Source organism: Kitasatospora sp. NPDC059408, assembly GCF_042751525.1.
Taxonomy (GTDB): Bacteria; Actinomycetota; Actinomycetes; order Streptomycetales; family Streptomycetaceae; genus Kitasatospora.
Genome location: NZ_JBHYWI010000001.1, coordinates 1 through 82,712, shown reverse-complemented (window position 1 = coordinate 82,712; position 82,712 = coordinate 1). Strand labels below are relative to the sequence as shown.

71 protein-coding genes, 1 tRNA gene and 1 riboswitch are annotated in these 82,712 nt (G+C 72.8%); of the genes, 45 read left to right on the top strand and 27 right to left on the bottom strand.

The genetic code is table 11. The features are described from left to right. Positions 1-138: 138 nt before the first annotated feature. Entirely contained in the window at positions 139-1,626 is a 1,488-nt protein-coding gene (locus ACFXDE_RS00360) for an aldehyde dehydrogenase family protein (RefSeq protein ID WP_380489250.1), read from the bottom strand. A gap of 142 nt (positions 1,627-1,768) precedes the next feature. After that, on the bottom strand, positions 1,769-2,284 hold the full coding sequence (locus ACFXDE_RS00355) for a DUF6624 domain-containing protein (RefSeq protein ID WP_380489248.1): 516 nt from the start codon (positions 2,282-2,284) through the stop codon (positions 1,769-1,771). 388 nt (positions 2,285-2,672) lie between these two features. On the opposite strand from ACFXDE_RS00355, the gene ACFXDE_RS00350 reads away from it, so the two are divergent. Continuing rightward, a complete protein-coding gene (locus tag ACFXDE_RS00350; RefSeq protein WP_380489245.1) occupies positions 2,673-3,674 on the top strand; it encodes a class I SAM-dependent methyltransferase in 1,002 nt (333 codons plus the stop codon). A gap of 191 nt (positions 3,675-3,865) precedes the next feature. On the opposite strand, the gene ACFXDE_RS00345 is transcribed toward ACFXDE_RS00350, so the two are convergent. Together ACFXDE_RS00345 and ACFXDE_RS00340 are read right to left on the bottom strand one after the other, a co-directional pair. Next, the gene (locus ACFXDE_RS00345) at positions 3,866-5,560 is read right to left on the bottom strand and encodes an APC family permease (protein WP_380489244.1); all 1,695 of its coding nucleotides are present in this window, start codon (positions 5,558-5,560) and stop codon (positions 3,866-3,868) included. A 294-nt stretch (positions 5,561-5,854) separates the two neighbouring features. Beyond that, a tRNA-Leu gene (locus tag ACFXDE_RS00340) sits at positions 5,855-5,942 on the bottom strand. Between the two features lie 389 nt (positions 5,943-6,331). Here ACFXDE_RS00340 and ACFXDE_RS00335 point away from each other — a divergent pair. Next, on the top strand, positions 6,332-6,850 hold the full coding sequence (locus ACFXDE_RS00335) for an ATP-binding protein (RefSeq protein ID WP_380442243.1): 519 nt from the start codon (positions 6,332-6,334) through the stop codon (positions 6,848-6,850). A gap of 121 nt (positions 6,851-6,971) precedes the next feature. Here ACFXDE_RS00335 and idi read toward each other — a convergent pair whose 3' ends face one another. Next, on the bottom strand, positions 6,972-7,622 hold the full coding sequence (gene idi / locus ACFXDE_RS00330; protein ID WP_380442227.1) for an isopentenyl-diphosphate Delta-isomerase: 651 nt from the start codon (positions 7,620-7,622) through the stop codon (positions 6,972-6,974). Positions 7,623-8,137: 515 nt separating this feature from the next. On the opposite strand from idi, the gene ACFXDE_RS00325 reads away from it, so the two are divergent. The 15 genes from ACFXDE_RS00325 (at position 8,138) to ACFXDE_RS00255 (ending at position 25,754) form a co-directional block, all read left to right on the top strand. Then, positions 8,138-8,893, top strand: coding sequence for a sugar phosphate nucleotidyltransferase (locus ACFXDE_RS00325; protein WP_380489242.1), 756 nt, complete (start codon positions 8,138-8,140; stop codon positions 8,891-8,893). After that, positions 8,881-9,942, top strand: coding sequence for an iron-containing alcohol dehydrogenase family protein (locus tag ACFXDE_RS00320; RefSeq protein ID WP_359958020.1), 1,062 nt, complete (start codon positions 8,881-8,883; stop codon positions 9,940-9,942). Before ACFXDE_RS00325 ends, ACFXDE_RS00320 begins: the two co-directional genes overlap by 13 nt. 91 nt (positions 9,943-10,033) lie before the next feature. Next, on the top strand, positions 10,034-10,771 hold the full coding sequence (locus tag ACFXDE_RS00315) for a CDP-alcohol phosphatidyltransferase family protein (protein ID WP_359958111.1): 738 nt from the start codon (positions 10,034-10,036) through the stop codon (positions 10,769-10,771). Positions 10,772-10,803: 32 nt separating this feature from the next. Then, entirely contained in the window at positions 10,804-11,721 is a 918-nt protein-coding gene (locus ACFXDE_RS00310) for a glycosyltransferase family 2 protein (RefSeq protein ID WP_380489240.1), read from the top strand. Between the two features lie 145 nt (positions 11,722-11,866). Continuing rightward, a complete protein-coding gene (locus ACFXDE_RS00305; RefSeq protein WP_380442222.1) occupies positions 11,867-12,808 on the top strand; it encodes an ABC transporter permease in 942 nt (313 codons plus the stop codon). Then, entirely contained in the window at positions 12,801-13,607 is an 807-nt protein-coding gene (locus tag ACFXDE_RS00300) for an ABC transporter ATP-binding protein (RefSeq protein ID WP_380442220.1), read from the top strand. The genes ACFXDE_RS00305 and ACFXDE_RS00300 overlap by 8 nt, the downstream gene beginning before the upstream one ends. A gap of 292 nt (positions 13,608-13,899) precedes the next feature. Next, on the top strand, positions 13,900-14,856 hold the full coding sequence (gene hpnC, locus ACFXDE_RS00295; RefSeq protein ID WP_380489236.1) for a squalene synthase HpnC: 957 nt from the start codon (positions 13,900-13,902) through the stop codon (positions 14,854-14,856). 41 nt (positions 14,857-14,897) lie between these two features. Next, positions 14,898-15,755: a presqualene diphosphate synthase HpnD gene (gene hpnD, locus ACFXDE_RS00290; protein WP_380442235.1), complete on the top strand. Its 858-nt coding sequence runs from the start codon at positions 14,898-14,900 to the stop codon at positions 15,753-15,755. Positions 15,756-15,882: 127 nt separating this feature from the next. Next, entirely contained in the window at positions 15,883-17,316 is a 1,434-nt protein-coding gene (hpnE, locus tag ACFXDE_RS00285) for a hydroxysqualene dehydroxylase HpnE (protein ID WP_380489233.1), read from the top strand. Positions 17,317-17,453: 137 nt separating this feature from the next. Beyond that, positions 17,454-18,542, top strand: coding sequence for a polyprenyl synthetase family protein (locus ACFXDE_RS00280; protein ID WP_380442215.1), 1,089 nt, complete (start codon positions 17,454-17,456; stop codon positions 18,540-18,542). Between the two features lie 7 nt (positions 18,543-18,549). Then, positions 18,550-20,631 carry a squalene--hopene cyclase gene (shc, locus tag ACFXDE_RS00275; RefSeq protein ID WP_380489230.1) on the top strand — a complete coding sequence of 694 codons (2,082 nt, stop codon included), beginning with the start codon at positions 18,550-18,552 and terminating at the stop codon, positions 20,629-20,631. Further along, entirely contained in the window at positions 20,628-21,305 is a 678-nt protein-coding gene (locus ACFXDE_RS00270; protein WP_380442211.1) for a 1-hydroxy-2-methyl-2-butenyl 4-diphosphate reductase, read from the top strand. Before shc ends, ACFXDE_RS00270 begins: the two co-directional genes overlap by 4 nt. A 2-nt stretch (positions 21,306-21,307) precedes the next feature. After that, entirely contained in the window at positions 21,308-22,336 is a 1,029-nt protein-coding gene (hpnH, locus tag ACFXDE_RS00265) for an adenosyl-hopene transferase HpnH (RefSeq protein WP_359958036.1), read from the top strand. Positions 22,337-22,453: 117 nt separating this feature from the next. Beyond that, entirely contained in the window at positions 22,454-24,364 is a 1,911-nt protein-coding gene (gene dxs / locus ACFXDE_RS00260; protein ID WP_380489226.1) for a 1-deoxy-D-xylulose-5-phosphate synthase, read from the top strand. Beyond that, the gene (locus tag ACFXDE_RS00255; protein WP_380489223.1) at positions 24,354-25,754 is read left to right on the top strand and encodes an aspartate aminotransferase family protein; all 1,401 of its coding nucleotides are present in this window, start codon (positions 24,354-24,356) and stop codon (positions 25,752-25,754) included. Before dxs ends, ACFXDE_RS00255 begins: the two co-directional genes overlap by 11 nt. A gap of 65 nt (positions 25,755-25,819) precedes the next feature. Here the strand turns inward: ACFXDE_RS00255 and ACFXDE_RS00250 are convergent, their stop codons facing one another. Continuing rightward, positions 25,820-26,092, bottom strand: a complete 273-nt coding sequence (locus ACFXDE_RS00250) for a DUF6343 family protein (protein ID WP_380442204.1) — start codon at positions 26,090-26,092, stop codon at positions 25,820-25,822. A 76-nt stretch (positions 26,093-26,168) separates the two neighbouring features. Between ACFXDE_RS00250 and ACFXDE_RS00245 the strand changes: the two genes are divergently transcribed. Then, entirely contained in the window at positions 26,169-26,429 is a 261-nt protein-coding gene (locus ACFXDE_RS00245; RefSeq protein ID WP_380489220.1) for an I78 family peptidase inhibitor, read from the top strand. 33 nt (positions 26,430-26,462) lie between these two features. On the opposite strand, the gene ACFXDE_RS00240 is transcribed toward ACFXDE_RS00245, so the two are convergent. Together ACFXDE_RS00240 and fabG are read right to left on the bottom strand one after the other, a co-directional pair. Continuing rightward, positions 26,463-27,308, bottom strand: a complete 846-nt coding sequence (locus ACFXDE_RS00240; protein ID WP_380489217.1) for a phosphatase PAP2 family protein — start codon at positions 27,306-27,308, stop codon at positions 26,463-26,465. A gap of 244 nt (positions 27,309-27,552) precedes the next feature. Then, positions 27,553-28,317 carry a 3-oxoacyl-ACP reductase FabG gene (gene fabG / locus ACFXDE_RS00235; protein ID WP_380489214.1) on the bottom strand — a complete coding sequence of 255 codons (765 nt, stop codon included), beginning with the start codon at positions 28,315-28,317 and terminating at the stop codon, positions 27,553-27,555. A gap of 405 nt (positions 28,318-28,722) precedes the next feature. On the opposite strand from fabG, the gene ACFXDE_RS00230 reads away from it, so the two are divergent. Beyond that, positions 28,723-29,586 (top strand): MarR family winged helix-turn-helix transcriptional regulator, encoded by an 864-nt coding sequence (locus ACFXDE_RS00230; RefSeq protein WP_380442196.1) that lies wholly within the window; start codon positions 28,723-28,725, stop codon positions 29,584-29,586. A 306-nt stretch (positions 29,587-29,892) separates the two neighbouring features. On the opposite strand, the gene ACFXDE_RS00225 is transcribed toward ACFXDE_RS00230, so the two are convergent. Then, complete coding sequence (locus ACFXDE_RS00225) at positions 29,893-30,756, bottom strand: aldo/keto reductase (RefSeq protein WP_380442194.1); 864 nt, start codon at positions 30,754-30,756, stop codon at positions 29,893-29,895. A 442-nt stretch (positions 30,757-31,198) separates the two neighbouring features. Between ACFXDE_RS00225 and ACFXDE_RS00220 the strand changes: the two genes are divergently transcribed. From ACFXDE_RS00220 to ACFXDE_RS00165, 12 genes are all read left to right on the top strand, one after another. After that, a complete protein-coding gene (locus ACFXDE_RS00220) occupies positions 31,199-33,073 on the top strand; it encodes an ABC transporter transmembrane domain-containing protein (protein WP_380489210.1) in 1,875 nt (624 codons plus the stop codon). A 73-nt stretch (positions 33,074-33,146) separates the two neighbouring features. Continuing rightward, on the top strand, positions 33,147-34,919 hold the full coding sequence (locus ACFXDE_RS00215) for an ABC transporter ATP-binding protein (RefSeq protein ID WP_380489207.1): 1,773 nt from the start codon (positions 33,147-33,149) through the stop codon (positions 34,917-34,919). A gap of 234 nt (positions 34,920-35,153) precedes the next feature. After that, on the top strand, positions 35,154-35,399 hold the full coding sequence (locus tag ACFXDE_RS00210) for a LapA family protein (protein WP_380442188.1): 246 nt from the start codon (positions 35,154-35,156) through the stop codon (positions 35,397-35,399). A 56-nt stretch (positions 35,400-35,455) separates the two neighbouring features. Next, positions 35,456-36,175 carry an amino acid ABC transporter ATP-binding protein gene (locus tag ACFXDE_RS00205; RefSeq protein ID WP_380490073.1) on the top strand — a complete coding sequence of 240 codons (720 nt, stop codon included), beginning with the start codon at positions 35,456-35,458 and terminating at the stop codon, positions 36,173-36,175. A gap of 40 nt (positions 36,176-36,215) precedes the next feature. Further along, on the top strand, positions 36,216-37,184 hold the full coding sequence (locus ACFXDE_RS00200) for a glutamate ABC transporter substrate-binding protein (RefSeq protein ID WP_380489204.1): 969 nt from the start codon (positions 36,216-36,218) through the stop codon (positions 37,182-37,184). 13 nt (positions 37,185-37,197) lie between these two features. Beyond that, complete coding sequence (locus tag ACFXDE_RS00195; RefSeq protein ID WP_380442186.1) at positions 37,198-37,842, top strand: amino acid ABC transporter permease; 645 nt, start codon at positions 37,198-37,200, stop codon at positions 37,840-37,842. Continuing rightward, positions 37,839-38,708: an amino acid ABC transporter permease gene (locus ACFXDE_RS00190; protein WP_380489200.1), complete on the top strand. Its 870-nt coding sequence runs from the start codon at positions 37,839-37,841 to the stop codon at positions 38,706-38,708. The genes ACFXDE_RS00195 and ACFXDE_RS00190 overlap by 4 nt, the downstream gene beginning before the upstream one ends. A 198-nt stretch (positions 38,709-38,906) precedes the next feature. Then, positions 38,907-39,812 (top strand): LysR family transcriptional regulator, encoded by a 906-nt coding sequence (locus tag ACFXDE_RS00185; RefSeq protein WP_380490069.1) that lies wholly within the window; start codon positions 38,907-38,909, stop codon positions 39,810-39,812. Positions 39,813-39,970: 158 nt separating this feature from the next. Continuing rightward, a complete protein-coding gene (locus ACFXDE_RS00180) occupies positions 39,971-40,552 on the top strand; it encodes a cysteine dioxygenase (RefSeq protein ID WP_380489197.1) in 582 nt (193 codons plus the stop codon). 7 nt (positions 40,553-40,559) lie between these two features. Further along, on the top strand, positions 40,560-41,657 hold the full coding sequence (locus ACFXDE_RS00175) for a YeiH family protein (protein ID WP_380489195.1): 1,098 nt from the start codon (positions 40,560-40,562) through the stop codon (positions 41,655-41,657). 97 nt (positions 41,658-41,754) lie between these two features. Next, positions 41,755-42,465 (top strand): spermidine synthase, encoded by a 711-nt coding sequence (locus ACFXDE_RS00170; protein ID WP_380442179.1) that lies wholly within the window; start codon positions 41,755-41,757, stop codon positions 42,463-42,465. Positions 42,466-42,528: 63 nt separating this feature from the next. Then, on the top strand, positions 42,529-43,560 hold the full coding sequence (locus tag ACFXDE_RS00165) for a TetR/AcrR family transcriptional regulator C-terminal domain-containing protein (protein WP_380489192.1): 1,032 nt from the start codon (positions 42,529-42,531) through the stop codon (positions 43,558-43,560). 126 nt (positions 43,561-43,686) lie between these two features. On the opposite strand, the gene ACFXDE_RS00160 is transcribed toward ACFXDE_RS00165, so the two are convergent. From ACFXDE_RS00160 to ACFXDE_RS00150, 3 genes are all read right to left on the bottom strand, one after another. Continuing rightward, entirely contained in the window at positions 43,687-45,675 is a 1,989-nt protein-coding gene (locus ACFXDE_RS00160) for a hypothetical protein (protein ID WP_380489190.1), read from the bottom strand. A gap of 177 nt (positions 45,676-45,852) precedes the next feature. Further along, complete coding sequence (locus ACFXDE_RS00155) at positions 45,853-46,719, bottom strand: TetR/AcrR family transcriptional regulator (protein WP_380489187.1); 867 nt, start codon at positions 46,717-46,719, stop codon at positions 45,853-45,855. Positions 46,720-46,752: 33 nt separating this feature from the next. Further along, positions 46,753-47,277 carry an NUDIX hydrolase gene (locus ACFXDE_RS00150; RefSeq protein WP_380489184.1) on the bottom strand — a complete coding sequence of 175 codons (525 nt, stop codon included), beginning with the start codon at positions 47,275-47,277 and terminating at the stop codon, positions 46,753-46,755. Positions 47,278-47,405: 128 nt separating this feature from the next. On the opposite strand from ACFXDE_RS00150, the gene ACFXDE_RS00145 reads away from it, so the two are divergent. After that, complete coding sequence (locus ACFXDE_RS00145; RefSeq protein WP_380442167.1) at positions 47,406-48,629, top strand: serine hydrolase domain-containing protein; 1,224 nt, start codon at positions 47,406-47,408, stop codon at positions 48,627-48,629. A 51-nt stretch (positions 48,630-48,680) separates the two neighbouring features. Here the strand turns inward: ACFXDE_RS00145 and ACFXDE_RS00140 are convergent, their stop codons facing one another. The 3 genes from ACFXDE_RS00140 to ACFXDE_RS00130 all read right to left on the bottom strand — a co-directional run bounded on the left by ACFXDE_RS00140 (position 48,681) and on the right by ACFXDE_RS00130 (position 52,290). Further along, complete coding sequence (locus ACFXDE_RS00140; RefSeq protein ID WP_380442165.1) at positions 48,681-49,004, bottom strand: nuclear transport factor 2 family protein; 324 nt, start codon at positions 49,002-49,004, stop codon at positions 48,681-48,683. Between the two features lie 309 nt (positions 49,005-49,313). Next, positions 49,314-50,837 (bottom strand): aldehyde dehydrogenase family protein, encoded by a 1,524-nt coding sequence (locus tag ACFXDE_RS00135; protein WP_380489180.1) that lies wholly within the window; start codon positions 50,835-50,837, stop codon positions 49,314-49,316. Positions 50,838-51,342: 505 nt separating this feature from the next. Then, positions 51,343-52,290: a hypothetical protein gene (locus tag ACFXDE_RS00130; RefSeq protein ID WP_380489177.1), complete on the bottom strand. Its 948-nt coding sequence runs from the start codon at positions 52,288-52,290 to the stop codon at positions 51,343-51,345. Between the two features lie 297 nt (positions 52,291-52,587). On the opposite strand from ACFXDE_RS00130, the gene ACFXDE_RS00125 reads away from it, so the two are divergent. Together ACFXDE_RS00125 and ACFXDE_RS00120 are read left to right on the top strand one after the other, a co-directional pair. Continuing rightward, the gene (locus tag ACFXDE_RS00125; protein ID WP_380442158.1) at positions 52,588-55,650 is read left to right on the top strand and encodes an ATP-binding protein; all 3,063 of its coding nucleotides are present in this window, start codon (positions 52,588-52,590) and stop codon (positions 55,648-55,650) included. 283 nt (positions 55,651-55,933) lie between these two features. Next, positions 55,934-56,998 (top strand): aldose epimerase family protein, encoded by a 1,065-nt coding sequence (locus tag ACFXDE_RS00120; RefSeq protein ID WP_380489174.1) that lies wholly within the window; start codon positions 55,934-55,936, stop codon positions 56,996-56,998. Here ACFXDE_RS00120 and ACFXDE_RS00115 read toward each other — a convergent pair. Then, on the bottom strand, positions 56,995-57,516 hold the full coding sequence (locus ACFXDE_RS00115) for a GNAT family N-acetyltransferase (protein WP_380489172.1): 522 nt from the start codon (positions 57,514-57,516) through the stop codon (positions 56,995-56,997). The two genes, ACFXDE_RS00120 and ACFXDE_RS00115, sit on opposite strands and share 4 nt — an antisense overlap. A gap of 309 nt (positions 57,517-57,825) precedes the next feature. Here ACFXDE_RS00115 and ACFXDE_RS00110 point away from each other — a divergent pair, with 309 nt between their 5' ends. The 5 genes from ACFXDE_RS00110 to ACFXDE_RS00090 all read left to right on the top strand — a co-directional run bounded on the left by ACFXDE_RS00110 (position 57,826) and on the right by ACFXDE_RS00090 (position 64,115). Then, entirely contained in the window at positions 57,826-59,103 is a 1,278-nt protein-coding gene (locus ACFXDE_RS00110; RefSeq protein WP_380442152.1) for an extracellular solute-binding protein, read from the top strand. Positions 59,104-59,239: 136 nt separating this feature from the next. Beyond that, positions 59,240-60,244, top strand: coding sequence for a sugar ABC transporter permease (locus tag ACFXDE_RS00105; RefSeq protein ID WP_359972458.1), 1,005 nt, complete (start codon positions 59,240-59,242; stop codon positions 60,242-60,244). 99 nt (positions 60,245-60,343) lie between these two features. Further along, positions 60,344-61,249 carry a sugar ABC transporter permease gene (locus ACFXDE_RS00100; RefSeq protein WP_380489167.1) on the top strand — a complete coding sequence of 302 codons (906 nt, stop codon included), beginning with the start codon at positions 60,344-60,346 and terminating at the stop codon, positions 61,247-61,249. A gap of 105 nt (positions 61,250-61,354) precedes the next feature. Then, entirely contained in the window at positions 61,355-63,070 is a 1,716-nt protein-coding gene (locus tag ACFXDE_RS00095) for a glycoside hydrolase family 13 protein (protein WP_380489164.1), read from the top strand. A gap of 25 nt (positions 63,071-63,095) precedes the next feature. After that, the gene (locus tag ACFXDE_RS00090) at positions 63,096-64,115 is read left to right on the top strand and encodes a LacI family DNA-binding transcriptional regulator (RefSeq protein ID WP_380442144.1); all 1,020 of its coding nucleotides are present in this window, start codon (positions 63,096-63,098) and stop codon (positions 64,113-64,115) included. Positions 64,116-64,311: 196 nt separating this feature from the next. On the opposite strand, the gene ACFXDE_RS00085 is transcribed toward ACFXDE_RS00090, so the two are convergent. The 3 genes from ACFXDE_RS00085 to ACFXDE_RS00075 all read right to left on the bottom strand — a co-directional run bounded on the left by ACFXDE_RS00085 (position 64,312) and on the right by ACFXDE_RS00075 (position 67,595). Further along, positions 64,312-64,512 (bottom strand): hypothetical protein, encoded by a 201-nt coding sequence (locus ACFXDE_RS00085; RefSeq protein ID WP_329930460.1) that lies wholly within the window; start codon positions 64,510-64,512, stop codon positions 64,312-64,314. Positions 64,513-64,789: 277 nt separating this feature from the next. Then, a complete protein-coding gene (locus ACFXDE_RS00080; RefSeq protein ID WP_380489160.1) occupies positions 64,790-66,109 on the bottom strand; it encodes a transglycosylase family protein in 1,320 nt (439 codons plus the stop codon). Beyond that, a riboswitch (cyclic di-AMP (ydaO/yuaA leader) is annotated at positions 66,096-66,255 on the bottom strand. It overlaps the preceding gene by 14 nt. A gap of 362 nt (positions 66,256-66,617) precedes the next feature. Further along, a complete protein-coding gene (locus tag ACFXDE_RS00075; protein WP_380489157.1) occupies positions 66,618-67,595 on the bottom strand; it encodes a hypothetical protein in 978 nt (325 codons plus the stop codon). 571 nt (positions 67,596-68,166) lie between these two features. Here ACFXDE_RS00075 and ACFXDE_RS00070 point away from each other — a divergent pair. Next, positions 68,167-68,439, top strand: coding sequence for a DUF397 domain-containing protein (locus ACFXDE_RS00070; RefSeq protein ID WP_380442137.1), 273 nt, complete (start codon positions 68,167-68,169; stop codon positions 68,437-68,439). A gap of 475 nt (positions 68,440-68,914) precedes the next feature. On the opposite strand, the gene ACFXDE_RS00065 is transcribed toward ACFXDE_RS00070, so the two are convergent. Continuing rightward, a complete protein-coding gene (locus tag ACFXDE_RS00065) occupies positions 68,915-69,445 on the bottom strand; it encodes an ATP-binding protein (RefSeq protein ID WP_380489154.1) in 531 nt (176 codons plus the stop codon). Positions 69,446-69,863: 418 nt separating this feature from the next. Here ACFXDE_RS00065 and ACFXDE_RS00060 point away from each other — a divergent pair, with 418 nt between their 5' ends. Then, positions 69,864-70,730, top strand: coding sequence for a helix-turn-helix transcriptional regulator (locus tag ACFXDE_RS00060; protein ID WP_329930454.1), 867 nt, complete (start codon positions 69,864-69,866; stop codon positions 70,728-70,730). A 127-nt stretch (positions 70,731-70,857) separates the two neighbouring features. Here the strand turns inward: ACFXDE_RS00060 and ACFXDE_RS00055 are convergent, their stop codons facing one another. Both ACFXDE_RS00055 and ACFXDE_RS00050 read right to left on the bottom strand, forming a co-directional pair. Beyond that, positions 70,858-71,475 (bottom strand): TetR/AcrR family transcriptional regulator, encoded by a 618-nt coding sequence (locus ACFXDE_RS00055; RefSeq protein ID WP_380489151.1) that lies wholly within the window; start codon positions 71,473-71,475, stop codon positions 70,858-70,860. A 321-nt stretch (positions 71,476-71,796) separates the two neighbouring features. Beyond that, positions 71,797-73,314 (bottom strand): MFS transporter, encoded by a 1,518-nt coding sequence (locus ACFXDE_RS00050; protein ID WP_380489148.1) that lies wholly within the window; start codon positions 73,312-73,314, stop codon positions 71,797-71,799. Between the two features lie 86 nt (positions 73,315-73,400). On the opposite strand from ACFXDE_RS00050, the gene ACFXDE_RS00045 reads away from it, so the two are divergent. Then, positions 73,401-73,826, top strand: coding sequence for a MarR family winged helix-turn-helix transcriptional regulator (locus ACFXDE_RS00045; protein WP_380489146.1), 426 nt, complete (start codon positions 73,401-73,403; stop codon positions 73,824-73,826). Between the two features lie 102 nt (positions 73,827-73,928). Here ACFXDE_RS00045 and ACFXDE_RS00040 read toward each other — a convergent pair whose 3' ends face one another. The 5 genes from ACFXDE_RS00040 to ACFXDE_RS00020 form a co-directional block, all read right to left on the bottom strand. Beyond that, positions 73,929-74,876: a M56 family metallopeptidase gene (locus tag ACFXDE_RS00040; protein WP_380442127.1), complete on the bottom strand. Its 948-nt coding sequence runs from the start codon at positions 74,874-74,876 to the stop codon at positions 73,929-73,931. Between the two features lie 290 nt (positions 74,877-75,166). Then, a complete protein-coding gene (locus ACFXDE_RS00035; protein ID WP_380489144.1) occupies positions 75,167-75,775 on the bottom strand; it encodes a DUF5134 domain-containing protein in 609 nt (202 codons plus the stop codon). Between the two features lie 346 nt (positions 75,776-76,121). Further along, positions 76,122-76,883 (bottom strand): amino acid ABC transporter ATP-binding protein, encoded by a 762-nt coding sequence (locus ACFXDE_RS00030; RefSeq protein ID WP_380489142.1) that lies wholly within the window; start codon positions 76,881-76,883, stop codon positions 76,122-76,124. 65 nt (positions 76,884-76,948) lie between these two features. Further along, complete coding sequence (locus ACFXDE_RS00025; protein WP_380490067.1) at positions 76,949-77,869, bottom strand: amino acid ABC transporter permease; 921 nt, start codon at positions 77,867-77,869, stop codon at positions 76,949-76,951. A 38-nt stretch (positions 77,870-77,907) separates the two neighbouring features. Next, positions 77,908-78,810, bottom strand: a complete 903-nt coding sequence (locus tag ACFXDE_RS00020; RefSeq protein WP_380489139.1) for an ABC transporter substrate-binding protein — start codon at positions 78,808-78,810, stop codon at positions 77,908-77,910. Positions 78,811-79,317: 507 nt separating this feature from the next. On the opposite strand from ACFXDE_RS00020, the gene ACFXDE_RS00015 reads away from it, so the two are divergent. From ACFXDE_RS00015 to ACFXDE_RS00005, 3 genes are read left to right on the top strand one after another with little or no spacing between them, the layout of a single operon-like run. Further along, on the top strand, positions 79,318-80,718 hold the full coding sequence (locus ACFXDE_RS00015; RefSeq protein WP_380448885.1) for a DUF6421 family protein: 1,401 nt from the start codon (positions 79,318-79,320) through the stop codon (positions 80,716-80,718). Next, on the top strand, positions 80,715-81,473 hold the full coding sequence (locus ACFXDE_RS00010; protein WP_380448888.1) for an SDR family NAD(P)-dependent oxidoreductase: 759 nt from the start codon (positions 80,715-80,717) through the stop codon (positions 81,471-81,473). Before ACFXDE_RS00015 ends, ACFXDE_RS00010 begins: the two co-directional genes overlap by 4 nt. Next, the gene (locus ACFXDE_RS00005; RefSeq protein WP_380490065.1) at positions 81,470-82,546 is read left to right on the top strand and encodes a threonine aldolase family protein; all 1,077 of its coding nucleotides are present in this window, start codon (positions 81,470-81,472) and stop codon (positions 82,544-82,546) included. The genes ACFXDE_RS00010 and ACFXDE_RS00005 overlap by 4 nt, the downstream gene beginning before the upstream one ends. Positions 82,547-82,712 lie beyond the last annotated feature (166 nt).

Sequence of the window (82,712 nt, the reverse complement as noted above, 5' to 3'; positions counted from 1 at the left end):
GCCTCCCCCCGGCCCGCGGCCACCTGGCCCGCCCCCTCCCCCACCCCCCGGGCCGCCCCCTGGCCCTCCCCGCCTCCGGGTGGGGGGGGGGCGGGGGGGCCCCCCCCCCACCCCCAAGTCCGACGGCTCGCGCCGAGGTCAGTACTGCAGGGACTTGTACTGCAGGAACTCCTCCAGGCCGTGGCGGCCGAGCTCGCGGCCGAGGCCCGAGCTCTTGTAGCCGCCGAACGGGGCCAGGGGGTTGAAGCGGCCGCCGTTGAGGTCGACCTGGCCGGTGTCGAGGCGACGGGCGAAGGCGGCGGCGGTGTCGGTGTCGGCCGCCCAGACGCCGCCGGCCAGGCCGTACTCGGTGCCGTTGGCGAGCTCGGCGGCGTGGTCCTCGTCGCGGTAGGGGAGGACCACCAGCACCGGGCCGAAGACCTCTTCCTGAGCCACCGTCATGTCCGGTGTGACGTCGGCGAGTACGGTCGGACGGACGTAGAAGCCGACGGGAAGGTCGGCGATCGGCTCGGGACCCCCGGCGACCACCCGGGCGCCCTCGGTGATCGCTCCCTCCAGGTAACTGCGCACCCGCGCCTGCTGCTTGGCGTTGACCACCGGACCGATCCGGGTCCGCGCATCGGCCGGATCGCCGGGAACGTACTTCTCGGCGGCCTTCGCCGCTATGGAGACGGCCTCCTCGTAGTGGTCCCGGTGCACCAGCAGTCTCGTCCACGCGCTGCACGTCTGGCCCGAGTTGGCGAACACGTTGGCCACGTTGACGTTGACCGCGCGGGTCAGGTCGGCGCCGGGCAGCACCACGTTGGCGGATTTGCCGCCCAGTTCCAGGGCGACCCGCTTCAGGCCGCGCCCGGCCGTCTCGGCGACCGCACGGCCGACGGCGGTCGACCCGGTGAACGACACGACGTCCACGTCCCGGTGGGCGGCGAGCGCCGCACCGGCCACCGCACCGGTGCCGGTCACCAGGTTGAACACGCCCGCGGGGAAGCCCGCTTCGTGCACCAGCCGGGCGAACAGCCGCGCCACCAATGGCGTGTCCTCGGCCGGCTTGAGGACCACCGGGCAGCCGGCTGCCAGCGCCGGGACGACCTTGGCCACGATCTGGTGCAGCGGGTAGTTCCACGGTGTGATCGCCGCGACCACGCCGGCCGGCTCGGCCAGCACCAGCGAGTTGCCGATCCGCTCCTCGAAGGGGTGCTCGGCGAGCAGCGCCAGGTAGGAGGACGCGACGGTCAGCGGCAGTCCGGCGTGGACGGCGGCCGCGAAGCCCACCGGGGTGCCCAGTTCGGCGACCACCGTCGCGGTGATCTCGTCCTGCGCCCCGGCGATGCCGTCCCGGAGCCGGGTGAGCAGTGCGAGCCGCTCCTCACGGGTGGTCGTGCCCCAGGCCCGCGCCGCCCGGCGGGCCGCGCCCACCGCGGCGTCCACGTCGGCCGCGGCGCCGGCCGGCACGGTGGCGATCACCCGTTCGGTCGCGGGGTTCAGCACCTCGATCGACCCGGTGTCCCCGGAGGGGCGCCAGGCGCCGTCGACGTACTGGTCCGCGTGGTCCCCGAACCACCGGTCGCCCCGCTCGTCCCCGCCCGGCCCGTCGTTCCGCGAGTCCTGCTCCGCGTCGTGCTGCACCGATGGTCCTCTCGTCCGCCTGGCCTTCCGACCGCGCTCCACCGCGTTTGACCGCGCTCAACCCAGCGCTGGTCCAAAGGCCCAGTCAAGGCGGCCGGGGCGGCCGCGCGCAAGAGCCAATCCGCTCCGGCGGACCCGACGGTCAGCGCGGCGCGAACCGCGAGGTGTACTCGGCGAACGGCTCGATCCCCACGTCGGCCCGCCGCTCGTCCAGCCGCTCCGGGTCCTCGCAGGGCCACGGCACCGGGCGGCCGTCCGTGACCGCGCCGATCTGCGTGCCGTACCGCTGCTGGCGCCCCTCGTTGACGGCGAGCCGGTCCTGAAGGAACGCCAGGTCGCGCGCGCTCGCGGCGCCGTCCGCGACGGCCACGGCCATCAGCTCCACGGCCCGGCGCTGGACGTCCAGTTGGCGGTCGGCGTGCTGGGCGACCAGCCAGGCGGCCTTCGCCGCGTCGGCTCCGACCAGTGCCTCGGTGGGCCAGCCGTGCTCGGCCATGATCGCGGCCAGCCGGTCCCCGTGCCCGGTGGTGAGCCGCCGCCAGGCGGCCTGCTCGGCGAGGTCGGTGCTGTTGGCGAGCCGCACGGCGGCGGCGTCCTCGGTCATCATCGCCGTCAATTCCCCGGCCAGCGCGGTGAGATCTCGCTCGGTCTTCGTCATGTCGCTCCGTTCCCCATTCCCGGCCCACCGCAGTGGGGGCCGACGGTGTTCCACCGTATGCGGCCGAAAAGCTACGAAGATCATTCCGAGGAATGGTGACTCTGTGGAGCGGAGAGGGCACAATGGATGTACGTGATCGGTGCGGCCGTGCCCACTCCCGGCCCGATGCGACGGTCCACAAATTCTGCGTCCGAAAGGCTCCTCAATCGCGCGGACGGCGCTGTAGATTGCAGCGAACTCAGCGGTGGGGGGCTACGGTTGGCGGCGGGTGCAAGACGTGTGCACACCGTCGGCACGTCGTGCGCCCCCGCGGTGGGCGGGAGGGCGCCACCGCTCTGAGGTCTGGCTCGAATCCGCAGGTCATCCGTACCGCAAAAGGAGCTTCCCCGTGACCGACGCCGCGTTCACCGACGAGCAGCCCCGGCCCGCCGAGCCGGCCTCGCTGGACGACGTGCCGGGGTGGTTCTGGGACCACGACCGGCATTCCTTCGAGTGGTTCCTGGGGCGCCAGGAGAAGGCCGGCGTCACGGGCGACCTGCTGGAAATGGGCGCATACCTGGGGCGCAGCGCCATCGTCATCGGGGAGCACCTCCAGCCCGGCGAGTCATTCACCGTCTGTGACCTCTTCGACTCGGACGCGCCGGACGACGAGAATGCCGCTGAAATGAACATGTCCTACCGCAAGACGCTGAGCCGAACGGCCTTCGAGTCGAACTACCTGTCGTTCCACGGCGAGCTGCCGGAGATCATCCAGGCGCCGACCTCGACGCTGGCGGGCGGACGGATAGCGGCGGGCGCGTTCCGGTTCATCCACATCGACGCCTCGCACCTGTACGAGCACGTGGTCGGCGACCTCCAGGTGGCCCGCGTCGCGCTGCAGGACCAGGGCGTCGTGGTGCTCGACGACTACCGCTCCCAGCACACCCCGGGTGTCGCCGCCGCCACCTGGGAGGCCGTGTTCAACCACGGGCTCAAGCCGGTCCTGCTCACCGAGTGCAAGTTCTACGGCACCTGGGGGGACCCGGAGCCCTTCCAGCGGGACCTGCTCGACCGGGTGGACCTCGCCGAGGGCTGTGAGCTGAGCGCCGAGACCCTCAACGGCCGGCAGATGCTGCGCATGACCGGTACCTCGGAGGGCATCGAGCCGTTCCGGCCGTCCCGCCACCACAAGCGGCTCGTCGCACTGAACGCCCGCCACCAGGCCGACCAGGCCGCCGCCGACTCCCGTCGGGCGCTCCTGGAGTCGCAGGAGGAGGCCGCCCGCGACCTCGCCGCCCGCCGTGCCCGGGCCGCCGAGCAGCGCCGCCCGGTCAACGTCGCCAAGCGCGCCGCCCGCGACCTGCTCCCCCCGGTGGTCACCTCGGCGATCCGCCGCGCCCGCCGGGGCTGAGGACGGGCGGCGGCCGACAGCTGTCAGCTGACAAGTAACAGATAACAGATAACAGATTTCAGCGAACAGATTTTGAAATCTGTTCGCTGAAATCCGTCCGCCCTCCCCCGCTCGCCGCCCCCGGAACGCGCGAGTGCCGGCCGAGCCAAGCTCGACCGGCACTCCCATGTTCGGCTCCCAGCCTCAGGCCGTCACGCCCGCGACGGCTCCGGCGACGCCGACTCCGACGCCGACTGCGGCCCCGGCCCCGACGCGGCGTCCTGCGCGCCGGACGCGCCCTCGGCCTCGCTCAGCTCGCGGCGGACCTCCGCCAGGGACGGGTTCGCCCAGGCGCTCGCGACGCCCCAGCGGTAGAACGCGAGACCGATCGCGGCGACGATCAGCAGGTCCCAGCCCTCGGGCAGGTAGCCGTGCCCGCCGAAGTCGGAGCTGCCCGCCCACGAGACGCCGGCCATCACGAACAGGTACGCGACCATCCAGGCGCCCGCGATCAGGTGCGGACGCAGCACGGCCCACGGCTTGCGCAGCTCGTACCAGGCCCAGATCGGCAGGCCGGCGGCCATCAGCAGGATGACCTTGCCGGTCAGCGGCCAGCGGGCCCAGTACAGGACCAGCGAGCCGAAGACCATCGCGACCGGCGCGATGACCGGCATCGCGCGCAGCCGCACCGGGCGCGGCAGGTCCGGGGCGAGGCGGCGCAGCGCCATGACGGCGACCGGGCCGGTGATGTACGAGATGACGGTCGCGACCGAGACGATCTCGGCGAGCGAGCCCCAGCCGCGGAAGACGGCCAGGAACAGGAACGCGACGCCGAGGTTGAGCAGCAGCGCGGGGCGCGGGATGCCGGTCTTGGGGTCGACCTTGCCGAAGAGCTTCGGCAGGTGGCCGTTCTCCTGGACGCCGTGGATCATGCGCGAGGTGGTGGCGGCGTAGATCATGCCGGTGCCGGAGGGCGAGATGAACGCGTCCGCGTACAGCAGGATCGCGAGCCAGTTGATGCCCCAGGCGATGGCGAGGTCGGCGAGCGGCGAGGTGTAGCCGAGGCCGCTCCAGCCCTGCGACAGGTCGGCGGCCGGGATGGCGCCGAGGAAGGCGATCTGCAGCGCGACGTAGATCACCAGGGCGATCAGGATGGACCCGATGACGGCCTTGGGCAGCGACTTGCCGGGGTCGCGGGCCTCGCCGGCCAGGTTGAGCGGCGACTGGAAGCCGTTGAAGGCCCAGACGATGCCGGAGACGGCGACGGCGGTGAACACCGCGCTCCAGCCGTTCGGCGCGAAGCCGCCGTGGTCGGTGAAGTGCGCGGTGTCGAAGTGCGCGAGGAGCAGCGCGCCGGCGGTCAGGGTCGGGACGATGACCTTGAAGACGGTGATCGCGGTGTTGGTCTTGGCGAACAGCGTGATCGCGAACCAGTTGAGGGCGAAGTAGACGAGCAGCAGCACGCTCGCGAGGGCGACGCCGCTGATGGTCAGTTCCTGCCCGTTGTACAGCCCCTTGGCCCAGCCGAAGTGCCAGGAGCTCATGTACTGGACGGACGCCGTGGCCTCGCCGGGGATGACGGAGACGATGGCGATCCAGTTGGCCCAGGCGGCGAGGTAGCCGGCCAGCGAGCCGTGCGAGTACTGGCCGTAGCGGACCATGCCGCCGGCCTTGGGGAACATCGACCCGAGCTCGCTGTAGGTGAGGGCGATGGTCAGGGCCACGGCGGCGCCGATCACCCAGGCGAGGATCGAGGCGGGGCCGGCGAGCTTGGCGGCCCGCTCGGCGCCGAACAGCCACCCGGAGCCGATGATCGAGCCCAGCCCGACGGCGGTGAGGCTGATGGTGCCGAGCGAGCGTCGGTAGTGGTTCTGGTGCGATGCCGCTGACGGCTCGGGCTCACTCAACGTATCGGTCCTCTCGCTCGGGGTCGACGGGTGGTGTCGTGGTTTTTACGGTCATGAGTCGGTATTCCGGACACAAACGCCCAGCAGCCTATGGGGCGAAAAAGGGCGTTTACCTCAGGGGAAGCTCAAACCGTCCGATCGTTGCCATCTCGTGTCCGGTCTCCGGGGCTCCGACGCCCTCGGAACGCCGCTGTGGCCGGGCCCAGCGGGCCTGCTGGGCCGGGTCCGGCCACAGCGGCGGATGAAAAACAAAAAATTCCCCGTGGAATCCTTGCGGATCCACGGGGAATTCGATGGTGTCCGAGGGGGGACTTGAACCCCCACGCCCGATAAAGGGCACTAGCACCTCAAGCTAGCGCGTCTGCCATTCCGCCACCCGGACGGGGTGTGTGCTTCGGGGTTTTTCTCGCCCCCTCGGCGACAGAGAGAACATTACCAGGGTTCTGGAGTGCTTCTCACCTGCGTTTCCCCGGCGGGGGCCCCGGTCCGACGGCGACCGACGGGGGACACCCCGACGACGGCCCGACCACCGCCGGACGGCGAAGCCTCGCCGGGCCACCCGATCACCGGCCGAAGCGGTGGCGAGGGCGAAGGAAACGGTCCGATTGCGCCGCCCCGCCGATCGGGACCGGTCGACACCGATCCGACACGGGCAACTTCTCGACGGTGCCGCAGTCCCCGTGGCGGCTCTCCTAGCCTCTGTGGACCGAGGGCGCCAGCGGAACGCCTGATTCCCGGGTCGCGGACGAAGGGCGGCTGGACGTGGAGCAGATCAGCGGGGCGGCGAAGGCCGAGCCGAGACGCGACCGGGCCCTGCGGGGGCCCGCCCGCCCGGCGCCGGAGCCGGCCGAGGGCGTCTGGCGCTTCCCGGTGCCCGCCACGGAGTCCTCGGTGCCGCGCACCCGGCACGCGGTGCGCGACCGCCTGCTGGCCCAGGGCATGACCGGGGTGCGCCACCAGGAGCTGGTGGACGACGTGCTGCTGATCGTCTCCGAGCTGGTCAGCAACGCCGTGACGCACGCCGCCGAGCTCTCGCCCGAGGTGACCACCGAGCTGGCGGTGCGCGACGGCTGGGTGCGGGTCTCGGTCGAGGACGGCGACCCGTACCGCCCGAAGGCCCTGGAGAGCGACACCGGCCGCACCGGGGGGCGCGGCCTGCTGCTGGTCAAGAGCGTGACCCTGCAGGCCGGGGGCGTGTGCGACGTGGAGCGGACGGGGGAGGGCGGCAAGGTCATCTGGGCCTCGCTGCCCATCCCTCCGCTCCCTCCGCGGCACGACGACTGTCCGTGACCATCCGGACGATCCGGACCATCCCGGCGGTCACCGCCCCCGCCACCAGTCCCGCCCCCGCCACCAGTCCCGTCCTCGTCACCAGTCCCGTGCGGACCAGCCGGACTACCGGACCATCGGACTACCAGTCCCGTCCGGCGATCTCCCGGATCCCCGGCAGCGCCGCCTCGAAGACGGTCTCGAACCACACCGAGAACGGCCGCTCGGTCCGCAGCTCGCGCAGCTCCTGCGCGGTGACGAAGGCGTAGTCGTCCACCTCGTCCGGATCGGGGACGACCGGCGCCGTGACCAGGCCCACGAACAGGTGGTTCCACTCTCGCTCGATCAGCCCGGAGGCCTCGTCCGGCAGGTCGTAGCGCACCGTCCCGGCCTCGCACAGCAGTGCCGGCGCGACGCCCAGCTCCTCCGAGGTGCGACGGGCGGCGGCGACGAACGGCGGCTCGTCCGGGTAGGGGTGGCCGCAGCAGGTGTTCGACCAGACGCCGGGGGAGTGGTACTTGCCGAGCGCGCGGCGCTGGAGCAGCAGCCGGCCCTGGCGGTCGAAGAGGAACACCGAGAAGGCCCGGTGCAGGCGCCCTGGCTGCTGGTGGGCCCAGTGCTTCTCGGCCGTGCCGATGGTGGTGCCCTCGTCGTCGACGAGTTCCAGCAGGATCTCCGGGCCGGTGCTCCCGGCGGTGCCCCCGGGGTCGGCCGTCACGTCGGTCTCCACGTCGAGACCGGTGTCGATCTCGGAGGTGAAGTGCGTCGGGCTGGTCGGCGGACTCTGGGGCATGGGGTGGCCTCTTTCGGGGAGCGGGAGCAACGGAAGCATCGGGTTGCGTCCGGTGCAGCGGGTGCATCGGACGCAGCGGGGGCACCGGCGCCGGCGTCGGGCTCCAGTCTGCCGTATGGGTGGCGGTCGGCACGGGTCCCACGCACAACCTGGCGGATCATGACCCTCAGGGGGACTTTTCCGGACGGAGAAGGACGTCAGAGGGCCCCGGAAGGGTCATGGAGTTAGCAAAAGGGTTCGGAGTCGTTCGAGGCCCGTTCGGGCGCGCCAGGAGGCGCGCCGGCCCCGTTCGCGCCCGCTCCGGTGCGCCGCTCCGGCCGTCGTTCCCAGCCACCGTTCAGGCACCTCCCAGGTCCCCGGCCGCGTTCGGGCCGGTCGCCCCGGTCGCCTACCATCACTAAGGACAAGGTGCCCGCATCTGCGCCGGCACCGGCGCGCCGATTGCGCGGCCCGGGCGACTCGTTCCGGTGCCCCGGCGCACCCGCGCACAGCACGACGGATCAGGAGACCCCCGCATGATCGGCCTCGTTCTGGCAGCCGGCGCCGGCCGCCGGCTGCGCCCGTACACCGACACCCTGCCCAAGGCGCTGGTGCCGGTCGACGGGGAGCGGACCGTCCTGGACCTCACCCTCGGCAACTTCGCGGAGGTCGGGCTGCGCGAGGCCGCGATCGTCGTCGGCTACCGCAAGGAGGCGGTGTACGACCGCAAGGACGCCCTGGAGGGCAAGTACGGCGTCAAGCTCCACCTGGTCGAGAACGACAAGGCCGAGGAGTGGAACAACGCCTACTCCCTGTGGTGCGCCCGCGACCTCTTCGCCGAGGGCCTGCTGCTCGCCAACGGCGACACCGTCCACCCGGCCTCCGTCCAGCGCACCATGCTGGAGGGCAACCGCCGCCTGACCGAGGCCGGCGAGGCCCCCGGCATCCTGCTGGCCCTCGACACGGTGAAGAAGCTCGCCGACGAGGAGATGAAGGTCGTCGTCGACCCGGCCGCCGGCATGCGCCGCATCACCAAGCTGATGGACCCGGTCGAGGCGAGCGGCGAGTACATCGGTGTGACCGTGATCAACCCCTCGGCCGCCGCGGACCTCACCGACGCGCTGCGCGCCACCTACGAGCGCGACCCGCAGCTGTACTACGAGGACGGCTACCAGGAGATGGTCGACCGCGGCCTGCGGATCGACGTGCAGCCGATCGGCGAGGTCTCCTGGGTCGAGGTCGACAACCACGACGACCTGGCGAAGGCGCGGGAGATCGCGTGCCGGTACTGACCCGACTGGTCCCCTCGCCGCTGTTCGTCGAGGTCCGCCCGGGCGCGCTGGACGCGCTCGGCGGGATCCTCGCGGACCAGCGGCTGTCGGCCTCGGGCCGGATCGCGGTGGCGATCAGCAACGGCTCGGGCGCCGCGATGCGCGAGCGCCTGGAGCCGGCCCTGCCCGGTGCCGACTGGTTCAGCGTGGACGACGGCAGCCTGGACAGCGCGGTGCGCTTCGCCGAGGCGATGCGCGGCGGCCACTACGACGCGGTCGTGGGCCTGGGCGGCGGCAAGATCATCGACGCCGCCAAGTACGCCGCGGCCCGGGTCGGCCTGCCGCTGGTCGCGGTGGCCACCAACCTCGCGCACGACGGCATCTGCTCGCCGGTCTCCACGCTCGACAACGACGCCGGCCGGGGCTCCTACGGGGTGCCCAGCCCGATCGGCATCGTCGTCGACCTGGACGTGATCCGCCAGGCCCCGCCGCGCTTCGTGGCGGCCGGCATCGGCGACGTCGTCTCCAACATCTCCGCCTGCGCGGACTGGGAGCTGTCGCACGCGGTCACCGGCGAGCCGGTGGACGGGCTGGCCGTGGCGATGGCCCGTTCGGCGGGCGAGAACCTGCTGCGCCACCCCGGGAACCTGGCGGACCAGGACCTCCTGACGGCGCTCGCGGAAGCCCTGGTACTGTCCGGCATCGCGATGAACATCGCGGGCAGCACCCGGCCCTCGTCGGGCGCCTGCCACGAGATCTCGCATGCCCTGGACGTGCTGTATCCCAAGCGGTCCGCCCAGCACGGCGAACAGGTCGGCCTCGGCGCGGCGTTCGCCAGCTTCCTGCGGGGCGAGCGCGAGCTGACCGGTCTGATCGTGGAGCGCCTGGCGCGCCACGGCCTGCCGGTGACCGCCGCTCAGATCGGCTTCACCGAGGCGGAGTTCACCGAGGCGGTGCACTACGCTCCGAACACCCGGCCGGGCCGCTTCACCATCCTCGAGCACCTCGACCTCTCCCCCTCAGCAATCAGGGACGCGTACGCCGACTATGTCCAAGCCGTCAACAGCTGACCCCTCCACCGCGGGCGCCGAGCGGCCCCCGGTGGACCTGACCCGCCGGCCCTCGATCGAGGAGCTGCGCGCGGTGATCCACCCGGAGGGCATGCTCCAGCGCCGCAGCGCCGAGCACTGGGCCGGGCGCCTGTACATGCGGAGCATCTCGCTGCGGGTCACGCGGGTGCTCTCGACCGTCACGGCGATCACCCCCAACGGCCTCACCTACCTGATGATGGTCACCGGCGTCCTGGCCGGTGCCGCGCTGGTGGTGCCGGGCCTGACCGGCGCCGTCCTGGGCGCCCTGCTGATCCAGCTGTACCTGCTGCTGGACTGCGTGGACGGCGAGGTGGCGCGCTGGCGCCGGCAGACCTCGCTCACCGGGGTCTACCTGGACCGGGTCGGCCACTACATGTCCGAGGCCGCGCTGCTGACCGGCCTCGGCCTGCGCGGCTGCGACCTCTTCCACCGACAGGGCCCGGCCGCGCACTGGGAGTGGGCCTTCCTCGGCACGCTGGCCGCGCTCGGCGCGATCCTGATCAAGTCCGAGACGGACCTGGTGGACGTGGCCCGCGCCCGCAGCGGCCTGACAGCGGTCGAGGACAGCGCCTCGGTGCCGCGCTCCGCGGCCGTGGCCAAGGCCCGCCGCGCGGCCTCGCTCCTGAAGTTCCACCGTCTGGTGGGCGCGGTCGAGGCCTCGCTGTTCATCCTGGCCGCCGGCGTCGCCGACGCCGTCCACGGCGGTCTGTTCTTCACCCGGCTGGCCGTGGTCGTGCTGGCCGCGATCGCCATGCTGCAGACCGTCCTGCACCTGCTGAGCATCGTCCTTTCGAGCAGGCTCCGATGAACACTTCCGCGAACACCTCCACGAACACCTCTATGAACACCTCCGCGAACGCCGCCGCCGGTCCAGGCGCCGACGGCTTCCGCCTCGGCGCCGTGATCATCACGATGGGCAACCGCCCGGCCGAGCTGAACGCCCTGATCGAGTCCGTCCGCGCCCAGGAGGGCCCGGCGGTCGAGCTGGCCGTGGTGGCCAACGGCGCGCCGCTGCCCCCGCTGCCGGAGGGCGTGCGCAGCGTCGAGCTGCCGGAGAACCTCGGCATCCCCGGCGGGCGCAACGTCGGCATCGAGCTGTTCGGCCGGGACGGGCGGGACGTCGACGCCGTCCTGTTCCTGGACGACGACGGCCACCTGCCGCGCACCGACTCCGCCCGCCTCCTGCGCGAGGCCTTCACCGCCGACCCGGAGCTGGGCATCGTCTCGTTCCGGATCGCCGACCCCGACACCGGTGTCACCGCGCGCCGGCACGTGCCCCGGCTGCGCGCGAGCGACCCGCTGCGCTCCTCCCGGGTGACGACCTTCCTGGGCGGCGCGAGCGCCGTGCGCTGCACGGTGTTCGAGCAGGCCGGGCAGCTGCCCGCCGAGTTCTTCTACGCGCACGAGGAGACCGACCTCGCGTGGCGCGCGCTGGACGCCGGCTGGGCCATCGACTACCGGGCGGACGTGGTCCTGCACCACCCGACGACCTCGCCGGCCCGGCACGCCACGTATTTCCACAACGTGGCGCGGAACAGGGTTTGGCTCGCGCGACGGAACCTTCCGGCCCTGTTCGTGCCTCTCTATCTGGGAACCTGGTTCCTGCTGACCCTGGCCCGCCGCCCCTCCCCGGAGGCGCTGAAGGCCTGGTGGGGCGGGTTCCGGGCGGGCTGGCGCGAACCTTGCGGTCCGCGTCGCCCGATGCGATGGCGTACCGTTTGGCGATTGACCAGGCTGGGCCGCCCACCGGTCATCTGATCTCATTTGATCGAATGATCGATCGCTGCGGCCGGTGCCACACACCGGCCGGACTCCCCCGTGATCCCAGTGGATCCCCATCGGCGCAAGGCCGGCGGACCCCCGCCGACCGGCCGCCCCGACCGATCCCGCGTGAAGGACGAATGTGTCGACAGTGAGTGAACCCGTCAGCCTCTCAGCCCCCAGGGGGGCGGACGCGGGCCTGACCCCCAAGCAGCTTGCGGACAAGTACGGCCTGGCCGTGAGCGGCCGGCGGCCCGGCCTCTTCGCCTACACCAAGCAGCTCTGGGCCCGGCGCCACTTCATCTGGGCCTTCGCCACCGCCCGACTGGTGGCGCAGTACACCGATGCCAAGCTCGGCCAGCTGTGGCAGGTCGTGACCCCGCTGCTGAACTGCGCGGTGTTCTACCTGGTCTTCGGCGTGATCCTGAAGAGCAAGGACAACTTCCCGCCGAACACCTACATCGCGTGGCTGTGCATCGGCGTCTTCGTCTTCCAGTTCACCCAGAACGCGGTGCAGTCCGGCACCCGGGCGATCTCCGACAGCCTCGGGCTGATCCGTGCGCTGCACTTCCCGCGCGCCTGCCTGCCGATCGCCTTCACGGTGATCCAGCTGCAGCAGCTGCTGATCTCGATGGTGGTCCTGGTCGCCACCGTCCTGGCGGCCGGCATCACGCCGGGCCGCACCTGGCTGCTGATCATCCCGGCGCTGCTCCTGCAGACGATGTTCAACACCGGCGTCTCCCTGATCTTCGCCCGGATCGGCGCCAAGACCAGTGACATCTCCCAGCTGATCCCGTTCGTGATGCGCGCCTGGATGTTCCTGTCCGGCGTGATGTTCAGCATCCAGGACAAGGTCAGCACCTGGCCCCACTACATCCAGACGATCATGGCCGTCAACCCGGCCTCGGTCTACATGGACCTGCTGCGGCACGCCTTCGCGCCGATCATCTACAACCACCACCAGCCCGCCCACCAGACGATCCCGCCGCACCAGTGGACGTACGGCATCGCCTGGGGCGTGGGGATGTTCATCGTCGGATACGTCTTCTTCTGGAAGGCCGAGGAGGAGTACGGCCGTGGCTGACGCAGACCTGAACAAGAACACCGTCCGGGACACCGACGTCGCCCGCGAGCCCACCGTCGTCGTCGACGACGTGCACATCGTCTACCGCGTGCACGGCGCCGGCTCCGGCAAGGGCAGCGCCACCTCGGCGCTCAGCCGCATCGTCAGCCGCAAGCGCTCGGCCGGAGTGCGCGAGGTGCACGCCGTGCGCGGCATCAGCTTCACCGCCTACAAGGGCGAGGCGGTCGGCCTGATCGGCTCGAACGGCTCCGGCAAGTCGACCATGCTGGCCGCCATCGCGGGCCTGCTGCCGACCGAGAAGGGCGGCATCTACACCAACGGCCAGCCCTCGCTGCTGGGCGTGAACGCGGCCCTGATGAACGAGCTCACCGGTGAGCGCAACGTCGTCCTCGGCTGCCTCGCGATGGGCATGCCGCCGGCCGAGGTCCGGCGCCGCTACCAGGACATCGTCGAGTTCTCGGGCATCAACGAGAAGGGGGACTTCATCTCCCTGCCGATGCGCACGTACTCCTCCGGCATGGGCGCCCGCCTGCGGTTCTCCATCGCCGCGGCGAAGACCCACGACGTGCTGCTGATCGACGAGGCGCTGGCCACCGGCGACCAGGCCTTCCAGCAGCGCAGCAAGAAGCGGATCGAGGAGCTGCGCCAGTCGGCCGGTACGGTCTTCCTGGTCAGCCACGACAACAGCTCGATCCGCGAGGTCTGCGAGCGGACCATCTGGATCGAGCACGGCGAGCTGGTCATGGACGGCCCGACCGACGAGGTCGTCGGCCGCTACGAGCGCGGCGAGCGCCCGTAGCACCCGAGCCGCTCGGGGGGCCGGTTCCGGGAAGTCCCGGGACCGGCCCCCCGCCGTGTGCCCGGCGCCGGTAGTCCGGGTGGCCCGCCCCCGGCGGGGTGAGCGCCCCGTGCGCCGGGCGGGGCGCTCTTCTGCGGCGCGGCCCGTGGTGTCAGGCTGTATGCGCGGGGGGCGTGTGCCGGACGTGACGCCCGTGCTCGGACGCGTGTCCGAGTCGGGCCGGTGATGCCCATCGGTGTAGAACGGGGGAGTGACAGCAGTGTCGGCTTCGGCCCAGCCCAGCAACGAGCCCGTGGAGCAGACCGCGGGGGCGACCCTGGAGAAGGCGAGCGCGGAGAACTTCCCGGTCGCCCCCTTCTTCCTGCCCGCCGCCTGGCGCGGTGACCTGATGGCGGTCTACGGCTTCGCCCGGCTGGTCGACGACGCGGGCGACGGCGACCTCGCCGACCCGGCCGGCGCCGCCCGCCTCCTCGGCGTCGACACCCCCTTCCCGGCGTCCGCCACCACCCCTTCGGCCCAGTGCGGCCCGCCCGCTCCCGACGAGGTCGCCTTCCGGCTCGCCCTGCTCGACGGACTGGACCGCGACCTCGACCGGGTGTTCGAGACGACGCTGCGCCCGGGCGGCGCCGACCGGCCCCGGCACCCGCTGATGCGCGCCCTCGTCCCGGTCGTCGACCGGCACGGACTGACCCCCGAGCCCTTCCGCCGCCTGATCGAGGCCAACCGGGTCGACCAGACCACCGCCCGCTACGCCACCTGGGACGACCTCGTCGGCTACTGCACGCTCTCCGCCGACCCGGTGGGCCGGCTGGTGCTCGCCATCGCCGGCGTCTCCACGCCCGAGCGGGTCGGGCTCTCCGATGCGATCTGCACCGCCCTCCAAGTGGTCGAACACCTCCAGGACGTCGCCGAGGACCTCGCCCGCGGCCGGATCTACCTGCCCGCCGAGGACCTGGAGCGCTTCGGCGTCACCGAGGCCGACCTGGCCGCGCCGAGCGCCGACGGCCCGGTCCGCGAGCTGATCGCCTTCGAGGCCGAGCGGGCCCGCACCCTGCTCGACCGCGGCGCGCCGCTGGTAGGTACGGTTCGGGGGAGGCTTCGACTGCTCCTGGCGGGATTCACCGCAGGTGGTTACGCGGCCCTGGCGGCCGTCGAGGACGCCGGGTACGACGTGCTCGCCCAGCAGGCGAAGCCGGACAAGCGCCGCCTCGCAGCGAAGGCGGCGGCCATCTTCGCGAAGGGAAGGTGAACGCCCGAGTGGCGGCATCACCACTGGCGTCGGCCCAGGTCATGGCGGCCTACCGGTACTGCGAGGCAGTCACCGGACTCCAGGCGCGCAACTTCAGCTACGGCATCCGGCTGCTGCCGGAGCCCAAGCGGCTGGCCATGTCGGCCCTGTACGCCCTGGCCCGCCGGGTGGACGACATCGGCGACGGCGACCTGCCCGCCGACCGCAAGGCCGAGGCATTGCTGCGCACCCGCGAACTGCTGGACGACGTCCGCGCCGGCAAGGTCGCCGAGGACGACACCGACCCGATCAAGGTCGCCCTCGCGGACGCGGCCCGTCGCTTCCCGATCCCGATCGGCGGCTTCGACGAACTGATCGACGGCGTCGAGATGGACCTCAAGGGCGCCGAGTACCAGACGTACGAGGAGCTCAAGGTCTACTGCCGCTGCGTGGCCGGCGCGATCGGCCGGCTGTCGCTCGGCGTGTACGGCTGCGACGACCCCGAGCGCGGGGCGCACTACGCCGACACCCTCGGGCTCGCGCTCCAGCTCACCAACATCCTGCGCGACCTGCGCGAGGACGCCCTGAACGGCCGCACCTACCTGCCCACCGAGGACCTGGTCCGGTTCGGCTGCCAGGAGGGCTTCGCCCAGCCCAGGCCGCCGGCCGGCGCGGACTTCACCGGCCTGGTCGCCTTCGAGGCCGCCCGGGCGCAGGCCGCGTTCGAGGAGGGCCTGCGGCTGCTGCCGATGCTCGACCGCCGCAGCCGGGCCTGCACGGCCGCGATGGCCGGCATCTACCACCGGCTGCTGGGCCGGATCGCGGCCGACCCCGAGTCGGTGCTGCGCGGCCGGGTCTCGCTGCCGGGCTGGGAGAAGGCGTACGTGGCGCTTTCCGGGCTCGCCGGGGGGCGTTCTTGATTCTCGCCGCAGTTCTGTCACGCTGTGTCAGCGGGGAATCACGCATGGGTAGAGCCGCGTTGTCCACGACCGAGCCGACCACGGCAGCCGCCGCCGGGCGGTCCAGCGATCGCGAGGGGGAGGGCCGATGACCGGGCGAGCCGATGCCGCGCGCCCGGCCGCCGTCGTGGTCGGCGGCGGCCTGGCCGGGATCACCGCCGCGCTGCGCCTGGCCGAGGCCGGGCAGCGGGTCACCCTGGTGGAGGGGCGGCCCCGGCTCGGCGGCCTCGCCTTCTCCTTCCGGCGCGGCGAGCTGACCGTCGACAACGGCCAGCACGTCTACCTGCGCTGCTGCACCGCCTACCGCGGCCTGCTCGACCGGCTCGGCGCCACCCGCCTCACCCACCTCCAGGAGCGGCTCGACGTCCCGGTGCTCTCCGTCACCGGCCCGGCCGAGGCGCCCGTGCGCACCCTCGGCCGGCTGCGCCGGGCCGGCCTGCCGGTCCCGCTGCACCTGGCCGGCAGCCTCGCCCGCTACCCGCACCTCGGCCCGGCCGACCGCGCCCGGGTGGTCCGCGGCGCGCTCGCCCTCCAGCGCCTCGACCTGGCGGACCCGGCGCTGGACGGCACCTCCTTCGGCGCGTGGCTGCGCCGCCACGGGCAGAACGAGCGGACCCTCGCCGCCCTGTGGGACCTGGTCGGCGTGGCCACCCTGAACGCCTACGCGGACGACGTGTCGCTGGCCCTCGCGGCCATGGTGTTCAAGACCGGCCTGCTCTCCGACCCGGGCGCCTCCGACATCGGCGTCGCCGCCGTCCCGCTCGGCACCATCCACCACGACCGGGCGCTCGCCGAGCTGGAGCGCGCGGGCGTGACGGTGCTGCTGCGCGCCCGCGCGGCGGAGCTCAAGCCCGGCGCGCAGCAGCACGCCGTACGCCTGGAGGGCGGTGAGCTGCTCACCGCCGAGACCGTCGTCCTGGCCGGCGCCCAGGACAGCGCGGCCGCCCTGCTGCCGCCGGACGCGATCCCCGCACAGGAGCGCCTGGCCGGCTTCGGTACCTCGCCGATCCTCAACGTCCACGTCGTCTACGACCGCAAGGTCCTGCGCCGCCCCTTCTTCGCGGCGCTCGACTCCCCGGTCCAGTGGGTCTTCGACCGCACCGACCACTCCGGACTGGCCGCCACGCCGCTCGGTCGCGAGCACCCCGGCGCCCAGTACCTGGCGCTCTCCCAGTCCGCCGTGCGGGACGAGATCGACCTGCCCGTCGCCGAGCTGCGCGAGCGGTACCTCCCGGAGCTCGCCCGGCTGCTGCCCGCCGCGGCGGGCGCCGAGGTGCTGGACTTCTTCGTCACCCGCGAGCGCACCGCCACGTTCGACCCGGCCCCCGGCACCGCGGCGCTGCGCCCCTCGGCGGGCACCCGCGTGCCCGGCCTGCTGCTGGCCGGTTCGTGGACGGCCACGGGCTGGCCCGCGACGATGGAGGGGGCCGTGCGCAGCGGCCACGCCGCGGCCGACGCGGCGCTCGCCGCCTCAGGGGCCCGCCGCCCGGTGGACCGGGGCGACGGGAGGTGGCCGAGGTGACCAGCGGCCCCGTCGCCGGCGACCCCGCGAGAGCCGGCGCCCGTCCCCCCGGACGCGCCGGGCACCCCGGGCGCGCCGACACCGCAAGCATCCGGCCGGCCCGCGCGGTCCGGCACCACCAGGGAGAGGGAACGCACGTGGAGTCACGCACCGGCACCGCCGCTGGAGGCACGGCGCACGCCGAACCGGTCTCGGTGCCGGAGCTGCTGGCCCGCAGCCGCACGCTCTGCACCCCGCCGCTGCGCGCCGCCGTCGCCCGTTTGGCCGCACCGATGGACACCGTCGCGGCGTACCACTTCGGCTGGATCGACCGGGACGGCACGGCCGTGAAGGGCGACGGCGGCAAGGCCGTGCGCCCGGCGCTGGCCCTGCTGTCCGCCCAGGCGGCGGGTGCGTCCGCCGAGGTGGGGGTGCCCGGCGGGGTCGCCGTTGAACTGGTACACAACTTCTCCCTGCTCCATGATGATCTGATGGACGGTGACGAGACCCGGCGCCACCGGGCGACCGCCTGGACGGTCTTCGGCCCGGCCCAGGCGATCCTGGTCGGCGACGCCCTGGCGACGCTCGGGACGGAGGTGCTGCTCGACGCCGGCGCGGCCGGTCCGGCGAGCGCCGCCGACGCCGCGCGCGCCGTCCGGCTGCTCACCACCGCCACCCGCCGGCTCATCGACGGGCAGGCGATGGACGTCGCCTTCGAGCAGCGCGACAGCGTCACCGTCGCCGAGTGCCTGGAGATGGAGGGCGGCAAGACCGCCGCCCTGCTCGCCGCCGCCTCGGCGATCGGCGCCGTGCTGGCCGGGGCCGACGACGAGGTCTCCGGCTCGCTCCAGCGCTACGGCCACCACCTGGGCCTGGCCTTCCAGGCGGTGGACGACCTGCTCGGCATCTGGGGCGCCACCGAGGTCACCGGCAAGCCGCACTGGGGCGACCTGCGCCAGCGCAAGAAGTCCCTGCCGGTCGCCGCCGCCCTCGCCGAGGGCGGCGCCGCGTCGCGCCGCCTGGCCGAGCAGCTGGCCGACCCCTCGGGCCGCGGGGAGGAGAGCGAGCCCGAGCTCGCCGCCCGGGCCGCGCTGATCGAGCAGGCCGGCGGCCGCGCCTGGACCCAGGAGGAGGCCCGCCGCCAGCACACGACCGCCCTCGCCGCTCTCGACGAGGTGCCCATGTCCGACCCGGTGCGCGAGCACTTCGTCGCACTCGCCGAATTCGTGGTGGTACGAGAGAGGTGACGTTACGTTGACAGCAACCGCGGACGGCCGGCTCGACCCTGAGTACGATCCCGAGCCGGTCGCGGTGGGCGACCGCCCCCCGGCCCTGCTGGGCACCGGACTGTGGCGGCCCGAGGACCCCGCCCCGCCCCCACCGGGCGGGGAAGCGGCCCCGGGTCCGGCCGACGCCCGGGACGCGCTGGCCCGGGCCACCGCCCACCTGCTCTCGCTGCAGAGTCCGGACGGCTGGTGGAAGGGCGATCTGGAGACCAACGTCACCATGGACGCCGAGGACTTACTGCTCCGGCAGTTCCTCGGGATCCGCACCGAGGAACAGACCGCGGCCACGGCCGACTGGATCCGCTCCCAGCAGGGGGAGGACGGCACCTGGGCCACCTTCCACGGCGGGCCGCCCGAACTGTCCACGACCGTCGAGGCGTACGTCGCCCTCAAACTCGCCGGCGACGACCCGGACGCGCCGCACATGCTCGCCGCCGCGCGCTACGTCCGCTCCGCCGGGGGCATCGCCGCCGCCCGGGTCTTCACCCGGATCTGGCTCGCGCTCTTCGGCTGGTGGCCCTGGGAGCGGTTGCCCGAGATGCCGCCCGAGATCATCTTCCTGCCCCGCTGGCTGCCGCTGAACATCTACGCCTTCGGCTGCTGGGCCCGCCAGACCATCGTCCCGCTGACCGTCGTCTCGGCCCACCGCCCGGTCCGCCCGGCGCCCTTCGCGCTCACCGAGCTGCACACCGACCCCGGTGACCCCTTCCCCGAGCGGCCGCTCGCCCCCGCCACCAGCTGGGACGGCCTCTTCGAGCGCCTCGACAAGGTCCTGCACGCCTACCACCACCGCGCGTTGCGCCCGCTGCGCAAGCACGCCATCGCCCAGGCCTGCCGCTGGATCGTCGAGCGGCAGGAGGCCGACGGCTGCTGGGGCGGCATCCAGCCGCCCGCCGTCTACTCGTTGATCGCCCTGCACTTGGAGGGCTACGAGCTGGAGCACCCGGTGATGCAGGCCGGGCTCACCGCCTTCGACCGCTTCACCGTGCACACCGAGGACGGCATGCGCTGGCTGGAGGCCTGCCAGTCCCCGGTCTGGGACACCTGCCTGGCCACCATCGCCCTGGTCGACGCCGGACTGCCGGCCGACCACCCGGCGCTGGTGAGCGCCGTCGACTGGATGCTCGGCGAGGAGATCCGCAAGCGCGGCGACTGGAGCGTGCGGCGGCCCTCGCTGGAGGCGGGCGGCTGGGCGTTCGAGTTCGAGAACGACACCTACCCCGACATCGACGACACCGCCGAGGTGGTGCTCGCGCTGCGCCGGGTCGCCCACCCCGATCCGGCGAAGGTCGACGGGGCGGTGGACCGGGGAGTGCGCTGGAACCTCGGCATGCAGTCCAAGAACGGCGCCTGGGGCGCCTTCGACGTCGACAACACCAGCACGCTGCCGAACAAGCTGCCGTTCTGCGACTTCGGCGAGGTCGTCGACCCGCCGTCCGCCGACGTCACCGCGCACGTCGTCGAGATGCTCGCCGAGGTCGGGCAGGCGCGGGACCCGCGTACCCGGCGCGGCGTGGAGTGGCTGCTGCGCAACCAGGAGGCCGACGGCTCCTGGTTCGGCCGCTGGGGCACCAACTACATCTACGGCACCGGCTCGGTGCTGCCCGCCCTCGTCGCGGCCGGCGTGCCGGACGAGCACCCGGCGATCCGCCAGGCCGTCCGCTGGCTGGAGGACCGCCAGAACGCCGACGGCGGCTGGGGCGAGGACATGCGCTCCTACGACGACCCGGCGCGCTGGGCCGGGCGCGGCGACTCGACCGCCTCGCAGACCGCGTGGGCGCTGATGGCGCTGCTCGCGGCCGGCGAGGGACCCGAGCGCCGGGCCAACCCGGCGGTGGAGCGCGGGGTCGACTGGCTGGTGCGCACCCAGCTGCCCGAAGGCACGTGGGACGAGCCGCAGTTCACCGGGACCGGCTTCCCGTGGGACTTCTCCATCAACTACCACCTGTACCGGCTGGTCTTCCCCGTCACCGCCCTCGGCCGCTACCTGGGCGGCGGTCCGGCGGTCCTGCGGGAGGGCGCCGGCCCGGTGATCGGGGCGTCCCGGTGACCACCCCGCCCCTGCTGGTGCTCTGCGCGCTCGGCCCCGAGGTCTGGGCCCTGCGCGGCGGGGACTGGCGCGGATCGGCGGGCGGGCCGCCGGTGCTGCTGCGCACCGGGGTGGGCCGGCGGCGGGCCGGCCACGCGGTGCGCCGGGTGCTCGGCTCCGCCCCGGGCGGCTACGGCGCGGTCGTGGTGGCCGGGTTCGGCGCGGCCGTCGGCCCCGGGATCGCCCCGGGGGACGTCGTCGTCGCCGACGGCGTGCGCAACGCGGAGGGCAACCTGTTCGCCGTCCGCTCGGCCGCCGACCTCGCCCGGGCGCTCAAGGAGCGGGGGCTGGCCGTGCACACCGGGGTGCACCACACCGCCGACCACGTCGTCCGCGGCCTCGAACGGCGGGCCCTGTACCTCCAGGGCGCGCTCGCCGTCGACATGGAGGCCGCCGCCGTCCTCGCCGCGCTGCACGAGCTGCGGCCCGCGCTGCCCGCGGCCGTCCTGCGGGTGGTCGTGGACACCCCCGAGCGGGAGCTGCTGCGGCCCGGGACGCTCCCCGCTGGGGTGCGCGCCTGGCGGACCCTCCGCGCGACCGTTCCCGCCCTCGTCGACTGGTACCGGCAGGACCTCCCGGACCGCAGGGAACCGCACCACCCCACATCCTCGACGCTCCCCCAGGAGGCGAGCTAGCCATGGCCATGCCGTTGCGCCAGACCGTGCGGGTCGGCACCTACCTCATGCAGCAGAAGCTGCTCAAACGGCGGGACAAGTTCCCCCTGATCGTCGAGCTGGAACCGCTGTTCGCGTGCAACCTCGCGTGCGAGGGCTGCGGCAAGATCCAGCACCCGGCGGGCGTGCTGAAGCAGCGGATGCCGGTCGCCCAGGCGGTCGGCGCGGTGCTGGAGTCCGGCGCGCCGATGGTCTCGATCGCCGGCGGCGAACCGCTGATGCACCCGCAGATCGACGAGATCGTCCGGCAGCTGGTGGAACGCCGCAAGTACGTGTTCCTGTGCACCAACGCGCTGCTGCTGCGCAAGAAGATCGACAAGTTCCGGCCCTCGCCCTACTTCACCTTCGCCGTGCACATCGACGGCATGCGCGAGCGGCACGACGAGTCGGTGGCCAAGGAGGGCACCTTCGACGAGGCGGTGGCGGCCATCAAGGAGGCCAAGCGGCGCGGCTTCCGGGTCACCACCAACAGCACCTTCTTCAACACCGACACCCCGCAGACCGTCATCGAGGTGCTGGACTACCTCAACGACGAGCTCAAGGTCGACGAGATGATGATCTCCCCGGCCTACGCCTACGAGAAGGCCCCCGACCAGGAGCACTTCCTCGGCGTCACCCAGACCCGCGAGCTGTTCCGCAAGGCCTTCGCCGGCGGCAACCGGCAGCGCTGGCGCCTCAACCACAGTCCGCTCTTCCTGGACTTCCTGGAGGGCAAGAAGGACTTCGAGTGCACGCCGTGGGGCATCCCCAACTACTCGCTCTTCGGCTGGCAGCGGCCCTGCTACCTGATGGCCGACGGGTACGTGCCCACCTACCGCGAGCTGGTCGAGAAGACCGACTGGAGCAAGTACGGCCGCGGCAAGGACCCGCGCTGCGAGAACTGCATGGCCCACTGCGGCTACGAGCCGACGGCGGTGCTCGCCACCATGGGCTCGCTCAAGGAATCGCTGCGCGCGATCACCGAGACCGTCAGCGCCAACCGCGGCCGCTGACCGGGGCCGCTCCGGCGGACCCGGTCGCTCCAGACCGGCCCGGGCGCCGTGCCCGGGCCGGCCCCGCCCCTCGGGGGCGAAGGCACCACCGCACCACTCGAGTCGTGAGGTGTACCCATGTCACTGCTCTCCAGCGTCACGTCCCCGGCCGACCTGCGAAAGCTCCCCGCCGCCGAACTGCCGCTGCTCGCCGACGAGATCCGCGACTTCCTGATCGACGCCGTCACCCGGACCGGCGGGCACCTCGGCCCGAATCTCGGCGTGGTGGAGCTGACCATCGCCCTGCACCGGGTCTTCGACTCCCCGTACGACCGGATCGTCTTCGACACCGGACACCAGAGCTACGTCCACAAGCTCCTCACCGGGCGCCAGGACTTCAGCCGGCTGCGGATGAAGGGCGGCCTGTCCGGCTACCCGTCGCGCGCCGAGTCCGAGCACGACCTCGTCGAGAACTCGCACGCCTCCACCGCCCTCTCCTACGCCGACGGCCTCGCCAAGGCCGCCCAGCTGCTCGGCCAGCACGACCGGCACACCGTCGCCGTCATCGGCGACGGCGCGCTCACCGGCGGGCTCGCCTGGGAGGCGCTCAACAACATCGCCGACGCGAAGGACCGGCCGCTCGTCATCGTCGTCAACGACAACGAGCGCTCCTACGCGAAGACGATCGGCGGCCTCGCCCACCACCTCGCCACCCTGCGCACCACCCAGGGCTACGAGCGCTTCCTCGCCCTCGGCAAGGGCGCGCTGCAACGCACCCCGCTGGTCGGCCAGCCGATCTTCGACGCGCTGCACGGCGCCAAGAAGGGCTTCAAGGACGCCTTCGCCCCGCAGGGCATGTTCGAGGACCTCGGGCTCAAGTACCTCGGCCCGATCGACGGCCACGACCTCGGCGCCGTCGAACAGGCGCTGCGCCAGGCCCGGGGCTTCGGCGGCCCGGTCATCGTGCACTGCCTGACCGTCAAGGGGCGCGGCTACCGGCCCGCCGAACAGGACGAGGCCGACCGCTTCCATGCCGTCAACCCGATCGACCCCTACACCTGCCTGCCGATCTCGCCCAGCGGCGGCGTCTCGTGGACCTCGGTGTTCGGCGAGGAGATGGTCGCGCTCGGCGCCGAGCGGCCCGACGTCGTGGCGATCACCGCGGCGATGCTCCAGCCGGTCGGGCTGGAACGGTTCGCCAAGGCCCACCCCGAACGCACCTTCGACGTCGGCATCGCCGAGCAGCACGCCGTCACCAGCGCCGCCGGGCTCGCCACCGGCGGGCTGCACCCCGTCGTCGCCGTCTACGCGACCTTCCTCAACCGCGCCTTCGACCAGGTCCTGATGGACGTCGCCCTGCACCGGCTCGGCGTCACCTTCGTCCTCGACCGCTCCGGGGTGACCGGGCCCGACGGCGCCTCGCACAACGGCATGTGGGACATGTCGATCCTCCAGGTCGTGCCGGGCCTGCGGCTCGCCGCCCCGCGCGACGCCGACCAGCTGCGCGCCCAGCTGCGCGAGGCCGTCGACGTCGCCGACGCCCCCACCGTCGTGCGCTTCCCCAAGGCGACCATCGGGCCCGCCGTCCCGGCCGTCGAACGCGTCGGCGGCGTGGACGTGCTGCTGCGCACCGGCGACCTGCCCGAGATCCTCCTGGTCGCCGTCGGCACCACCGCGCCGGCCTGCCTGGACGCCGCCCGGCTGCTGATCGCCGAGGGCTTCGCCGCGACCGTCGTCGACCCGCGGTGGGTCAAGCCCGTCGACCCGGCGCTGCCCGTACTCGCCGCCGCCCACCGGCTCGTGGTCACCGTCGAGGACAACGGGCGCACCGGGGGCGTGGGCGCCGCCGTCGCCCAGGCGCTGCGCGACGCCGACGTCGACGTCCCGGTGCGGGTGCTCGGCCTGCCCCAGGAGTTCCTCGGCCACGCCGCCCGCGGCGAGGTCCTGGAGGAGGCCGGGCTGACCGGCACCGGGGTCGCGGCCCAGACCGCCGTCTTCGCCAAGAACCTGCTACCGACCAGAGGAGCGAACCCGCGCCATGCCGGCTGACCCCGACCGCACCGCCTTCGACCTCGCCGCCCTGATCGCCGAGCGCGGCGGCGAGCGGTACGAGCTGCACGGCCGCTACCTCAACCCGCAGCTGCCGCGGATGCTCCACACCATCGGCTTCGACAAGTACTACGAGCGCGCGCAGGGCCCGTACTTCTACGACGCCGAGGGCAACGAGTACCTCGACATGCTGGCCGGCTTCGGCATCTTCGCCCTCGGGCGCCACCACCCCGTGGTGCGCTCGGCGGTCCAGCAGGTCATGGACCTCGACCTGCCCGACCTCGTGCGCTTCGACTGCTCGCCGCTGCCCGGGCTGCTGGCCGAGCGGCTGCTCTCGTACGCGCCGGGGCTGGACCGGGTGTTCTTCGGCAACAGCGGCACCGAGGCGGTCGAGACCGCGCTCAAGTTCGCCCGCTACGCCACCGGCCGCAAGCGGATCCTCTACGCCGACCACGCCTTCCACGGGCTGACCGTCGGCTCGCTCTCCGTCAACGGGGAGAACGGCTTCCGCAAGGGCTTCGACCCGCTGCTGCCCGACACCGCCATCCCGCTCGGCGACCTCGGCGCGCTGGCCAAGGAGCTGAAGCGCGGCGACGTCGCGGCGCTGATCGTCGAGCCCATCCAGGGCAAGGGCGTCCTCGCGCCGCCGCCCGGCTGGCTGCGGGCGGCCCAGGACCTGCTGCACGAGCACAAGGCGCTGCTGATCTGCGACGAGGTGCAGACCGGGATCGGCCGCACCGGGGAGTTCTTCGCCTACCAGTACGAGGAGGGCGTGCTGCCCGACCTGGTCTGCGCGGCCAAGGCGCTCTCCGGCGGGTACGTGCCGGTCGGGGCGACGCTCGGCAAGGGCTGGATCTTCGAGAAGGTGTACTCCTCGATGGACCGCGTGCTCGTCCACTCGGCCAGCTTCGGCTCCAACGCCCAGGCGATGGCGGCCGGGCTCGCGACCCTGGAGGTCATGCGCGACGAGAAGGTGGTCGAGAACGCCCGGCAGGTCGGCGACCACTTCCGGGAGCGGCTCGCCGCGCTCGTCGACAGGTACGAGCTGCTGGCCGAGGTGCGCGGCAAGGGGCTGATGATCGGCATCGAGTTCGGCCGGCCCAGGTCGCTCAAGCTGCGCACCGGGTGGACCGCGCTCCAGGCGGCCCGCAAGGGGCTGTTCGCCCAGATGGTGGTCGTGCCGCTGCTCCAGCGCCACCGGATCCTGACCCAGGTGTCCGGGGACCACCTGGAGGTGATCAAGCTGATCCCGCCGCTGATCATCACCGAGCGGGACGTCGACCGGTTCGTCACGGCGTTCACCGACGTCATGGACGACGCGCACCGGGGGAGCGGGCTGATGTGGGACTTCGGGCGGACGCTGGTGAAGCAGGCGGTCGGCAACCGCTGACGGCCGTTGCCGGACGGAGCGGGAAGTCGGTCGGGCCGACTTCCCGCTCCGGGGGAGACACCGCGTCAGAGCTCGGTCCGGCGGCGCCGGATGACCACGACGAGATCGACGGCGGCGAACAGGGTGAGCAGGCCCATCACGACCGCGAAGCCGGTGAGGGTGCCGCTGCTCGGAGCCCCGTACGACGGGGAGTTGGCCGCCCAGACCGCGAAGGCCACCGTCGCGATCGCGAACAGCGGGGTGAAGGTGAGCGACAGCAGGTAGCGGAGCTTGAGGTCGCTGCGGGCGGTCGAGGGCTCGGTGCCGCTGCGCCAGCGCCGCGGGGTCGTGGTGCGCATGCCCGTTCACCTCCCGGCCGCACGGGTGCGGGCTACGATTCCAGCGTACGTCCGAGGGACGGGCCGGGGAGGGGCGATGACGGGATCGGGCGGGGTGCGACCGGGGGCCGGCGGCGGCGATCAGGGGGGCGCGGGCCACGCCTGGGACGGGCCGGAGGGGGACGCCGAGGGCTACGCGGGACTGCGGATCGAGCGGGCGCGGGAGCTGGCCCGGCGGCACGGGTGGGCCTCGGTCCGGGTGCTGGAGCCGGACGCGATGATCACCATGGAGTACCGGGAGGGGCGGCTCAACCTCGCGGTGCGCGACGGCGTGGTGGAGCGTAGCTGGGAGGGGTGAGGCGCTGTACCGGGCCGTTGACCCGGCCGTCGCTCAGCGGCCCGGGACGTCCCGGCGGCTCCGGCTCCGGCTCCGGTTTCGGCGCCTGCGGCTGGTGATCCACTCCTCGGCCGCGGTGACGAGCGGCTCCAGCAGCGGCAGCGAGAGCAGCACCAGCAGTCCGGCGGCCCAGCCGGCCAGGACGTCGGTGACCCAGTGGGTGCCCAGGTAGACGGTGGTCAGGCCGATCGAGCAGGCGGTGGCGGCGGCGATCAGCGCGCCGGTGCGGCGCCAGCGGACGGCGAGGTAGGCCAGCACGCCCCAGGTGACGACCGCGTTGGCGGTGTGGCCGGACGGGAAGATCGTGCCGCCGGAGAAGAGCTCGGGGGAGCCGACGTACTGGGCGTAGTGCGGGCCGAGTCGGCCGGTGACGATCTTGACGGCGCCGACGGTGACGTTGAGCAGCAGCAGGGCGACGCCCATCACCAGGAGCGGGCGCAGCCGGCCGAGCCGGTGGGCGCGCCAGGCGAGCCAGGCGAAGGCGGCGATCGCGGAGGGGCCGCGCTGGCCGGCCACCACCCAGGTGCCGAGCAGCGGCTCCAGGCCGGGCCAGCGCTCGTAGGGGCGCAGCAGGCGGACCGACCAGTCGAGGTCGACGAGGGCGGTGTTGAGGAGTACACCGGCGAGTACCAGCAGGTAGCAGGCGCAGGTGGCGAGGAGCAGGAGCGCGCGGCGGCGGCTCATCGGGGGCCAGCCGGGCTCGGCGGCGGCCGGGCCGAGCGGCGCGCGGCCGTCCGGGGCCGGGCGCACGGGCCGGTCCGGGGCCGGCCGGCCGGGGCGGCGGGAGGTGTTCTCCGGGCCCTGCTTCGGGAATTGCCGGGAGGCACTCGGGGCTTGCACGGGGGTGACCCTACCCATCCGTCCGGTGCCATTTCGGGGGTAATTGTCATTTCCCCGGGAAATCGACAATCCGGTCGGCAGGGGATGGTCCGGGGAGTGATTTCGGCTAATCCCCGATCGAAAGTCCGTGTGGTGTTCGAATCATCCTTCAAAAGGCTCGGTAAAAAGAACGGGGCGGCCGGCCGGTCCGCCCGGCCGCCCGCCCCATGGTCACCCTGTGTAGGTTCCGTGCCCAGCAGAGGGGTCAGTCGAGGGGGCCGCCCGCGACGTAGATCACCTGACCGGAGACGAAGCCGGCGCCCTCGCTCGCGAGGAAGGAGATGGTGTGGGCCACATCCTCAGGCAGACCGACCCGCTGGACCGGGATCTGAGAGGCTGCGGCCCGCTTGAAGTCTTCGAAGTCCATGCCGACCCGGGCCGCGGTGGCCGCGGTCATGTCCGTCGCGATGAAGCCCGGGGCCACGGCGTTGGCGGTGACGCCGAACTTGCCGAGCTCGATGGCCAAAGTCTTGGTGAAGCCCTGCAGGCCCGCTTTGGCGGCCGAGTAGTTGGCCTGGCCGCGGTTGCCCTGGGCGGACGAGGAGGACAGGTTGACGATGCGGCCGAAACCCGCGTCCACCATGTGCTTCTGCACCGCGCGGGTCATCAGGAAGGCGCCGCGCAGGTGGACGTTCATGACCGTGTCCCAGTCGGACTCGGACATCTTGAAGAGCAGGTTGTCGCGGAGCACTCCGGCGTTGTTGACCAGGACGACGGGGGCGCCGAGCTCGGCCACCACGCGGTCCACGGCGGCCTGGACCTGCCCGGCGTCCGAGACGTCGGCGCCGACCGCGAGGGCCCGGCCGCCCGCGGCGGTGATCCGGTCGACGGTGTCCTTGCCGGCCGCCTCGTCCAGGTCGAGGACGGCGACCGCGTAGCCGTCGGCGGCCAGTCGGAGGGCGGTGGCGGCGCCCAGGCCGCGTCCGGCGCCGGTGACGACGGCGACCCGGGGGGTGCTCTGCTCGGTCATGCTCGCTCTCGTCTCTCTCAGGATTTTCCCAGGGAAGGGCGTCCCCGGGTGACGCTGGCCACACCCTACCGGCGAGTAGGAAGGGCGGCCAGAGCGGAGACGCGCAGGTGACGGTGGGTAAGGACCGACCGGTCGGCTTTCTGCTGAGAACGGGTTACCGAGAAGGCGTGGCGGCGCGTAAATATGCCAATGTTGCCGAACCTGCGTCTACTATCCGCCCCTGCCTGCCAGCGAGGGCCAGCCGTTTGTATAGTGTCCGCCAGCAGCCACCGGCTGCACGGCTGGAGCGCCCTCCCTCATAGCGGGACGCCCACTCGCCGTTACTGCCCCACCCGGGTGTCCCACACACACCGGGTGTGACATCGGGACGGATACATGGTGCTGGGGGAGATCCCGACGACCCGCGTGTCTGCGCGACTGCAGCAGTCGCCCGGACACCTCATCCGCGTTGCACAGCAGGTCCACACGCGACTGTGGTCCGAACACGTCGGAGCCGATCTCACGGCTCCGCAGTTCGCCGTCCTGCTGGTCCTCGCGCTGGAACCGGGCGCGGACCAGAGGACGGTCGGCGAGCGTGCCTCGCTCGACAAGGCCACGATGGCGGAGATGGTCGCGCGGCTGGTCCGCCGCGGCTTGGTGCTGAGAAGGCGCGACCCGGCCGACGGCCGGCGCAAACTCCTCGCTCTGTCGCAGAGCGGGGCCCAGGCGGTGCGCGAGGCCACCGGAGGCGTGGTCCGCGTGCAGCGCACCCTGTTCGAGCCGCTCGGCGCGGACGAGCAGGTCGAGATCGTCCGGGTGATGGCCAAGATAGCCAGGCTGGAGCCCGCGGCGGTCGTGTACAGCGACGCGCGGCCGATACTGGACGCCCAGCGGGCGATCGGTTACCTGATCAGGGTGAGCCAGCAGGTGCACACCAAGCTCTGGTCGGAGCACGTCGGTGCGGAGCTCACCGCTCCGCAGTACGCGGTGCTCGACGCGCTGGAGCTGGAACCGGGCGCGGACCAGCGCACGGTCGGCGAGCTGGCCTCGCTGGACAAGGCCACGATGGCCGAGATGGTGAGCCGTCTCGTGCGCCGCGGTCTGGTGCAGCGCCGCCGCGACCCCTCGGACGGGCGGCGCAACCTGCTCTCGCTCTCGCCGGCGGGACAGGACCTGCTGCACCGCTCGGCGGCCGGCGTCGCCAAGGTCCAGCAGCTGCTGCTGGCGCCGCTGGACGAGCACGAGCACGCTCCGGCGCTCGCGCTGATCGGCAAGGCCGCCAGGCTCTAGCCTCCGCCCTTTTGAGCTCCAGCCAAAACGATTCGCCAACGTACGGACGATCCCGGGTCAGGGGTCGGGTCGGACGGGGGTGGGTCGGGGAGGGTTTCGGGCTCGTGTCGTAGTGATCGTGTGCTTGTGTGCTCACATATTTGCGGCACGAGTCCCTTCCGGGCATGCCGAAGACCGCCCACTCCTCAACGGGGTGGGCGGTCTTTCGATATGACCGCTGCTCCGGTGGCTACGGGTTCCCGGTCAGGGACGCCTGGCTACGGGTGCCCGGCGTCCCGGCCTCGGGGCCTCGCGGCCGGGCGGGGCTCAGTTCCAGTCGAAGCCCTGCGGGTCCGGGCCGATGCGCTCGCCGGTGGCGACGCCGGCGATCGCGGCGAGGTCCTCCGCGTCCAGCTCGAAGCCGGCCACGTCCAGGTTCTCCCGGATGCGGGAGGGGGTGACCGACTTCGGGATCGCGATGATGCCGCTCTGCAGGTGCCAGCGGAGCACGACCTGGGCGACCGTGCGGCCGTGCTTCTCGGCGATCTTCACCAGCGCCGGCTCGGCGAGCAGGTCCTTGCCCTGGCCCAGCGGGCTCCACGCCTCCGTGGCGATGCCGTGCTCGGCGTGGAAGGCGCGCAGCTCCGTCTGCGGGAAGTACGGGTGCAGCTCGACCTGGTTGAGCGCCGGGACGACCGAGGCCTCGTCGACCAGGCGGGTCAGCTGCTCGGGGCCGAAGTTCGAGACGCCGATGGAGCGGGCCCGGCCGTCGGCCTTGAGCTGCTCCAGCGCCTTCCAGACGTTCGGGTAGGTGCCGTGCATCGGGCGCGGCCAGTGGATCAGGTAGAGGTCGACGTACTCCAGGCCGAGCTTGGCCAGCGAGGCGTCGAACTCGCGCAGGACCGCGTCCCGGCCCTGCGCGCCGGACCAGTCGCGGGTGCCGGAGTTCCACAGCTTCGTGGTGATGTAGAGGTCCTCGCGGGCCACGCCGCCGGCCAGCGCCTCGGTGACGGCCTGGCCGGTGCCCGTCTCGTTCTCGTAGATCGCCGCGGTGTCGATCGAGCGGTAGCCCGCCTCGATGGCGGCGCGGACGGCCGGGGTGGCCTCCGCGTCCGGGACCTGCCACACGCCGAAGCCGAGCTGCGGGATCCGCGTGCCGTCGTTCAGGGTCACGGTGGGGATGTTGCTCACGGGAAGGGGTGCCCTCCTGGTCGACCATGGGTTCCAGTGGGGCAACCGGAACTCATGGAGTGTTTGTTCCCGCCGTTCGGGTGAACCTTCCGGGGCCGCGGGCCGTCCGGGCGGGGAACCGCGGGGGCGGGCCCGGAAAACCTGTTGCGCGGATCACACCGGGGTTGGCAGGCTCGCGGCCATGACCTCCTGAGACACGGGCCCTTCGTGCCCTCCCCAGTCAGCCCCGGCCGCTGCCGGGCGTTTTCGTCGCCGTGGCCCGCGCCGCCCGTGGCGCGGCGCCTCGAACCATCCCGAAGCCTCCCGGACCGTGCGCACCGCGGACTGCTCGCCGCAGGCCGCGTGCCGCCGAGCCGGCGTGCCGCCGTTTCGCGTGCCGCCGCTCCGCGCGCCGACCGGGCCACCCCAGGACCGTCCCCCGAACCACCGGCATCGGAGTGTCATGCCGCTCGCACCCCTCCCCCTGGCCGATCCCGGCCGCCCCGACCTCTCCTCACCCCTCGCCTTCCTGCGCTGGCTCCAGCGCGCCCAGCGGCGCGGGCAGGTGCTCTCCACCTGCTGGGCGCTGCTGGAGATGGGCGGTCAGGCCGCCCTGCCCGTACCGCTCGGGCACGGCGTCCAGGCCGCCGTGGACGGCGACGCGGGCGGGATCTGGCGGGCCGGCGCCCTCGTGGTGCTGCTCGCCGCCGTCGCCTCGCTCGGCACCGTCCTGCTGCACCGCCAGGCGGTCTGGAACTGGATCCACGCCGCCACCCACGTACGGCAGTTGGTCGCCCGGCAGGCCTCGCACCTCGGCGCCGGGCTGTCCCGGCGGATCGCCACCGGCGAGGTCGTCGCGGTCGGCAGCGGGGACGTCGAGCGGATCGGCTGGTACGTCGAGCTCGTCGCCCGCGTCCGGGCCGCGGTGATCGTCTGGCTGGCGGTCAGCGCGGTCGTGCTGGTGACCGAGCCGGTGCTCGGCCTCGGCGTGCTGCTCGGCGTGCCGGTGCTCGCGGCCTCCGTCTGGCCGCTGATCGGGCCGTTCGAGCGGCGCTACGAGAAGCAGCGCGCGCTCGGCGGCAAGGCCACCGAACTGGCCGCCGACACCGTCGCCGGGCTGCGGGTGCTGCGCGGCATCGGCGGTGAGGAGCTGTTCCTGGAGCGCTACCGCGCGGCCTCCCAGAAGGTCCGCGCCGCGGCCGTCCGCTCGGCCCGGCTGTGGTCCCTGATGCAGGCCCAACAGGTGCTGCTGCCGGGCCTGTTCGTCGTCGGGGTCACCTGGTACGGGGCCCGGCTGGCGGCCTCCGGGGAACTCGCCGTCGGCACCCTGATCGCCGTGTACGGCGCGACCGCCTTCCTGGCGGCGCCGCTGCGGATCCTCGGCGAGGCCGCGCACGCCTGGAGCGTCGCCCGGGTCTCCGCGGGCCGGGCCGTCCGGGTGCTCTCGCTGCGCCGGACCAGCGGCGCGGCCGAGGCCGCGCTCACCCGGCCGGGCACCTGCGACCTGCACGATCCGGTGACGGGGCTGACCGCGCGGGCCGGCGAGCTGACCGCCGTGGTCTGCGGCGATCCGGACTTCGCCGGGGCGCTCGCCGAGCGGCTCGGCGGGCACGTCCCGACGGCCGAGGAGGAACGGCAGCCCTCCGCCCGGCTCGGCGGGACGGAGCTGGACGCGGTGCCGCTGGCCGAGGCGAGAGCCGCGGTGCTGGTCCACGACAAGGAGCCGGTACTGCTCTCCGGCACACTGGCCGGGCTGTTCGACATCCCGTCCTCGGGCCGGGTCCCGGTCGCCGAGGCGCTCGCGGCCGCCCGCTCCGACGACGTGCTGGAGGCCCTGGTGGAGGGCTCGCCGGAGTGCGGGGGAGACCCGATGCGCGCCCGGATCACCGAGCGCGGCCGGTCGCTGTCCGGCGGCCAGCGCCAGCGCCTCGCACTGGCCCGCGCGCTGCTGGCCGACCCGCCGGTGCTCGTCCTGGACGAGCCCACCAGCGCGGTCGACGCCCACACCGAGTCGCGGATCGCCACCGGGCTGCGCGACGTCCGGGCCGGGCGCACCACCGTGGTGTTCGCGACCAGCCCGCTGCTGCTCGATCAGGCGGACCGGGTGGTGCTGGTCCGCGACGGCCGGGCGGTCGTGGCCGGGCGGCACCGCGAGCTGATGCGGACCGAGCCCGCGTACCGGTCGGTGGTCACCCGTGACGAGGAGGCCGCGCCCGGGGCTCCTGCCCGGGGCGAGGCCGTTGCGGGGAAGACCGTTGCGGGGGCGGCCGCCCGGGGCGGGGAGACCGTGCCCGGGGCGGAGGCGGCTTCCGTGGGGGCCGGGGAGGGGGCCGCGTGAGCACGTCCGTCAACCGTCCTGCGAACAACCGTGCTGCGAACAACTGTCCTGCGAAGCCGGCGAGGAGTACGTCATGAAGCCCCCTCTGCATCAGGAGCAGGGGCCGGCCGCCACCCTGCCGGTCGGCTCGCCGGCCGCCGTGCGCGCGTACCTGCGGCTGCTCGCGCGGCGCCACCGCACGGCCTTCTCCGGGGTGGTGGCGCTGCACTCGGTGGCCACGCTCGCCGGGCTGGTCGGGCCGTGGGTGCTCGGCGGGCTGGTCGAGTCGCTGGCCCCGGACGGCGCGCGGGCCTCCCTCGGGGTGGCCGTCGGCTGGTACCTGCTGGCGCTGGTGGTGCAGTCCGCATTCACCGGCTGGTCCCGGATGCGCGGCGCGATCCTCGGCGAGCGGGTCCTCGCCGACCTGCGCGAGGACTTCCTGGTCCGCTCGGTCGCGCTGCCCACCGGAGTCCTGGAGCGGGCCGGCACCGGCGACCTCGTCTCCCGGGGCACCACGGACATCGACCGGCTGGACAAGTCCGTGCGCGAGGCGGTGCCCGAACTCGCGGTCGCCGTCGTGTCGTTGCTGCTCGTCCTCGGCGCGCTGCTGGTCACCTCGCCGCTGCTCGCGCTCACCTCCCTGGTCGGGCTGCCGTTGCTGCTGGCCAGCTCGCGCTGGTACTTCCGGCGCGCGCCGCAGTCCTACCGCAACGAGTCGGCCGGGTACGCCGCGGTGAACACCGTGCTCGCCGAGACGGTGGACGCCGGGCGGACGGTCGAGGCGCTGCGCCTGGGCGACCAGCGGGTCCGCCTGACCGACCGCAAGCTGCGCGAGTGGCTGGCCTGGGAGCGGTACACGCTGTGGCTGCGCTCGGTGTGGTTCCCGACCGTCGACGCGGTCTACGCCTCGGCGGTGCTGGCCACGCTGGTGCTCGGCGGACTGTTCACCCTCCGCGGCTGGATCACCGTCGGCCAGCTGACCACCGGGGTGCTGTACGCCCAGATGCTCACCGGCCCGGTCGACCTGATCCTGCGCTGGTACGACGAGCTGCAGATCGGGCAGGCCTCGCTGGCCCGGCTGGTCGGCGTCCGCGAGGTGCCGGAGCACGAGGGCGACGAGGGCGCGCGCCCGGACGGCCGCCGGGTCGAGGCCACGGACGTGCGGTTCGGCTACCGCGAGGGCGCGGACGTCCTGCACGGGATCAGCCTGGACGTCGCCCCGGGCAGCCGGGTGGCGCTGGTCGGGCCGTCCGGGGCGGGCAAGTCCACCCTCGGGCGGCTGCTGGCCGGGATCTACGCGCCCGGCCGGGGCAGCGTCACGCTCGGCGGCGCGGCGCTCGCGCGGATGCCGGCCGAGCGGGTCCGGGCCGAGGTGGCGCTCGTCAACCAGGAGCACCACGTCTTCGTGGGCACCCTGCGGGACAACCTGCGGCTGGCCGCGCCCGGGGCCGACGACACCGAGCTGAGGGCCGCGCTCGACGCGGTGGACGCCGGCGCCTGGGTGGACGCCCTCCCGGAGGGTCTGGACACCGAGGTCGGCTCCGGCGGCGCGGTGCTGACCCCGCCGCAGGCCCAGCAACTGGCCCTGGCCCGGCTGGTGCTGGCCGATCCGCACACCCTCGTGCTGGACGAGGCCACCTCGCTGCTCGACCCGCGCGCCGCCCGGCACCTGGAGCGCTCGCTCTCCCGGGTGCTGGAGGGGCGGACGGTCATCGCCATCGCGCACCGGCTGCACACCGCGCACGACGCCGACGTGATCGCGGTGGTCGAGGGCGGGCGGATCAGCGAGTACGGCAGCCACCCGGAGCTGGTCGCGGCCGGCGGTCCGTACGCGGCGCTGTGGCGCTCCTGGCGGGACGAGCGGTAGTGCCGGTCAGGTCCGGGGCCGTCCGGTCCGGGGTTGTCAGGTCCGGGGCCGTCCGGTCCGGGGTTGTCAGGTCCGGGGTCGTCAGGTCCGGAGCGTTCCGGTCCCGCGCGGCGAGCGCAGGGCCCGGAACGCCCCAAACCCGCACGGGGCCGGATTGCCCCGTGCGGGTTACTCCACCCGCACGGAAGGGCGCGTAACCGGGCAAACCGGGGTCCGGGCCCGCAGACTGCTCCGGTGACCAAAGTTTCAGGCGGCTCGTCCGGCCCCCAGCGCAGCGAGATCGGCGGGATCCCCACCCGGTACATCGGGATCGGCGTCATCGTCATCCTCGCGGTGTGGTTCCTGTTCGCCAACCTCGACAAGGTGAAGATCCAGTTCTGGGTCTTCACCGTCACCGCGCCGCTGTGGATCGCCCTGCTGGCCACCCTGCTCGCGGGCGGCGCGCTGGGCTGGCTGCTGAAGGGGCGGCGCGCCCGGTGACCGCCGACCCCGGGCCCGCGCAGGGCGGCGCGTCCGGTTTCGCGCCGCTGATCGAGATGCGCGGCGTCAACAAGCACTTCGGGGACCTGCACGTCCTGCAGGACATCGAGCTGACGGTCGGCCGCGGCGAGGTCGTCGTGGTGATCGGACCCTCCGGTTCCGGCAAGTCCACGCTCTGCCGGGCCATCAACCGGCTGGAGCCGATCGAGGGCGGCACCATCCTGATCGACGGCGAGCCGCTGCCCGAGGAGGGCAAGGGGCTGGCCCGGTTGCGGGCCGAGGTCGGGATGGTGTTCCAGTCCTTCAACCTGTTCGCGCACAAGACGGTGCTGCAGAACGTCTCGCTCGCCCAGATCAAGGTGCGCGGCCGGCCGAGGGCGGAGGCGGATGCCAAGTCCCGGACGCTGCTGGAGCGGGTCGGGCTGGCCGATCAGGCCGGCAAGTACCCGGCGCAGCTGTCCGGTGGTCAGCAGCAGCGCGTGGCGATCGCCCGCGCGCTGGCGATGGACCCGAAGGCGCTGCTGTTCGACGAGCCCACCTCGGCGCTCGACCCCGAGATGATCAACGAGGTGCTGGACGTCATGCGCCAGCTCGCCCACGAGGGCATGACGATGGTCGTCGTCACGCACGAGATGGGCTTCGCCCGGGCCTCGGCGAACCGGGTGGTCTTCATGGCGGACGGCCGGATCGTCGAGGACCGCGCCCCGGAGGCGTTCTTCAGCGCTCCCGAGAGCGAGCGCGCCCGGGACTTCCTCTCCAAGATCCTGAAGCACTGAGGCGGCGCCGGTGATGAGGAAGGCCGTTGCGAGGAAGGCCGTGACGACGAGGGCGGCGGAGAAGGCCGGGACGAGGAAGGCCGGGACGAGGAAGGCTGGGACGGAGAGGGCCGGGGCGAGGAAGGGCGGGGCCGCCGCCGCGTTGGTGCTCGCCGTGCTGGTGGCGGGGTGCGGCAAGGCCGGCACCCCGCCGCCCAAGGGCCCGCAGCCCAGCGCCCTGCCCAGCTACCAGGTGCAGGACGCCGCCGCGATCACCGGCTCGTCCACCCTGAACGCGGCCCGCGGCCGCGGCCACCTGGTGGTCGGTGCCAAGGAGGACCAGCCGTACCTGGGGCAGAAGAACCCGGCCACCGGCGTGTACTCGGGCTTCGACATCGAGATCGCCAAGATGGTCGGGGCCTCGCTCGGGTTCGCGCCGGACCGGATCCAGTTCAAGACCATCGCCTCGGCCAACCGCGAGACCGCGCTGCAGAACGGCCAGGTGGACTACTACGTCGGCACCTACACCATCAACGACAACCGCAAGAAGCTGGTCGGCTTCGCCGGCCCGTACTTCGTCGCCGGGCAGTCGCTGCTGGTGCGCAAGAACGACAACAGCATCCACGGCCCGCAGGACCTGGACGGCAAGAAGGTGTGCTCCGCGGCGGGCTCGACCCCGTACCAGCGGATCCAGTCGAAGTACCCGAAGGCGAAGCTGATCGGCTACGACACCTACTCGGCCTGCGTGGACAACCTGATCACCGGCCAGGTCGACACCGTCACCACGGACAACGCGATCCTGCTGGGCTACGCGGCGAAGGTGCCGGACGAGCTCAAGGTCGTCGGACCGCTGTTCTCGACGGAGCCGTACGGGATCGGGACGCCGAAGAACGACACCGTGCTGCGATACGCGCTGGACGACGCCCTGGCCCAGCACGAGCAGAACGGCGACTGGAAGAAGGCGTTCGACGCGACCCTCGGCCTCTCCGGGGAGCCCGCGCCGACCCCGCCGCAGATCGACCGGTACTGAGAGGGGCCGCGCCGTGAAAACGCTGACCGACAATTGGTCGACCTACTGGGACGGGTTCCTCGGCACGCTCTCGCTGTTCGCGGTGAGCGCCGTGCTGTCGCTGGTGCTGGGCGTGCTGATCGCGAGCTTCCGGGTCTCGCCGGTGAAGCCGCTGCGGATCTTCGGCACGGCGTGGGTGACGATCCTGCGCAACACCCCGCTGACCCTGCTGTTCTTCATCGTGGTGCTGGGCCTGCCGCGGTTCGACATCACGCTGCCCTTCTACACGTTCGCGGTGCTCGCGCTCGGCTGCTACACCTCGGCGTTCGTCTGCGAGGCGATGCGCTCGGGCGTCAACACCGTGCCGCTCGGTCAGGGCGAGGCGGCGCGCAGCCTGGGCATGACCTTCGGGCAGACGATGGGGCTCGTGGTGCTGCCGCAGGCCTACCGCTCGGTGGTCGCGCCGATCGGCAGCGTGCTGATCGCGCTGGCGAAGAACACGGCGATCGCCGGCTCCTTCAGCGTCACCGAGCTGCTGGGCACCTACCGGACCATCAACGAGCTGGGCTACAGCATCGTCTGGACGTTCGTCTGGATCGCCGTCGGCTACCTGATCATCACCCTGGCCATCAGTGCCGTCTTCAACCTGCTCGAACGACGACTGGCGGTGTCGCGATGACCGTTGAATCCTCGGCGCTGTACGACATCCCCGGCCCGAAGGCGCTCGCCCGGCACCGGACGTACGGCGTGGTCGCGCTGGTGCTGATCGCGGGGCTGATCGGGTGGGTCGTCTACATGCTGTTCCACACCCACCAGTTCACGTACGCGAAGTGGGAGCCGTTCGAGTACCGCGGCGTCCAGGACCTGCTGCTGCGCGGGCTCGGCAACACGCTGCAGGCGTTCGGCTGGACGGTGCTGTTCGCGCTGCCGTTCGGGGCGCTGTTCGCGGCCGGGCGGCTGTCGGACCACCGGGTGGTGCGCTGGTTCTCCACGCTGGTGGTCGAGTTCTTCCGGGCCATGCCGCTGCTGGTGATGATCTTCTTCGTCTTCGTCGCGCTGAAGGTGCAGCCGCTCTGGGCGCTGGTGGCCGGGCTGGTGCTGTACAACGGCTCGGTGCTGGCCGAGGTGTTCCGCGCCGGCGTGCTCGCCGTGCCGAAGGGGCAGCGGGAGGCGGCCTATGCGCTCGGGCTGCGCAAGACGCAGGTGATGACCTACGTGCTGGTGCCGCAGGCCAACCGGGCGATGCTGCCGGCGATCATCAGCCAGCTGGTGGTCGCGCTCAAGGACACCTCGCTCGGCTTCCTCATCACCTACGAGGAGTTCCTGCACGCGGGCAAGCTGATCGCCACCAACCTCGACTACGACCTCCCGTTCATCCCCGTGGTGATCGTGATCGCGCCGATCTACATCGGGATGTGCCTGCTGCTCTCCTGGCTCGCCCGGTGGGTCGAGCGGCGCAGCCGGCGCAGCCCGAGCGTGCGGGGCGGGGCGCCGGTGGCGAAGGCGGGGGTGGCGCTGGGGCTGCCGCCGTCGGCGCAGCAGTGAGGCGGGTGACGCGGGTGGCGCGGGGCGGCGGCCAGGGGTGGTGGAGCGGTCGCGCCGGGGTGGGTCCGCCGTGCCGGTGTGGCGGCTGGTTCGCGACTGAACCATAGGTGTGCTCGGGGTCAGGCCCGGAACCTCCAATTTCCTCTTATGATTGCGGAGGCTGGAGGCAGACGACCGGGCGGAGGGGCCATGGAGCCGGTGTTCGACTCGCGGCACATCAGGACGTTCCACGAGGTGGTCAGGGCCGGGTCCTACTCGGCGGCGGCCCGCGAACTCGGCTACACCCAGCCCGCCATCACCCAGCAGATGAAGGCGCTCGAACGCACCGTCGGCGTCCCCCTGTTCACCCGCGCCGGACGCGGACTGCGCCTCACCGAGGCCGGCGAGGCGCTCTCCCGGCACGCCGAGGTGATCCTCGGCAGCCTCTCCGCCGCCCAGCAGCAGCTCGCCGCGCTCGCCCGGCTGCGCACCGGGCGCGTGCGGGTCTGCGCGTTCCCGAGCGCCAACGCGACCCTGATACCGCAGGCGATGGCGCGACTGCTCGACGAGCACCCGGGCGTGCGGGTCGAGCTCCTGGAGGCCGAGCCGCCGGACTCCGTCCAGCGGCTGATGCGGGGGGAGTGCGACATCGCGTTGGCCTTCCGCTACCCCGGCGCCCCGGCCGACGTGCCGGAGGGGCTGGACGAGATTCCGCTGATGGAGGACCTGCTCACGGTGCTGCTGCCGGTCGGCCACCCGCTCGGGCGCCGTCATGCCGTGCGGCTCGTCGACCTCGACCGCGAGCGGTGGATCGCCGGGTGCCCGCGCTGCCGTGCGAACCTGCTGCACGTGTGCGCGGAGGAGGGCTTCGCGCCGGACATCGTCTTCTCGACGGACGACAACCTCGCGGTGCAGAGCCTCGTCGCGGCCGGCGTCGGGATCGCGCTGATGCCGGCCCTCGTGCTCTCCTTCATGTGCCACCGCAAGGTCACCGGGCGGGCCGTCGAGCCGCACCTGCGGCGGCACGTGAGCGCGTACGTGCTGCGCGAGCACCGGCGGATCCCGGCCACCGCGCTGGTGCTGGACCACCTGCGGCAGGCGGCCGCGAGCCGGGTGGGGTGCTGAGCCCGGTCCCGGTGCACTGCCGGCCGTCGGCTGGTGGGGACGGGTTCCCGGGTTCGCCATCGGGGGGAAGATCGTCTGCGGACTTATAAGCGCACGTTGGAATACCGCTTACGATCCCTCGTTGGACGTGATAGGTCCGCTTGGCCGAACCTGCTGGCATGACAGCCCCAGCCACGGTCGACAGCGACCGTCTCACCGAGCGGATGAACGCCCTCATCGGCGAGATCCGCGCCGTCGTCGACCGCGGCCTGCCGCCGGAGCTCACGGCGTACCTGGTCGGCGAACGCCTCGCCCCCCACCTGTCGGCCGACCCCGACGGCCCCGGCGCCCTGCTCACCCCCGCCCAGCGCGAGGCCGACCCCGCCCGCTACCGGCAGCACGTCGTGCACGCCGAGGAGGACGGCAGTTTCTCCGTCGTCGCCCTCGTCTGGCTGCCCGGCCAGCAGACCCCGATCCACGACCACGTCTCCTGGTGCGTCGCCGGCGTCCACCAGGGGCAGGAGAGCGAGATCCGCTACCGGCTCATCTCCGACGGCCGCACCGCCCGGCTCGTCGAGACCGAGCACGTGGCCGGACCGGCCGGCACGGTCGCCGCCTTCGCCCCGCCCGGCGACATCCACCTCGTGCGCAACGCGTGCAGCACCACCGCCATCTCCATCCACGTGTACGGCGCCGACGTCTCGCGCCTCGGCACCAGCATCCGGCGCGTCTACCGGCTGCCCGCCGACGGGCAGCGGTGAGCGTGGCGTGGCGCTGACCCTCCGGGAGCGGACCACCCGGGATCGGACCACCCGCACCCGCACCCGCTCCCTCCCCCCGCTCGGCGGCGACGCCCCCGGCCTGCTCCTCGCGGCCGCGGGCGTCGGCGCCGCGCTCGCCGTCCACGCGGCCGTGCCGGCCGTGCCCAAGCTCACCGCCGCCGTCGTGCTCGGCATGGCGGCGGCCCACCTGCCCGGGCTGCGCCCGGTCGTGCGCGGCGTGGCGCGGCCCGGCCTGTCCACGGCCGGAAAGCGGCTGATGCGGCTCGGGATCGTACTGCTCGGCCTCAAGCTCAGCCTCGGCGACGTGCTCGGCCTCGGCTGGGCCACCGTCGCCATGGTGATCACCGTCGTCGCGGCCACCTTCGGCGGCACGCTGTGGCTCGGGCGCAGGCTCGGGCTGCCGGGGGACCAGCCACTGCTGATCGCCACCGGCTACTCGATCTGCGGCGCCTCGGCGATCGGCGCGGTCAGCCAGGCCTCCGGCAGTGACGAGGAGGACGTCGCCGCCTCGGTCGCGCTCGTGACGCTGTGCGGCACGCTCGCGATCGCCGTGCTGCCGCTGCTCCAGCACCCGCTCGGGCTCGGCGAGGTGGAGTTCGGGCGCTGGGTCGGCGCGAGCGTGCACGACGTCGGGCAGGTCGTCGCCACCGCGCAGACCGGCGGGCCCGGAGCGTTGCGCGAGGCCGTCCTGGTCAAGCTGATGCGGGTGGTGCTGCTGGCGCCGCTGGTCGCCGGGGTCGCGGTCGCGGTGCGGCGCAGGCAGCGGTGGAACAAAGAGAACATTGCTGGACCAACTGCTAAAGAATCGGTCAAAAGCGACACCCGGCCGCCGATCGTCCCGCTGTTCGTCGCGGGCTTCCTCGCGATGATCGTCCTGCGGACCACCGGAGTGCTGCCCGAGCGGGCGCTGACCGTGGCCGGGGACGCCCAGGAGCTGCTGCTCGCCGCCGCGTTGTTCGGTCTCGGCAGCGCCGTCCACCTGCCGACCATGGTCCGCACCGGCGGGCGGATCGCCCTGCTCGGCCTCGGCTCCTGGGTGATGGTCGCGGGGGTCTCGTACGCCGGAGTGCTGCTCACGACCTGAGGAAAACGGCTGCTGGCACGATGACGACCTTGGGTATTGTCGGGCGGGTAGTGGTCCTGCGGGACCGTCCCGCACCCGAGTCCGCCGAGGAACGCGCATGCCGACCGCACTGCCCGAACGGAACGACCGCGACGCCGTGGTCACGCTCGACCGGCGCGAGGGTCCGTTCGGCGAGGTGGTGCTGCGCCGGCGCGGGCCGGACTTCGAGATCATCGCCAACGGCTGCTTCCTGATGGACACCGCCGACGGCCGCTCGGAGCGGCTGCTGATCCAGGCCGCGCTCGACGAGCTCGACCGCGCGGGCGGAGCCGCCGGGCGGCCGTCCGTGCTGATCGGCGGGCTCGGCGTCGGCTTCTCGCTCGCCTACGCGGTCGCCGAGCCGCGCTGGGGGCGGATCGCGATCGTCGAGCGCGAGACCGCGATCATCGACTGGCACCGGACCGGGCCGCTCGGCGCCTTCTCCGGCGGCGCGCTGGAGGACGAGCGGGTCGAGGTGCTCCACACCGACCTGCTGGAGTACCTCGCCGCCGCCGACGGCGAGCGGTACGACGCGCTGTGCCTCGACATCGACAACGGGCCGGACTGGACCGTCACCGACGGCAACGCGCCCCTGTACGGGGCCGACGGGCTCGCGGTGCTGTGGCACCGGCTCCGGCCGGGCGGGGTGCTGGCGGTCTGGAGCGCCCAGCCCTCGGCGGCGTTCGACGAGGCGCTGCGGGCGGCGGGGTTCTCCGACGTCGCTTCGCACGAGGTCCCCGTCTCCCGGGGAGTGCCGGACGTGGTGCACCTGGCGCGGCGCGCGGGCTGATCCGGCTCGGGTCGGGCGGGGTCCGATCGTTCGTTTCGGTGCTGTGGGGCTGAGGAGTTGGGCATGGCGGAGGACGGGACGCCGTCGGGGCGGATCCTGGCGGAGCTCCGACGGCGGATCGCCTCGGGGGAGTTGGCGCCCGGGGAGCGCGTGCCGTCCACCAGGGCGATCACCCGGGAGTGGGGGGTCGCGATGGCCACGGCCACCAAGGTGCTGAGCCGGCTGCGGGAGGAAGGGCTGGTCCGGGCGGTGCCCGGGGTCGGGACGGTGGTGGCGGGGGGTCCTGTTGCTGCTGGTCCGTCGGCCGCCCTCGCGGCTCCGGGCGGCTCGACCGGACCTTCGGGGACGGCTGTTGCGCGGCGGGCGGCGCGCGGCGGGGAACGGGTCGCGGAGCGGGGTGGGGGCCGGGGTGGAGACCGGGAGCTGTCCCGGGAGCGGATCGTCACGACGGCCGTGCGGGTGGCGGACGAGGAGGGGATCGCGGCGCTGTCGATGCGGCGCATCGCGACCGACCTCGGTGTGGCGACGATGTCGCTCTACCGCCATGTGCCGGGCAAGGACGAGCTGTTGAGGCTCATGACGGACCGGGTCTTCGGCGAGGAGCCGCTGCCCGATCCGCTGCCGGCGGGGTGGCGGGAGGCGCTGGAGACGGTCGCCCGGTTGCAGTGGCGGATCTACCGGCGGCACCCGTGGCTGGCGGGCACGATGTCGTTCACCCGGCCGGTGCTGGCGCCGGACGCGGCCGTGCACACCGAGCGCACGTTGGCCGCGCTCGCCGGACTGGGGCTGGGCGTCGAGGAGATGGCCCAGGCGTCGGTCACGCTGGCGGCCTTCGTGTGCGGGCTGGCGGTGCACTTCGAGCGGGAGGCGCAGGCCGTCCAGGACAGCGGGATGTCCGCGGACGAGTGGATGGACCGCCAGGACGGCGAGGAGCGGGACCAGCTGATGGCGGACCCGGAGCGGTTCCCGATGTTCGACGCGCTGAACCGGGGGCCGGAGATCGACATGAGCCTGGACGCGCTGTTCGCGTTCGGGGTGGCGCGCATGCTCGACGGGATCGGCGCGGTGATCGCGCGGCGGTCGGGCGGGGGCTGACGGGCGACGGCGGACAGGTGACAGCGAACAGCTGACAACTAACAGATTTCAGCGAACGAAATCTGAAATCTGTTAGTTGTCAGCTGTCATCCGTCTGCCCGCCGCCGTCTGCCCGCCGCCGTCGGCTCAGCCGAACGGCCGGGCCTCCGGCATCGGGGGCGTGGCCGGGGTGTCGGCGCCGGAGCGGGTGTCGTCCGGGGCCTCGCCCGGGAGGGGCGGGAGGGTTTCCGGGGCGAAGGGGTTGAAGTCCGGCGGGGGCACCCGGACGGGCGTGCCCCGCAGGGCCGGGTCGCCGTCCGGCCCGTCCTCGTCGTCCGTCGGCGCGTGCCCCGGGCCGTCGACCTGGGCGGGGATGCGCGGCGGGACCGACGGCGGCGGCGGGATAGGCGGACGCTGGGGCGCGAGCGTGGTGCCGAAGGGGTCGCTCGGCTCGTCGGCCACCACCGTGCCGAACGGGTCGGTGGCCACGGCGGGCGCGCCGGCCGGGGAGGCCTTCGGCTCGTTGCCCGGGAGGGGCGGGAGGGTTTCCGGGGCGAAGGGGTTGAAGTCCGGCGGGGGCACCCGCACGGGCGTGCCCCGCAGGGCCGGGTCGCCGTCCGGCTCGTTCTCCTCGCGTTCCGCCTCGCGCTCCTCGTCAGGCTCGTTCTCGCCCTGCTCGTTCCGGTCCGGCCCGTCGGCGATCGCCGCGAAGGGGTTGAAGTCCGGCGGGAGCACGGCCACCGGGGTGCCCCGCAGCGCGGGGTCGTCCTCGGCCGCGGGCACGGCCGTCGCGTCGGCGAGCGCGGCGAACGGGTTGTGGTCCAGAGGCACGGCCGCCTCCCGCTCGGCGGGCACAGGCACAGGCACAGGCAGAGGCAGAGGCAGAGGCAGGGGTACGGGAGCGGGCACGCCCGGCGTGCCGTCCCACCCGAACTGGACGCTCTTCAGCAGCTCCGCGAACGCCTCCGTGTACAGGTCCCAGTCCTCCGGCTGCGCCGTGGAGAGCTGGACGCAGAGCACCGACGCGCCGTCCGGCAGCGGGACGAACGCCTCGACGACCGAGGTGACCACCCAGCGTCGCTGCCCGTCGGCGGCCAGCGCCCCGGGCACGGGGACCGTCCGGCCCTCGACCAGGACGGCGGCCGGCCCGGCCGGCAGCAGGACCGTCCACACCTCGGCGTGCCGCCGGACGGTGGCGAGTTCGGTGGCGAGCGCCGTGATCGGCAGCGGGTGCCGGGCGAGCGAGACGACCAGGGTGGCCTCGGTGGTGCGGCCGTCCGCCTCCAGGGCGCAGACGCCCGCGTAGACGGCGCCCGCGGCGTGGACCACGTCGGCGAGGGCGGCCGTGATGACGGCGAAGTCGCGGCGCGGGCCGGGGCCGGTGGCGCTGAACAGTTCCTCGGCGACCTCGGCCAGGTGTCCGGTCAGCCCGTCGACGGCCGCGGCGACGGCCCGGTCGGCGCCGTGGCCGGCCGCTCCGTCCGGCGTCGCGCCCAGCGGCGGCACCGCGCGGGACGAGACGCCCGCGGGGCCGTCGGGGGAGGTCAGGGGGTGGAAGCCGGGCGGGACGACCAGGCGGACCTCGGTGCCGGCGCCGGTGGCCAGCTCGACGGGCAGCCGGGTCTGCTGACCGCCCGCCAGCGCCGCCAGCGCGGGCGCGAACGGCGGGCGCAGCTTGGGGTCGGCGATCTCGCCGGTGACGGGCAGCTGGAAGAGCGCGGCGGAGGAGGTGCCGCGGTCGGCGGTCGTGCCGCGCACCGCGCCGCCGCCGTAGCGGGCGAGGAGCGCGGTGACGGCCCGTTCCGCGACCGGCGCGCCGGTGCCGGGGCGGGCCGTTCCGGCGGTGACGACGGTGCCGAGCCGGTCGACGGCGGCGTGCACCGGTCCGTTGGGCGCCAGCGGCAGGCCGAACAGTTCCTCGGCGGCCGGGTGCCGCTCCGACGACCCGCGCGACCCGCGACGCGGGTCGAGCGAGGCCACCGGGTGACGGGAGGTGCGTCCGTCGAGGAGGGCGTCGGTGAGGGTGGAGAGGGTCGCGCCGACCTGCTCCGCGGCGGCGAAGGGGTTGGCCTCCGCGGTGGACCGGTCGTCGAACCGGCCGCCGAACTGGCTGTCGAACTGGCCGTCCTGGGTCAACTGTTGAGCCCCCCGCTCTGGTGCGTCCGCGGTCGGTGTCCGGGTGGTCCGGGCGCGCGCCCGGTGGCATGCCGCCGGGGTCCGCGGCTGTTCCCGGCCGTGGTCATTCCTATCAGAGCCCACCGTCGGGGCAGAACCGGCGGCCGTCCCGCGGACCACCGGCCAAGCCGGGGCCGGCTACTCCGTGGCCTGCGCCGACGGCCCGTCGGCGACGGGCTGAGCGGGCGGAGCGGCGAGCGCCCCGAGCGCCTCGGTGATCCCGGGCACGGCGAGCAGTCCGGCGAGGTCGTGCACGAGGCGCCCGGTCGGCCCGTCCGGCCGTTCGTCGGCGAGGAACGACGCGAGCTCGGCGCCGAGGGCCGGTTCCCGGGCGGCGGTGAGGACCAGCGCGGCGACGAACTCCTGCACCAGGTGCAGCTGCAGCTCCTCCAGCGGCACCGAGCGCTCGGCCAGCCATTCGAGCGAGGTGATCTCCGCGTTGGCGATCCAGGCGCGGACGGTCAGTCGCAGCCCCGGGCTCGGGTCGGGGATGGCGAGGTGGCCGAGGATCTGGTCGTGGGCGGCCCGCCGGACCTCGTCGATCACCGCCGAGGTGCCCGCGCTGGCGGCCACCGAGCCGCCGCGCAGCAGCGCCGCGAAGCCGGGTCCGTGGCTCTGGACGAAGTCCAGGTAGCGCCCCATCACGCGAAAGAGGCGTTCGGACAGCGGCCCCTCGGGGGGTTCCTCGAAGCGTCCGGCGAGCTCGCGCCCGGCCCGGCGCAGCGACTCCTCGTACAGCGCCTGCTTGCCGGGGAAGTAGTGGTAGACCAGCGGCCGGGAGGCGCCCGCGGCGGCGGCGATGTCGTCGATCGACACCTCCTCCGGCGGGCGGACGCTGAAGAGCTCCAGCGCGACGGCGATCAGCTGCTCGCGCCGCTCGTCGACGCTCAGCCGGCGGCGCGGGCGCTCGCCCGCCGCGGCGGGCGCGGCGGACGCCGGGGTCCGGTCCGGGTCGGCGGTCCGTCCGGTGCGGGCGGCCGTCGGCGACGGCGTACGGGAGGCCATGCGCGCCACCTTATCCGGCGGGCGCAACGGGCCCTATGCGGCGCGGAAGCCCAGGTAGCGGCGGTAGGCCTCGCGGCCGTCGGGGACGAAGTCGTCGCGGGCGAGGCGCGCGTCGACTTCGGCGGGGGTCAGCCAGTCGTGCCAGGCGACCTCGGACTCCTGCGGGGAGACCGGGCCGTCCCACTCGGCCTCGTACATGTCGCACCACCAGGACAGGTGCTCCTGCCGGAAGAGGAACTTGAACAGCGGGCGCGGGGCGATGCCGCTCACGCCCAGTTCCTCCTCGGCCTCGCGGACGGCCGCCTCGCCGTACGTCTCGCCGGAGCCGACGACGCCGCCGACGAACATGTCGTACGCGCCCGGGGCGAAGAGCTTGGTGTCGGTGCGCCGGTGGACGAAGATCCGCCCGGCCGGGTCGCGGACCAGGATGAAGACGCACCGGTGGGTCAGGCCCCGCCGGTACACCTCCCCGCGCACCGCGGTTCCGATCACCCGGTCGTGCTCGTCGACGACGTCCAGCAGCTCTTCGGCGGGGTTCACTGCGGCAGGGTTGGTCATGACGGACAGGTTAGGGTTTCCGGGCCCGGTTCGAACGCGGGCACGAACACATTCGGACACGTGCAGAGACATGTACGGACAGGTGCGGTCGGGCCCGATCGGGCCGGACGAGCTGAGGACGGCGCGCGATGACGGAGATCTGGGGCGAGACGGCCGAGGGCTTCGAGCCGGTGCGGGAGGCCTTCGCGCGGAACTTCCGCGACTACGGCGAGCTCGGCGCCGCCTTCGCGCTGTACGTGCGCGGCCGCAAGGTGGTCGACCTGTGGGGCGGCGACGCCCGGCCCGAGGTCGGCGGCCGGCCCGCGCCCGCCGTCGCCTGGACGGCGGACACCGCGCAGGTGCTGCGCTCGGTCACCAAGGGCCTGACCGCGACCACCGCCCTCCTGCTCGCCGAGCGGGGCGAGCTCGACCTGGACGCGCCGGTGGCCTCCTACTGGCCCGAGTTCGCGGCGGCCGGCAAGGGCGGGGTGCCGGTGAGCTGGCTGCTCTCGCATCAGGCCGGGGTGCCCGCGCTGGACGTGCCGCTGCGCCTGGAGGACGTGCTGACCTGGGAGCGGGCGGCCGCGGCGGTGGCCGCGCAGGAGCCCGCCTGGGAGCCCGGCACCGCGCACGGCTACCACCCGTACACCTTCGGCTGGCTGGTCGGCGAGGTGGTGCGGCGGGCGAGCGGGCGCACCGTGGGCCGGTACTTCGCCGAGGAGATCGCCCGGCCGCTCGGCCTGGACCTGTGGATCGGGCTGCCGGCCGGCGCGGCGCCGCGTGTCGGCCGGCTGGTGGACCTGCCCGCCCCCGAGGCGGCCAGGACCGGGCCGAGCGGGCTGCGGCTGCGGCCCAAGCAGTCCGTCCGGGACGCCTACCAGGACCCGTCCTCGCTGACCGCCCGCTCGTTCGCCTCGGTGCGTCCGGGAGTGGACCTCAACGACCCGGCGGTGCAGGCCGCCGAGATCCCCGGGGCCGGCGGTATCGGGACGGCCCGTTCGCTGGCCCGGTTCTACGCGGCGCTGGTCGGGGCGGCGGACCGGCACGACGGCTCGGGCGGCACGCTCGCCCCGCTGCTCGGGCCGCAGGTGCTGGCCCGGGCGGTCGGCCCGGCGGTGAGCGGCCCGGACCGGGTGCTGATCGTCAACTCCACATTCGGCCTGGGCTTCTGGCGGCACGGCCCGACGGCGCCGATGGCGTCCCGGGCGAGCTTCGGGCACCCGGGCCGGGGCGGCTCGCTGGGCTTCGCCGACCCGGACCTCGGGCTCGGTTTCGGTTACGTCACCAACGGGATGCAGCCGGGCGTGACCGGGGACATCCGCTCGCGCAACCTCATCCGCGCCGTGCGCGGGTGCCTGGGGCTCGACGGGTAGCGGGCCGGCCGGCGCCCGGGCCGGCCGGCGCCCGGGCCTGGCCGGTGCCGCTCAGGCCTGGCCGGTCTCGAAGCGGCTGATCTTCCCGCCCTGGACGGTGAACCGCCAGGCCGTGCGCATCTCGCCCCAGGTCGCGTTGGTGAAGTCGGCGACGAGGGCGTGGCCGTCGTTCGACTCGGTCCGCACGTCCATGTGTCCGTTCGGCTCGAAGATCTCCCGGTCGATCCACTGCATCAGGTCGCGGTCGGAGCCGTCGTCGGACATGGTGGCGTCCGGGGTGAGGGTGGCGAGGAAGGCGGCGCGGTCGTTCGCGTTGATCGCGGCGACGAAGGCGCGCACGGTGGGGTCGGAGAGCTTGGCGGGGGAGATGGTCATCGGGGCTCCCGGGTTGGAAGTGACGGGAGCCCCTGTGTACGACGTTCGCCGGGCGGGTCCGGGCATGTCGGCGGCGCGTCGGCGAAATTCACGCATTCATGTGCTTGGATCAACAAATGGGCGATTTGGTGGTATTTGCCCTGATGTCACGGGGAGTGGCAGCGGATCGGGAGACCGGCAGCGGTCTCCCGACCCGCGACGACTTCGGCCGCCGAAGGACCTGGCCGTGATCCTTGGCCGTGATTCCTGGCCGTGGTCCCTGACCGAGATCCCTGGTCAGGAGGCCTGTCGGGAGGCCTGTCGGGAGGCCTAGAAGAAGCCGACCTCGTCGGGCGAGTAGCTGACCAGCAGGTTCTTGGTCTGCTGGTAGTGCTCCAGCAGCGCCTTGTGGGTCTCCCGGCCGATGCCGGAGTTCTTGTAGCCGCCGAAGGCCGCGTGGGCCGGGTAGGCGTGGTAGCAGTTGGTCCAGACACGGCCGGCCTGGATGGCGCGGCCGGCGCGGTGGGCGGTGTTGAGGTCGCGCGTCCAGACGCCCGCGCCGAGGCCGTACTGGGTGTCGTTGGCGAGCGCGACGCCGTCGGCGAAGTCGTCGAAGCGGGTGACGGAGACCACCGGGCCGAAGATCTCCTCCTGGAAGACCCGCATCCGGTTGTCGCCCTCGAAGACCGTCGGCGTCACGTAGTACCCGCCGGCCAGGGCGCCGCCGAGGTCGGCCTGCTCGCCGCCGGCGAGCACCTTGGCGCCCTCGGCGCGGCCGATGTCGAAGTAGGAGAGGATCTTCTTGAGCTGCTCGGCGCTGGCCTGCGCGCCGACCTGGGTCTCGGTGTCGAGCGGGTTGCCCTGGCGCATCGCGCGCACCCGCTCCAGGCCGTCGGCGAGCAGGCGCTCGTAGACCGAGGACTGGATCAGCGCCCGGCTCGGGCAGGTGCACACCTCGCCCTGGTTGAGGGCGAACATCGCGAAGCCCTCGACGGCCTTGCCGTAGAAGGCGTCGGTGGCGTCGGCGACGTCCTCGAAGAACACGTTGGGGCTCTTGCCGCCGAGCTCCAGCGAGACCGGGATCAGGTTGTCGCTGGCGGCGCGGGAGATGAGCCGGCCGGTGCTGGTCTCGCCGGTGAAGGCGATCTTGCGGATGCGGGGGCTGGCCGCGAGCGGGGCGCCGGCCTCCTCGCCGAAGCCCGTCACGATGTTGACGACGCCGGGCGGCAGCAGGTCCGCGGTGAGCTCGGCGAGCAGCAGGACGGAGGCCGGGGTCTGCTCGGCGGGCTTGAGGACGACGGCGTTGCCGGCCGCGATCGCCGGGGCGAGCTTCCATATCGCCATCAGGATCGGGAAGTTCCACGGGATGATCTGGCCGACCACGCCCAGCGGCTCGTGGAAGTGGTACGCGACGGTGTCCTCGTCCAGCTGGGAGATGCCGCCCTCCTGGGCGCGCAGCGCGCCGGCGAAGTAGCGCAGGTGGTCGACGGCGAGCGGGAGGTCGGCGGCGAGGGTCTCGCGCACCGGCTTGCCGTTCTCCCAGCTCTCCGCGACGGCCAGCCGCTCCAGGTTCGCCTCCATCCGGTCGGCCAGGCGCAGGAGTACCTGGGCGCGCTCGGCGGCGGACGTGCGTCCCCAAGCGGGCGCGGCGGCGTGGGCGGCGTCCAGGGCGGCCTCGATGTCCTCGGCGGTGCCGCGGGCGACCTCGGTGAAGACCTCCCCGGTGACCGGGGTCGGGTTCCCGAAGTACTCGCCCCGCACCGGCGGCACCCAGTCGCCGCCGATCCAGTGCTCGTAGCGCGGACGGTAGGCGACGATGCTGTCGGGGGTGCCGGGCGGCTGGTAGACCGTCATGCTCTGGTGTCTCCTCGCGACGTCGGGCGCTGCCCGTGTCCTGTCCTGCGGACGGGCGGCGGGCCGGACCGCACGGTTCGGGAGCGGTCCGGCGGGAGGGATGTGAACGCGCGCTCGCGGCGGGGCCCGCCGGGGCGCCCGCCGCCGAGCACGATAGCCGCGACGGCGCGGCGCGGCTACGGTCCGTACGGAACTCGTGTACGGAGGGTGCGCGTTCCGGCCGTTGTGGAGATCGCCGGGGCCCGGCCGCGCGCCTCGTGGTACCAGGGCGCGCGTCGCGTCGGGCGTCGGGTGCACGGGCTCCGGGGTGTCCGGGGCCCCGGGGCGCTGGGTCCCGGGGGTGGGGCCGCGTCGGACCGGGGCCGCCCTGCGGCGCCCCGCCGTCGGCGGGTGCGGCGCTGGGGGAGAGGCGGGCGGCCCTGGTGCGGTGCCGGTGGGTGTCCGGCGCCAGGCGGAGCGGTCGGACGGCGCGGTGTCGGACGCAGTGACGTCTGACGGAGTGACGTCAGACGGAGTGGTAGCGGCCCGTGCGGGACTCCCAGTACTGGTAGCCGGCCAGCCAGGTGAGCAGCCCGTCGGCGTAGCGCTGGGCGATGCTCGCCTCGACCCGGGACAGGCCCAGCTCCCGGTAGACCTCGGGGAGCTGGGCGTGCAGCTCGCCGCAGCGCTCCACCATGATCTGCGCCTCGTCGAGGACCACCGCGCAGGCCTCCTCGGCCGAGCAGCGGCGTTCGCGCTGGACGATCAGCACGAGGTTGTTGACGTCGCCGCGCGGGGCCTCCAGTGGGAAGGACCGCACGTCGTTGCTCAACGAGGGTATGTCGGCGGCCAGTTGGCGCAGCTGGCGGAGCACCGGGTGGTGCAGGACGGCGGGCGGCACCTCGAACTGGCCGAGCCGTTCGACCATGTCGAAGATGGTCTCCATGGCCGCGGTTCCCCGCCGGAGCACGAGGTAGCCGGCCCGGTCCGGCGGGCGGGTGGAGATCCGGCCGGCGGCCTCGGCGGGGTGACTGGCCAGGTACCACTCCCAGTTGTAGGCGGCGCGGGCCTGCCAGCGGGCGGGCATGCCGCGCGCGCTGCGGTCCCAGAGGTCCGCGAACGCGGTCTCGACGGGGGAGCGCTGGTCGGCGCGCGCGCCGTGCAGGACCGCGATGAGCCGCTCGCAGATCGGGGCGACCTCGGTGGGCCGGCGGCCGAGCGGGCCGTCGAACTGGTCGTCGAAGAGGAAGTAGAACCCCATCAGGTCGGCCGCGAGGGCGAGTTCGTCCGGCCCGGCGTCCGGGTAGCCCAGGGCGGCGAGCTCGACGATCTCCCAGTGGGCGTACCCGGGGCGGTCGGCGTCGGCCAGCAGCGGGTGCCGGTGGAGCCAGTCGCGGTGCACCGCGGCGGCGTGCGGGATGTGGGAACTGCGGCGGTGCGGGAACGGGATCTGAAGTGAGGTGTCGTCAGACATCGGACTCCCGGTGCAGCGGAGGGTGGGGGCGCTAACGGTTCGGACACGGCGTGTGGGGGGAGTTGACGCAGCGAGGCTCCGTGCGTGAGGGTGGCAGGACAAGATCATCTTCGCCTCGCGGGCCGTAGGGTATCTGATGTAATGATCGGACGTTAGGGATATAGGGCAATTGCCCTTGGCAAGCCGTCCGAACCCTCACCGTCCGTCTCAGCCTGCGCGAATGCCGCACGGCACGCCCCCCGCGGCGCTAACCTCGGCACACGACCAGGGAGTCAGCAGGAGCGGCGGAGGCATGACGTGACCGAGCAGGGCAACGGACTTCGGGCGGGAACCGGCCCCGGCCGGGACGGGGACGGCGCCGCTCCCCGGGTCAGGCTGCGCGACCGTGACGCGGAACTGCGCTCCGCCGAGACCGCCGTCGAAAAGCTGTGCCGCGAATTCGCCGCCGGCGGCACCGAGATCGGCGAACTCCTCACCATCTCCGGCCGCCCCGGCATCGGCAAGACCAGCCTGCTCCACGAGGTGCGGCGCACCGCCAAGCTCCGCGACGGCGCCACCGTGCTGTTCGCGCGCGGCGGCGAACAGCAGGTCAAGGAGCCCTACCACGTGCTGCGCCAGCTCCTGCAGCCTGCGCTCACCGGTCTCCCGCCGGCCGAGTTCCGGCAGGTCATGGGCACCTGGGAGGAGGTCGTCGGACCGGCCATGGGCCTCAAGCAGCCCAAGGCCGGCGCCCGCCGGCTCGACCCGCAGGGCGTGCGCGACGGACTGGACTACGTCCTCACCCAGCTCGCGCCCCGCAGCGCGCCCCTGGTGATGATCGTCGACGACCTGCACTGGGCCGACCTGGAATCCCTGTCCTGGCTCACCCAGTTCGCCGTCCGCGCACGCGAACTGCCCGTCCTGCTCGTCTTCGCGTTCCGCGAGGACGAACACGACTGGCAACCCGAAGCCCACCCCCACCACTCCACCGTCCTCAAGCTCGCCACCCGTCGGCACGAGCTCAACCGCCTCTCCCTCACTTCGGTCACGGACATCATCCGGGCGGAACTCGGCGAGAAGGCCGAGGACGCCTTCTGCTACGAGTTCTGGAACGTCGTCAACGGCAACCCCTACGAGGCCATCGCCCTGCTCGACCAGGTCCGCGACCAGGAGCTCGAACCGGTCGAGGAGAACTCCGTCCAACTGCGCGAACTCGCCGTCGACGCCAACGGGATGACCCTCAAGACCTGGCTCGACCGGCTCGGCGCCAGCACCCTGCGCTTCGCCTGGGCCTGCGCCATGCTCGGCACCGACATCCGGATCGACCTCGCGACCCGCATCTCCACCCAGAGCGCCGAGGGCGCCCGCGAGTCCATCAAGCAGCTCCGCAAGCAGCGCGTCCTCACCCAGACCCCCAACGGGAACCTGGAGTTCGTCCACCCGCTGATCGGCAGCTCGATCTACAACACCATGCCGGAGGCCACCCGCACCGGCATGCACGGCGTCGCCGCGGCCGAGATCGAGAACGCCGGGCTCGGCCTGCTTTCCGCCTCCCGCCACCTCGTCGAGACCTTCGCGGGCGAGGGCGACGACCGCACCGTGCGCAAGCTGCGCAAGGCCGCCGCCGAACACCTGCTCATCGGCGCCCCCGAAGCCGCCCAACGCTGCCTGCACCGCGCCCTCAACGAGCCGCCCGCCGACGGCATCCGCGCCGAGGTGCTCTACGAACTCGGCTGCTCCGCGCTGCTCACCGACCCCGTCGCCACCGTCAACCAGCTCAAGCTCGCCCTCGACCCGGAGGAGGGGCCGCTGCGCCCCGAACTGCGGGTGGACGCCACGTTCCGGCTCTCCGAAGTGCTCGCGCACAGCGGCGAACTGCGCGAGGCCGCGCTGGTGTGCCAGGAGGAGGTCGCCGCCACCGACGACGCCGCGGGCCGGCTGCGGCTCCAGGCCGCCTCGTTCATGTGGCACGCCTTCCGCAAGTCCGAGGAGGACGGCCCCGGCCGCTCCCGGCGGCTCGGCGAGATGTGCGAGGGCCTCACCGGCCGCGAGCCCGCCGACCGCGCGGTCCTCGCGATGCGCGCCTGGGACCTCACCCTGCGCGGCAAGCCCTCCGTCGACGCGCTCGCCCACGCCGACGACGTCCTGGAGGCCGGCCGGCTGCCCAAGGGACTCGGCTGGACCGACAGCACCTGGGGCTTCGAGCTGCCCGCGATGCTCGGCCTCACCTACACGTACAACGACCGCATCGCCCAGGCCGAGCGGCTGTTCGCCGACGCCATCGTCCAGTTCGAGGTCGCCGGGTGGAGCGGTGCCCACCGGGGCTTCGCCTACTTCCTGATGGGCCTCGCCCGCTTCCGCCGCGGCCTGCTCGCCGAGGCCGAGGACTTCCTGCGCCGCGCCCTGCGCCTCTCCGAGCGGATCGCCCCCAAGCTGCCGCTCGCGTGGGACGCCGTCGGCGTGCTCGTCGACACCCTGCTCGCCCGCGGACGCGTCGAGGAGGCCTGGGACCTCGCCACCGGCTTCGGCTTCCAGCCGCCGTACCACGACACCGCGATGGTCCTGCCCGACGCGCCCTCCCTGTACGGCAAGCTGCTCGTCGCCAAGCGGCGCTACGCCGGCGCCGCCGCCGCGCTCACCGAGGCCGGCGCCCAGCTGGAGGCCCGCGGCTGGCACAACACCGTCTGGGCGCCGTGGGCCGGCCACCTCGCCATCGCCATCGCCCAGGACGAGCCCGACCGCGCCCGCGAGTACGCCCACAAGGCCGTCCGGGACGCCCGGACCTTCGGCACCGCCTCGGCGATCGGCACCGCGCTGCGGCTGCACGCCCAGATCGAGGACGGCCAGCAGGCGGTCGAGCTCCTGGAGCAGGCCGTGGCCTACCTCGGCCAGTCCCCGGCCGGCTACGAGCACGCCGTCGCGCTGGTCGAGCTCGGGGCGGCGCTGCGCCGGGTCGGGCGGCTGGAGGACGCCCAGGAGTACCTGTACCAGGGCATCGAGCTGGCCCAGCACTGCTCGGCCGAGGGCCTGGTCGAGCAGGCGCGCCGGGAGCTCGCCAACTACGGCCTGCGGCCCAACCGGCTGGGCGACTTCCGCGCCTCCCGCGAGGCGCTCAGCCAGCCGGAGTGGGACGTCGCCCAACTGGCGCTGCGGGGCGTGCCGCCGCAGCGGATCGCCGACGAGCTCGGGCTGCAGCTGAGCCTGGTCAACCGGCGGCTGGCCGCGGTCTACCGCAAGGCGGGCAGCGGGCCGGACGGCCTGGCCACCGCGCTCGGGCTGCCGGGCCAGCCGCGTGCCACCCGGCCGACGTGGCCGACCACGCCGGCCCAGCCGACCCGGCCGGCCGGGGACGCGGAGCAGGAAGAGGCGGGCGACGCGTAGAGCGTGTCCTTCGGCTCGGGCCGCCGTCGCGGCCGGGCGTCCGCGCCCGGCGGACGGAAGCGCTCGGGCGGCGCGCGGGGGTTCGGGAGCGCCCCCGCGGCCGTTCCCGTCGTTAGGCTGACGCAGACCGGGGCGGCCACGGCCGGCTTCCTGACGGTATTCCCGGCCCACCCCCGTTCCACCCCGTCCCATCCCCGGCCGGTTCCCGGCCGGCCCCCCGGACCGACCCCCGTTCGGCGCGACCGCGGCACCCGCCCCGGCCGCCAGTGAGGAGCAGCAGGGCATGGCGACTCAGGCCACCGGCGTGCGCCACGAACCCCTCGACGCCTCGGGCGCGGGCGCCGCGATCCAGCGCTGGACGCTCACCGCCGGCCCGTACGAGGCGAGCGTGCTCACCCTCGGCGCCACCCTGCACACCCTCACCGCGCCCGACCGCGCCGGCCGCCGTGCCCAACTCCTGCTCGCCACCGACGAACTGGCCCAGATCCTCGGCCCGGCCCGGCACTACGGCACCGTCGTCGGCCGCTACGCCAACCGGATCGACGGCTCGCGGATCACCATCGACGGCGAGGACCACCCGCTCGCCCCCACCGGCGGCGGCATGACCCTGCACGGCGGCCCCGACGGCTTCGCCAACCGGATGTGGGACGCCACCGGGATCCCGGGCGGCGTCGAACTGCGGCTGCACAGCCCGGACGGCGACCAGGGCTTCCCCGGCGCCCTCGACGTCACCGTCGCCTACACCCTCGACGCCGGCGGCGAGCTCACCATCGCCTACCGCGCCGTCACCACGAAACCGACCGTCGTCAACCTCACCAACCACGCCTACGTCAACCTCGCGGGTGAAGGCAGCGGCGACGTCCTCGGCCACCTGCTCACCCTCGACGCCGACGCCTACACCCCGGCCGACGAACGGCAGATCCCCACCGGGCGGATCGAACCCGTGGCCGGCACCCCGTTCGACTTCACGACGGCCCGGCCGATCGGCAAGTCCGTGCACGACGAGCACCCGCAGCTGACCGGGCCCGGCGGGTACGACCACAACTGGGTGCTGCGTCCGCGCCCGGCCGACGGCACCCCGGCCCGGGCTGCGCTGCTGGAGGACCCGGTCAGCGGGCGCACCCTGGAGGTGCTGACCACCGAGCCGGGCGTCCAGGTCTACACGGCCAACAAGTTCCAGGGCGCGGTGACGGGCGCGAGCGGGGTGGCGTACGGGCCGTTCGCCGGGGTCGCGCTGGAGACGCAGCACTTCCCGGACTCGCCGCACCACCCGGACTTCCCCGGCACGGTGCTGCGCCCGGGGGAGGACTTCCGCTCGACGACCGTCCTGCGCTTCGGGACGAACTAGTCGATGACCCCCCGGCGCGCCGGCAGGTCCCGGCGCATGCAGAGCCGGGGCCAGCGGTCGAGGCCGTGCTCGGCCTCCTGGCGGCGGATCTCCCGCAGGCCCGGCGTGAGTTCGCCGTCGGCGATCGGGCGGAAGCCGCAGCGGGCGTAGTAGGGGCCGTTCCACGGGACGTCGGCGAACGTGGTGAGGGTGAGCGCGGGGGCGTCGGTGGTGGCGGCGAGGTGCTCGATCAGCGCGCGGCCGATGCCCCGGCGGGCGTGGCCGGGGTGCACCGAGACCTGCTCGACGTGGCACGCGCCGTCGACCGGTTCGGCGAGCAGGTAGGCGATGGGGCGGTCGCCGTCGTCGACCGCGACGAGGGCGGTGCCGTCCGTCAGGTAGCGGGCGAGTTCCCCGGGGGCCGGGGGCTCGTCCTCGGCGATCTCCGGCATGCCGATGGCGGCGAACGGGGCTCCGGCGGCCCGTTCCAGCTCGCACAGCAGGGGCAGTTCGTCCTTCACGGCTGGTCTGATGCGCATGCCACCCAGTGTCCTGCAAGCGGCTTTCCGCCACGCAGGGTGGTGTTCCAGGCCACAGGCCGGTGGAGCGGAACGGTCAAAGCCGGACATAGCCGGGCGCTGTCCACTACCGTGCGGCAACATCCAGGACACGCGGCTGTAACGATCGGCGTTTCTTGCAGAAAGTTTCTGCAAGGGGTTTCCGTGACGTTTCGCCCGCTGTTAACTTCCTTCCAGCCCGACGGCAGCGAAGGTGCAGTCGGCACGAGGCAGCCATTATGCGCCTGTCTCCGAACATCTCGGGCACCCCCACCCTCCCAAGGAGTTCTCATGCGGCGTGGCATCGCGGCCTCTGCCCTCGTTGTGGCCCTCGCGGTCTCGATGGCTGCCTGTGGCAGCAGCGGCTCCAGCTCGGACGGCAAGGCCGACGGGCCGGTCACCCTCACGTACTGGGACACCTCGAACGCCACCAACGAGGCGCCGAACTACCAGGAACTGGTCAAGAAGTTCGAGGCGGCCAACCCGACCGTCAAGGTCGACTTCGTCAACGTGCCGTTCGACCAGGCGCAGAACAAGCTGCAGACCGCCATGGGGGCCAAGGGCGCGCCCGACGTGTTCCGCTCCGAGGTCGGCTGGACCGCCGCCTTCGCCAAGGCCGGCTACCTGGAGCCGCTCGACGGCACCCCGGCCGCCGCCGACACCTCCGCCTTCCAGCCCAGCCTCGTCCAGCAGGCCAAGTACGACGGCAAGCTGTACGGCGTCCCGCTGGTCACCGACACCCTGGGCCTGCTCTACAACAAGGACCTCTTCGCCAAGGCCGGGATCACCGACGCCCCGAAGACCTGGGACGAGCTCAAGGCCGACGCCGCCACCATCAAGGACAAGGACGGCGTCGACGGCTTCTGGCTGAAGGCCGCCGACGGCTACTACGCGATGCCGTTCCTGTTCGGCGAGGGCACCGACACCGTCGACGCCGCCGGCAAGAAGATCACCATCACCTCGCCCGAGGCCGTCAAGGGCATCGAGACCTACAAGTCGATGTTCACCTCGCCCGGCACCGCCAAGGCCGACGTCACCACCGACGCCTACGCCCACATGATGGACGCCTTCAACAGCGGCAAGGTCGCGGCGATCATCCAGGGCCCCTGGGAGATCACCAACATCTACAAGGGCTCCGCCTTCGCCGACAAGAAGAACCTCGGCATCGCCGCCGTCCCGGCCGGCTCCAGCGGCAAGGCCGGCGCCCCGACCGGCGGCCACAACATCTCCGTCTACGCCGGCTCCGACGCCGCCCACAAGGCCGCCGCCGAGAAGTTCGCGGCCTTCATGACCTCGGCCGAGAGCCAGGCGTTCATCGCGCAGAAGAACTCCACCCTGCCGACCCGCTCCGACGCCTTCACCGCCGACGTCAAGGCCGACCCGGGCATCGCCGGCTTCCAGGCCGTCCTCGCCAGCGCCAAGCCGCGCCCCGAACTGCCCGAGTACAGCTCGCTGTTCGCCTCGCTCGGCACCAACCTCGGCAAGGCCGTCCAGGGCACCAGCACCCAGGACGCGCTGAACACCGTCGCCACCGACTACGCCAAGCTCCTCCCGGGCTTCGCAAAGTAGCCGTCAGCCGCCCGGCCCGCCGCGGGTGAGGGACACCCCCACGTCCCTCACCCCGGCGGGCCCGGCGGCCGGACCCGCTCCTCCCGAGGCGGCCGGACCCGCTCTCCCCGAGACCTCCCCCGAGAAGGTGTAATCGATGTCAGTCGCCGTGCAGGGCGCCACCGGCAAGGGCAGCCGGCCGCGCGAGCAGCGTCCGGGCCCGCTGGAGCGCCTCAAGCGCTCCTACGCCAAGCACTGGTACGCCTACGCGATGACCGCCCCGGTCGTGCTCGTGCTCGGCGTGCTCGTGCTCTACCCGCTCGTCGAGGGCGTCTGGCTCACCCTCACCGACGCCAACAGCCTCAACTCGGCCCGCACCATCGGCGTCAACCACATCCCGGCCAGCTACAAGTTCGTCGGCCTCCACAACTACGCCGACATCCTGTGGGGCCCCGGCTCGTACGACCGCTTCTGGTCCCACTTCGTGTGGACCATCACCTGGACGGTGCTGTGCGTCGTCCTCCACTACACCATCGGCCTGGGCCTCGCCCTGCTGCTGAACAAGAAGCTGCGCGGACGCGCCGTCTACCGGATGCTGCTCATCCTCCCGTGGGCCGTGCCGACCTTCGTCACCGTCTTCTCCTGGCGCCTGATGCTCGCCGACGGCGGCGCCGTCAACGGCCTGCTCTCCGCCCTCCACCTGCCCCAGCCCGGCTGGCTGGACGACCCGCTGGCGCAGAAGGCCGCCGCCGTCCTGGTCAACACCTGGGTCGGCGTGCCGTTCATGATGATCTCGCTGCTCGGCGGCCTGCAGTCCATCCCGGCCGAGCTGTACGAGGCCGCCGAGATGGACGGCGCCACCCCGTGGCAGCGCTTCCGCCACGTCACCCTGCCCGGACTGCGCACCGTCTCCTCGACCGTCGTCCTGCTCGGCGTGATCTGGACCTTCAACCAGTTCGCCGTCATCTTCCTGCTGTTCGGCACCAGCGGCGGCTCCGACGCCCAGCTGCTCGTCACCTGGGCCTACCGCCTCGGCTTCGGCCAGCAGCCCCGGGACTACGCGCAGTCCGCCGCGTACGGCGTGATCCTGCTGTCCATCCTCATCGTCTTCACCGCCTTCTACCGGCGCTGGCTCGCCCGCAACGAGCAGGCCAACGGCTAGCAGGCCGACAGCCAGCAGGCCAACGGCCAACAGGCCAACAGCAACAGGCCAACGGCTGCGGCCCCGGACCCAGTTGACCCACGAAGGCAGGTACCCCCGATGAGCACCACCACCGAAGCCGCCGCGCCGCCCGCGCGCCCCGCACCGGCCGCCCGGCCCGCCAAGGTCCGCCGCCGCGGCGAGAGCGGCCCGCTGGTCACCGCGCTGTCCCACGGCGCCCTGATCCTCGCCAGCCTGATCGCCCTGTTCCCGGTGCTGTGGATCCTCTACATCTCGCTCGGCCCGGACAAGACGGACTACCTCCACCCCGGGAAGATCCTCGGCAAGCTGACCCTGTCGAACTACGACCACGTGCTGTTCGGCACCGACTTCTTCACCTGGTTCGGCAACTCCTTCCTGGTCTCCGGCATCACCACGGTGTTCGGCGTCATGGTCGCCGCCACCACCGGCTACGCCGTCTCCCGGATGAAGTTCCCCGGCCACAAGCCGCTCATGTGGTCGCTGCTGGTCACCCAGATGTTCCCGATCGCGGTGCTGATCGTGCCGATGTACACGATCCTGTCCGAGCTCGGCCTGCTCGACGGCTACACCGGCCTGATCCTGGTCTACTCGACCACCACCGTGCCGTACTGCGCCTGGCTGCTGAAGGGCTACTTCGACACCATCCCGGTGGAGATCGACGAGGCCGGCCGGGTCGACGGGCTCAGCCCGATCGGCACCTTCTGGCGGCTGGTCCTGCCGCTCGCCCGCCCGGGCCTGGCGGTGGCCGCGTTCTACTCCTTCCTGACCGCCTGGGCCGAGGTCGCGTTCGCCTCCACCTTCATGCTCAGCTCCGACAAGTACACGCTGGCCGTCGGCCTGCAGACCTTCGTCAGCGAGCACGACGCCCAGTGGAACTTCATGGCCGCGACCGCGGTGCTGATCGCGATCCCGTCCTCCGTCTTCTTCTACCTGGTGCAGCGACACCTGGTCACCGGCCTGACCGCCGGCGCCTCCAAGTCGTAACGCCGGCACACGCCGGCACACGCCGGCACACGCCGGCAGTCGCCAGCGCCCGCCAGCACCCGTCTCAGCGCTCCTCGCTCCTCTATTCCCCGAGGGATTCCGTCCATGACCCAGAACCTGGCCGACACCTCCCGGCCCGCCGCCGACACCGCTCACGAGGCGGCCGCCCTGGCTCCGGTGACTGGCAGTGCGTCCAGAGGCTGGTGGCGGGACGCGGTCATCTACCAGGTGTACCCGCGCAGCTTCGCCGACTCCAACGGCGACGGCATGGGCGACCTGCCGGGCATCCGCAGCCGCCTGCCCTACCTGCGCGACCTCGGCGTGGACGCCGTCTGGCTCTCGCCGTTCTACGCCTCCCCGCAGGCCGACGCCGGCTACGACGTGGCCGACTACCGCGCGGTGGACCCGATGTTCGGCACCCTGCTGGACGCCGACGCGCTGATCCGCGACGCCCACGACCTGGGCCTGCGGATCATCGTCGACCTCGTCCCCAACCACTCCTCGGACCAGCACGAGTGGTTCCAGCGCGCCCTGCGCGAGGGCCCCGCGTCCCCGCTGCGCGAGCGCTACCACTTCCGCCCCGGCAAGGGCGAGACGGGCGAACTGCCGCCCAACGACTGGGAGTCCATCTTCGGCGGCCCGGCCTGGACCCGCACCGAGAACCCCGACGGCACCCCCGGCGACTGGTACCTGCACCTGTTCGCCCCGGAGCAGCCCGACTTCAACTGGGAGAACCCGGCCGTCGCCGACGAGTTCCGCTCGATCCTGCGGTTCTGGCTCGACATGGGCGTGGACGGCTTCCGCATCGACGTCGCCCACGGCCTGGTCAAGGCCCCCGGCCTGCCCGACCTCGGCGGCTCCGACCAGCTCAAGCTGCTCGGCAACGACGTCATGCCGTTCTTCGACCAGGACGGCGTGCACGAGATCTACCGCAGCTGGCGGGGGATCCTCGACGAGTACCCCGGTCAGCGGATCGGCGTCGCCGAGGCCTGGACCCCGACCGTCCAGCGCACCGCCAACTACGTCCGCCCCGACGAGCTCCACCAGGCCTTCAACTTCCAGTACCTGGGCACCGACTGGGACGCCGCCGCGCTGCGCGAGGTGATCGACGTCTCGCTCGACTCGATGCGCCCGGTCGACGCCCCCACCACGTGGGTGCTGTCCAACCACGACGTCACCCGGCACGCGACCCGCTTCGCCAACGAGCCCGGCCTCGGCACCCAGATCCGCACCCCCGGCGACCGCGCGCTCGGCCTGCGCCGGGCCCGCGCCGCCACCCTGCTGATGCTCGCGCTGCCCGGCTCCGCCTACGTCTACCAGGGCGAGGAGCTCGGCCTGCCGGACGTCACCGACCTGCCCGACGAGGTCCGCCAGGACCCGTCCTTCTTCCGCCAGGCCGGACAGGACGGCTACCGCGACGGCTGCCGCGTGCCGATCCCGTGGTCCGGCACCGAGGCGCCGTACGGCTTCGGACCGGTCGCCGGCGGGCCGTCCTGGCTGCCGCAGCCGGCCCAGTGGGCCGAGCTCAGCGTCGAGGCGCAGACCGGCGACCCGACCTCCACCCTGGAGCTCTACCGCAGCGCGCTCGCCGTCCGCCGGGCGCAGCCCGACCTGGGCGCGGGCACCGGGGTCGAGTGGCTGGACGCCCCGCAGGGCACGCTCGCCTTCCGCCGCGGCTCCTTCGTCTGCACGGTCAACGCGAGCGGCGAGCCGGTGCGCATACCCGCCCCGGGCACGCTGCTGCTCGCCTCGGCGGAACTGGTCGTGGACGGCGGCGAGACGGTGCTCGCACCGGACAGCACCGGCTGGTGGGCGGTCTGACGTGGTTGCAATAGGCTCTGGGACCGTGACTACGGCGCGACTTTCAGACATCGCGGCGCAGGCGGGGGTCAGCGAAGCCACCGTCTCCCGCGTACTCAACGGCAAGGCGAACGTCTCCGCCGCCACCCGGCAGACCGTGCTGGCGGCCCTCGACGTGCTCGGGTACGAGCGGCCGACCCGCCTGCGCCAGCGCAGCGCCGGGCTGATCGGGCTGATCACGCCGGAGCTCAGCAACCCGATCTTCCCGGCGCTCGCGCAGGTCATCGAGCAGGTGCTCAGCCGGCACGGCTTCACGCCGGTGCTGTGCACCCAGACGCCCGGCGGGTCCACCGAGGACGAACTGGTCGAGATGCTGGTGGACCGGGGGGTGGCGGGCATCGTCTTCGTCTCCGGTCTGCACGCCGACTCCACCGCCGACCACGACCGCTACGCCCGGCTGGCCGGGCGCGGGGTGCCGTTCGTCCTGATCAACGGCTTCAGCGAGCGGATCGACGCGCCGTTCATCTCGCCGGACGACCGGGCCGCCATGTGGATGGCCGTCCAGCACCTCGCCGAGCTGGGGCACGAGCGGATCGGGCTGGCGGTCGGCCAGCGGCGGTACGTGCCGGTGCTGCGCAAGATCGAGGGCTTCACGGCCGCGATGCGCACCGTCCTCGGGCGGACGCAGGAGGAGGCCGAAGAGCTGGTCCACCACACGCTGTTCAGCGTCGAGGGCGGGCACGCGGCGGCGGGCGCGCTGCTGGACAAGGGGTGCACGGCGATCGTGTGCGGCAGCGACATGATGGCGCTCGGGGCGATCCGGGCGGTGCGGCAGCGGGGGCTGTCGGTGCCGCAGGACGTGTCGGTGGTCGGCTTCGACGACTCGCCGCTGATCGCCTTCACCGAGCCGCCGCTGACGACGATCCGCCAGCCGGTCGAGGCGATGGCGACGGCGGCGGTGGACGCGCTGCTGGAGGAGGTGGGCGGGAACGCCGCCCAGCGCGGGGAGTTCATGTTCCAGCCGGAGTTGGTCATGCGCGGCTCCACGGGGGCCTGCGCGCGCTGAGGCCGGTGACGGCCGTGTGAAGGGCCCCGGAGGGCGGTTGCTCTCCGGGGCCCTTCGGCGTGCCGTGCCGGGCTGTGCCGGGCTTGTGCTGCGCTGTACCGGGCTTGTGCTGCGCTGTACCGGGCTTGTGCTGCGTCGTGCTGGGTTTGGCCTGCGCTGTGCTGGGCTGTGCCGCGAGTGCCGTGACGGGCCGGGGTCAGCCCTCCTGGACGGCCGGGCGGTCGGCGGTGACGCGGTGGCCGTCGGCGGCGTCGCCGGTGCGGGTCTCGGTGCGGCGACCGCGGGCCAGGTAGTCGCGCAGGATCAGTTCGACGGCGTCCTGGGGACTCTTGGTGCCGGAGAGCATCATCGCGTCGATCGCGAGGTTCGCGTCGAGCGTGACGGTGACCTGGGCCATGGGTGACTCCTCCTCGGGTGCAGAGCAGCAGCATGCCCGCTGGGCCGGGGTTTGACCACGCGAATGCTCCGATGCGCGGAGCCACGGGTGCGCGCCGGGGGAAGGCGGCACGGACTTCGGAGGCGGGTACGCCGAAGCCCCGGGGAGAGCGACCAGTCTCTCCCCGGGGCGGTGGGCGGGTGACAGATAACAGATGATGAAATCTGTTATCTGTCATCTGTTCGCTGTCATCCGCGATCCGTCACCCGTCCCCGGCGGGACGGTTCCGGAAGGATCCTCAGACGCGGCCGGCGAAGTCCGGCGCCCAGTTGGCGATGGTCTGCAGGCGGACGCCCGAGCTCGGGTTGGCGGCCTCGACGTACTGGCCGCCGCCGATGTAGATGGCGACGTGGTAGACGCCGGAGTCCTGGCCGTTGTTGGACCAGAACAGCAGGTCGCCCGGCTGCAGGCTGTCCAGCGAGACGTGGGTGCTCGCGGCGGCCTGGTCGTTGGCGACGCGCGGGATGGAGATGCCCGCGGCGCGCAGCGCGGCCTGGGTCAGGCCCGAGCAGTCCCAGCCGCCGTTGCCGGTGCCGCCGTAGACGTACGCCTGGCCGACCTGCGCCTTGGCGAAGCTGACCGCGGCGGCCATCGAGCCGGTGACGGCCGGGGCCGGGGTCTGCGCCTGGGCGGAGGGCTTGGCGGCGGGCTTCGAGGACGGCTTGGCGGCCGGGGTCTGGGCCTCGGCGGCCGGCTGGGCGTTCACGGCGTTCCCGGCGGAGGACTGGCCCGGCTTCTGCGAGCGGTCGAACCAGTTGAAGTCACCGGACTGGCCGGCCGGCGCCTGGGCGGAGTCGCCGAAGGACAGGTGCTGGCCCGGGTAGATGGTGTCCGGACCGTCGGTCAGGGTGCCGCGGTTCAGCTCGTACAGGCGCTGCCAGCCGCCCTTGACGTTGTGCTTGTCGGCGATCGTGGACAGCCAGTCGCCGGCCACGACGGTGTAGTCCGAGGCACCGGCCTGGGTGGTGCCGCCCTGGGTCCAGTCCTGGCGCTTCTGCGCCCAGGTGCCCTTGGCGGAGTCGGCGGCGGCCGGGGCCTGCGCCTGGTCCTGCGCCGGGGCGGCGGGCTTGGCGGCGGGCTTCGAGGACGGCTTGGCAGCGGGTGCGGCCGGGGCGGCCTTCGCGGTGCTCGCGGCGGCGGAGGTGTCGACGGCGGCCGGGGCGCCGCCCGCGGTCAGGCCGGCCTGGACGGAGCACACGGGCCAGGCGCCGGGGCCCTGCGAGGCGAGGACCTTCTCGGCGACGGCGATCTGCTGGTCCTTGGTGGCCTGGTTGGCCTGCGGGGCGTACGAGGTGCCGCCGAAGGCGGCCCAGGTGCTGGAGGTGAACTGCAGGCCGCCGTAGAAGCCGTTGCCGGTGTTGATGCTCCAGTCGCCGCTGCTCTCGCACTGGGCGACCTTGTCCCAGGTGGTGACGGAGGCGGCGGAGGCGGTGCCGGAGGTGAGGCAGGGAATGGTGAGGCCGACGCCGGCGACGCCGAGGGCGGCGATCACGCGGCGGGTGCGGCTGGACAGGCGAGTGCCGTTGGTGGGCAGCATGAAGACGCGGTCCTCTCCCACGCCTGCGAGGTGAGCTGTCGGATTCGGGCCGGAGTTGCCCGGCCGCGCTGTGGCGCGGCTTCACCCCTAGCCCAGGACCGTTCCGTGGATCGGTCCGGGGCGACTTACCTGTGGGTCCCCCGCTCCTGCCGTGGTGCGTTTTCGCGCTTCCAGCGCACCCGACGGCAGGACTCGGCGTTGCGGATGTGCTGGGTCCGTGTGGTCACGAACGGGGAGCACGTTAAGCAGACTTAAGTACGAACTGCAAATACCTGTGATGCGCATCACGGATTATGGAAAGCCGCCAAGAATTTCCTTCTCCAAGATCGAAAATGATCGTTTTCTTGCAATAAACCTGCGGATGTGCACAACTGGCAGGCTCTCAGGAATTGCATGACGGGCGGTCACTCGATCGCAAACAATCACAGAACGGACATCTCGCGCATTCGGCTCTTAATTCCCTTACGCCGCAAGCCGAAAGGGCCCGGAGCGCGGTCGCTCCGGGCCCTTCCGTACGCGTTGTCGGCGGTTACTCGCCGGCGGCCTCCCCGGTCGCCCCGGAGGCCGTCCCACCGGCCGCGTGGGCCGCGCGGGAGCCCTCGGCGGCGGCCTCCGCCGCCTCGGCCTCGGCCTGGGCCTGCGCGGCGGCCAGGGCCTCCGCGGACGGCGCCGGCAGCGCGGCCAGGTACAGCGAGGCGATGAGCTGGCCGACCGTCTGGTAGGCGCCGAGCGGCGCGGCGGACGGGCAGCCGGTCTCCTCGGCGGCCGTGGCGAGCAGCTCGGAGTCCGCCTCCGGGCCGATCACCAGCGGGGCCAGCGCGGGGCGCTGCGAGCCGGTCTCCTTGAGGTGCGCGACGGCGGCGGCGACCGAGCCGGGCACGTCGAGCGCGGCGGGGACGACCGGGACGGCCAGGCGGGCGGCCAGCAGCACGCCGGTGATGCCGGCGGCGGCCGCGGCGTCCTCGCCGCCCACGGTGGTCAGCACGACGCCGTCCGCGGCGGTCGCGATGGCGAACAGGCGGGCGCGGTCGGCGCGGGCCAGCCCGGCCTCGGACAGGCGGACGTGGACGGCCTCGGCCAGCAGCGGGTGCGGGCCCAGCACGTCGGTGACGTGCGCGCCGTACTCGGCGGCGAGCGCGTGGAGTTCGGGCAGGAAGTCGTGCGGGCCGGGCACCAGGGGTACCAGGATCGGTGCCGGGACGCCGGCCTCGGCGGCGGCCGCCAGCAGCTCGCCGATGCTGCGCTCGGTGCCGTCCGCGCCCTCGGTGCCGTCGCCGGGGAGGTAGCCCACCGCGGTCTGGACGCCGTTCTGCTCGCTGCGGACGATCGAGAGCAGCTCCTCGACGACCGAGCGGGACTCGGGCCCGGCGGTCGCGGGCACGGCGAGCACCAGGGCCGGGGAGCCGGACGGGATCTCGGGGCGCTCGGGGCGACGGTGGCGCCCCCGCGCACGGGAGCCTGGAGTGCGAACGGGCAGTGGCGCGCCCGGGATGGCTGCGGTGCTCATGGCGGAGATCGTAGGACATCGGCCCGTCAGGGCTGCAGTCGGCTGCCGTGCCGGTTTCGCGCGAGCGTGGTGTGCGCGGCGCGCGGAGCTCTCGCGTGCGCGGGTCGATGAGCGGTCATTAGGTCATATTCCGGACATACCTGGCCCAACCCCCGCGCGTCCGCCGGTATCTCCTGGAGACGGGTCCGGTGGGGCGTCACGTTGCACCCGTGGCGAGTGAGATGTCTCACAGTCGACGGGCGGTCTGACGGAGGGTCACGAGTGCGCGACTCCCGGCTTTCGAAGATCAACATTTAGCGGGGAGCCGCTCACGGCCGGTTATCGGAAGCGGGCCGGTTCGGTCGGCTATGTCCGTTTACGTACCGTCAGGAGAAGGGTCCGTGAAGAGTTCAGGTCGGCCGGTGAAAGGCCTCGTGCACCTGCACCGTCTCGTGCTGATGCACGTGCACAAGGGCTATCATCGCGTCAAGTGAGGCGTTGTGCCGGGCTGGTACGGGGCCGGCCCGTTCGTTCGGCGGGTGCCGGGGGCGCCGCGCTGGACCGCAACTCCGGGGCTCTTCGGGAGACTTCTATGCACGACTCGCACGAATCGCAGGAACTGGGCGGCTCGTACGGTCCCTACAACGGGATGGCCGCCACCGAGCTGGAGGGAGTGGTCTGGCAGAAGAGCCTGCACAGCAACTCCCAGGGCAACTGCGTCGAGTTCGCCGCGCTGCCGGGGGGCGACGTGGCGATGCGCAACTCGCGCTTCCCGGACGGTCCGGCGCTCATCTACACGCGGGCCGAGATCGCCGCGATGCTGTTGGGGGCCAAGGACGGGGAGTTCGACCACCTGTCCGCCTGACCGGACGTCCATCCGGCCGTTCACCGGGCCGTCCGGCCGCTTCACCGGACGTCCGTCGGTCCGGCCACCGCTCCGCACCAGGAGCCATCGGGGGGCCGTCGTGGGTGCTGACACCACGGCGGCCTTTGTCTTCTCCGCTGTCTTCTCCGCGGGCTCGGCCCCGCGGTCGTCCGCGCGGTTCGTGACGCACTCGGTCACATGCTCGGTGGTGTGCCTCTTCGCGGGCTTCTCCACCGTCCGGTGCGCTGCCGTCCCGCGTAACGCTGTCCCGTGCACTGCTGTCCCGCGCACTGGCGGCCCGTCGGCCGTCGGGGGCGCACTGGTCGTCGCGGGTGCGCTGCGGGGGGCCGGCAGGTCTCCGGCGCGAGCCCGGCGAGGGCGAACTACCGCTTCCTCCCGGGGTTTCGGTCCTCCCGGGGTGTCCATCGATCCGGGGACGCGTGCCCGCGCTGCGGGGGTGCGTGCCCGTCCGCCGCTAGGCGGAGCGCCGGTGCCGGCCACCGAGTTCGGGGGTCGCGGCCTGCGCCTGCGCGTCGGCTTCGAACAGCGCCCAGACGACCTTGCCCCCGCCCAGCGGGTGCCAGCCCCAGGAGTGGCTGAACGAGTCCACCAGGTGCAGCCCGCGGCCGGATTCGGCCACGAAGTCCGCCTCCCGGGCGATCGGGCCGATGCTGCTCGGGTCGCTGACCGCGCAGACGATCTGCGGCGCGCGGTGCACGAGGCTTATTCGGATCGGCAGCCTGCCGTCACCACCGTGCTGTGTGGGAAAGTCGTACTCGCCCAGGGCGCCGCCCACCGGGTCGGGCCGTGCGCCGATCGCATGCCGCAGCGCGTTGGTCACGAGTTCCGACGCGACCAGCGCGACGTCGTCGAACAGCTCCATCAGCCCCCAGCGCTGCAGAGCGGTCCGGGCGAAGTCACGTGCGGTTCTGACGGCTTCGAAGCGAGGAGCGAGCGTACAGGTGACCACGTGGGGGTCAACCGCCAAAGCCGTACCGGTGCCCATGAAGAGCTCCTCCCATAAGGGGGCGGACACGGCTGGACCCGCCGGGGTCATGCCGGTCACCTCCGACTCGCTCGGCCGCACGGCCCCCTCCTCGACGAGGCGCGCGCGCACACGAAGGCCCGGTGGCGTGGGGGACGCTGCCGGGCTGGTGCACGGAGTCGCGCGTGGGGTCGACGCGGAGCCCGCGGGATTGCCAGGGATGTGCAGGTGCACGTGCACCATGGTCCTCTGCGCTCACTGCAGATGCAAGAGTCGATTCACGTGCAGTCGCACTATTGGCATATGCAAGCGCCGGATGCACGTGCATCCTGGTGTGTGGAGTGCAGAACTGATAGGAACATCCGTCAGTATCGGCACCGTGAGCGCTCAACTGATGGCAGACTGTGCGCTGTTTGCCCTAGGTGGAGGTTTCGACCGCATGACCACAGTTCAGCCGGGCGGCGGCTCGATGGTCCGCCGGATCCTCCTCGGCTCACAGCTGCGACGCCTGCGTGAGGCGCGCGGCATCACCCGCGAGGACGCCGGCTACGCGATCCGCGCCTCCGAGTCCAAGATCAGCCGCATGGAGCTCGGCCGGGTCAGCTTCAAGGAGCGCGACGTCGCCGACCTGCTCAGCCTCTACGGCGTGGACGACGGCCTGGAGCGGGAGGCCCTCCTCGGCCTGGTCCGCGAGGCCAACAAGTCCGGCTGGTGGCACAGCTTCAACGACGTGCTGCCGGGCTGGTTCCAGACCTACGTCGGTCTGGAGGAGGCCGCGCAGCTGATCCGCACGTACGAGGTGCAGTTCATCCCGGGACTCCTGCAGTCCGAGGAGTACGCGCGGGCGGTTTTCGGTCAGAGTCGGCCGGTCATCAGCGAGGAGGAGGTCGAACGGCGGGTCAGCCTCCGCCTTCGCCGCCAGAAGCTGCTGACCGAGGGCAACAACCCGCGCCTGTGGGCCGTCATCGACGAGGCCGCGCTGCGCCGCCCGGTCGGCGGGCCCAAGGTGATGCGCGGCCAGGTCCAGTACCTGATCGACGTCGCCGAGCAGGCCAACGTCGTCATCCAGGTCATGCCGTTCCGCTTCGGCGCGCACGCGGGCGAGTCCGGCGCGTTCACGATCCTGCGCTTCCCGGAGCAGGACCTCGCCGACGTCGTCTACCTGGAGCAGCTCACCAGCGCGCTCTACCTCGACAAGCGGGACGACGTGGACGCCTACATCCAGGTCATGGAGCGCCTCTGCGTGGACAGCCTCACGCCCGAGCGCACCATAGACCTGCTCGCCTCGATCCTGAAGGAACGCTGAGCCTCCGCCCGGAGGGGCCTGGACGTCCGGGCCCGAACGGCCGGACCACGAGCCGTGCTTGCCCGCCGCCCGGACCGTCCGTCGGCGAGCACCGGCCGCCGGATCATCTGCCGCCGCCCACCGGCCGTCAGCCGCGGGCCGGCGGCGTTTCGCGTTCCGGCGGCAGCGGCTGTGGCAGCGGCTGCGGCGGGCGGCCCAGCTCCCACGGCAGGTCGTAGCGCCGGAACAGGTCGGCCCGGATCGGCGCCAGCGGCACCTCCGCGCCCGGCAGCAGGAGGCCGATGCACCCGCCCATGAGCGCGCTGCGCAGCACCGCGTGCTCGGCGGCCGGATCCGGCGCACCCCACTCCCGCAGCAGGCCCTGGAGGATCGCGCCGAGCTGCTGCTGCTCCGGGTCCTGGACGAAGGAGCCGGTGTCCGGGTCGAGGATCAGCGCCAGGTGGGAGCGCATCACCCGCGGGTGGTCGAGGGCGAGGCCGAGGACGGCGTCGATGGCGCGGGCCAGCCGGGCCTCGGGTGTCGCGTCCGGCGCGAGTTCGGCCAGGGCGCTGCTGAGCGACTGGTGCATCATCCGGTGCGTGGCGGACTGCATGAGCAGCCGTTTGCCGTCGAAGTAGTACGACAGCAGCCCGCGCGCGAGTCCGGCGCGCTCGGCGATGTCGCTCAGCGTGGTCCCGGCGTATCCGTGCTGGTCGACCAGTTCGACGGTGGCCCGCATGATGCGCCGGCGCGAGCGCTGACGCATTTCCTCATTGACCGAATCCCCGCGGGGTGCCATCGTGACAGCTCCGAACGTTCGTTGGCTCCCGGCCAATATACTGGGGAAGCCGACGGCCGATCCGTGGAACCGCGTTGACGAGCGGCGCACGGACGGCTGGTGCGGGGGCGGCCGTTACGAAGACGGCCGGCTCCACCAACACGGGGGTTTGGTGGAGCCGGCGGCAGTGCCTGGGGGGCGGACGTCCGCGTCGGCTCGACGCGGCGCGGTGTGGTGCGGTCCGCCGTTGTCCGGTGCGGTCTCGCGTGGGCGGTTCGGCGTGGGCGGAAGCGGCGCGGGCGGAAGCGGTCAGCGCTCGGCCAGTACCTCGGCCCGGTCGGTGGGCCCGGATGCCCGTGACGTGTAGTCATAGTCCGGGACAGACAAAGGAGCTGACTTCTTCCGGCGCTCCAGCAGTGCGCCCACGAGGGCGATCAGGAACCCGAGCAGCGCGACCGCCGTGACGAACAGCAGGGCCGGCCGGTAGCCGTCCAGCTGCGCCTGCGGGCTGTCGCCGCCGGCGCTCCCGGCGGTGATCATCGCGGTCGCACCGGCGAGCACGACGGCGGTGCCGACCTGGATCGCCGTGTTGACCAGGCCCGAGGCCAGGCCCTGCTCCTCGTCCGCGACGCCGTCGGTGGCGGCGATGTTCACGGAGGGGAAGGCGAGCGCGAAGCCGACGCCGAGCAGCAGCATCGACGGCAGCACCAGCGCGGGGTAGGAGCTGTGCTCGTCCAGCCGCAGGAACAGTGCGAACGCCGCGGTCAGCGACAGGACGCCGATGGGCAGCAGCCGGCCGGTGCCGAAGCGGTCCACGATCGGGCCCATGAACGGCGCGGACAGCGCGATGAACGCGCCGGCCGGCAGCAGCCCGAGCGCCATCTCCAGCGCCGACCAGCCGAGCAGGTGCTGGAGGTAGAGCGTCACGATGAACTGGAAGCCGCCGTAGGCGCCGGTCATCGTGAAGGCGATCACGTTGGCCCGGGCCACCGCGCCGTTGCGGAAGATGCCGAGCCGGACCAGCGGGTGGGCGGCGCGGCTCTCGGTCACCAGGAAGGCGGCCGCCAGGGCGGCGACCACGGCGAACGAGCCGAGTGTGCGCAGGCTGAGCCAGCCGGCACCCTGCGCCTCGGTGACGGTGAAGACGAGCAGCAGGACGGTGAGCGTGCCGGTGATCGCGCCGAGGACGTCGTACCCGCCCTTGGCGCGCTCCTCGACCGGGCGGGGGAGCAGGCGGACGGCGAGGAGCAGGGCGATCAGCGCGACCGGGACGGGCATCAGGAACGTCCAGCGCCAGCCGACCGAGGTGAGCAGTCCGCTGAGCACGAGACCGAGCGAGAAGCCGCTGGCGGCGCAGGTGGTGTAGATGGACAGCGCCCGGTTGCGGGCGGGGCCCTCCGGAAAGGTCGTGGTGATGATCGACAGGCCGGCCGGGGCGGTGAACGCGGCGGCGGTCCCCTTGAGGAAGCGGGCGGCGATCAGCAGTCCGCCGTCGTCGACCAGTCCGCCGAGCAGGGAGGCGGCGCCGAAGACGCCCAGGGCGACGAGGAACACCCGGCGGCGGCCGAGCAGGTCGGCCGCCCGTCCGCCGAGCAGGAGCAGGCCGCCGTAACCGAGCACGTAGCCGGAGACCACCCATTGCAGGGTCGAGGTGGAGAGGTGCAGTTCGGAGCCGATGGACGGGAGGGCCACTCCCACCATGGAGACGTCCAGGGCGTCCAGGAAGATCGCGGCGCAGAGGACGAACAGGGTGCCCCAGAGGCGGGGGGTCCAGGCCTGTCCGCCGGTTGACGGTGCGTCGGGTGACGTGACGGTCGCGGTGGTCATGGGGAGGAGACTACATGCACGTGCAATCAATGCAAGTGAATAAGATGTAAACGCATAAGTTGCGGTGGCGGTGGTAGGGTGGCGCCGTGGCTGAACTCGACTCCCCGGCGGAGGCCGGTCTCGTCGCGCAGTGGCGCGAACTGCTGGCCCGGCACGCCGAGACCTCCTGTGCGCTCGACCGCGAGCTGGGCGAGAAGCACGGGCTCGGGATGAGTGAGTTCGAGGTACTGGAGCGCCTGGTCGAGGGCTGCTCGGTGGACCGCAGCCACCGGCTCCGGGTCCAGGAGCTCGCCGACGTCGTCCACCTCAGCCAGAGCGCGCTGTCCCGTCTGATCGGCCGGCTGGAGAAGGCGGGACTGGTGACGCGCGAAATGTGCGTGGACGACCGCCGCGGCATCCTGATCGTCCTCACGGACGAGGGGCGCGAGCGCTACCGGCAGGCCCGTCCGCTCCACCGCGACGTGCTTGCGCGCACGCTCGGCGATGAGGCCACCGGCCCGTGTGGGGCGTGATGCTGACGGTTCGTCAGCAGATTTCCCGGCAGGTTCGTCAGCAGGTTCTTCGGTAGGTTCTTCGGCGGTCCTGAGGGTCCGGCGGGGCGATGGGGCGTCTGGCTAGAACTGCGAGACGAGTCCCGGAGCGGCGGCCAGCAGCACGACGGCCACGGGCGCGGCGAGCGCGGCGACGGTGAGTTGGAGCCGACGCGGAACGGACAGCCGGGGGCGGCCCGCGAGCAGGCGGTCCACCCGCTTCGGGGACTGCGCGAGGCCCGGCGGACAGGAGCCGAACACCCCGCGGCCCAGGTTGAGTTCGGCCAGCGCGAGGGCGGTGGTGTGCCGTCCGTGCCGACGGGCCGCACGGTCGTCGGCCGCCAGCTCGACCAGCTCGCCGACCTGGTCCCGGAAGGTGCTGAACACCCGGACCCCCGGGAACCCGGACGCGAGTGCCTGGGCGGCCTGCGCGAGCCAGTCGTGCCGGGCGCGGACGTGTCCGCGCTCGTGGCTCAGTACGGCCGCCAACTCCCGTGCGGTCAGCTGCTGGAGGGCGCCCGTGGTGACCACCAGCCGGGAGTTCGGGCCGGGCAGCGACCAGGCCTCCGGCCGGACGTTCTCCAGCACCACCAGGCGCTCCCGGCGGCTGCGGGCGGCCGCGATGGCCTCCGGCAACTCGGGAGCGCGGTCGGAGAGTTGAGCGTGACGGTGGTTGCGCAGAGCCTTCGCCGAACGGACCTCACGGGTGACCGCCAGCACCGTCTGCAGTCCGCCCGCGGCCAGCACCGCCGCGCAGAGCCGGCCCCAGCCTTCGGCGTCCTGGAGCCCGTACGCCGCCTCCACCCCGTGCGGCGCGCCGGCGAACACGAGTGCGCGCAGTTCGGGCAGCGCGGCCGAGGCGGCCAGGACCAGGCTCAACGCGCAGCACAGCAGGACGGCTACGACCAGGCACTGCCATGCCAGCAGCGCCAGCACGGGTTCGCGCTCCACCCAGCGGGCCCGGGCGAGCAGCCGGGGCACGGCGGTGGAGAGCAGCAGGCCGAGCAGCAGCAGGCCGATCAGGGCAGTCATCGCATGGGCTCCCCGAGTGCGCACGGAGCGCGACAACGCGCTCCTCGCCAACCTATGCGCTGGCGACGTCCGGTGGAACGGCTTTCGGGTGGCCAGTGACCAACGCCACGCGGGCCCGGGGATCTTGGTCCCGGGTGCGGCTCGGCCAGGGTGCGCGGGGTGGGGGTTGGGGCGGCGGGTGGGGTGGGGATGGGCGTCGGGGACGGGCGTTGGGGATGGGCGTCGGGGACGGGCGTTGGGGACGGGCGTTGGGTGTGGGTGTTGGGCGTGGGCGTCGGGGGCGGGCAAGGTCACATGGTCAGGAGCATCGCGAACATCCCGATGCCCATGGTGAGCCGGCAGGCGTGCGGGAGGCCCGCCGTTCCGACGGTGACGCTTCCGGCGGGGGCGTGCAGGAGCCGGGTGCCGGCCCAGAGGGAGTAGGCGCCGAAGTACACCAGCAGCGCGCCGGTGAGCAGCGGGGCGCCGGTGCTCGGGGCGTGGTGGTGATGGCCGGGGGAGGCGGTCATGGCGAGGGCCGCGTAGGTCATGGCGAGGCCACCGATCGCGTGGTGCAGCCGGTGTCCGCGGCGGTCCGGGGTGCCGGCGGCGGCGAGCAGGAAGAGGGCTGCGGGGACGCCGAACAGCCAGGCCCAGACGGGCGCCGGGACGGCGGCGCCGGTGACGGCCATTCCGGCCATGCCGAGCCCCATCAGCGCTTCGGCGGCGTCGGTTTCCCGGGCGAGAAGCCGTCGGGCGCCCGTCGGGTGGGTGGTGGAGGGCGCCGGTGCGCAGGTGGTGTGTGGCGCGTGCGGGGCTCCGGGGGCTCCCGGGGCATACCGGAGGCGGGTCAGGCAGTAGGCCCCGGCGGTGGCGGTGAGGAGGGCGAGGAGCCAGTTGACCAGCGTGGGTCCGTGCAACGGCGGCCTCCTGGGGTGACGGGAGGACGGCGAACAGCGAACAGCTGACAGGTTTCAGATAACAGATGACGAAATCTGTCATCTGAAACCTGTCGGCTGTTCGCCGCCACCCGTGCTCTGCGGCGTTCGTCCTGTCCACGATCACCGCTGCCGCTCCCGGGAGGCCAGGGCGCGTGCAGGGGCGCACGGTGGTGACGAGCGGAGTGCGTTCTCGCGAGTGCCCTATGCCTGCCTCAACAAGCCCCCCGGCCAGACCTCGCCAGATCTCGCCGGACCCCGCCACCCTGCCGCCGCCACCCCGCCGGAATCCACCTGCCGGAGCCCGCCCGCCCCCGCGCGTCGCGTCTCAGCCCTGAAGCCGCCCCGAGGCGACGATCCGGCTGAGGAACCGCCGGGTCCGCTCCTCCCGCGGATCGCCGAACACCTGCTCCGGCGGCCCCTGTTCGAGCACCACCCCGCCGTCCAGGAAGCAGACCTGGTCGGCCACCTCGCGCGCGAACCCCATCTCGTGCGTCGACAGGACCATCGTCATGCCCTGTTCCTTCAGATCGCGCACCACCGACAGCACCTCCCCGACGAGCACCGGGTCGAGCGCCGCCGTGATCTCGTCGAGCAGCAGCAGCCGCGGCCCGGTGGCCAGCGCCCGCACGATGGCGACGCGCTGCTGCTGCCCGCCGGAGAGCCGGTCCGGGTACTCCTTCGCCTTGGCCGCCAGCCCGAGCCGGTCCAGCAGCTCCAGCGCCTTCGCCTCCGCCTCGGAGCGCCCGAGCCCGTGCACCCGGCGCGGCGCGAGCGTGATGTTCTCCAGCACCGTCATGTGCGGGAACAGGTTGTAGGCCTGGAAGACGACACCGATCCGGCGCCGGACGGCGTCCTCGTCCGTCCGCGGGTCGGTGATGTCCTCGCCGTCCAGGAAGATCGCGCCGTCGTCGACGCCCTCCAGCAGGTTCACGCACCGCATCAGCGTGGACTTGCCCGAGCCGGACGCCCCGATCAGCGCCGTCACCGAGTGCTCGGGCACGGCGAGGTCGACGTCGCGCAGCACCACCTGTGAGCCGAAGGTCTTGCGCACCGACTCCAGCCGCAGCACGTCCGCTCCGGCGCCCACCGGGTCCCCGCCCACACCGCTCGTACTGCTCGTACTGCTCGTACTGTTAATACTGCTCGCCCCGCTCACACCGCACCTCCCTGGACCTGCCGACGGTTCATGCGCGCGGTCAGCCAGTCGGCGAACCGCGTGAGCGGAATGGTCAGCACGATGAACACCAGCCCCGCGACCAGGTACGGCGTGTAGTTGAACGACCGGGACGCGATGATCTTGGCTGCGTAGACGGCGTCGATCGCCCCGCCGATCGAGACGAGCCCGGTGTCCTTCTGCAGGCTGACCAGGTTGTTGATCAGCGGCGGCACCACCCGCCGCACCGCCTGCGGCAGCACGACGTACCGCATCGCCTGCGCGTTGGTGAGCCCGAGCGAGCGCGCCGCGGCCCGCTGGCTCGGGTGCACCGACTCGATCCCCGCGCGGAACACCTCGGACACGTACGCCGAGTACGTCAGCACCAGCGCCGCCCCGCCGAGCAGCAGCGGATCGGTGGTCACCCCGGTGAGGCGCAGTGCCGGCACCCCGGTGATCATCACCAGCAGGCAGATGATCATCGGCAGCCCGAGGAAGAAGTCCACGTACGCGGTGGCCAGCAGCCGGACCGGCAGGAACACCGGACCGCGCAGGGTCCGGAGCACCGCCAGCAGCAGGCCGAACACCAGGATCAGCACGCCGCAGCCGAGCATCAGCTCCAGGTTGAGCCGGAGCCCGGTCAGGACCTCGGGCAGCGCCTGCCGGGCGTAGTCGAGGTTGAAGAAGGTCCGTCGAGTCACCTCCCAGCCGGGGGAGTTGACGATGAGCAGGTACAGCACGACGGCCGTCAGCAGCGTCGACGAGCCCGCGATCAGGGCCGAACGCCGGGTCCGCCCGCGGCGGTAGGCGTCCCGGGCGAGCCGGCGCTCGGACGGACGGTAGCCGTCGTCCTCCCCGCCGCCGGGCGCACCGTCGTCCCGCGCGCCCGCCTCCCGGCCCGCCGCGTCGTCGGCCCCGATGCCGGCCCCGACGCCGCCACTGGCCTCGATACCGCCGCTCACTTCAGCACCGGTGCCGAGACGGCGTCGGACAGCCACTGCTTCTCCAGCTTCGCGAGCGTCCCGTCCGCCCGCAGCGCGTCCACGGCCTGCGACACGCAGCCGGTGAGCCGGGAGCCCTTGTCCAGCACCAGTCCGAACTGCTCGCCCTGCGACGCGCTGTCGAACTGCCCCACCACCTGAGCCTCCGGCACCTCGGCGCCGGTGATGTAGAAGGCCGTCGGCAGGTCGACCACGAGCGCCTCGACCTGGCCGTTCTTCAACGCGGCCTTGGCCAGGTCGTTGGAGTCGAAGACGGCCGGCCGGGTGCTCGGCTTGATGGTGTCGGTGATGGTGTCGAGGCTGGTCGTGCCCACCTGCGCGCCGAGCTTGGCGCCCTTGAGGTCGGCGATGCTCTTCGCGCCCGCGGCCTTGGAGTTCTTGAGCGCGATGACGGCCTGCCGGACGTCGTAGTAGCCGGAGGAGAAGTCGACCGCCTGCTTGCGCTCGGCGCTGACGGACACCTGGTTGACGTCGAAGTCGAAGTCCTTCGGGCCGGGCGAGGTGGCCTTGTTGAACGGGGCCACCACCCAGGTCACCTTCTCCTTGGGGTAGCCGAGCTTGTCGGCGACCGCGTAGGCGACCGCGGACTCGAAGCCCTTGCCGTTCTCCGGCTTGTCCTCGGAGAACCACGGGTCGTACGCGGGCTTGTCGGTGCCGATCGTCAGCGTGCCGGCGGTCCGGGTCGCCAGCGCCCCCGGCGCGCAGCCGGTCGATGTGCCCGACGCGCCCGCGCCCGCGGCCCCGTCGGTCTTGGCGTCCTGCGGCGCGCACGCGGTCAGCGCGGCGGCGGCCGCCAGCAGCGCGGCGACGGGGAGGGCGGCGGACTTGCGGAGGCCGGGGCGGAGACGGAGGTCGGTCATGGCAGGGCTCCAGGGAAGGAAGGCCGGGCAGGACAGGAGATGCGGCGGCCGGGGCCGGAGGCGGCCGCGGACCCGGCGGGTCACTTCCCCCGGTGGCGGCGCCGGAACACACGCGGCATGGTCGGCGTACGGGCCCGCGTCCGCGGCGTCCTCCGAGCCTGATCGGCGGATCGGCGAGCGAGCGGATCGGCGGATCAACGACAGCAGCGGCGGCGATAGCAACAGCCGCGCGTGCCACGGCAGGCGTGACAACGAGAGGGCACCCGGAACAGGCCGTCGTGCCGCTCGGTCATCGTGATCACCGCCGGGAGCATGGCGGGAGGTTCGCATCCCGACGGCGCCCGTGTCCAGAACATCCACCGCGGCGTCCACATGCCGGACATCCGGTCGCGGCGTCCCCGAAACCCCCCACCACCGGAGGTTCTCCGATCGGAGCCCCCTTGAACAGGAGAACCTTTCGTATCTATGGTGTCTCCATCGAAAACCTCCTGTCGAAGTGAGTCCACGATGCAGAATCTTTCGCCAAGGCTCGCTGTGGCGGCCGACGCCCCGGTCTCGACCCTCGCCGGCCACCCGGCGTGGCTGCGCCTGAAGGAGGCCGTCGAGACCCTTCGCCCGCTGCAGTCCAAGGACGGCTCGATCGACCTGGCCGCCGTCCAGCGGCACACGGTCGATCCGCTGGTCGCCACGGTCCGCAGCGCGGTCGCCGAGCTGGCCCCGCTGTTCCCGCACGACGAGGCCTACCTGGCCGCCGTCGACGCGGACCTGGCCAAGTGGGCCGACACCGGCTACCGGGAGCCCGACTTCCTGGACTCGCTGCTCGCCTTCCAGCCCGCCGACCAGCGCGTCGACGGCCTTGAGCACCTCGTGGTCTTCCCGATGTACACGCAGAACGGGAACCCGGACCGCAACCTCGAAGCCGTCCTGCTGCGCGTCGTGTGGCCCGACTGGCTGGCCGAGCTGGAGCGCACGCGCTTCGACAACCCGATGTTCGTCCCGATCACCTTCACCGACTTCACGGCCGGGTACGACACCAACTCCGCCGTCCTCTTCCCCGAGACGGTCGCCGTGCGCAAGGCGCCGGAACGTTTCACCTGGGGCGGCATCTTCTGCGACCGCGAGGCCGCCCGCTTCCGCGCCGTCACCACCAGCGCCGTCCAGCAGCTCGGCCTGGCGATCCCGGACGACGCCGAGGGCCTGCTCAAGGACCAGGCGCGCGCGCAGGAGACCTTCGTCCTGTGGGACCTCGTCCACGACCGCACCCACAGCCACGGTGACCTGCCGTTCGACCCCTTCATGATCAAGCAGCGCAGCCCGTTCTGGATGTACGGCCTCGAAGAGCTCCGCTGCGACCTCACCACCTTCAAGGAAGCGGTGCAGCTGGAGGCCGAGGGCAACAAGCACGCCCGCGACGTCCAGTACGCGATCCTCTTCGACCGCCTGTTCCGCTTCCCGGTCAGCGGCGACCGCGTGCGCAACTACGACGGCATGGGCGGCCAGCTGCTCTTCGCCTACCTGCACAAGAACGACGCGCTGCGCTGGCGGGACAACCGCCTCACCATCGACTGGGACCGCGCCCCGCAGGTCACCAACGAGCTCTGCGCCGAGATCGAGACCCTGTACCGCGACGGCATCGACCGGCCCAAGCCGGCCCACTGGATCGCCGCCTACCAGCTCGTCTCCCGCTACCTCACCCCGCACCCGGCCTCCACGTGGGCGAAGGGCGCCGACGCGCTGCCGCTCGACATCACCGACGGCAAGGCGCTCAACAAGGCGCTGTGCGACGCGGTGCTCCCGGACGAGTTCCCGCTGAGCATGTTCTACGAGGCCCTGTCCAAGAAGCTCGGCGGCGTCATCGCCGCAACCGCCGGCATCACCGGCAACGGAACCAAGGGAGTCGCCGCGTGACCACCACCCCCAACGCCCCGCTGGCCGGCAAGGTCATCGCCGTCGCCGGAGCCAGTGGCCCGGCCGGCCAGGCCGTGCTGCGCCGCCTGACCGCCGACGGTGCCACCGTGATCGGTGCCGACATCGACCCGGTCCGGCTGGAGAGCGCCCTCGACGCCACCCGCGTCGCCGTGCGCGGGGCGAAGGTCAGCGGCCAGGTGATCGACCTGCTCGACCCGCAGGAGGTCCACGACTGGGCCGACCACCTGGAGGCGGAGCACGGCCACGTCGACGGCCTGTTCCACCTGGTCGGCGGCTGGCGCGGCAGCAAGACGTTCTTCGACACCCGCCTCGACGACTGGGACTTCCTGCACGACACCGTCGTGCGGACCCTCCAGCACACCTCGCTGGCCTTCCAGCCCGCGCTGGTCCGCAGCCCCGCCGGCCGGTACGCGATGGTCTCCGCCGCCGCGGCCCACAAGCCCACCGCCGGCGGCGCCGCCTACGCGGCCGCCAAGGCCGCCACCGAGGCGTGGACCCTCGCCATGGCCGACTCCTTCAAGAAGGAGACCACCTCGGCCGACGGCGAGCCCACCGCCGCAGCTGCCATCCTGGTGATCAAGGCGCTGGTCAGCCCGGAGATGCGGGCCGAGAAGCCGGACGCGAAGTTCGCCGGCTTCACCGACACGGCCGACCTCGCCACTCACCTGGCGGGCCTCTGGGACCGCCCCGCAGCAGAACTGAACGGACAGCACCTGTGGCTGACAGCCCGATGAACGACTCCACCCGCACGGACGCGGTACGGCGGCACGACCCCGCCGTCCGCGGCTTCGCCAGCGACAACTACGCCGGCGTGCACCCCGAGGTCCTCGCCGCGATAGCGCTCGCCAACGGTGGCCACCAGGTCGCCTACGGCGAGGACGACTACACGGCGCACCTGCAGGACGTCTTCCGCCGCCACTTCGGCGAGAAGGCCGAGGCCTACCCGGTCTTCAACGGCACCGGCGCCAACGTGGTCGCCCTCCAGGCGCTGCTCCCGCGCTGGGGCGCGGTCGTCTGCGCCGAGTCCGCCCACATCAACGTGGACGAGGGCGGCGCCCCGGAGAAGATGGGCGGCATCAAGCTGCTCACCGTCCCCACCCCCGACGGCAAGCTCACCCCCGAACTGCTCGACCAGCAGGCCTGGGGCTTCGGCGACGAGCACCGCGCGCAGCCGCTCGCGGTCTCCATCACCCAGAGCACCGAGCTCGGCACCCTCTACACCGCCGACGAGATCCGCGCGATCACCGAGCACGCCCACCAGCTCGGCATGCTCGTCCACGTCGACGGCTCCCGCCTGGCCAACGCCGCCGCATCGCTCGGCCTGCCGCTGCGCGCCTTCACGACGGACGTCGGCGTCGACGTGCTGTCGTTCGGCGGCACGAAGAACGGCCTGCTGTTGGGCGAGGTCGTCGTGGTGCTGAACCCCGAGCGGGTCCGCAACATCAAGTACCTGCGCAAGACCTCGATGCAGCTCGCGTCGAAGATGCGCTTCGTCTCCGTGCAGTTCGAGGCGCTGCTCTCCGGCGACCTCTACCTGCGCAACGCCGGCCACGCCAACGCCATGGCCAGCCGCCTGGAGGCGGCCGTCCGGAAGATCGACGGCGTCGAGATCGTGCGCCCGGTCCAGGCGAACGCGGTCTTCGCGATCCTCCCGCGGGACGTCAGCGAGCGGCTGCAGAAGCGGTACCGCTTCTACTTCTGGAACGAGCACACCGGCGAAGTGCGCTGGATGTGCGCCTTCGACACCACCGAGGCCGACATCGACGCCTTCGCGGCGGCCATCGCCGAGGAGATGAGCCGCGCCTGACGGCGCTCCACCAGCGGATCGTCCCGTCCTGCGACAGCAGGGCGGGACGATTTGCACGGGGCGCCTCCGGCCCCGTACAGTTCCGGAGTCGCCGCGGGAGACCGGGGCAACGAAAGCGGAAAGCAAATCCGATGAATGAAACTCCGGAAAACGGAGCGGAAAACAT

Excerpts from the sequence above, each read along its gene's own strand:
- ACFXDE_RS00355 (WP_380489248.1), bottom strand. The coding sequence starts at position 2,284 with ATGACGAAGACCGAGCGAGATCTCACCGCGCTGGCCGGGGAATTGACG.
- idi (WP_380442227.1), bottom strand. The coding sequence starts at position 7,622 with ATGCCCCAGAGTCCGCCGACCAGCCCGACGCACTTCACCTCCGAGATC.
- ACFXDE_RS00325 (WP_380489242.1), top strand. The coding sequence starts at position 8,138 with ATGATCGGCCTCGTTCTGGCAGCCGGCGCCGGCCGCCGGCTGCGCCCG.
- ACFXDE_RS00315 (WP_359958111.1), top strand. The coding sequence starts at position 10,034 with ATGCTCCAGCGCCGCAGCGCCGAGCACTGGGCCGGGCGCCTGTACATG.
- ACFXDE_RS00310 (WP_380489240.1), top strand. The coding sequence starts at position 10,804 with ATGAACACCTCCGCGAACGCCGCCGCCGGTCCAGGCGCCGACGGCTTC.
- hpnD (WP_380442235.1), top strand. The coding sequence starts at position 14,898 with ATGGCGGCCTACCGGTACTGCGAGGCAGTCACCGGACTCCAGGCGCGC.
- hpnE (WP_380489233.1), top strand. The coding sequence starts at position 15,883 with ATGACCGGGCGAGCCGATGCCGCGCGCCCGGCCGCCGTCGTGGTCGGC.
- hpnH (WP_359958036.1), top strand. The coding sequence starts at position 21,308 with ATGGCCATGCCGTTGCGCCAGACCGTGCGGGTCGGCACCTACCTCATG.
- dxs (WP_380489226.1), top strand. The coding sequence starts at position 22,454 with ATGTCACTGCTCTCCAGCGTCACGTCCCCGGCCGACCTGCGAAAGCTC.
- ACFXDE_RS00255 (WP_380489223.1), top strand. The coding sequence starts at position 24,354 with ATGCCGGCTGACCCCGACCGCACCGCCTTCGACCTCGCCGCCCTGATC.
- ACFXDE_RS00250 (WP_380442204.1), bottom strand. The coding sequence starts at position 26,092 with ATGCGCACCACGACCCCGCGGCGCTGGCGCAGCGGCACCGAGCCCTCG.
- ACFXDE_RS00245 (WP_380489220.1), top strand. The coding sequence starts at position 26,169 with ATGACGGGATCGGGCGGGGTGCGACCGGGGGCCGGCGGCGGCGATCAG.
- fabG (WP_380489214.1), bottom strand. The coding sequence starts at position 28,317 with ATGACCGAGCAGAGCACCCCCCGGGTCGCCGTCGTCACCGGCGCCGGA.
- ACFXDE_RS00220 (WP_380489210.1), top strand. The coding sequence starts at position 31,199 with ATGCCGCTCGCACCCCTCCCCCTGGCCGATCCCGGCCGCCCCGACCTC.
- ACFXDE_RS00215 (WP_380489207.1), top strand. The coding sequence starts at position 33,147 with ATGAAGCCCCCTCTGCATCAGGAGCAGGGGCCGGCCGCCACCCTGCCG.
- ACFXDE_RS00205 (WP_380490073.1), top strand. The coding sequence starts at position 35,456 with ATGCGCGGCGTCAACAAGCACTTCGGGGACCTGCACGTCCTGCAGGAC.
- ACFXDE_RS00190 (WP_380489200.1), top strand. The coding sequence starts at position 37,839 with ATGACCGTTGAATCCTCGGCGCTGTACGACATCCCCGGCCCGAAGGCG.
- ACFXDE_RS00180 (WP_380489197.1), top strand. The coding sequence starts at position 39,971 with ATGACAGCCCCAGCCACGGTCGACAGCGACCGTCTCACCGAGCGGATG.
- ACFXDE_RS00170 (WP_380442179.1), top strand. The coding sequence starts at position 41,755 with ATGCCGACCGCACTGCCCGAACGGAACGACCGCGACGCCGTGGTCACG.
- ACFXDE_RS00165 (WP_380489192.1), top strand. The coding sequence starts at position 42,529 with ATGGCGGAGGACGGGACGCCGTCGGGGCGGATCCTGGCGGAGCTCCGA.
- ACFXDE_RS00155 (WP_380489187.1), bottom strand. The coding sequence starts at position 46,719 with ATGGCCTCCCGTACGCCGTCGCCGACGGCCGCCCGCACCGGACGGACC.
- ACFXDE_RS00150 (WP_380489184.1), bottom strand. The coding sequence starts at position 47,277 with ATGACCAACCCTGCCGCAGTGAACCCCGCCGAAGAGCTGCTGGACGTC.
- ACFXDE_RS00145 (WP_380442167.1), top strand. The coding sequence starts at position 47,406 with ATGACGGAGATCTGGGGCGAGACGGCCGAGGGCTTCGAGCCGGTGCGG.
- ACFXDE_RS00140 (WP_380442165.1), bottom strand. The coding sequence starts at position 49,004 with ATGACCATCTCCCCCGCCAAGCTCTCCGACCCCACCGTGCGCGCCTTC.
- ACFXDE_RS00135 (WP_380489180.1), bottom strand. The coding sequence starts at position 50,837 with ATGACGGTCTACCAGCCGCCCGGCACCCCCGACAGCATCGTCGCCTAC.
- ACFXDE_RS00130 (WP_380489177.1), bottom strand. The coding sequence starts at position 52,290 with ATGTCTGACGACACCTCACTTCAGATCCCGTTCCCGCACCGCCGCAGT.
- ACFXDE_RS00120 (WP_380489174.1), top strand. The coding sequence starts at position 55,934 with ATGGCGACTCAGGCCACCGGCGTGCGCCACGAACCCCTCGACGCCTCG.
- ACFXDE_RS00115 (WP_380489172.1), bottom strand. The coding sequence starts at position 57,516 with ATGCGCATCAGACCAGCCGTGAAGGACGAACTGCCCCTGCTGTGCGAG.
- ACFXDE_RS00110 (WP_380442152.1), top strand. The coding sequence starts at position 57,826 with ATGCGGCGTGGCATCGCGGCCTCTGCCCTCGTTGTGGCCCTCGCGGTC.
- ACFXDE_RS00105 (WP_359972458.1), top strand. The coding sequence starts at position 59,240 with ATGTCAGTCGCCGTGCAGGGCGCCACCGGCAAGGGCAGCCGGCCGCGC.
- ACFXDE_RS00100 (WP_380489167.1), top strand. The coding sequence starts at position 60,344 with ATGAGCACCACCACCGAAGCCGCCGCGCCGCCCGCGCGCCCCGCACCG.
- ACFXDE_RS00095 (WP_380489164.1), top strand. The coding sequence starts at position 61,355 with ATGACCCAGAACCTGGCCGACACCTCCCGGCCCGCCGCCGACACCGCT.
- ACFXDE_RS00085 (WP_329930460.1), bottom strand. The coding sequence starts at position 64,512 with ATGGCCCAGGTCACCGTCACGCTCGACGCGAACCTCGCGATCGACGCG.
- ACFXDE_RS00075 (WP_380489157.1), bottom strand. The coding sequence starts at position 67,595 with ATGAGCACCGCAGCCATCCCGGGCGCGCCACTGCCCGTTCGCACTCCA.
- ACFXDE_RS00070 (WP_380442137.1), top strand. The coding sequence starts at position 68,167 with ATGCACGACTCGCACGAATCGCAGGAACTGGGCGGCTCGTACGGTCCC.
- ACFXDE_RS00065 (WP_380489154.1), bottom strand. The coding sequence starts at position 69,445 with ATGGGCACCGGTACGGCTTTGGCGGTTGACCCCCACGTGGTCACCTGT.
- ACFXDE_RS00060 (WP_329930454.1), top strand. The coding sequence starts at position 69,864 with ATGACCACAGTTCAGCCGGGCGGCGGCTCGATGGTCCGCCGGATCCTC.
- ACFXDE_RS00055 (WP_380489151.1), bottom strand. The coding sequence starts at position 71,475 with ATGCGTCAGCGCTCGCGCCGGCGCATCATGCGGGCCACCGTCGAACTG.
- ACFXDE_RS00050 (WP_380489148.1), bottom strand. The coding sequence starts at position 73,314 with ATGACCACCGCGACCGTCACGTCACCCGACGCACCGTCAACCGGCGGA.
- ACFXDE_RS00040 (WP_380442127.1), bottom strand. The coding sequence starts at position 74,876 with ATGACTGCCCTGATCGGCCTGCTGCTGCTCGGCCTGCTGCTCTCCACC.
- ACFXDE_RS00020 (WP_380489139.1), bottom strand. The coding sequence starts at position 78,810 with ATGACCGACCTCCGTCTCCGCCCCGGCCTCCGCAAGTCCGCCGCCCTC.
- ACFXDE_RS00015 (WP_380448885.1), top strand. The coding sequence starts at position 79,318 with ATGCAGAATCTTTCGCCAAGGCTCGCTGTGGCGGCCGACGCCCCGGTC.
- ACFXDE_RS00005 (WP_380490065.1), top strand. The coding sequence starts at position 81,470 with ATGAACGACTCCACCCGCACGGACGCGGTACGGCGGCACGACCCCGCC.